Raw genomic sequence first — 115,343 nt, forward strand, 5'->3', positions numbered from 1 at the left:
TGCAGCGGTTAAATATGATGATGCAACGACTAAAGACAAGATCACGCTTGCAGGTGCTGGTGGAACCACGATCACTAATGTGAAAGCTGGTGCAGTGAACTCAACCTCGACTGATGCAGTTAATGGTAGCCAATTATTCAACACCGCTAACAATGTGAAGAATATTGTAGGTGGCAACACGACGATTGATGCAACGACGGGTGCAATCACCACAAGTAACATTGGTGGCACAGGCTCGAACACGATTGATGGTGCGATCACCAGCGTTAAAGATGCAGCAACCAAAGCGAAAACAACGGTCACTGCTGGAGATAACGTTGTTGTAACCCCAACGACCAATGCAGATGGTTCAAGCAACTATCAAGTTGCAACAGCGAAAGATGTGAACTTCGACAAAGTGACTGTAGGTAATGTGGTTGTTGATAAATTAAGCAATACAATTGAAGGCTTGAGCAATAAAGACATTACGTCAGGTGATTTTGCAACCAAAGGTAGAGCTGCAACTGAAGAGCAATTGAAAGTTGCGATCAGTAATAACATCACTGAAGTTGTTGATGGTAATGGCAACAAGGTGAATATCATTGATCAGGTTGTAAATAAAAATCCAGATAACAAGAATCAAGATTCATTGTTCTTAACCTATGATAAGCAAGGTCAAGAAACGACGGATCGCCTGACGATTGGTCAAACAGTACAGAAGATGAATACCGATGGTATTAAATTCTTCCATACCAATGCGGATACTTCTAAAGGCGATTTAGGAGCAACCAATGACTCAAGTGCAGGTGGTATCAACTCTACTGCGATTGGTGTAAATGCAATTGTTTCAACTGGTGCAGACAGTGCAGTTGCTTTAGGTCACAACAGTAAGGCTGGAGGAAAAGAGTCAATTGCAATTGGTCAAGGTGCCGAGGCATCTGGATTACAATCAATCAGCATTGGTACTGGTAACAAAGTGAAAGGTGATCACTCTGGTGCGATCGGTGATCCAACGATTGTTGATGGTGCAAACAGTTATTCTGTGGGTAACAATAACCAGGTACTTACAGATGATACTTTTGTCCTTGGTAACAATGTAACCAAAACAGTAGCTGGATCAGTTGTGTTGGGTAATGGCTCAGCAGCGACAACAGGTGCAGGTGTTGCAGGTTATGCATTATCAGCTGCAACAGGCGCTGATAATGCAGCCATTACTAAGACAACATCCACCACAGGTGCAGTTGCAGTAGGTGATGAGGCGAGTGGTATCTATCGTCAAATTACGGGTGTTGCAGCTGGTAGTGCCGATGCCGATGCGGTGAACGTTGCTCAGTTGAAAGCTGTGGGTAACCAAGTTGTGACGACTCAAACTGCGCTTGTAAATAGTTTGGGTGGCGGTGCTAAAGTTGAAGCGAATGGTACGATTACAGGGCCGAATTATAATGTAGCTCAAGGTAATCAGACTAATGTTGGTGATGCATTAACGGCACTCGACAAAGCAATTGGCTCTGTTGGAACAACTTCGAAAACGACTGTAACCAATGGTCAGAATATTGTTGTGAATAAGAGCAAAAATGCAGATGGCTCTGATAACTATGAAGTTGCAACAGCAAAAGACTTGACGGTTGACTCTGTGAAAGCAGGTGACACTGTTCTGAATAATGCTGGTATCAACATTGGTAATAACGCGGTTGTCTTAAGCAATACTGGATTAACGATTGCAGGTGGTCCAAGTGTAACAACTCAGGGTATCAATGCTGGCAATAAACAAGTGACTAATGTTGCAGCTGGTGTTAACGCAACAGATGCAGTGAACAAAGGTCAATTGGATAGCGCAATCAGCAATGTGAATAACACTGTGAATGAGCTTGCCAATAATGCAGTGAAATATGACGATGCGACTAAGGATAAAATCACGTTGGGTGGCGGGGCAAATGGCACCACGATTACCAATGTGAAAGATGGTAATGTCGCTCAAGGTTCTAAAGATGCTGTGAATGGTGGTCAAGTTGCGCAAATTAGAGATAATTTGCAAGGACAGATTACCAATAATACCAATGATATTAATAACATTAAAAATGATATTAATAACGGTGCTGTGGGTCTGGTTAAACAGGCAAATAGTAGTGCAGAAGTTACCGTTGCTAAAGACACTGGTGGTACAAGTGTCAATGTGGCTGGTAAAGATGGTGATCGTGTTGTAACTGGTGTTAAAGATGGTGCAATCAGTGCAACATCTAAAGATGCGATCAATGGTTCTCAATTGAATGCAACAAATAAGAAAGTTGTTGAATTCTTAGGCGGTGGCGCTGGTTATGACAACATTACCAATAGCTTCACCAATCCAACTTACAATGTTGGAGGCAAAGATTACAATAATGTTGGCGGGGCGGTTGATGCTTTAAACAAAGCCGATCAAGCATTGGGTAGTCGTATTGATAACCTTGATAACAAACTTGAGCAAGCGTTCTACTCAACCAATCAACGTATTGAAGATGTAGAGAAAAAAGCCAATGCAGGTATTGCCGCAGCAATGGCATTGGAAGCAGCGCCATACGTAGCGGGTAAATATACCTATGCAGCAGGTGCTTCTTATCATGGTGGTGAAAATGCAGTCGGCGTAACTTTACGTAAGACTGCGGATAATGGTCGTTGGTCAATCACGGGTGGTGTAGCTGCTGCATCACAAGGTGATCCAAGCGTACGTATCGGTATCAGCGGCGTAATTGACTAAGGGACTCGTTATGTTGGAGAGCCCTTAGGCTCTCCTCATCTCCAATAGATAAAGAGAGTTAAAATATGAAAAACATGATAAAAGCATTGGTTATCGGGATCACATCTTCTTTTGCAATGGTGACATTTGCAGCAGATGATGAAGTAGTTGTTCAACAAGAGGAAATCAAATTTCCAGCAGTTGAAAAGAGTTATCTTAAACAAGTAAAACGTTATGAATACGATAATGTTGCTCGTTTAGGAACAGGTTTAACCAAAGACCAAATCCGACATGTATTAGGAAATCCTCAATTCAGCGAAGGTCTGTTCTTTGTAAAGACTTGGAATTATGTGCTAGATATTCGTCAGCCGAATAGTCAAGATTATTTACGTTGTCAGTTACGTGTAGATTTTGATAAGCAAACATTGTCAGAACGCTTGTCGTGGAAAGGCGAGGCCTGTGAAGGTTTAATGGCTTGGGGAGCGAATAATCAAGTTCCAGCAGATACCAATTTAAATAGTCTGCGTGCATCAAGTGTATTTTTTGCATTTGATCGTTCAAATGCCAATGCCATTGAACAGGGGCCTAGTTCAGTGGCAGCAATTGCACAACGGATCAAACAAGCGCCAGCGAATAGTCCTGTAATTGTTACTGGCTTTGCCGACCCTTTAGGTAAATTTGCCTATAACCATCAATTATCAGCACAACGTGCCAATACCGTTGCTAAGCTGTTGGTCAATGAAGGTATCGATGCAAATCGTATTCAAATTCAAGCCAATAGCCAAACTGACTTATACCAGCAATGCGCTGGGCATAAGGCAAATAGTCAACTTGTGGGCTGCTTAGCTCCAAATCGACGTGTTAACGTTAGTTGGTAGGGAATATGCAAGAAAAAAATGGCTACTTTGGGTAGCCATTTTTTTCTTGATTAATACCTAATGGTAAAAATTGTTCCTTAATTTGATTGGTGTTTAGTACTTTGCTGCAAATGGTATTATTATTTATCTGTTTTTAACTTGTCTAGTTGTTTTCAATCGATTGATTTTATGTGGTTTTAGTTGTTCTGGTTTTATTTTGCATAAAAAATAATTTTTGTGAACTGTATTACAATTTATCTTAAATTTGTTCATAAATTAATCTAACATGCGCCGCATGAAATAACATTCTCAGATGTCAGTTTCATGTATTTAAATAATTAGATTGAATATTTGTGGGGTAAGTAACGAGAGTGGTTTCACGTCTTGGCTTGATAAAATATTCAAATTTTTTAAAACAGTTTTATAGAGGGAAAAACAATGTTGGATTCTAAAGAACTTATCGTACTTGATCAGATACTTGTCCTCACCAAAGAAGGCAAAAATGATTTAGTTTATGAAAATGACACATTACTAAAAGTAAAGATGATCTCGAATCAACATATTGTGGTCGAAGATGATTATCAGACCAATTTTCTATTAAAGCGACAAGATGAAAATGTAGTTTGGTCGTTTATTTAAGCCGAGAAGAATAGCATCTGAATCGAAATAAATTGACATAAGATTTTATTATTCAATGACTTATTTTTTAGTGTAATTCTGTGATTTGGATGTTTATGCTCATATAGCGAATATTTTTTTGTATTTTGACTCAATTGACACCATCCAAAGAAAAGCAGTCAATTCTATTTCGATGCTTTATCCTTAATTTTGAATAAAACTATTGGGAAATAGCTAAGGATGGAACAGGCGATGCAAAATAATAAATTCACGACATTTTTGAGGCCTTTCGCTGTGTCATGTATCTTGGCATCATCATTTGTGGTGATGATGCCAAGTTATGCTGCACCCGAAGGGAAACTGGACTTAACGCTTTCTCCGCATTCACAAAATAAAGTTAAACAATTATTAAACGATCCCAAAACTTGGCAGCAGATTCCTAAACAAGTCACTTTATGCGTGTTTTCTCCAAATGGTGAGCATAGTGAAGCATTTGAGCAAGCAACCAGTTACATCACTGAAATTCCAAGTATCGTCCGTGTAGCCAAACAGTTTGGTGTGAACATGAACGTGACACGTCCTTCTCATTTACAATTCAAATTAGACTTTGATTACCCAAAATTGAAAAAACAGGCATCGACCGTGGTCAACCTCAAGGTCTATACCAATGAAGCTGTATTAACTGAAGATTTCCGTAGTAAACGTTGTGATGGGGCTGGAATTAGTAATCTGCGCGCAAAACAGTTCAATAAGTTTGTGGGCAGTGTCGATGCGATAGGTGCATTACAAACCTATAAGCAGCTCAGTTCAGTGATTCAGGTTTTGGCTAATCCAAAATTTGATGAAAAGATGACAAATAATGATTATGAAGTGGTTGGAATTGTACCGTTAGGTGCAGCCTATATCATGGTAACTGATCGTAATATTAATACCTTAGCTAAAGCCGCAGGTAAGAAAGTTGCCGTTTTCCAATTTGATGAAACTCAAAAAAAATTGGTACAGAATGTGGGTGCGCAACCTGTATCTGTCGATTTGGTGACAGTCGGTGGTAAATTTAATAATAAAGAAGTTGATATCATGGCGGGACCAGCCATTTTATTTGAGCCGCTTGAGTTACAAAAGGGTATGACGGATAAATCAGGCAAGGCCGTCGGTGGAATTATTAAATTTCCTGTGATTCAAGTGACAGGGACGCTGATTATGCACCGTAATAAGTTTCCAGCAGGTATGGGATCAATTGCACGTGAAGTCATTTCTAAGCAGTTAAATCCTGCATTTGAATTTGTCGACAAGATTGAAGCAAAAATTCCTGATAAATTTTGGTTGAAATTGAATGAAAGCGATAAACCTGGTTATGTTCGATTGATGCGTGAAGCGCGGATTCAAATGACCAAAGAAGGTTTTTACGACAAAGATATGATGAAGTTGTTGAAACAGGTGCGTTGCTCGCAAGACCCAAGCAATTATGAATGTGCTTTGAAAGATGAGTAATTTAGTTTAAATCATTCAGTTTAAGCCACCTGCGGGTGGTTTTTTTGTAGATGAAAATACTTATAGAGGGTGTGTAAATATTCTTAAGGCGTGCAAATTAGGGGGAGTGGTGTTGGGTTTGTTACTCGAAAGCTTTAGAAGCAACTTGTTTTAAACAGTGGAAAATCAAATTGAATTTTTATAACGATTTAATTTAATTATTATTTGTTTTAAAAGAAAATACTCCAGAGGTGCCGCTGCATGGTCGTTACCCTGAACCCGATGAGTTCAAGGTGGAGGTGACGCATACTTAATGGGTTTCCTACTCGAGGCAGGCATACACTCAAAATACACAGAACACATCCATAAATTTAAGTATCGGCAGGGGAATAGACGTACTGGCGAACACCCTAGAGATGTTTCCTATTATAGTTAAATCAACAACGACCACAAGAGTTAAATATTGTGATTTGTATGTTTTACTAACAATTAGAAAATTAAGTTTAATAAGATTATAAAATCTAAAAACAGGATAAGTTATTAGAAGTAAAATATGGGTCTCCAAAATGCCGCTGCATGTCTTTACCCTTGAACACTAAGGTTCAAGGTGGAGAGCGCTGTATATTATCTGGGTTTCCTACTCAGGGTAGGCATACACGCTAAATATTCAGAAACGCTTTCCGATTAAGAAGGATATCACGGCTCAGGGGAATCAGACCGGCTGGCGTACACCTCAGAGATGTTTTTAATTATAGTGAAATTAGGGGCTGTCGCAAGGGGAGAAAATAGAGAGATTTGTAAGTTTAAGTTTACAGTTAAGATGTTAAATAGAAGTGCCTGAATTGAAAAATATAATAAATAAATCGATTTTTTAATTAAAAAAATAATCTCCAGAAGTACCGCTGCATGTCTTTACCCTTGAACACTAAGGTTCAAGGTGGAGAGCGCTGTATATTGTCTGGGTTTCCTACTCAGGGTAGGCATACACGCTAAATATTCAGAAACGCTTTCCAATTAAGAAGGATATCACGGCTCAGGGGAATCAGACCGGCTGGCGAGTACTCCAGAGATGGATTGCATTATAGTGAACTCTGACGATGTTGCAAGGACTCCACTAATATTATTTGTAAGTATAACTTAACAATGTGTAAGCTTATGTTTAGGTCATTTATGCAAGAAAAGAGCAGGATTATTCATTTTTTCCTGAATAACATTTAAAAAATAAACATATGAATTGACTCTATGTTAATACTTTGATTGAGGTCAAAAGATAGAGAAGTGATAAAAATTACAATGGAAGTAAGATAAAAAGGAAAAATTATTTTTGTGTGAAAGCTTGTTTAATAAAAAAGCCTGAAATTTGCATTTCAGGCTTTTTTCATTCAGATACTTTGTTCAACATCTTCTAGAATAGTTTCTAAAAGCCGTTCGCAATGAGCGTACTGTTGCAAAGATTTATTTAAGCTAAACACTTCTTGTGCCATCTGTAACGCAACCATAATCACAAGCTTATTATGTTCAACTCGTGGGGCACTACGACGCATGTCATGGAATTTTTGATTAAGTAGCTCTGCGGCACGCTCTAACTCTTCACGCTTTTCTTCTGTCGTATTAAGACGGAAAGTCTGCTCAATTAAGCGAAGTTCGACAACGATTGGTTCACTCATGATCAGATCTCCTCTTGGGTTTCAGCATTAGGGTGAGCAAGCTGCTGAATTTCTTGTGCGTGCTGATCCTGGGCTGTGCCTAAAATTGAAAGGCGCTGAATAATAGCCTCGACTTTAGATTTTGCTAGCTCATTTTTTTGTAATAAGCGATCACGATCTTGTTGTAAATCTTGAATCTCTTGCTGACTATGGCGTTGCTGTGCTTGTAATTTTTCTTTATTCACACGTAAGTCATTACGCTCAGCCAAGATTTCTTGAAAGCGATTTTTCAAATCAGTGGTACTTTTCTCTAAACGGCTATAACGTTCCGCTAAAGTTGTTGCATCTTGATTCAGTTGTTTAAATTGATCTTGTAACTGAGTCAGCTGTTCAGTTAAGTTATCAACTTCTTCCTGCTTTTGCGTGATGATGCTATTTTTCTGCACAACTTGTGCATGGTGGTCAGTTTCAGCTAATTGCTTAGCTTCGGTGAGCGAAGTGTTTTCTCGCTCCAAGTGATGTAAGCGTGTTTTTAAAACACCAATATGCGCTTGTAGACGCTGTAATTGTTCTAACATAACGAAGGTCGCACAGAGTTGCAATCAAAGGTAATATATACAGCAGTATAGAGATTGGATAAACGAATGCAAGACGATATTTCAGGTTGGACGGAATGGAATGCCCATTTTGATGGGATTGAAGAAATTTCAAGTCCAAGTGAGTTACACGGTTTACTAACAGGTATAGTTTGTGTGACACAAGCACCAACCGCAGATGAATGGTCACAAATCTTAAACACCTTGAATGTGCCTGCTCTACAGCCAGAGGCACTGGAGAGTTTAACCGATGAAGCTGAAGACGTTTCTCATGCTTTGTCAGATGATGAATTAGATTATCTACCGATGCTACCCGATGACAGTCATTTACTTGCAGACCGTGTGCAAGCTTTGGCAGATTGGTGTGCTGGCGTCGTTCTCGGTTTTGGTTTGGCTTCTGGTCATATTCGTGGTGAGGAACAAGAGCTGATTGAGCATTTACAAGATGTTGCAGCGGTTGAGTTCGAAGACTCGGATAATGATGAAGAGGGCGAAGAAAGCTATCAAGAACTGTATGAGTTCGTACGTCTGATTCCAGTCAGCTTATCAATTGGTCGTAAGAAGATTCCAGTCGCTGAAAGTTCTTTATTACAAAACTTTCATGCGAAAAGTAGAAACTCTGATACCCCTGTAGATCCGCAAACTGTGGTAGAAATGTTTACCCCACATCGTCCGAGTTAACTCGGGCGATGCCTTAAACTTTATAATTCAAGAAACTTACAATTATTCATCTTCATCAGAAGGGCAATATGAAATTAAGTCAAACCGATTTTAAACAACGCCGTGATCTTCTTGCGAAACAGATAGGCAGCAATAGCATAGCAATTATTGCCACCCGAGCAGAAATGTATCGGAATCGGGATGCGGATTATAAATATCGTGCAGACAGTAGTTTTTATTATTTGACTGGATTTGCAGAACCAGAAGCCATTGCCGTGATCGAGACCTTTGACGAAGGTGAGGAATATAGCTATAGCTTGTTCTGTCGTGAACGTAATCGTGAAATGGAAATCTGGAATGGTTATCGTGCTGGAATTGACGGTGCGATTGAAATCTATGACGCAGATGAGGCTTATGCAATTGATCTGCTCGATGAAGAAATTATCGACAAATTATTAAATAAACAACGTCTTTACTATCGTATTGGTCAAAATGCAGGGTTTGATGCACGTGTAAGCCAATGGATTCAAAAGGCAGATGCACAGCAGCGCCGTGGTGGTGCTGCACCAGCAGAAGTGGTTCAGCTTGATCGTATTGTCGATGAGATGCGCTTGAAGAAATCGGCACAAGAAATCGAGTTGATGCAGATCGCATCTAATATTAGTGCTGAAGCGCATACCCGTGCCATGCAAACGGTTAAACCTGAGATGATGGAATATGCGCTGGAAGCGGAACTCAATTATATCTTTGGTAAAAATGGTTGCGTACCGTCGTATAACAGTATTGTTGGTGGCGGTGAAAATGCCTGTATCCTGCACTATGTTGAAAATAACAAGCCATTGAACGATGGTGACTTGGTCCTGATTGATGCAGCATGTGAATACGAATTCTACGCATCAGATATTACCCGTACTTTCCCTGTGAATGGCAAGTTTAGCCCTGAACAAAAGGCTTTATATAACATTGTTCTTGAGGCACAGCTTGCTGCGATTGATGCAACCCGTATTGGCAATCACTATAAGTATCCACATGAAGTGGCTGTCAAGATTTTAACTCAAGGTCTGGTTGATCTTGGCTTGCTTAGCGGTAATGTGGATGAATTGGTCGAAAGCGAAGCATTCCGTCAATTTTTTATGCATGGTACAGGACATTGGTTGGGTATGGATGTGCATGATGTGGGTGCCTATAAAACTGGCGAAGACTGGCGTGCTTATGAGGCGGGTATGGTGGTGACCGTTGAGCCTGGTTTATATGTTGCGCCTGATGATGAAACCGTCGATGCAAAATGGCGGGGTATTGGCATTCGTATCGAAGACGATATTGTCGTGACGGAAAATGGGCCATTGGTTCTAACCAAAAATGTGGTTAAAACTGTTGAAGAGATTGAACGTTTGATGGCGAACCGTTAATCAGTCTATTGGCAGAACAGAAGCTTTATTTTTTATGAATGCCTCTTTAATGTATAAAGAGGCAAACAAAAAATTATAATAATATTCAGAAAAATAAGGTGCTTGTATGAAAATATCGAACTGTATTTATCGAATAGTCACTGACATTTATTTGATTTTATTGATTTATGTATATTTAAAGATTCATCTTTATTACTTTTATTTGAATCAGTGGGAGTGGTATGAAGATCGAGATATTCTTTCCCTGCTGTTTATTTCTTTAATATTTTTTGTCAGTGTAACGGCATTATTTGTCTATACTGTTTTTTATAAAGTTGTTAAATATCGATCTGTTGAGTGGATTTTGTACTGTATTTATTTTTGCTTGGTGAGTTCAGTTTTTATCGCCTATCTTCCAAGAAAATATATTTAATTTGGCTATTTCTATTTTCTTGCTTGGTAAAAGGCAGACTAAGCTGAAAAGATTGATTGAGATAGATAGCCGTATTTCTTTCTTATCGATACTCAAGACAACTTTTGAATATATTTTAAAAACATAGACCAAACAAAGTACAAATTCCCTTCCTGATTTGAGTTAGAGTAAGATAGTCCCGAAACATCAAGTCATGAAAAACTGATAAGGAATCATATTATGCAGCAACAAGTCATCATTGTCGGTGGAGGTATGGTTGGACTCAGCCTTGCTTTAATGTTGGCAAAATCTAATATCGCAGTAAAGTTATTAGAAGCGGTGAAATATCCAAATTTCGATGACGAAAATGTTGCGCCTTATCATTCCAGCTTTGATGCGCGTAATACCGCATTGTCTCGTCGTAGCGTACAGATTTACCAAAAATTAGACTTATGGGAAGCTTTACAGCAACATGCTACCCCAATTCTGCAAGTACATATTACTGAGCAGGGAAGTTTTGGTAAGGCTCGCTTAGTTGCAGAGCAAGAAAAAGTAGAAAGCTTTGGACAGGTCATTGAGAATGCTTGGCTTGGCCGCGTATTATTGACTCAAGTTCGTCAACAGCCATTGATTGAATTGATTGATGGTGTACAAGTGACCTCATTGATCCAAGATGCAGATCAAGTCCAGATTGAAGCCATGCGCAATGGTGAATATATCCATTCCTTAAAATCCAAGTTGGTGATTGCAGCAGATGGCCGTGATTCATTTTGCCGACAAGCCATTGGCGTCGGGGTGGATGAGCATGATTATGACCAAGTTGCAATTGTGACCACCGTACAGACTTCTAAGCCACATCAGCAGGTTGGCTTTGAACGCTTTAGTGCACTTGGACCATTGGCATTGTTACCATTACCGGGTGAATACCGCCGTTCAGTGGTGTGGCCTGTAAAAAAAGGCACTGAAGCTGAGTGGTTGGGTGAAGAAAATGATCAACATTTCTTGGATGCTTTACAGGAAACTTATGGTGATCGTGCAGGGAAGTTTGAAAAAACAGGTAAGCGCTTTAGCTATCCATTGGCTCAGGTGTTGGCACATAAGCAGGCGGTTGGACGTGTGGTGTTGATGGGTAATGCAGCACATACCATTCACCCGGTGGCAGGGCAAGGTTTTAATCTGTGCTTGCGTGATGCAGACGTGTTGGTTCGTTTCCTGATGGAACAATTGGCAAAATCAGATGATATTGGCACGCCTGAAAATTTATTGGCCTATGAACAATCACGTTTGAAAGACCAGCAACGGGTGATTAAGTTCTGTGATTCAGTAGTGCGTGGTTTTAGCAATCAAAATCCAATCCTCAAATTAATACGTAATACAGGATTGATTGCATTTGATGTGATTCCGGGGGTTAAGCCTCTGGTTGCCAATTATGCGATGGGACTAAAAGCATGAGTGAAATCTTAGATGTCGTCATTGTCGGTGGTGGTTTAGTTGGCGGTTTAACCGCTTTATTACTCGCGCAAGGTGGGGTACAAGCTACCGTGCTGGATGCTGCGCCTGTGCTTGATCAGGATAAAACTTTAGCAGTCATGAATCCTCGAGTATTGGCACTCAGTCAGGCTACCATTCACTTACTCAAAACAGTCGATGTTTGGGATGATTTAGCACGTCAAATGCCCTATTCAGGCATGCAAGTCTGGAATAAAAATGGCTATGGTGAAATTAATTTTGGCCATGCGTCGGAACAGCAGCCTCAGCCAGATCAAGCCTTGGGTTCAATGGTCGAGCCTAGTGTCTTGAATGTTGCGATTCAACAAAAAATGCTGCGACAACTCAAAGACTATCGCACCCAAGTCAAAGTCATTCGGATCGAACAGATTCCACAAGGTTGGTCCATTCAATTGGCGGATGGCACAACACTAAAAACCAAGTTGCTCGTTGGTGCAGATGGCGCGAATTCTTTTGTACGTGAGCAGGCGTATATTGATTTAGATGTACTGGATTATAAGCAAGCTGCGATCAGTTGTGCAATTAAAACCACGCGACCGAATCAATATGTGGCTCGACAGATTTTCCTACCGACAGGTCCACTGGCTTATTTGCCGATGGCAAGTTTAGACGCTCAAGAAAACGGTTATTGGCAGTCGATTGTTTGGACTTTACCTGATGACTATGCCGATGAATATTCAGCACTCAGCGATCAAGCGTTTATGCAACTATTGACGCAAGAAAGTCTACATATGTTGGGTGAAGTGGTTGAGGTACGTTCTAGAGCACAATTTCCATTAAAAGCACGTGCCGCTCAGCGTTATATCAAATCAGGCTTAGCACTGATTGGTGATGCCGCACACGTGATTCACCCTTTGGCTGGACAGGGTGTGAATATTGGCTGTTTAGATGCCGCGGTATTGTGTGATGTATTACTACACGATTTAAAACGTGGTGTATGGGCCAACGAACAGACGTTATTGCGTTATGAACACCAACGTAAGGGGCAAAACGATGCCATGATGCATAGTATGTCTGCGATTGGATGGATTGAAAGTTCAGAATTATTTCCCTTTGTTTGGGCAAGAAATTTTGGTCTAAAACAGGTTGAACAGTTCGATTGGTTTAAGGATCGTTTTATGCAACAAGCCAATGGATTAGGAACATTGAAAGACACACAATATGCATGTTAAAAAATAGTAGATATTTTTTAAACAATCATTTATAAATCAGAGTGAATTTGGTCATAAAAAGTACGTTTTAACAAATATTGTGCTTTGCTAAATCTGAAGAGCTTGCTAAATTCCACCTAGTTCTGATGGCCAAATAGCGATGATGAGAGTTGAGTCATTGTGGGGAGATGAAGATGACGGAAATGAATGATTACGACGAAAACACAGAAGATTCTGCTGTAGACGACGAAGAGGCGAAAGCGGCAGAAAGTGGTGCAGAGAGTGAAGAATCGAGCGCCAATGATGCTGATCTTGCTGAAGCGGAAACTTTAACCGTGACTGCGAAGCAGAAACAACGCCAAGCTTTAGAAGATGAAGTGGCTGCGTTTCTTGCACGTGGTGGGCGTATTACTGAAGTTCCGCCAGGTGAGCATCAAGATTAAGTCTGAATTGACATAAAAAAGCATCACGGTTGTGATGCTTTTTTATGTTGGTGTGACTCATGTTCACACTCAAGTGGTTGGTGTAACTCTTTTAAAATGCCACATTGTTCAATGGTACGATGTTGTGAACATTGTTGTTTTAAATGGCTTAGATCTTGTTTGAGATGTTCCAGATTTTTAATTTTCTGTGAAACCTCGGCAAGATATTGATCAATCAGATGATCGACCTCCATGCAGGTTTGATTCGGATCTTCGGCTAGACCCTTAAGCTTTTGAATATCTTGTATGGTGATGCCCAGTTCTCTGCAGTGCTTTAAAAATAATAGTTCTGAAAGCATTTGTTCCGAATAATGACGGTAATTTCCCGCCGTTCGTTGAGCTTTGTCCAATAACCCAATTTTTTCGTAATACCGAATTGTATCTACAGATACACCTGACTTTTTTGCCAATTGTCCAATGCTAAAACTGATCATGCTTGACTCTGGAGTTGCTCTAGGGTTTTAAATCACTATAAAAGATTCAGTGAGAAAAGTCATGGCAGGATGTGGATGCAATACAACGTGTTCGCCAACACAAAAAATTAGTCCAAAGTTTAGAAAGGCGTTATGGATTGCTTTAATTTTAAATGCATTGATGTTCTTTGTCGAAATTATCGGGGGATCACATGCACGTTCTGTGTCGCTCTGGGCGGATGCCTTGGACTTTGCAGGTGATGCAGCAAACTATGCCATTTCTTTAGCTGTATTGTCCATGACCTTGTACTGGCGAGCGACCGCAGCCTTTGTCAAAGGAATCACAATGGCTGCATTTGGTATTTTTGTGATTGTTAAAGTATTCTGGTCATGGTGGCTAGGTGTAACACCTGAACCAATGCTCATGGGGGCGATTGGTGTACTGGCATTGGCTGTCAATGTTATCTGTGCATTGATGCTCTATGCATTCCGTGATGGCGATGCCAATATGCGCTCGGTATGGTTATGTAGCCGGAATGATGCGATTGCCAATATCGCCATTATCATCGCAGCTATAGGTGTATTTGGAACTGGAACTATGTTCCCTGATTTATTCGTTGCTTTTATTATTGCGTATTTAGGCGTTTCTTCTGGTTGGGCTGTGATTAAGCAGGCGAGAATGGAAAGAAAACTAGACCAAGCTCATCTCATGACTAAGGCCTAAGACACATTATTGTTATTTCATATTGAGATGATAAGGGGAGATTTTTTTAATCTCCCCTTATGTTTTATTCATCTTGTTGAGTGAGTTCCAATGCACGTTGGTACGCTACTTTCTTTTTTATACCTGTTAAATCAGCAGCCAATTGCGACGCCGCTTTTACTGATAAATCCTGTAATAAGCGTTTTAACAACGTATCCAGTTTATCCTGCTCCATATCTTTTTCCGCAGATGCTCCACCGACTACAACCACAATTTCACCCTTTTCTTGGTTGTGATCATTTTCGATAAAAGTAACCAATTCTTTTAAAGTCATCTTCTTGATGGTTTCAAAAGTTTTGGTAATTTCGCGGGCAAAACCAACAGGTCGGTCTTCACCAAAAACTTGCACCATATTTTTAATGCTGTCCAAAATACGATGAGGTGCTTCGTAGAAAATCAAGGTCTGGGTTTCATCCTTAAGCTTTTCAAGCTGGCTGAGTCGTTGCGATGCTTTCGAAGGTAAAAAACCCTCAAAGCTAAAACGATCGCTTGGCAAGCCAACAGCACTTAATGCTGCAATTGCTGCACAAGCACCTGGTACTGGAATGACACGAATCCCGTGTTCTTGCGCAGCACGAACCAATTTAAAACCTGGGTCACTAATGAGGGGAGTACCAGCATCACTGATTAATGCAACACTTTCTCCTTTTAACATTCTTTGGAGAAGTTGATCAATTTTGTTACTTTCGTTGTGATCATGACACGCTGTGAGTGGAGTTGAGATATTATAATGTTTGAATAATTGAGCAGATTGACGAGTGTCTTCTGCGGCAACTACCGATACAGATTTTAAAATATCAATTGCACGAAAGGTCATGTCATCTAAGTGCCCAATCGGGGTTGCTACAACAAATAATTGAGCACTCATAAAAGGTAACTCCCTAATGTATTACAAAAAATATTGGCTGCTACTATGTTTGGCGGCATGTGTGAGTCCAGTTTATGCGGACGTACTGGTGATTCTACCTGAATCTGGTACGATGGCGCGAGCTGGTCAGAGCATCAAACGTGGTTTCTTGAGCGCTTATACAGCATCTGGCAGCAAAGAAAAAATCATTTTTGTAGATTCAGCGAAAAATAACATCGATACGATTTTTAAGAAAAGGGTCAACAGTAAGACTCGACTGATTGTTGGGCCATTGGCACGACCTGAAATTGAAACTGTGATGCAATTGAATCCAGCAATTCCTGTAATTGCATTAAATGATGTGAATAACCAGACCACCAATGTATGGCAATTCAGTTTGGCAAAACAGCATGATGCTGTTGCACTGAATCAACTACTCAAGAAAGACAAAATTAAAAGCTTATTGGTGTTGCGCCAAGCTGGAACTGAATCTGCAACAGAACTATTTATGATGGCACTCATGTCTGAATTTGGCTCTGATATTCATGTGGTTAACGAACTACCAAAAAAACTTGCGCGTAGAGACGGGCTGTTATTGTTGGGCGATCAACAGTGGTTAGAGCAACTAGGACCTTTACCTGAAAAAAATATTTATGCTACTGCCTTGAGTATTGAGCAAGACAAGAGCATTCCGATAGGACTCAGTTTTTGTGATACACCAGCTTTATATAACGGACAATGGGCAGACCTAGTCGCTGCATATAAAGAACAACCAGAAAATATGGCGTTTCAACGCTTATTAGCCTTTGGTGGTGATGCATGGAGTATTAGTCAGCAATTTTTAAATAGTCCAGATCGACACTTTTCCTTTGAAGGTCGAACTGGGGCAATTGATGTGAAAGACGGGAAAGTCTATCGCCAACCTTATTGCTATCAACAGCAGAAAAAGGGTATTCAAGCATTAAAATAAGATCGGGCAGGTATGTCACAACAAGTACATAATTTAGGGCAATGGGCTGAACAGAAAGCACTTGCTCTTTTACAGTCCCAACAATATCTATGTGTAGCGCGGAATTATCATTCACGTTATGGGGAAATTGACTTAATCGTTGAACGGGAAAAAGAACTCGTTTTTGTCGAAGTCAAAGCCAGATCGAAAGCAAGTTATGCGAAAGCCTATGAGGTGGTTTCACTCGCCCAGCAACGTAAAATTATTAAGACAGCACAATTTTTTTTACAGAAATCTCCACATTATGAGGACTTTGATTGTCGTTTTGATGTGATTTGTTTTGATTTTCCACAGAAAATTGCAAAAACAGTACAACCAGATTTTTCAAAATTGCAGTATGATCAGCAATGGATTGAACACGCATTTACTTTAGATTAATTAAGAAGTCTAATCTAAAGCTAAATATTGAAAATTGAACAAATTTGTTTGTAGATAGGGAGTCTTGCCAAGTGTTAAAACGTTTATCGATTACGTTGCTTTGCGCTGCAAGTTTATCGGGATGTGCTAGTTTTATTTCTGGTGGCACAGGAAGTTCACCCGTTGGAACGAACAGTGGTGAACGTAGTCTAGGGCAGATTTTTATTGATTCTTCGATCAAGCGTACTGCAAATATTAATTTGTACAAATTAGATCACCGCTTTAAACAGTCTCGTATCAACATTGAAAGTTTCCACAGCAATGTTTTATTGACAGGACAAGTCCCTGATCCATATTTAAAACAATTGGCAGAAGATAACTTACGTTCGATGTCAGATGTAAAAGCCGTACATAACTATATTACGGTAGGTGACAAGGTTGGTTATAACACCATCATGCAAGATGCAACGGTGACTGCAAATACCCGCGGTTTGTTGATGAAAGCCCCTGTAGTATCTGACAGCAAAGTATTAGTGCATACTGAAAATGGGGTGTTGTACGTGATGGGACGTTTAAATACTGCTGAATCAAGAGATTTAGATGACGTCTTACAAAAAGTTGGAAATGTGACTAAAATTGTGACACTGATTGACAATACGGATCAACCTTCAGGCACTGTTGCTAGTTCAACAGCAGCAGCACCAATGGTGGGCACTGTGGCTACACAGCCTTTAGTTGAGACACCTGTTGCAATTGATCCTGATCAGGCGGAACCTGCGACCATTACTCCAACTAATCCTTAATTTATGAAGCAACTTATACAACAAGTACAAGAAAATGTAATAAAGGCGAAAAACCTCTATCAGGAGTTTCGCCTTTATGATTTTGCCAGTTATTCGATCAATTACCTGACACCCAAAGATACCTTTGAAAAAGAAGAGCATCTTGCCTATGGATTGAAAGCAAGACAGCGTTTGGATCTGTATCGAACTAAAAATCCTAAAAAGCAAAGACCGCTTATCGTATTTGTACATGGCGGGTCCTGGCAGCATGGTAACAAACGTGAGTATCTGTTTATTGGGGAAACATTTGCCCGTGAAGGTTATGATGTTGCAGTGATTAACTACCATCTTGCACCAGAACATATCTTCCCGACCTTTATTGATGATATTGCTCAAGCCATTCATTATTTAAATCAGAATCAGAGCAAGCTAAATATTTCGACAGATAACATCATTTTAATGGGACATTCTGCGGGTGCGTTTAATGTCATGTCTGTGGTGTATTCTGCCTATTCACAAAATTTTAAATACAAAGAAAATATTAGAGCAATTGTGGGGATGGCTGGGCCATATCACTTTGACTACAAGGGTGATCCTTTAGCTGAACATGCTTTTGATCAGAAAGTATCGTATCAACAAGTGATGCCGTATTATTTTATTGAGCCGAATCAGATTAAGCATTATTTGCTGATGGCTGAACAAGATCAGTTGGTGGGTAAGGAAAATAGTTTTGATCTAGATAAGGCGTTAAGAGAAAAGGGTAACCATAGTCATATCGCCGTGATTCCAAAGACGGGACATATTACCATTGTGGCAACACTGGCGAGTTTGATGAGTCATTATTTTAAGACTAAGCGGACGATCTTACACTTTTTAGATGAAGCCTTAGACCCCTAATCAATAAAAAAGCATCGTTTAAGATGCTTTTTTATTGTCGATAATTTGCATGATCATACTATGGGCAATACTGCCTTTAAATGGAATTTCTGGAAGTTGATCAAATTTAAAAAACGCTGCTTCACTGATTTCCTCGAGCTGCAATTGGATATCACCTGAATCATATTCAGCATGGAAGGCAATCATTAAATTACTAGGAAATGGCCAAGGTTGGCTCGACATATAACGAATATTTTTAAGTTTGAGTCCAACTTCTTCAAATGCTTCACGTTGCACGGCTTCTTCTAAAGTTTCACCCACTTCAACAAAACCAGCAATTAAGCCATGCATATTACTTTTGTTATGCGCTGATTTGGCAAGCAAAATCTCATCGTTACCTTTGGTGATAATGGTAATGATACAGGGCTGTACGCGAGGATATTGATGGTAAGCACAACTTGGGCAAACCATGGCATATTCTTTAGGGTGAATTTCAGTCGCGTGACCACAGTGGCTACAGAATTTGTGGTTGCGACGCCATTCAAGTAATTGAACCGCTCGACTGGCTTGCAGGAAATCACTACTTGACCAAGACTGAATCAATTCCCGAATCGGAACTAATTGATAGCCTTCAGGAATAGATTCATTTTCAAGAAGATCACGTGCGATGACGTGATCATTATGATGGATGGGGAGGTCACTTGCTAATTTCTCAACTTGGGGCAGTTGTAGATTTTGGTCGACTAACAGTTTTTGGTGTTGAAAAATATAAGCAAGTGATAGTTGAGTCATTATGCGGCTATGGTTTGTAATTGCTGACTGTTTGATAATGCCACATCAAACATAGATTGCAATACAGGTTGCTTGTTCTTTAAGTTCTCAACCAGTAAATCTAGACCTGCGACAACGTTTAAGACGCAATTAATTTGTTCGGCATCGAGAGGTTGATTTTGCGCTAAACGATATTGGGCAAAGTGCGCTGCACCTAATAAAGCAGTTTGTTGAGCTGAACTACCTAAGAACAGAGCAGCGCCTGAAAGTTCCTTCAGATACACAGGTAACGCTTCTAAGCTATGTGCTGTAGGATCTTGCACATAGAGACTTAATGTTTGCGTTAAAGTATCAATCAGGGTTTTGGTTTCAGTCAATAACGCTTTATGTGCTTCATCTAAACGATCAAGCGAGATTTGCATGTTATTAACACGTAACTGTAAACGACTAGACGTATAATTACGTTCCAAAATACCGATCGAATTCATTGAAGCCAAAATACTGTTCATTAACTGTTGTACCGAAGTCGCATCAGTTAATGTATTTGGTTGGCTTAATTTTTCCGCTTGCTGAGTTAACTCTCGCGCTGCTTCATTGAGATTCAGTACTTTGAAAACATTCGAAAGCTGATGTAGCTTTTGTTGCAGTTCTTGGGTTTTTTCAGCTGACATATTTTGATGGTTGTACTCAATCTCATTACGGATTTGAGCCATTTCATTGGTCATCAATTGACTGATGGTGTGTACCGTTTCATAGTCAGGGCCGTATAAATGACGGCTTAATACCTGTAGCTGTGTATCGCTGAGTAATTCATCACCAATATTGAGTTGATCACGAATATGCTGTGATACATCATCTTCTTGGCTAATACAGATACATAGAATGTCTGCAAGATCAGCAATGGTATTTTTAAAGCTAGCCGATTGAGCGAGGAATTTACCGATGTTGGTTTCAATTTGAATCAACGTACGTAAGCGTGCTTCGGTAATTGAAAGCTCATCAATATGGCTTAAACCTACATTGACCAACTGCCAGTATTGTTGACTTGGTTGACCTGCTGCTAAGCCTGCAAGATAAACGCCGACCAATTTGATCCCTTGCAAATCAAGCGGGGTTTCAGATTGCTTAATGAGCTTGTTTAAACACAATTTATAAAGTTGATGAATATATTGTGATTGTTCCAAGCTTGGTGCTTGAGGCAAATTAAAACTCGGGGTAATGAACTCAAGCAATGGTTGTACCGTTTGACCTTCTTTGGTCAGTGGTTTACCTAGGGCTTTTTCTAAACGGTTCAGTGTATCGAGTAGGAATTGAGGAACTTTTACTTCACGTAAACAAATGAATTCGATATAACGCTTCAGCATGGTGGTACCTTCACTGAGCGCAATAACATCATTGGTTTGGATTTGCTGTGGTTGCGCCATAATTTTGCGCATCAGCTCGGCAGAGTATTGAGTAATTTGTGATAAATGTGGCATATCAATTAACGCGAGAACTTGCGTACATTGTTCAAACTGGTTCAGCGCATCATCAATCCCGAAAGGTAATGCTTGTTCTTCGGCAAGGGTATTGACTGCTGTTTCTACCAATTTAATCGAATTGTCGATTTCATTTTTTATTATTAATAATGCCGTTGGGTCGAAATGAATCGAGGTTTGGTAAGACATATGACCTACACCTTTCCTAAGTTGTTATATCCATGGACCTCCTTTTTTAGGAGGCCTAAATCTTTAAAGGTTAATATAACTTAACTTTAGAGGCTTGAAATACAAAAAATTACATTGACTGGAAAATTTATTTTGCGAAAAGGCAAGGCTCTCCATGTTTTTGTTCAAATTGTTTGACCCAAGTCTCATGTTCATTTAGTTCATGTTCAGAAGGTTGAATCACAGGTAAGTCAACTTGGACACGCGAGCGGGTCGATTTATTTTGATTTTGTTCAGTTTGAGAAAGGGCGTCCATATCAAATGAAACTTGCCCACCCGTCATGGCAAGGTAAACATCGGCTAAGATTTCAGCATCGAGTAAGGCGCCGTGGAAAGTACGATCTCGCGCTGGAATTTCATAACGGCGTACCAAAGCATCCAATGAGTTCTTTTGACCAGGGTGCTTATTCTTGGCCAGTGCCAAGGTATCGGTAACCTCACAAACCTCAGACAATAAAGGTAAGCCAGCACGTTTAAACTCCATATCCAAGAAGTTCATATCGAAGGTCGCGTTATGCGCGATAATTTCAGCGCCTTTTAAGAAGGCAAAAAGCGTATCGGAAATTTCAGCATATTTCGGTTTGTCTTTTAAAAAGTCATCGCTGATACCATGCACATTTTCAGAGTCACCGACGGGTTTTTCTGGATTGATATAGATATGAATTGAACTACCCGTAAGTTTACGGTTGATCATTTCAATTGCACCGACTTCAATAATACGGTCGCCATCTTGATAGTAAAAACCTGTGGTTTCCGTATCAAGAATGAGCTGGCGAGGGCCCTGTAGATGAACTTTGGCTTCTGTAATGACAATATTTGGATGCTGATTTAATGGAGTAGCTTCGACGACCACTTCATTTGATGCTGTATTGTCATCCATATTATCCAAGACTTCTTCAAGTTCTGATTCTTCGATCATTTCATCGCTATCCATATCAATATCTAATCCGAAAGGGTCATTTAAGAGCCAATCGGATTCAGGCTTTTTTGTATCAGCGTTAGCCTGTGTTGGCGATTTTAGTTGTTGAGCAATTTGTTCTGCACCTAAATTTGCCAATTGGTCTGCCATTTCATTACCCGCATGTCCAGCATGGCCTTTAATCCAGTTCCATTCGATCTCTCGGTTGGCACAGACCGCATCCAGTTTCTGCCATAAATCAGGGTTTTTAACATCTTTCCAGTTTTTCTTTTTCCAGCCATGAATCCATTCAGTAATGCCTTGTTTGACATAATTGGAGTCTGTCCAAATAATTAAACGGGCATCGGTAGGGCAAAAAGAAACGCCTTCGATCGCAGCTTGAAGCTCCATACGGTTATTGGTTGTTTCAGGTTCACCACCAAACAGCTTGTGTTCACCTTGTTCGGTAATGACATACGCGCCCCAACCCCCAAGACCTGGGTTACCCTTGCATGCGCCATCAACGTAAAGTGTGATTGTTTGTGACATATTTGAACCTGAACAATAAGCAGAATAAGAAGTTGAATATTTTAATCGCACAAAAGGCTGGTCAATATTCAAGTGTTACTTAAGCATATAACAAAAGAATAAGACTTTTACTTGAGCTAAAATAAGCAGGGAATTTTAGCATCCCCATAACAATAACAGCTATTGTAAAGCTAAATTTGGCGTCTGAACGTTACAAAACTCATCTTTTTTAATTTCTTGTAACATTTCCATGCAAATCACGTTAAATTATTGCCTTGTCTAAGTGACATGCTTTACTACAATGTCTAAGTCTGTTGACGTTTCACAGATGACAGAAGAGTTTTGCCTTGTGCTGTGACTAAAGCAGTGCTTTGCACTTGCTCAGGTCATGGCTAAAACTTTTCCAAACTTCGTTGTGAAACTTGACAAAGAGCGATGATTGTCTTTGTCCCATGCCTTGTTTGAATGGTTTAGCCTATAACGTATGCATGGTTGAAACATCAATAGTCCCTAATTAAGAAATAAACTAGCGTGAGTTGACTGGAAGTTTTTATGTATAAATCGAGCACATTGGTGTCGCAAGCGTCTGCAACATCATTATTCAAAATTACTGTACTCACTTCTGCTCTCGTTGCGTTGGGAATCACCACAGGTTGTTCTTCAACACCTCAATCAAGTAAAAGCTCGTCTTCAAAGCAAGCTGGCTCAGGTTATTTAGATGCAAGCAGTTTAGATTCACTTGAAGACTTATTGTCTGCAACCGACATGCGTGCTGTGGAAGGCGACCGTTTATTGGTACTGAAACATGGTGATGTGTGGAAACGAATGACGGTTGGATTCAAGATGGATTTGAACCATTGGGATTCACGAATTGAAGCACAACGTAGCTGGTTTATTTCTCGTCAACCATATTTAGATCGTTTAAGCGCGCGTGCCAGCCGCTATTTATATCACACCGTAAAAGAAGCTGAACGTCGTGGTATGCCGACAGAATTGGCATTGCTGCCGATTATCGAAAGTTCGTATGACCCAGCAGCAACCAGTAGTGCAGCAGCAGCAGGTCTATGGCAGTTCATCCCAAGTACAGGGCGTATTTATGGTTTGCAACAAACCAGCCTCTATGATGGACGTCGTGATGTGGTCGAATCGACACGTGCTGCGTATGAATTCTTTGGTAGCTTATACAACCAGTTTGGTTCGTGGGAGCTGGCATTAGCTGCATATAATGCGGGACCAGGTCGTATTCAACAGGCGATTAACCGTAACCGCGCTGCAGGTTTACCAACAGATTATTGGTCATTGAAGCTTCCACAAGAAACCATGAACTATGTTCCACGGTTTTTGGCTGTTGCTCAAATTATTAAAAACCCAGGCGCATATGGTGTGAGTTTACCGCCAATTGCAAACCGTCCTCACTTCCGTGAAGTGAGTTTGGCTGGTCCAATGGAGCTCAACCAGATTGCATCGATTACGGGTTTAAGTCGAGCTGAGCTCTATGCACTGAACCCTGCTTATCGTGGTGAAATGGTCGACCCAATGAGCCCAATGCGGATTTTAATTCCAGCAGATTTAAGTCCTTCGATTGATACAAAATTACGTTCTGGTAAGGCGAGTTCTGGTGGGTTCTGGGCTAGCAATAAAACCCCACCGCCAATGAATACCAATCCATTGAGCAGCTCAACGACGATTCGTACAACGACCAATACTGGGCAAAGTATTACTGCATCGACAGCAACGCCACCCAATTTAACGGCAAGTAATACAACACGTCCAACAACTTCCTCAATCAGTACCAGTAAAGTTAATACGCCTAGAGGTTCGGATGCGTTGGCTTCATTTGCTGCAGGGGCTGACGTGCCAAGCGCACCACGTATTCCTGTCGCAATCACGCCTGCCGCAAATGTGAAGCCTGTGGTGACTGAACCACCAATTTCTTTAAAAGAACGTGAGCAAATTAGTGCCGCAATTAAAGAAGAAGGCAAAAAAGAAACGGTTGCACAAGTCTTAGAGCCACAAGCGACTCAAGCTGAGAAAGATCAAGTTGTTGCAGAAATTAAGGCAATTGCACCAAAAGGCACAGAAATTGTTGATCCATTCGATGGCAAAATTAAATTAACTGCGATTCAAACCAGTCAATCGGTTGCTGATGAAAAAGGTCAAGAGGTGAGCCGAGGCTTCTCTTATCCAAAAAACTTGGTTGAAGATACTGCCACTGCAAACAGTGAAGACGCCAAACGCAACCAAGGCAAGCCATACATTAAAACCGATACGGATGTTGTCGTCGTTGCACCAAAAGGTAAGCGCAGTACCTATGTGGTACAGCCTGGCGATACCTTAGCTGTGATTGCGCAAAAAAATGGCGTGAACTGGCGTGATGTTGCCAAGTGGAACCAGATTGATCCAAACGGTACCTTATTTGTTGGTGCAAGCTTATATTTATATGATGCCAAACCAGAAGCACCTAAGGCTGCTGAAAAGCCAGAGAGCTATGTGGTGCAGTCGGGTGATAGCTTAACTAACTTGGCTTCGCGCTTTGATTTAAGTCTGAAACAGTTGGCGGATTATAATAATTTGTCTGTGACTGATGGTTTGTTCGTTGGGCAAAAATTAACATTGATTGAGCCAAAGAATAATACCCGCACAACTCAACAGCCAGCGCGTGCGACTGACAGTAAGGCCACAACGACTCAAAAAGTTGCAACCAAATCGTATACGGTGAAGCGTGGCGAATATTTAAAGCTGATTGCGGATCGTTATGCGTTATCGAATCAGGAATTGGCTGATTTGACTTCTGGTTTAACTGCTGGCAGTAGCTTGTTCGTTGGACAAAAAATCAATGTGCCGTTACACGAAGTTTCTTCAACTCAGGACACAGCTGAGCCAACAAAGACGAACGTAAAATACGAAAATGTAAGTGCATCGACTAACTATAAAACTGAAAGTTATACCGTACAGCGTGGCGACACCTTATCAAGTATTGCAACCAAGTCGAAAATTAGCTTGAGCGAGTTGGCTGAGCTAAATAATTTAAAGGCGAATAGTGGTGTACGTTTAGGTCAAAGTTTAAAGATTCCTGCAGGTTCAACTGTACCTGACCAATATGTCGTGCAGTCGGGTGATAGTTTGAATGCGATTGCAGCCAAGTACAATCTGCAACTGAGCTATGTTGCTGATCTAAATGGTTTAGAAAGAACATCGGGTGTACGTGTTGGTCAACGTCTGAAACTGACGGGTGATGTGCCTACAAAAACTACTGCGAGCAATACGACTAAATCGAGAGAAGAAACTACACCTGATGTTTATACAGTTAAATCTGGTGATACTTTAGGTAATATCGCGAGTCGTCATAATTTACAGCTCGATTATGTTGCTGGTTTAAATGGTTTAACGCGCGGCAGTAATGTTCGTATCGGTCAAAAGCTCAAATTGACAGGTGATTTACCGAAAGCTGAAACCGCAAAGGTAGAGAATAGTAAAACAACACCAAAAACATCAGCACCAAGCCGTAATACTGAAAGATATAGTGTCAAAGCAGGTGAGTCTTTGAACAGTATTGCTAATCGTTTTGGGATGTCTGGTCGTGAACTAGCTGAGTTAAATGATCTAAAAGCCAATGCAAGCCTGCAACGTGGTCAAAGTATTTCAGTGCCTAAAACAGTGAGTGAATACAAAGTAAAACGTGGTGATACGCTGATTGGTCTGGCAAGTCGTTATGGTTTAGATACAGGTGCGCTGGCAGAAATGAATGATTTAACGCCAAGTACCCAGTTACGTATTGGTGACGTGATTAAAGTGCCTAATCTGTAATTATAAATGATTCATTTGCGCTTAATCAAAAGGCTTAGTCTATATACTGGACTAAGCCTTTTTGCTCAGTCTCCATTTGCGGCAATGCAAACCACGCCGTATTTGGCGATGCATGTACAGCCTAAATATGCACAGTTGAAGGCGATGCCGTATGCCAATGCGAATGCACCGAAAGGTGGTACGCTGAGCCAATCGAGTTTGGGGACATTTGATAATTTAAATAGCATGAATGGCAAAGGCAGTTCAACTGAAGGCGTGAATTATCTGTTTGATAGTTTGATGGATCGTTCGCTGGACGAGCCGCGTGTGATGTATCCATTACTTGCAGAAAAGGTCAGTTACGATCCTGATCAGCTGCAATCGGTGACCTTTCACCTGAATCCACATGCAAGATTTAATAATGGTCAGCCTGTAACGGCTGAAGATGTGAAATTTACCTTCGATACTTATCAGACCAAAGCCAATCTAGGCTTTCAAATGTATTTGTCAGATTTGGCTAAAACTGAGGTGTTAGCTAAACATCAAATCAAATTTATTTTTAAGTCTAAGAACAATGTGGAAATGCCACTGATTGTGGCGAGCCTGCCGATCTACTCAAAATTGGATTGGAAAAATAAAGATTTTGGTCGTGTCACCCTTCAACCGATTGTCGGTTCAGGTCCTTATGTGGTGGATCGTATAGATGCAGGGCGTAGTATTAGCTATAAGCGTAGTCCGAACTATTGGGGCAAAGATTTGCCAGTAAACAAAGGTCGCTATAATTTTGATCGTCTGAAATATGTTTATTATCGAAATTTAGATGTGAGTTTTGAAGGGTTTAAATCTCGACAATTCAATTTATACGAAGAAAAAAATATCCGTAATTGGGTCACAGCCTATAACTTTCCAGCAGCGAAATCAGGTTTAGTCAAAAAGTATAAAGCGCAGTTAGGTACTCCTCTAGATATTCAAAGCTTAGTGTTTAATATCCGCCGTGCGCCACTCAATGATATTTATCTGCGTCAGGCATTAACCTACGCTTATGATTTTGAGTGGCAAAATAAGGCGCTGTTTTTTAATCAAAATCGGCGCTTGCAAAGCTATTTTGACAATACTGATTTGGCTGCAACTGGCCGCCCCAGTGCTGCTGAATTAAACCTATTAAAGCCATATTGGGCCCAATTCAATCCAGTGATGCGACAAGGTATTTTGGCTGATTGGCGCTATCCTATTTCTGATGGCAGTGGTTTCAATCGGCAGAATTTATTGACTGCACAACAGATCTTAAAAGATGCTGGTTATCTGATTCGCAATGGTCAGTTATATGATCGAACAGGTAAAGCCATTCGAATTGAATTGTTGATGCAACAGGAAAACCCACAGCGTGAATTAATGCCTTTTGTGCGGAATCTGAAGCGTTTAGGTATTCAGGTTCAGCTACGGCAGGTGGATGTACCGCAATATATGGAACGGATTCGTCATCAAGATTTTGATATGATGGTGTTGAAATTGCCCCAGACTTTAACCCCAGGAAAAGAACAAGCTCAATTTTGGGGAAGTGCTGCAGCAGATGAGGCAGGCAATTATAATTATTCAGGGATTAAGAGTCCTGCAATTGATCAGATGATTGCGAAAATTGTAGCGGCAAAAACACGCGAAGAGGTGGTGTTGTATACGCGTGTGCTCGATCGTTTATTGCGTGCAGGATATTACCAAATTTTGACTTATGGAAAGCCTGAGCGCTGGTTTGCCTACTGGGATATCTATCAGCAGCCTTCGGTTAAGCCAAAACTTTCTGTAGGATGGGAATATTGGTGGGTGGATACAGATAAAGCTAAGAAACTTGATCAATCCGTGCAGAAACACTGAATTAAAAGAATTAAGGATCTTATTAAATGGTTCACTATATTCTGAAAAGAATGTTATTGATGATCCCGACATTATTTTTCATTTTATTGATTAATTTTTGTATTGTGCAAATTGCCCCAGGCGGACCAGTCGAACAAGCGATTCAGCAAATCCAAAATGCGCAAGGCTTAGGAGTAGGCAACAGTGCGCCCTCAGGTTTGACCACTTTGGCACAATATGAAGGTGCACGTGGTTTAAGTCCAGAAATGATTGAAACAATCAAAGCCCAGTATGGTTTTGATCGTCCTGCCGCAGAACGTTTCTGGCTCATGCTTAAAGGTTATGTGCATCTGGATTTTGGTAGCAGTTTTTTTAAAGATAAACCTGTGACCCAGCTGTTATACGAAAAGCTGCCTGTCACGCTATCTTTGGGCTTGTGGAGCATCTTCCTGATCTATCTGATCGCAATCCCGCTGGGTATTAAAAAGGCCAAAAATAATGGCTTGCTGTTTGATCAATCTACTTCCTTATTATTAGCCGTGAGTTATGCTATTCCATCTTTTGTGTTTGCAATTGTGCTGATTGTTTTTTTTGCAGGAGGCAGTTATTTGCAGTGGTTTCCCTTACAAGGTTTAGTTTCTGAGAACTTTGCTCAATTGAGTCTTTGGGCAAAAGTACAAGATTATTTGTGGCATATGTATTTGCCCATCTTGAGTATGGTATTGGGTAGTTTTGCCGCACTGACTTATTTAACGAAGTATTCATTTGTTGAGGAACTGCAAAAGCCCTACGTACTGACTGCAAGATCAAAAGGACTGAATGACAATCAAATCCTTTATGGACATGTCTTTCGCAATGCAATTTTAGTGGTTGTGGCCGCTTTGCCAGAAGCCTTGGTCGGTATTTTCTTTGTCGGTAATTTATTTATCGAAATCATTTTTAATTTAGATGGGATTGGTCTATTAGGTTTTGAAGCGATTACTCAGCGTGATTATCCTGTCATTTTTGGGACTTTATTTTTATTTACCTTATTTGGGATGATCTTACGTTTAATCGGTGATGTACTCTATCAAGTGATTGACCCACGCATTGATTTTGAATCAAGAGGTGGAAAATAATGTCCCCTTTGATGCGTGCGCGTTTTGATCGATTTAGGCAAAATAAATTGGGCTTTCGCTGTCTGATTTTATTTTTAACGATCTTTGTATTGTCCTTATTTGCTGAATTGATTGCCAATGATAAACCGTTGTTGGTTCGCTATCAGCAGTCTTTTTATTTCCCGATTTTGAACGATTATCCAGAAACGACCTTTGGCGGCACTTTTGAAACTGCCACTGATTATCAAGACCCAGCCGTAAAACAATTGATTCAAAAACAGGGCTGGATGATTTCTCCACTGGTTACTTTTGCTTATCAAACACCAAATTTATCATTGGCAGTACCTGTGCCTTCAGTGCCAAGTTCTCAAAATTGGCTTGGAACTGATGATCAAGGCCGTGATGTGTTTGCTCGAATTCTCTATGGTCTGCGTATTTCTCTTTTATTTGGGTTTGCTTTAACGCTGTGTTCTGCGGTGATTGGCATCATGGTTGGCGCAATACAAGGCTACTATGGCGGCTGGGTTGATTTAGTTGGGCAGCGGATTTTGGAGGTCTGGGGCGGCTTGCCGATGTTGTTCATTGTGATGATCTTGGTGAGTATGTTTAGTCCCAGTATTTATTGGCTATTTTTGATCATGTTGCTATTTGGTTGGACTCAGTTGGTTGGACTAGTACGTGCGGAGTTCCTGCGTGCGCGCAATTTTGATTATGTCCGAGCAGCGCAAGCGTTGGGCGTAACGGATCATAAAATAATCTTTAAGCACATTTTACCGAATGCAATGAGTTCAAGTCTATCTCAGATCCCATTTATGCTGACCGCCAATATTATTGCGCTCACTGCACTGGATTTTTTAGGTTATGGCTTACCGCCTGATGCTGCATCATTGGGTGAGTTATTATTACAAGGCAAAAATAACCTAGACGCACCGTGGTTGGTGCTGTCTGGCTTTTTTACATTGGCGATTGTACTTTCGTTATTGATTTATATCGGGGAGGCTGCACGTGATGCATTTGACCCAAGACGATAACCCGCTTGATCAATCCCCGTTATTAAGGGTTCAACAACTGAGTATTCGCAGTGAAACAGGACAAAGCTTGCTTGAAAATTTGAGCTTTGATTTATATGCAGAGCAGACGGTTGCGATTGTTGGAGAGAGTGGTTCAGGTAAAACCATTAGTGCGTTGGCTGTGCTGGGTGTGTTGCCTGAACATTTTACAGTACAAGGCAAAGTGGAACTCGATGGAGAAAACTTGCTGGCTTTGAGCCAGAGTCAGTTACAGCAGATACGTGGCAAACGCATAGCTATGATTTTTCAGGAGCCGATGACCGCTTTAAATCCTTTGCACAAAGTAGAGCAGATGCTGGGCGAGAGTCTAATGCGACTTGGTATTGCTAAGACCGAGATTCGAAAACGGTGTGTGGAGCTATTGCAGGATGTTCACATAGATGATCCAGCACGTATTCTGCAATGCTATCCACATGAGTTGTCTGGTGGGCAGAGGCAACGAGTCATGTTGGCAATGGCTTTGGCTTTAGAGCCAGAAATTTTGATTGCTGATGAACCAACCACGGCTTTAGATGTGGTGTTACAAGCGCAAATTTTAACGCTGTTAAAAGGGGTGCAGCGGCAGCGAAAGATGGCAATCGTTTTGATCAGCCATGACCTGAATTTAGTCAAGCATTATGCAGATCATGTCGTGGTACTGAATCAAGGGCGTGTTGAAGAAAAGGGGACTACTGTAGAAATATTTACTCATCCCCAAACCTCATATACACAAAATCTGCTCAATCATGATTTTGGACAAGCTTTGCTGCTACAGCCTACACAGGGCCTACTTGAGCTAAATGATGTTAGGGTAAAATATCCGCTTAAGTATGGTTTATTCAATCAAGTTAAAAGCTATAAGATTGCAGCAGAATCCATCCAGTTTAGTCTGTCTCAGGGAGAGGCTTTAGGCATCGTTGGAGAAAGTGGTTCAGGTAAATCATCATTGGCCTTAGCGATCGCTAGACTGATCAGCAGTGAAGGTTCTATTCATTTTCAGGCACAAGATTTAAACCTGTTGACTCAAAAACAGCTTCGACCATTTCGACGTGATTTTCAGATTGTGTTTCAGGATCCTTTTGGTAGCCTGAATCCTCGTATGTCAGTTGAACAGATCATTGCAGAAGGGCTTCATCTTCAGCCCATTTCAACGCAACAGTGCCAAGCTGAAGTTGACGCTGTTTTGGCAAAAGTCGAATTATCTTTAGCGGATAAAGAGAAGTATCCGCATCAGCTTTCTGGTGGGCAACGGCAACGTGTGGCGCTTGCAAGAGCATTGGTGCTAAAACCAAAGCTACTGATTTTGGATGAACCGACCTCGGCCTTGGATCGGACTACGCAGTTGGCTATCATTCAATTGTTACGTCGTTTGCAGCAGCAAGAACACATCAGCTATATCTTTATCAGTCATGACTTACAAGTCATTAAAGCACTGTGCCAAAAAGTCTTAGTGATGCATCAAGGCAAAGTCTTGGAATATCAAGCCACAGCACTTTTATTTAGCCAACCCCAGACTGAATATACCCGTCAGCTTATTTCTGCTAGCGAATATTAGCATTGTAATTAAATTGACATATGCTATTGTCAGTTCATCGGAAGAATGCTTGACAGTAACAATAATCAGATTAAATTAGAGTAAATACTCTAATTGTAGCAGAGGATGACCATGAGTCAGATTGCAGACAGTATCCAGATTCGCAACACCACATTTAAAAATCGTATTATCAAAGGGGCAATGAGCGAAGCGCTCGCGAATGATGCCGGACAACCCAATGATCTCTTGATTGGTTTATATGAAGCGTGGGCAAAAGGCGGTTTAGGTTGTGCCATTACGGGAAACGTAATGGTGAATGTAGGCGCTAAAAATGAACCAGGTGTGGTTGCAATTGAAACCGATCGTGATCTGGAAAAATTAAAGCAATGGGCTGCTGTGGGTAAGAAACATGGCATGGTGCAATTGATTCAGTTGTCACATCCTGGTCGCCAATGTCCTAAAGGTCTAAATAAGGAAACGGTTGCACCTTCAGCTGTGCCTTTTAGCCCAATGCTTGCAGCAATGTTTGGTACACCACGTGAGCTTAAACATGAAGAAATTTTAGATATTATTCAGCGTTTTGCGACAGCTGCAGCAGTATGTGAGAAGGCAGGTTTTGAAGGTGTACAGCTGCATGGCGCACACGGTTATCTGATTAGCCAGTTTCTATCGCCTTTAACCAATAAGCGCACGGATCAATGGGGTGGTTCGATTGAGAATCGTATGCGTTTCTTGATCGATGCTTATCAGGCGGTACGCGATGCAACTTCTGAAAACTTTATCATTTCGGTGAAACTGAACTCAGCAGATTTCCAGCGTGGTGGAATTACAGAAGAAGATGTCATTACCGTGTTCAAAGCGATTGATGCTGCGGGGATTGATATTATCGAAATTTCTGGGGGAACCTATGAAGCTCCAGCAATGGCGGGCGCAAAAGCAGAGTCACGTAAAGCCAGTACCATTGCACGTGAAGCTTATTTCTTAGAATTTGCAGAAAAAATTCGCCAACACGTTGCCTGTAAATTGATGGTAACAGGTGGCTTCCGTACCGTAGAAGGAATGAATGCTGCATTGCAAAGTGGCGCATGTGATTTTATTGGAATTGCACGTCCATTGGCGGTTGAAGTTGATTTAACAGACCGTTTAATTGCAGGGCATGATGTCCGTTATGCAGTGAATCAGATTAAAACAGGAATTCCATTTGTCGATAAAATGGCAATTATGGAAATCATCTGGTATGCAGCGCAGTTTAAAGCGATTGGACAAGGTAAAAAGCCGAATCCAAAATTATCACCACTGTTGGTATTCTTAAATTATGCAAAAGGGAATATCAAAGCGGTTGTAAAAGGTCGGGTCAATTCACGTAAGTCTGCATAATATATTTTAGGGCTCTTCGGAGTCCTTTTTATTTTAGTGAATAAAAATACTGGTTAAACAATTCTTTTAATAATTTGACTATTTCATTTAGAATATTTTTCGTATTAAGGGGAATATTTATGACTTGGATAATTATTTTAATTGTTGTGTTTGCAATTGTTACTTTAGTTTTAGGTAATACTAAAAAAGAAAAGAAAGGTGGTGAGCGTAATCCGATTAAGGGTAAACGGATTCTAACAATGAATGAGCAACCAACTTTTTTAAGATTAAGGGAAGCATTACCGGAGCATATTGTTTTGGCACAGGTTGCGTTTAGTGCATTTATGACAGCTCAGGGTTATGCCACTAGGAATTTGTTTAATCGTAAGATCGCGGATTTTGTTGTATTAGATAAACAGTTCAATATAGTGGCTATTGTTGAACTTGACGACTCATCTCATAAAGGGAAAGAAGATAAAGATGCCGATAGAGATAGTTTAATCATTGAGGCGGGACATCGAGTAATTCGTTATCAAAGAACACCTGATATAGATCAAGTTAAAAAAGATTTTGGAATAACTTCTATCGAAACTACAACTATTGAATCTGAAACACAAGAGAAAACAACTTTAGTCTCAGAGGCATTTATTTTTGAAACCGAATCAAATGAACAAAAAGTACTTTAATTGCTATTGGAAATATTTTAACTAAATAAAAAAGCCACTGTCTTAAAATGCAGTGGCTTTTTCAAATCTGGCGTCCCTACGGGGATTCGAACCCCGGTTACCGCCGTGAAAGGGCGATGTCCTAGGCCTCTAGACGATAGGGACTTCTTGAGGTGGGTGTATATTAGGGTTCTGTCACCAAACTGTCAAGAAGGTGAGGAGACAGTTTGTTCAAAATATAGCAAAACAGTTCAGCAGTCTTCTGCGTATCGTACAACGCAGAGTGTGCTTCTTTACCATCAAACTCGATTCCAGCCTGAATACAGGCACGTGCCAATACCGTTTGCCCAAACATGACTGCGCTCAGCGTCACGGTATCAAATACCGAAAAACTGTGAAACGGGTTTTGATTTTTGGTACCAGAACGTGCAATCGCTGCTTGTAAGAAACCTAAGTCAAAGTGTGCATTGTGACCAACCAATACCGCATGAGTACAATGCTGAGCTTTACGAACTTCAGTCAATGATTTGAAAATACGACGCAAGGCAGTGCGCTCATCTTCAGCCATCGCAACACGCATTGGATTGAAAGGATCAATACCAATAAAATCTAATGAACGGCGGTCAAGATTTGCGCCTTCAAAAGGGTTGATATGTGCTTGGAAAGATGGGCCAGGTATAAATTGCCCGTGTTCATCATAGATGATCGGAATACACGCAATTTCAAGTAGGGCATCGGTTTGCGAATTAAAACCTGCTGTTTCCACATCGACAACAACAGGCAAGAATCCACGAAAACGCTGTCCAATGACAGGGGCTTTATTTTCTTCTTGGGTCACACTTTTCTCCAATGCAAGGTTTTGCCTGCATGAAGTGGGATAATTTTTTGGTCATCGAGATAGTCTAAAGATTCTGCGATAGTAATATCTTCTTTGACTAAGGTAATGGTTGAGGTATTGCGTGGCAAACCATAGAAGTCAGCACCGAATAAGCTTGCGAAGCCTTCTAAGCGTTCTAGCTTTCCGACTTGATCAAAGGCTTGTGCATACAGCTCAATGGCGTTTGGTGCGCTATAACAACCCGCACATCCACAGGCATTTTCTTTGGCATCTTGTGAGTGGGGTGCACTGTCAGTACCTAAGAAAAATTTCGGATTACCACTGGTTGCGACTTCCAACAATGTTGTTTGATGGGTTTGACGCTTTAAAATCGGTAAGCAATAGAAATGTGGTTTTACACCGCCAACCAACATGTCGTTACGATTAAATAATAGATGTTGCGGGGTAATGGTTGCCGCAACATTACGATCTTGTTCGAGTACAAAATTCGCCGCATCACTTGTTGTAATGTGTTCTAACACGACTTTTAATTTTGGGAACTGTTTGAGTAAAGGCGATAGCACTTCATCTAAAAATCTTTTTTCACGATCAAAAATATCGACGTGATTATGCGTCACTTCCCCATGCAGTAACAATGGAACCTGATGTTCTTCCAGTTGTTCAATCACGGCATACACTTTGCGAATATCACTAACACCATTATCAGAGTTGGTGGTCGCACCCGCAGGATAAAGCTTGATCGCATTGACGAATTCAGACTCTTTAATTTTACGCACTTCGTCAGGAGAAGTGTAATCAGTAAAATAAAGCACCATGCGTGGATCAAAATTCAAGCCTTCAGGCACATGGGCAAGAATACGCTCGCGATAAGCTGAAGCTTCTTCTACCGTTTTAACGGGTGGGACAAGATTGGGCATACAAATTGCGCGGGCAAATTGTTTGGCTAAATCAGGAACAGTACGTTTTAAAGCTAAACCATCACGCAGGTGTGCGTGCCAATCATCAGGTTGCAAAAGTGTAAGAGTATTCAAGGTCTACTTCAAACTTAAAAATAATACAAATAATAATGCATAAAGTGTGAAAATGGTAACTAGAATTACGGATAAGTGGTTAAGCAAAGCGCATGACAAAATGATAATTTATGTTATTTTTTATGCGGCACAAAAATAGTGCAGCATAAAAAGAGTATCTGGGATGGACAACGGCTATGATCTTGATCAATTGCGGAGGTCGAAAGAAGACCTCGAGCAGCTTGTTGCCCAACATTCTAAATCTAAGAATACCCATCAAACTTTACCGCAAAAATTAGAAAATGAATTCTGGAAATTTAATGTAGACAGAACACGTCTCAATGCGATTCAGTTCTTCGGTCAGGGTGTGATTACCTATACCATATTTGTGCTGTTGATCCTGCCATCTAATTTTCTCGTGATTCGTGGCAGTACATATTTTGCCCTCGATTTTATCTACAGTATTCTCAGCTTAATTGTTGTGGGGATTGCACTGTTCTTATTTTGGGCTTTTTCACGCTTTAAAAAACTCAATCCTTTATTTTACCCTGCCGCTTGCCTGATAGTGTTCCTGACCATTGTATTCACCTCTTTTTTGATGATGAGTGTTTCAAATCTGGTACTGCAAAATCAGGCCATGGTCCTCATTGCATTTCTGTATATGTTGGGTTTTATCCTGAGTGGCATTCGACCACTACATATGTTATGGATTGGTTCCTTTGCCGCAATTTCGATTTTGTTTCTTTTATATTGGTTTGATAACCCTAGTGATTTTCTCATGATTGGGCGCACACTAATAGGAAGCTTACTGCTGGGTTTCTCGATTAGTGTGATGTTGACTTCAAAAGAAAGAAAAATATTTATAAAGTCCAAAATTTCAGAAATTGATGAGCAGATTTTACGGATACAGGCATCTGAGCTGTTACATCTGAGTCAGCATGACGAACTGACCGATGTGTCAAATCGACGTACCTTTGAAGAGATGTGTACCTATTACTATGATTTAGCCTGTAAAGAGCGCAAATCGCTATCGGTCTTATTTATCGATATTGATTATTTTAAAAACTATAATGATTTTTATGGGCATCAAATGGGCGATCAGGTGATCTCAGCTATTGCGAAAACTATTAAAAGCTCGATTCGACATATGGATTTTATTGCTCGTTATGGAGGGGAGGAGTTTGTTGTACTGTTGCCTGAGACCTCTGCACAAGGTGCTTATGCAGTTGCGACCAATATCTATCGTGCAATTGACCGCTTAATGATTCCGCATGATAAATCATTGGTATCTAATCATGTAACTATTAGTTTGGGGATTACGGTATTTAATGGTAATCCAAAAATTAGCCAAGAGATGTTGATTCATACAGCAGATAAAGCTTTGTATCGAGCAAAACAACTTGGACGCAATCAGATTTATTATCAGCCTTTACCAAATATAGAAGAAAGTATTTTGAAATAAAAAACCGAATATCAGTGCTTGATATTCGGTTTTTTGTAGAAAATGCCTAGATTATTCTAAGAATTTTACAGTAACACCTGAACGTACTTTAGCACCTAAGTCATTGGCATCCCAGTTGGTTAAACGGATACAGCCGTGTGATGCAGTCTTAGAGATTAAAGATGGGTTTGGCGTACCATGAATACCAAATGATTTTTTGCTCAAACCAATCCAAATATTACCGACTGGTGCATTTGGACCTGGTGGTAAAGAAAGCGGTTTAAGGTTTTTACCTTGCACAAAGTTAGATGGTGAATAGCTATACCAAGGATTTTTTGCCACACCAACTACTTTATAAGTACCTGTTGGAGATGGCGTGTCAGTACTGCCAATTGTTGCAGGAAATGACGCAATCATTTGATTGCGGCTGTTGAATAAATACAGCTGTCTTGCGCCTTTATGTGCAACAATTAAATGAATATCTTCTGGTAAGTCATTGCGGACATTGGCCACAATAATCTTTTCACCTACTTTTTTGAACGTCGCTGTTGGATTTAATTTCTTTAAGAAATTTTCATCCATATGGAATTTTTCACCCAACATTTCAGTAACACGGGTGTAATACAAACCTTTCATTTTTGCTTGTAGTGCATAATCAGAAGGGATTGAATCCGCATATGGACCTTTTAAGTCAGCGTCGGTAATGGTGTACTCAACATAAGCTGGCTTAGTCTGCTTAGCAACCAATGCATCCCAAGTTTCTTTGGTTAACTGACCTGTTGGTGTTAAACCATTCATTTGCTGGAATGATGCAATCGCTTTTAATGTATTTTTACCATTTGAACCATCAATCGCACCTGGTGATGCATGTGCATTGTTCAACATGACATGTGCACGTGCGTAGGCAGGAAGTTGTCCTTTTGGTAAAGCTTCAGGGTATTCAGCATTATTCATGCTGTCTAAAGTCCATGAAATTTTAGCAGCTGGAGCAGCGGTTGTTGCCGTGGTGGTATCCGGTGTATTTTCTAATTTTTGCGATACGACTGATGCAGCACCCGTATTGACTTGAGGTTCAGATACCGCTGGAGCTGCAACACTTGACGCAGGATCAGCAACAACACTGGAAGCTGTGCGTTCAATGGCTAAGGGATCTATCGGATCTTGGACCGAACCTGTAATTTGTTTTGGATTTAATGGTTGCTCAGTTGTTGGCGCAGCAAAAGCAACATTAGCAAGAATACAACTTAAACTCATAGCGAGTAATGAGCGAACAAACATGTAATTCAACCTTAAGAATTATTCATATTGAGATATAAGATATTGCAAGTATTACAGAAAATAATGCAGCTTGCAGTAGCAGTTTTGTGTAAAAGCGAAATTTATTTCAACTCATAAATTTGGATGCTATTGAAATTATAAATTCCTAGCTAACTTTGTTATGATGCGCGCTACATGAAACAATTTAGAGATTGGTAATGACAACGTTGAAAAATGATCGTTTCTTACGAGCTTTATTACGTGAGCCTGTAGACACCACGCCTGTATGGATGATGCGTCAAGCAGGGCGTTATTTACCAGAATATCGTGAAACTCGTGCGCAGGCAGGGGATTTCTTATCTCTATGTAAAAATACCGAATTTGCTTGTGAAGTGACTTTACAGCCACTACGCCGTTATGAGCTTGATGCTGCGATTTTATTTTCAGATATTTTAACGGTTCCTGATGCTTTAGGTTTAGGTTTGTATTTTGAAACAGGCGAAGGGCCAAAGTTTCATAAAACAGTACGTACTGAACAAGATGTGGCAAATTTACCTAAATTAAATGCTAAGTCTGATCTGGCTTATGTCATGAATGCTGTTTCGACCATTCGTTCTGCTTTAAATGGCCAAGTTCCTTTGATTGGTTTCTCTGGCAGTCCGTGGACTTTAGCAACTTATATGGTTGAAGGTGGATCAAGTAAAGAGTTTCGCTTCATTAAAAATATGATGTACGCACAGCCAGAAGTGTTACATGCTTTGCTAGATCATTTAGCTGATTCAGTGATTGATTATTTGAATGCGCAAATTGATGCAGGTGCACAAGCGATTCAGATTTTTGATAGCTGGGGCGGTGCGCTCGCGCATAGAGAATATGTTGAATTTTCATTGAATTATATGACCAAGATTATTGCAGGTCTTCAACGTGAAAAAGATGGTCAACGTATTCCGATCATTGTGTTTACCAAAGGTGGCGGGCAATGGTTGGAAACAATGCTCACCACAGGGGCTGATGCGTTTGGTCTAGATTGGACTACACCGCTTTATACTGCACGTGATGTGGTTGCAGGAAGAGCTGCATTACAAGGTAATTTAGATCCAGCTGTGCTTTATGGTTCAGCCGCTTCAATTGAAAAATCAGTGAAAGCCATGATTGATGATGCTTATGCCGATGGTGAAAAAACAGGCTATATCGCAAACTTAGGTCATGGTATTACCCAATGGGTCGATCCAGCACAACCTAAGATTTTTGTAGATACTGTACATGAATATAGTGCTAAATATTTAGGTTGATATTTTTAAGTATTTCAAAATAAACACGCTAGGATCAGTTTTGTGCAGTTGATTGTATTACCGCTCAACTTTATCTTTAAGGCAGCTTCGGCTGCCTTATTTGGATTGTTGCTTTTGATTGCATTTGCAGTCACCGCACCGATGGGAAGTCATGAATATTGGGGCTTCTTTCGTTATGACTATTTGCTGTTTTATGCCTTGATCATTCAAGTCTGTCTGATCTACTTAAAGCTCGAGTCATGGGCAGAAGCAAAAGTCATTGCTTTATTCCATATCATGGCGATGGGAATGGAAATATTTTTGACCCATCCAGCGATTGCCTCATGGCAGTACCCACAACCAGCGGTATTGAAGTTACTTACTGTGCCACTGTTTGCTGGGTTTATGTATTCAGCCGTGGGGAGTTTTTTTGCTCGCTCTTTGCGGCTCTATAACGTTTCATTCGAGAATTTGCCAAATTTTGGCAATATGCTGTGTTTGGCAGTGTTGTCTTATCTCAACTTTATGACCAAGTTTTTTATTCCTGATATTCGTGTTGCATTATTTATTTGGAGCATTTTGATTTTCTGGAAAACAAAACTTTATTTTCAATTACAACAGCATCGTTTTAGGGTGCCGATGTTGCCGATTTTATTGTTGCTTGCCTTCTTGATCTGGATTGCAGAGAACATCAGTACCTTCTATAAAATTTGGTTGTACCCAAGTCAAGTCGATGCTTGGCATATGGTGGGGTGGGGTAAATTAGGTTCATGGTATTTATTATTATTGCTGAGCTTAGTATTGGTATTAAAAATCTTGGGGAAGCGAGATAAAAATGGGGCTTGGCGGTTAAATTAGGCCATTCGAAAATCGTTTAAAACGAGCATCTAATTTCCTTTTGTTATGAATATTTCAGATATATTTCAAAATTTATTTGCTAAAGCGCGCTAAGCTCGCTATTTTAACTTTTGTGTAGGAAGAATTACACAACACAATAGTGATAACAAATACTGAAGAATAATTGATACTGGAGATCGTTCCTATGTTAAAAAAAATTGCATTAGCTGCTCTATTGGCCGCTGGTTCAACAGTTGCAATGGCTGATAATGATGTCGGTTGTGGTGCAGGTACACAAATTTGGGCAGGTAAAAAAGGTGTTGCACCTAAAATTCTTGCCGCGACAACCAATGGTATTTTTACCAACCAATTATTAGGTATTACTTTTGGTACTTTAGGATGCCGTCAAGGTGGCACTGTCACAGCTCAAGTGGTGACCTTCACCAATGAAAATGCTGAATCTTTAGCGCGTGATATGGCGGTTGGTCAAGGTGAAAGCCTAAATGTGCTCGCTGAATTAATGCAAATTAAAGCCAATGATAAAGCACGTTTCTTTGCTGTGTCTAAAGCAAACTTTGCTGAAATTTATTCAAGTAAAAATGCAAACTCGCTTCAAGTGCTAGATGCTTTACAAAGTGTGATGGCAAAAGACGCAGTGCTTAAAGCATACGTTTAATTTGCTACATGTTAAAACCCTGTCTTGATGACAGGGTTTTCTTATACCTACGATCATTATTCTTAAAAATTGCGATTGAATGAAATTAGCTACTTTTGTACTTGCATCTTTGATGTGTCACTTTGCCCATGCGATGGTTGAATCAGATTTTCAAACTTATTTGGACATTGCCAAACAAAAACAATTAGATCAACACATCACATGGCAGCGCTTGATGTATGCCGACCAAAAACAAAATAGCGAAGTCACTTATGCGGGTTATTTTTACGCGAAAGATGGTCAAACCAATTTAAAGAATGAATTACAAGCCGACATTAAAGCCTTATTTGTTGAAGTTCCAGATAACCAATCCATCCGTTGTAAATTTCCCGCACGTAGCCGCTGGTTGATGCAACAGCTCAACATCGATGATCAACAGCTGCCAAAGGTAAATTGTATTGAATTTGAGGACTGGATCAATCAAATCAAGCCGTATAAAGCGACTTTGATTTATGCCACTGACTTTATGGGGAATCCAAGTTCGATGTTTGGACATACGCTATTGCGTTTAGATCCAAAGGATCAGAAGCAACTCAATCTAGTGTCCTATGCAGTGAACTATGCTGCCACGGTGAAAGGTGATGATAACTGGTCCTATGCATGGAAGGGCTTAACTGGACAGTATCCTGGCGAATATTCTCTAATGCCGTATTACCGCAAGGTAAAAGAATACGGTGATTTTGAAAGCCGTGACCTGTGGGAGTATGAGCTGAATTTAACCCCTGAGGAAACTCGGTTTCTGGTTGAGCATATTTGGGAAATGCAGCATGTGAGTTTCCCTTATTATTTTGTCAGTGATAACTGTGCTTACCGTTTACTCGGTTTAATTGATTTAGTACGTCCAAATTTAAATTTAAAACAGCAGTTTAACTATGCTGCCATTCCAATTGAAACCTTGAAGGCTGTCGATCAACAAGACTTAGTGAAAGAAGTCGTGTATCGACCAGCTTTGGAAACCCAATTACTTGCTCAAGCCAAGCAGCATGGTACAGCTTTAGCCAAAGTTGCTCATCAGGTTGCCTTTACCGAGACAGATCAGGTTCAACCCATTTTAAAAGCATATCAACCACAAGATCAGGCCAAGATTTTAGAAATGGCTTATGACGATTTATATCTACAATATATTAGCCATAAGGTAGATGCAGATTTTGCCCAACCTCAATTACGTCAACTACTTGCGCAGCGTAGTCAAATCGAGGTTGATAAACAACGTCAAGAACCGATACGCCCGAAAAAGCAGCCTGTAGAAGGGCATCATGCCCGTAACTTGTCGATAAATGTGGGTGAAGTACAAGGGCAGAAGTTTGCCGAGATTGGTCACCGTCAGGCCTATCACGATTTAATTGATCCACAAGGTGGCTATCGGACAGGGACGCAACTCTTATTTTTAGATGGTAGTTTGCAATACCGTGACGACAAGCTCAAGCTCGAACATTTAGATCTATTATCAGTGAACTCCTATAACCCGATTCAGCCATTTAAATCGCCAATCACTTGGGGTTTTAATTTAGGTTGGAAACAAGAAGCGATTGAGAAGGGGCAGTTTAGTGAAGATGCGCAACATGGCGTGATGAATCTGAATATGCAAGTCGGTTATAGCGTGGCAGATTATGATCGTCGGCATTTGTGTTATGCCCAACTACAAAGTCATATTCAAGGCGGAAAAAATTTAGATAAAGGTTGGCGAGTTGGAGCTGGGCCAACTGTAGGTTGTATGAATGTATGGTCTGATCATATCAACAGCGTAGTACAGATTGAGTTACCGTATTGGCAAGATCGGAGTCAGTGGAATTTAAGAGTCGGTACGCAACTTCAATATAGTCTGAATACAAACCATGCTTTACGTTTAAACTGGGATTTTGAACAGCAGGATCATAAAGACTGGAATAAAATTGGCGTGGGCTATGTACACTTTTTTTAGCGGTTAAATATTATGAAAGTTTGATCAGAGCGGGCTAAGCAGATCAAACCTCAACAATCACATAGTATTTTTTAACGGCTTCAATGACTTCAAATGTACCGACAAATGCGGGTGGAATAATCCCTGCATTTCCAGCAGTTACTTCAATAAAAGAATTGGTTTTTGCGTCGTGGATACGCACAATTCCTTCAATGACCTGAAAAAACTCTTGTTTGTTTTCAGCAAATTGAATATTCCAAGCACCGACTTCACATTGCCAAATGCCACAGTCCATATGTGGATGTTCATATAAACTATAGGTTAGACGTTCAGGATTACCTCGAACCAAACGATCAGGACGAGGATAATCAATACTTGCTTCATTTGCGATTAAATCGCCGAAACCTGCTAACTGAACTGATGACATTCTAGGGCTGCTTAGCTTAATAGTTTTCAGGAACAGCGCTTAAGAATTCACGACGTACATCTTTGTCGGCTTTAAAATCACCAACAAAAGAAACCGTACGTGTAGTCGACTCTTGTTTACCTACACCACGCATCATCATACACATATGCGCAGAGTCAATCACAACTGCAACACCACGTGCTTGAGTCACTTCTGCAACCGCTTCAGCAATTTGCTGCGTCAAGTTCTCTTGAACTTGTAGACGACGTGCAAACATTTCTGTAATGCGCGCAAATTTTGATAAACCTAAAACTTGACCTTCAGGTAAATATGCAATGTGCACACGACCATAGAATGGCAGTAGGTGATGTTCACAAAGTGAATAAAATTCAATATTTTTGACCAATACCATTTCATGGTTATCGGAAGGGAAGAGCGCGCTATTTGTAACTTCTTCAAGCGTTTTGCTATAGCCAGAAGTTAAAAAAGAGAAAGCTTTAGCCGCACGCATTGGCGTATCTTTTAAGCCCGGGCGATTTAGGTCTTCACCAACGGCAGTTAAGATATTTGCGTACGATTGCTGCATAGACATAACAATGTTCACTTAGGTGGGTTGAACAAAAACGGCAATTGTATCAGAAAACGATTGGAAATCTTAATTTTGATAAAAATGCCGATTACTGTTTGTACTTAGGGTTCTTTTCGGCACGTTTGAGCAGGACTAAAACCGCTCCTGTACCGCCTTGATTTTCTGGCGCACTAACGAAAGCAAGCACATCACGATGCTGTCTGAGCCAACCATTGACATAGGTTTTTAAAATTGCTTCAGGCCCTTTACCGTGCACAATTTTAACGACATTTTGATTTTCATCTTTTGCCATTTGAAGTACTTGTAAAACCGCAGCACGTGCTTGCTCAACGGTACAGCCATGTAGGTCAACCGCCTCGAACCAGCGAATTTTGCCTGCTTTTAAGTCTTCAAATACTTTGTGCTGCAAGGTCGCAATGCGATAGCTTAAAGTTGCTTGGCTGGCAACAGGATTTAAGATTGCTTGGGTATCGGAAATTTCTGTAAGCTCTTGCTCTGCGCCACCTTCTGCTGCTGCACGTTTTGCCAAGGTTTGGGCATCGACTTTTTTACTGCGTGCAACGCGAGTATCGGCAATATTTTGATTGTCGATTGGTTTTACCCCAAGCAGGGCTTTTTTAAAAAGCTCAGTATCTTCCAACTCTTCAGCAACGGCTGGAGCTTTTTGTGACTCTGCTTGTTTGGCAATAGCACTCGTTTGAGGATTAGAGATTTGCTTTTTAAAGGCTTTCAGTAAGTTAAACTGGTCTTTAGAAAGCGATGAATCGTGTTTACTCATAAGTTTAGAAAAATTGGCAAGATACGAGAGATATAAAATTATAGTCCGAAACCATGATGATTTGAACTGAATTGCATTCATGGGGAAAAGGAATTCAATTTAAATCATTAGACAGAATTGAATGTGTAGGTGAGAAATTAATTTAGTTTTTACTTCTACTGTGATCTTTGTATTAAAAAACTAAATGTTTAATGGCGTTTATTACTTAAGGAAGAGTAATGATTTTGATAATGCGTGATTGGTTTAAACCCCTATTCTTAAAGCGATCATAAAGTTCAAAGCATATATGCTCATTTATTTGAACACGCGGCAGAGTATGAACAAAGTCAAAATAACGAATATAGCCAGATTGGTCCATGACAATCGTCAGGCGCTCGATTTGACTTCGTTTCTTGGGGAACATTTTATATTGTTTTACGATGCCACACTCTTCAGTTTTAATGTAGGTCTTTGCGGGGGACAAATACATGGCAATGCCAATAAGAATAAGCCCAGGAATTAAAGTAAAGAAATAGGCGACTCTTGGATCTTTAAAACTCTGAATTTTTTCGTAGAAAAATAGATGACTATAAATAGGAAAGCTAACTAAAAAGATCAGCCCCAAGATTAATAAAAAATTACTCATATTGTTTCATCGATTTTTATCTTTTAGTATTTTGAACTCTAATTTTTATTCTTTATTTAGAGTCTATATTTAGTTCTAGCAACTTTTTTAAAGGTTCAAGGTAGAATTTTACCTTGAACCTGATTTGCTTAGATCTGCTCAGGTTGCCCAAACAATGCATGAAATGCTTGATCAGGGCGAGGCTGTTTCATAAAGCTTTCACCCACAAGGAAAGTATGAATGTCATTGGCTTGCATCATCTCTACATCAGTAGGCATGGCAATACCACTTTCAGTAACTAAGATACGGGAAGCAGGCAATAATTTCTTTAAACGCAATGAGGTATTTAAATCCACATCAAAGGTTTTAAGATTACGGTTGTTCACCCCCAAAATACATTGTTCAGAAAGTTTTAGCGCACGTTCCAATTCATATTCATCATGCACCTCAACCAATACATCCAACTGTTGTTCAAATGCTGTTTTCGACATTTCTTCCAGTTGTTGATCTGATAAACATGCCACGATCAATAAAATACAATCGGCATGTAGCGCACGTGCTTCAACCACATTATAAGGATCAATCAAGAAATCTTTACGCAAAGCAGGTAGGGCACAATGCTGACGTGCAATCGCAATATTTTCGTCTGCACCTTGGAAGAAATCCACATCGGTCAATACCGATAAACAGGCTGCACCTGCTTGTTCATATTGTTGTGCAATTTCCGCAGGATTAAAGTCTGCACGGATCACACCTTTAGAAGGTGATGCTTTTTTAATTTCTGCAATTACAGCAGGGCGTTTATGCTGTAAAGCATTGGCAAAACCTCGCACAGGCGTTGCTTCATTTGCCCACTGCTCAACATCATGCAAGCTACGTTGTTTTAAACGTGCTGCAAGCTCCTCATGTTTGCGGTCAACAATTTTACCTAAAATGGTATTTTGAATATCGATCATGAGAAGTCCTTAGTCTGCCTGATATTGTTTCAATGTTTTGGTAAATTCAGCCAAGATACTCATTTTTTCTAAGGCTTGTCCGCCGTAAAGAATATCTTGAGCCAGCTCAACGGCTTGTTTATAGGTTTTGGTAATACCTGCGACGTAAATGCCTGCACCTGCATTGAGTGCAATCATATTTGCTGCTTTTTCGCCTACGTCTGATTTGTCACGACTCAAAGCATCTTTGATTAGCTTTAAGCTTTCTTCTGAACTATTGACGACTAAACCGGTGAGTGTTTGAGAGGCGATACCAACGTCTTCGGGGTTCAACGTCCATTCTGTAACTTCGCCATCTTTAAGCTCAGCCACAGCGGTTGGCGCAGCTAGACTGATCTCGTCTAAACCATCTTTAGAATGCACCACCAGTACATGCTCGGCACCAAGCTGTTTTAATACTTCAGCAATGGGACGGCAAAGTTCATCTGAGAATACGCCAATTACAAAACGATTTACGCCAGCAGGGTTGGTGAGTGGACCAAGTAAATTAAAGATACTACGAATGCCCAATTCACGACGTGGCGCTACCGCATATTTCATGGCTTTATGGTGATTTGGCGCAAACAGGAAACCTACGCCCATTTCACGGATACAACGTTCTGTTTGCTGCATGTCTAAATCAAGTTGAATGCCAATCTGTTCCAGCACGTCAGAAGAACCTGATTTACTTGATACACCGCGGTTACCATGTTTCGCAATAGTTGCTCCCGCAGCAGCGATCACAAAACTTGAAGCGGTTGAAACATTAAATAGGTTTTGACCATCACCACCTGTACCCACGATATCTACCAGATGAGGAATATCACTGACATCAATTTTAATCGCAAACTCACGCATGATACGTGCAGCAGCTGTAATTTCATCAATACTTTCACCCTTCATGCGCAAGCCCATCATTAGCGCACCGATTTGAGCATCAGTGGCTTCACCTTGCATGATGCTGCGCATGACATCTTCCATTTGTGGCTGGGTCAGATGGATGTTCTTGGTAATATTATTGAGTGCCTGTTGGATATTCATAGTCATGAGTTACAGCATTTAATGATTAAAAAATTTGGATGAAAGTGGTTGATGATGAAGGATAGCTCAGCTTTATGTGGTGTGTGTCCCACTCGTTAAGGGCTTATGTTAGCAGAAAATAACTCAAGATTTAGGTTGTGGCTAGAGAGTTTTTAAAATTTAACCCGTTTAAGCAGGTTGGTAAATTTGTGACGGGGAGGAATTGAATGAAAAAGGTTTTATTTTATGAGAGGGTTATTTTAGTTTTTATGATAAATAATCAACCATTTGATATATCTTATTCACGCATATCTCTATAAAAAATGTGTATAAATCAAATAAATAAAAGTAGATATATTAGGGCGGTCTTCATTTTACTCATTCATAAATATGTATCTAAATTACTTGAAATATCTTGGGGCTATTAAAAACAAAGGTTGTTTTGTTTTTGTCTTTATTGCATGTCTTCATCCATTAGAGAGCCATGCTGAGACAAATGTAGAACAGCCACAAACAAAGACAACATCAGATAAAGTGGTGCATGTTGCAGTGACAGGTTCACGTATCTCAAAAGCGCAAAAAGATGGCCCAACCAGTGTAACCGTGATTACCGCAGCCGATATCGAGAAACACGGTTATAGTAATGCCTTTGATGCCTTGAATAACCTGACCCAAAACACAGGTTTTGTGCAAGGAGCGGATTATGGCAATACCTTTACTCCCGCAGCCAATGCCATTAGTTTGCGTGGTTTAGGGCCGAACCATACCTTAACCTTAATTAATGGACACCGAGTTGCAGATTATCCAGTGCCTTATGACGGCGCTGTGAATTTTGTCAATTTAGCCAATATTCCGACTGCGATTATTGACCGCATTGAAATCTTAAATGGGGGAGCTTCCGCGATCTATGGTTCAGATGCGATTGCGGGTGTGGTGAATATCATCCTGAAAAAGAAAACCGATGGTACACAATTCAATATCAAGGCAGGTGGCACTAAAGAGGGCGGTGAAAATTTACGTCTACAATTGAGTGGCAGTAAAACATTGGACAAGCTCAATCTGGTTTATGGTGTTGAATTGAGTGGGCGTGAACCAATTTGGGCGGCTGACCGAGATTTTATGTCGAGCCGAACGCGTCGAGGGGAAAAGCCAGACACGATCGTTGGACGTAAAAATGCCAAGACAGGCCAGTATCTTTCAATTAATGGCTGTGATGCATTTGATGATCTATTTAAAGGTTCAGTAACAAATATTGGCAAAGCAGGGGCAGATAATTGTGCTAGTGGTCTGGCCCGACCGACCTATTGGACGGTTCAAACCAAGAATCGCAGCCAAAATGGTTATCTCGGCTTAGATTATGAGCTGAATGAGAAAACCCAATTATTCGCGGATGTTTTGATTGGTGCCAATCAAATTGAAAACAATACTCGTGGCCCGACATGGACTTCTTTAGGCGCAAGTAGTGGCTATTTCCTCAATCAAGACACAGGAAATTATGAAATCTGGACACGACGTTTTGCACCAGAAGAACTCGGTGGTGTTGAGCAAGCCAATAAAAAATGGAAAGAACTCTCCTCCAATTTGAACTTTGGTATCCGTGGCGATATTGGAGACAGTAGCTGGCGTTATGAAGCAGCCTATAATGGCTCGATTTATACTAGTCAATTACGTAAACAAGGGCTGGTACGTTCGAATGTTGATGAATATTTCTTAGGTCGGCAATTGGGGACAGATCAAGATGGTATTCCAATTTATTCCCCGCATTTAGATCGTATCAGTCGGCCACTGACCGCTAGCGAGTTTAGAAGCATTTCAGGCACAACTGAGGAAAACGACAAGTCTTGGGCACAGAGCTTAACTTTAAGTGCCAATGGTGATGTGTTTGAATTGCCTGCAGGAACGGCCAAGCTTGCTGCGGTGGCAGAAATTGGACGCCAAGGTTTTAAAATCAAACCAGATAAGGCGGTGGAAAATGGGGACTTCTATAATGCCACTTCCAGTGGCGAATATGGTGGGGCACGTACCCGTCAGGCTTTGGGTACGGAATTATTCTTACCTTTAGCCAAGCCACTCAATTTAACCTTATCTGGACGCTATGACCGCTATGCCTTGTCAGATAGTAGTATTGATAAATTTACCTTTGGTTCAGGCTTAGAATTTAGACCACATCCAACCTTATTGGTGCGAGGCAACTACGCCACCAGTTTCCGTGCACCAGATATGAACTATCTGTTTTTGAATAAACAAAGAGGGTATTTCCCCAGTACCACCGATTATTTACGTTGTAGCCAAACGGGACAAGCATTAGATAAATGTAGCTTTAAAGATTATTCGCCTGGCGCGAACTACACCTTAACAGGCAACAAAGATTTAAAACCCGAAGAAGGTAAATCTTATGGTGCAGGGTTTGTATGGTCTCCGAGTAATAAGTTTGATATTTCCGTCGATTATTGGGATATCAAAATTGATAATCTGGTAACCAATTTAAGTGAAGATAAGATTTTACGTTTAGAAGCTGATTGTCGTTTGGGTGCACAAGATATCAATTCGGCACAATGTGTTGATGCGTTGGCACGTGTAGAGCGCAACCCTACAAATGCAGTGGTTGATCCAAATGTGATCAACAATATCAATATTGTGCCGATCAATGCTGCCTCAGATCATACTCGCGGGATTGATTTCACCAGTAAATGGCGCTGGAAAACAGAAAATTTAGGTAACTTCTTGTGGACGGTGAATTATAGCCGTGTGCTTGAACGTGAATATCAACAATCAAAAGATGGCGAGAAAGATAATTATTTAAAAGACTTAACCATTCCAGATTGGCGAGATCGCTTTAATACCAGTCTCAGTTGGAGTCTCGGTGATTGGGCATCAACCGTATTAGTCAATCGCTATGGCAAGATTCCAAATGGTAATCAAACGGCTTACTTAAGCCCGACTTATTTGGTCAATTGGAGTGGAACTTATAAAATTTCACCCAAGGCCTCTGCATCAATCATTGTGAATAACCTATTTGACAAAGTGAAACACGATGACACAGGCGGATGGCCATATTATCCAATAGGATCATATTCACCAATCGGCCGTCAGGGTTGGTTGGAGTTTAATTATAAATTCTAAGAATGATGTGTGGATGCAGCGACATGGTACACCATTTGCTGCGTCTTTTTATTTTAAAAACTACAGAGGACAGATCTCCTATGTTGGTCAAACCTTCATTTAAAAAACAATTGCTACTGACAACATTACTTTCATTATCTGCAACACAGATTTTTGCATCAAATAGCAATGAACAAATTCCAATCGGCAAATTACCAGAATGGGCCATACCTGAATCTTATGATTTAGATTTTAAAATTGATCCTGCACAAAAAAGTTATACCGGTAAAACCACCATTCATTTAAAACTGACTCAAGCAACTGACCATGTTTGGATTCATGGTAAATCTTTATCGGTAAAAGATGCCAACATCCTCTCCGCAACTGGGCAGAAAACCACGGCCAAATATGAGCAAGCTTCGGAAGTCGATGGCGTCAGTCTGATTAAATTTGCCAAGGCATTACCTGCAGGTCAATACCGCTTAGTACTGGATTTCAATGCGGATTATGATCAGCAATTGGATGGTATTTATAAAATTGAGTTTGAGGGGAAGCCTTATGTCATGACTCAAATGGAGGCGATCAGCGCACGTCAATCTTTTCCATCATTTGATGAGCCGCGCTTTAAAACGCCCTTTAATATTCGTTTAACCATACCAAGCAAATATTCAGGTTTTGCCAATACCAATCAAGTCTCTGAGCAGGCCGAACAATCGGGGTGGAAAACTTTAAGCTTTGCACCGACCAAACCGCTACCAACCTATCTACTGGCACTGGCAGTTGGTCCTTGGCAAGTACAACAAGGTCCTGATATTGGTGCGACTGAGTGGCGTAAACAGGCGATCAAATTAAGAGGTCTGGCACCCGATGGCAAGGCTGAAAAAATGCAGCATGCCTTGTCTGAAACCCCTGCGATTTTAAAAACATTAGAAGATTATTTTGCATTCGGATATCCATTCGACAAGCTGGATTTGCTTGCTGCACCTGACTTTGCAGCGGGTGCGATGGAAAATCCAGGGCTGATTACCTTTAGAGATTATTTGATGCTGCTAGACAAAGACTCACCTGTGTCATTTGTACAGGGCTCTTTTAATGTCAATGCACATGAGTTGGCGCATCAATGGTTTGGCGATGTGGTAACGATGCCGTGGTGGGATGACTTGTGGCTGAATGAATCTTTTGCCACTTGGATGCAAAGTAAAATCACCCAACAACTTCATCCAGAGTTTAATGCTGATCTGGAACGCGTCGTCGATACAGCAGGTGCAATGAAAAGCGATAGCTTGGTCAGTGTACGCCGTATCCGCCAGCCAATTTTAAGTAACGCAGATATTCAAACCGCTTTTGATGGCATTACCTATCAAAAAGGCGCAGCTGTTTTAAATATGTTCGAAAGCTATTTAGGTGAAGAAAAATTCAAGCAAGGGGTGCGTAATTACATTAACAAGCATCAATATGGCAGTGCTACAGCCAATGATTTAATTAGTTCCCTCGCAGAACAGTCTGGTCAAGCTGAGCGTTTTAGCAAAGCGGTGAAAAGTTTTATTGATCAACCGGGCGTACCTTTGCTGAGCACCTCGTTACAGCAACAAGGTAATAAAGTCTTTTTGAATGTAAAACAAACACGCTATTTACCCGTTGGTTCTAAAGGTGATGCCAATAGTCTTTGGGGAGTACCATTATGCGTACGTTACGAAGTTCCGAATGCAGCGAGTAAAGTCCAATGTGAACTGGTTGATCAAGCGGAAGCAAAAATTGAACTCAAAGGTGCAAGTATTAACAGTTGGTATATTCCAAATGCAGATGCAGCAGGCTATTACCAATTTAGTTTGCCTGAACCAGAACTTGCTCGTCTGACTGCCGCTACAGAAAAACTCTCTAATACTGAACAATTGGCCTATGCCTATGCTGTTTCAGCGGCATTTAACCATGGTGATATTAACCTGTTGGCGGTGGTGGATGTGGCGAAGAAGTTTGCGAACTCGAATAGCCGACAGATTAGTACGGCATTGTTTCAGCAGCTCAGTACAATCCAGCGCCATGTATTGAAGACTGAGGCAGAACGTGAGCATTTTAGAAAAGTGCTCGCGAATTTATATCTACCCAAATTAAATCAATTGGGTTATGCGAGCAAAGCAGGTGAGTCTGCTGAGGATAGCTTGTGGCGTAGTGAGTTAGCCCAATTTCTTGCATTGGAAATTCAGGTGCCAGAAGTGCGTGAGCAATTGTTAAAACAATCCGACGCTCTATTCGCTCAAAAGCAATTGAATTTTGCAAAATTAACCCCCGAGCTTTTACCAACGATTTTAGCTGTACGAGTACAAGAAAAAGGGCAGCCTACCTTTGATCGTTTAGCGGGGGAGTTACAACACATCACGCAACCGACCCAACGTTTGGCGATGCTTACTGCCTTAGGCTCAGCCAATCAGGTGGAAACACGTCAGCAGGCACGTCAGTTAGTTTTAGACCCACGTGTGAAAGTTGGTGAAGTACGTACCGTGATTAACTCAATCAATAGCTATAGCGGTGAACAAGGCGGGCTTTGGTCATGGTTTAAGGCCAATCACGATGCTGTGTTTGATCGTTTAGGTAAGTCTTCTGCTGGACGCTTCCCTGCATTGTTTAGTGGTGCAGCTTGTACACAACAAGAAGCGACGCAGTTGAATTCCTTCTTTGCACCGAGAACCAAAGAGCTGGTCGGAGTCGAGCGTGGTTTAAATCAAACCAAGGAACGTATCCAACTGTGTGAATCCTTAGTGGCGAAACAAGATGGTTCGCTCGTGCAACAGTTGAAGTTGTAATTTATTCAGTTATAAAAAAGCCAACGATCATGCGTTGGCTTTTTTATTTTAATCTGGCTTAAGCATCATTATCGGGTTGTGGATTTCTGACACCGAGTAATTGACTGGTCGCTGTGCCTGCAGTCATCGAACCGTTGACGTTTAAAGCAGTACGCCCCATATCAATCAATGGCTCAATTGAAATCAATAACGCGACTAAAGTAATCGGTAAGCCCATGGCTGGGAGGACGATTAAAGCAGCAAAGGTTGCACCGCCACCAACGCCAGCAACACCAATTGAACTGAGGGTCACCACCACCACCAACTGAGCAATCCACAATGGATCAAGCGGGTTGATACCTACAGTTGGCGCAACCATAACAGCTAGCATCGCAGGGTATAAACCGGCACAACCATTTTGACCAATGGTTGCACCAAATGAGGCAGAAAAGCTGGCGATACCTTCAGGCACACCTAATTGTTTGGTTTGTGCTTCAATATTGAGTGGAATACTCGCGGCACTTGAACGACTGGTAAATGCAAAAGTTAAAACAGGAAAAACTTTCTTGAAAAAGTCGATTGGATTGACACGTACAAACAGCAAAATCAGCGCATGTACGAGGAACATGATTGCAAGTCCAAGATAAGATGCAACGAGGAACTCACCTAATTTAACGATGTCGGCTACATTTGCTGTTGCCACCATTTTAGTCATCAATGCTAATACACCATAAGGCGTAAATTGCATCACTAAACGGACAAGACTAATTACCAAGGCTTGCAGTGCTTCAATCCCGTGTCTGATTCTTTCGCCATTGACGGTGTCTTTATCCATCAGTTTCAGTGCTGCTACACCTAAAAATGCAGAGAAAATCACCACACTGATGATCGCTGTTGGACGAACACCGGTTAAATCAGCAAATGGGTTCTGAGGGAATAGTGAAAGTAAGAGCTTTGGAACATCTAAATCTGTCACTTGCCCAATGTATTGACTTTGAATGGTTGCCAGACGTGCTGCTTCTTTGGTGCCTTGTACCAGTCCTTCAGCCGTTAAGCCGAATAAATTAGTGATGCCTGCACCGACAAGTGCTGCAATAGCCGTGGTTACTAACAAGATACCAATCACGAGTACGCTGATTTTTCCAAGAGAAGTGGTTTGGTGTAGCTTCACCACTGCACTTAAAATTGAAATAAAAATCAGAGGCATGATCACCATTTGTAATAGTTGCACATAACCATTACCGACAAGGTTAATCCATGCAATTGAATGCTCAATAACAGGGTTGTCACCATAGATCGCTTTAAGGGCTAAACCAAAAAAGATACCTACGATCATACCGATCAGAACTTTTTTGGAGAGACTCCAATCTTTACGGTAGCTAAAAAACAATCCTGCCATGAGCAGGACGAAAACAATAATATTCAATAAAACCAAGGTATTCACAATAGGTTATCCTGATAGATCATTCAGGGGGAATGCTAAAAACAATGACTTAGATTCTATCATCCAGCCGCCCTGAAACTTAATCATTCCTATGACTATAGTTAATCTAAAAAAGTAAAATGCAATCAGACAAAACAGAAATTGAGGATTGAACTTACTTTTTATAACGTGTGAAAAGTGGATTAATTATTGAAAAAGAATGACTTGTTTTTAAGTGTAAGTTTTCAGATTAATTTTAATGCTGAAAATTTGTGCAGTATGTATGAGTTATATATCGTTTTTATATGTTCAAAATAAAAACAGCCTACTTATAAAAATAGGCTGTTTAGATGCTTAGTATTGGTAAATCTTGAGATTAAGCATAAATATCCAAGAAGTTTTTGAAAATTTGATGGCCGTGTTCGCTCAAAATAGACTCAGGGTGAAATTGCACACCTTCCACAGGCAGTGTTTTATGTTTGACACCCATAATTTCTTCAATCGTGCCATCTGCTTGATTGGTCCAGCAGGTAACTTCTAAGCACTCTGGCAAAGTTTCTTGCTCAATCACCAATGAATGATAACGTGTTGCAGCAAAAGGCGATGGCAAGTTGCTAAAAATCCCTTTGTCACTATGGTGCATATCGGATAGGCGACCATGCATCACTGTTTTAGCACGAATGATATTGCCACCAAAAGCCTGTCCAATGGCTTGATGACCTAAACAGACACCCAGTAACGGAATTTTGCCAGCAAAGTGATTGATGGCTGGAATAGAGATACCTGCTTCACTTGGTGAGCAAGGGCCTGGGCCAATCACCAGATATTTTGGCTGCCATCGTTCAATATCCTCTAATGTCACTTGATCATTACGAACAACTTTTACTTCTTGATTCAACTCGCCAAAGTATTGAACGATGTTGTAAGTAAATGAGTCATAATTGTCAATCATTAGAAGCATGATTATAACCTTTTGAAAGATATGCACTTAATTGTGCTATTGAATTAGATAAACCAATCTTAGCGCTGTGTTTTTTCATCTATCTTGAATAGAGAAAAGATTATTCTAGCGATAACGGGAAATCATCATAACAAAACGGATCATTAATGTGGGAAATTTTGAAAGCATTGAAGGCTGAATAAAAGGCTAATTTTGTTTGTTGAAATGAGTTAGTAATTGATAATAAATTTTTGTAATTGAAACACTTGAGAAAAAAAACTGAAAGTGAATCGAAAGTCTAAATGAATTGATTGGAATGATCTTGAAAAGAATGATATAAAAAGCCAATTTACGCGAATAATAAAAGCGTAATTGGCACTACATTGGTTCTTTGTTATATGTATTGCACTATTTTGGTTCATTATGTCTTTTTTGGGGACGAGCTAAAATAGGAATGTTTAAATATGGTGCATTTTTAAATGCAGACATTATAGTAGGCATAGGACAGGGAGCTTAAAGCATTTTTTCTGCAAAGAATTTCAATGTTTTAGGTATGCTTTGAAATTGTTGGTATGATAATTGCTAATTATACATCAACAACTAACACGCACTTAACAAGTGCATAAAAACTTCATTGGAGCAAATGAGCATGGCGAACAAGGTCCTTCAACTCATCAAAGAAAGTGGCGCAAAATGGGTCGATTTTCGCTTTACTGATACTAAGGGTAAAGAGCAGCACGTAACTTACCCAGCTGATACCATTGATGAAGATACATTTGAAGATGGTAAAATGTTTGATGGTTCTTCAATTGCTGGTTGGAAAGGCATTGAAGCTTCTGACATGATCTTACGTCCAGATGCTGAAACAGGTTTTCTTGACCCGTTCTTTGCTGAGCCTACAGTTGTTGTGACTTGTGACGTTATCGAGCCTTCAACTGGTCAAGGTTACGAGCGTGACCCACGTTCGATTGCTCGTCGTGCTGAAGAATATTTAAAATCTACAGGTATCGGTGATACAGCATTCTTCGGTCCAGAACCAGAATTCTTCGTTTTTGACGAAGTGAAGTGGGACATCGACATGTCTGGCGCGCGCCACACATTGATTGCTGAAGAAGCTGCTTGGTCTACAGGTAAAGACTACGAAGCAGGTAACTCAGGTCACCGTCCACGTGTTAAAGGCGGTTACTTCCCAGTTCCTCCAGTTGACTCTCATCAAGACATGCGTGCTGAAATGTGTGCACGTATCGAAGACATCATGGGTCCTGGTCGTGTAGAAGTACATCACCATGAAGTTGCATCTTGCCAATTAGAAATTGGTGTGAGCTTCAATACCTTAGTTCGTAAAGCGGACGAAGTTCAACAGTTCAAATATGCAGTTTGGAACGTTGCGCATCAATATGGTAAAACAGCGACATTCATGCCTAAGCCAATGGTTGGTGATAACGGTTCTGGTATGCACGTTCACATGTCAATCTCTAAAGATGGCAAGAACTTGTTTGCTGGTGACGAATATGCTGGTTTATCAGAAATGGCATTGTTCTTCATCGGTGGTGTAATCAAGCACGCGCGTGCGTTGAATGCGATTACGAACCCAGGTACAAACTCTTATAAGCGTTTGGTTCCACACTACGAAGCACCAATTATGCTTGCTTACTCAGCACGTAACCGTTCTGCTTCTATCCGTATTCCTTACGTTTCTAGCCCTAAAGGCAAGCGTATCGAAGCACGTTTCCCTGATCCATTAATGAACCCATACTTAGGTTTTGCTGCATTGTTAATGGCTGGTCTTGATGGTATTCAAAACAAGATTCACCCAGGTGAAGCTGCTGACAAAAACTTGTATGATCTTCCTCCTGAAGAAGAAGCAAAAATCCCAACAGTTGCTCACAACTTGGAAATGGCGATTGCTGCACTTGAAGCGGATCATGAGTTCCTGTTGAAAGGTGGTGTATTCACTAAAGAAATGCTTGATGCATATATCGAACTTAAAACTGAAGATGTACGCCGTCTTAACACGACGACTCACCCAGTTGAATTTGATATGTACTACAGCTTGTAATACATACAGATTGAAAAAAGCTCGCCTCGGCGAGCTTTTTTTATGTTTTTGATTCAATTGAAAGTCATGCTCTTTTTCCAAAGAAATTCATGTACACTCATAGGGTCTGCTGGCACTTCACCTTGCGAGCTACTGCTCTCATTGCGACAGAGGATATTTTTTAGATGTTACAAGGCGGGTCGTATGAAATTTAGTGCCTCTAAATGAATACGAGCTAACGTAGTAATATCAAAAAATAACCCTGTCCCGAAGGGTTATGTCTAAAACTTCCCCAAACTTCGTTATGAAACTTGACAAGGGTATCGCCATTGTCTACGTTCCATGCCTTGTTTGTGTGGTTTTAGCCTATAACGCAATGCATGGCTGAAGTATCAGCAGACCCTAATGATGTTTTTAGTGAGCCAAGCATGCGAAATTTACGACCAAACAGAATTAAGGGACGAGAGATCCCAACTGAATTGAAAAAATGGTTGTATGCATCTGGTTCCCTTACTCAGCAATTGACTGATCTGGGTGAGGGGGAGTTTCATGTCGAACGTCTTAAAGAACATTTCCAACGACTCACCTTTAACGATAGCCAGTGGATGCAAATGCCAGCACACCATATTGCATGGGTGCGAGAAACCAATCTTTATGGTAGTGAAACAGAAGCTTGGGTCAAAGCGAAAAGTATTTTTCCAATCTTAAGCTTACACAAGAAAGCGCGTTTATTTCGGCATATTCGTAATAAGCCAATTGGCTGGTTTTTATTTCAACGAACCAACCCAGCCTGCGAAAGGCGGGTTATTTATCTTGAAGAAGGTTGGACCAGACAAAGTTGCTATACTTGGCATGGCTGCAAATTTATTGTGCAAGAAACATTTCTTCCCGCATTTGAACAGTTTATTCGACAGCATTGACTCTAAGGATTCATCATGGAAACAGTGCAACACACAACATGGCGGCAACGTTTAGAAGCCTATTACTATCTATGCCGTTTTGATAAGCCTGTAGGTACAGAACTGGTCTTTTGGCCAACCATGTGGGCACTATGGATTGCTGCTGGTGGTTTACCACCTTTGCAGATTCTCATTGCGATGGTTTTGGGTACGATTTTTATGCGTGCAGCGGGTTGTGCGATCAATGACTTTGCTGATCGTAAAGTCGATGCCCATGTAGAGCGTACCAAGACACGTCCATTAGCCACTGGCATCATTCGTCCACGCGAAGCGGTTTATGTTTTTTTGGGATTAGTTGCAGCAAGTGCGTGTACTTTATTTTTTCTACCGATTGCAACGTTTTATTGCGCCCTAGCTGGTCTAGTACTGGCATTCATTTACCCTTTTATGAAGCGCTATACACACTTGCCGCAAGTGGTGTTAGGTATGGCTTTTTCATGGGGAATTCCCATGTCTTTTACCGCGATGGGTAAGCCCTTAGATTTAACTTGTTGGCTTTTATATTTTGGTAATTTGGCATGGACGGTGGCTTATGACACTCAGTATGCGATTACCGATCGAGAATATGATTTAAAAATTGGAGTGAAATCGACAGCGATTTTATTCGGTCGTTACGATATACAAATTATCGGGTTACTCCAGATTCTCAGTTTATTGCTGATCGGTGGGGCTTTATATTTAGAAAATCTGTTGTTACCGTTTGGATTGATTGCGTTGTTGATCGTTGCGGTAGATTTTGCCTATCAAGCTTTCAAAACCAAAGATCGTGATCCACAAATTTGTTTTTGGGCATTTCGTCACAATCGTTGGGTAGGACTGATTATTTTTCTTGGAATTTTTTTAGAATTAATATTTTAATCTGACTAAATAGTTGAAAAGTGTCCTATGCAGGGCACTTTTTTTATGCCTTAATAATACGGCATGTAGATTCATGCACAAAAATAAGACAAGGACTAAAAGGATATTTTATGAAACGGTCAAACATTGCTTTAGCAGTTACTTTCTCGATTTCTGCATTATTTTTAACAGCGTGTAATGACAATGATGATGATTATACCGGGGTAGATTCGAATAAAACCTATCTGTCTGAAACGACTTATTCTAAGGATAAAGTGGATAATGCCTCATCACTCAAGGTAATGACTTATAACATGGAGAATGTTCAAGGTCGCACTGCCAAAGCAACCGCACTGGTGATGTTCCCTAAAGTTGCTCAGCCCGCTGATGGTTATAGAGTGGTGGTCTGGGAGCATGGTACGGTTGGGGTGGGTGATAGCTGTGCACCAAGTAATAATACTGTGAATCCTCGCTTTAAAATCCTCGCTGATACTTTATTGGCGGCGGGTTATGTGGTGATTGCGCCAGATTATGAAGGCTTGGGGACTCCAGGAATTCATCCATATCTAAACTTGGGTAGTGAAGCTAAATCTGCGATTGCAGCGGTAAAAGCAGCAAAAGATCATTATGGGGCGAAACTCAATGGACAATGGATGTCTATTGGTCAGTCTCAAGGTGGTCATGCTTCATTGGGTACTGCTGAATTTGCAAATAATGATGCAAATTATAAAGGTGCAGTTGCGGGCGCTCCTGCATCGAGCCTTGGTTATATCATCTCTGTTGTTGCACCACAGGCGATTGCAAATATTCTTAAGCAAGAACAGGCTGGTCTTGCACCAGTAGGTACAGCTGTTGAAGTCTATGCAGAGCTGCTTGCTTATGCTGCATATACGACTGTTGGTATTACAGCTTATGATCCTAAATTTAATTATCGGGAAATTTTTCAGGAACGTTCTCGCTCAATTGCTGAATTCGCCGAAGGTACGACAGGTGAAAATGGCGTATGTTTAGATGATTTACATAATAAGTTTGCAGCAGATATTCGTGACTTTATCAGCAAAGATACCACTAAAACTGTTTTGGACTATCCAGGCTTAGCGGGTAACTTCCAAGAAAATCCAACAGTGAAAAAATTCCTAACAGATAATCAACCTGCGACCAAGAAAATAAACAGTCCAGTGATGATTATTCAGGGGACATTAGATATGGCAGTGCCTTATCCAGTGACAGATTCCTTGCAAAAAGGATTGATTGCATTGGGTACTAAAGTCACATTCTTGCCAGTTGTTGGAGCGAGTCATACTCAAGCAATTGTATGTAAGAATGCGGATGCTTATGGCTTTATCCAAGCCAATATGTCAGCAGGTACAGGTATCGTATTGACGGATGCGCAGAAGGATGCCAGCCAAAGCCCTCACTGTACTGGTAAATTCTAAGATTTCTTTGCTTATTTAGAAGAAATTTACTTTTAAAAAGAGTCTCTTTATAGAGGCTCTTTTTTGTTATATTGTTGCACTGTTTAAAGCCATGCAATTTGAGTTTAAATCACTTATGAGCCAGCCACCTGTTGAGAAAAAATCAATCCCTTGGTTATTAATGAGTTTGGGGTTGTTAATTCCAATTTTTATTGTAGGTATGGCCTTTGTTGCTGCGAAAAGTGATGCGCAAACTAAGAAAAAATATGACCAGCAACGCGCTGAAATGGCAAAGAAATTCGAACAGCAGAAAAATGCTGAACAATCGGCAAAGACGGAATAATCTTTCTTAAATTAGCTGACTATCGAAGATCCATCTGTAATTGTTTTACAGATGGAATTTGTGTATAGCGTTGTACGACATAACCTGCTTCTTGCAGCATCTGATCTCGTTTTTTATCTTCTAATTCTTTTCCGATATGGCTGGGGTCATCTAACTCAATAATCGCCAAAACATTCATCTGCTGATCTAAAACCACAAAGTCTGTCACCTTACGATTAAACTTACTGCGAATCTTATAATGATCACTGGTAATCAATGCACTAAAGGCTACCTGTGCAAGTACATGATGCTGTGGAAAGGCCTGTTGTAATCGTACAAACATTCTTGATTCAAATGATGTGATGACAGGTCGAGCAAAGAATTTTTGTTTGGGAAAGAAAGGGCGTATACAGCTAAAAAGCAAGATAGCTGTACTAATAAAACCAATCGTTAGAAATAAGAAGTGATTCGATTCAAACATGTATTTATCAAAGAGCAAATAAAAAACCCACTCAATTAAGAGTGGGTTTTTAGAATCTTGGCTCTCCCACCTGGGCTCGAACCAGGGACCTGCGGATTAACAGTCCGTCGCTCTACCGACTGAGCTATGGGAGAATCTGGAGCGAATTTTAGGGCTTAAATGTCAGTCCGTCAAGTAAAATCAGTATGAATAATAATCGCTTAAGCAAAATATTGTATATTAACGTGCAACTTGATTACATTGTGCCAATTCAGTGGAGCGGGCATTCCAGATTGCACCTGCTGAGTTTTTATAATAACTAATCTTACCGATACGTAAGACTAGACTCTGACAAGAATCCAAGGAGAGTGCATTGCCCCAAGGGCCAGACATGCTACAGACACGACCATTACATTTCCAGACGACATTAGGACCATTTTCAATTGGTACAGTCACAGTGCCCTTATAAGAGGAACCAGCATACCAAGTGGTTTGGGCGGCCATTGCTGGACTACAAAAGACGATTAAACAGAATAGAAGTTTTTTCATTATGTGTTTTCCATAACATCATCGCTAAGTTTTATCTTATATTTAAAATAATATGGTAGGTCGAAATTTATACGATACTCAACATGAAATGAACAAAATAATCGTAATTGTTGTTATAAGGGTATTTTGTTTATTTAAAATAAAAAGCCCAGATCAATGATCTGGGCTTTTTAGAATCTTGGCTCTCCCACCTGGGCTCGAACCAGGGACCTGCGGATTAACAGTCCGTCGCTCTACCGACTGAGCTATGGGAGAATCTGAGTGCCATTATAGGCAGCTTTTAAAATTGGTCAAGATAAAACTGTCATGTTTCTTTCATTTTTGCATCGTATGCTTTTTATTTGCACAATTACGATAAAGTAGGAAAAATAACTTGAACTTTGAACAGGCTATTGCTAGATTCAAATGAGAAAGAGCGTTTAGATATTTATCTAAACAGTGTGGATTTAACCCTACTTGCCAGCACTAAAATGGCTAAACTGGAGGTCGAAATGACTATTCTAAATATTCAATCTATTTTTTCAGATTTGTCTTTTTATCAAGAGCATTATCTCGAAATTATTCAAGATTCTGCGCAGTATTACACGCCAGTTGAACATTCATTTATAAATACTTTTCCGTTTAAGCAACAAGCCTTGTATCTGGGTGATTTACTGCAATTATGGTTTGGTAATAAGTGGAAAATTCAAACGGCAAAAGATCTACTCACACAAAAAAATACATCAACTGTCGACGAGCACGCACCTTTATATTTATTTCAACTTGGTGGTGAATTATTTTTAGGTGCAAACACAGCTTTGGCTTGGTCTGTGGCAGAGCAAAAAATTGTCTCAGTACAAGTGAAAAGCATTTGGCAATACGCAGTATTCAGTCATTTATGTATTCGACCAAAAAGTTTTCAAGCGCATAAGGCCACTGCATAGGGCTATGATGAAATAGCCCATTTGCTTAATCTGTGCTTATGGGCGAATGATCATGCAGGTTGCGGTTGCATGGGCATAAAGTTTGCCATCTGCATCGACAATCTTACCTTCAGAAATACCTAAATTTTTACTGATATTGATCATGCTGCCTATCGCTGTGAGTTTTTGATTCCTAGGAATAGGGCGACACATTTTAATATTTAGATCAATGGTGCCATAACCGACGCCAGCTTCTAAAAGCGTATGAACAGCACAGCCTGTCACTGAATCAAGTACGGTTGCAGCAAAACCACCATGTACTCCACCCAGCGGGTTAAGGTGGCGTTGATCTGCTTGAACTTCAAATTTGATAAATCCTTCTGCAACTTCTACGGGTTGCATCGGAATGGTTTCACTAATACTGGCAGGTGGAATTTTCCCTTCACACATCGCGGTTAAAAACTCAAGTCCATTCATTTCTTTCGGGTGTTTCATCTTTTTTTTCTATATAGTTCTAAAAAGGAACTTGTGTATAACGTAGTCTTTCCATCAGAGACTGTCAATACAGTTCATCGATCAATATCATGTTTTACAAATTATTGATTGCAGCATGCTTGCTTTGTTTTATGCTAACGATAATTCATAAATAACAATTTTGAATAAAAGGTAAATTTATAATGAAAGGACAGTGTGTTTGTGGTGAAACCACGTTTGAAGTCGAATTAAATAATCATGAAGTGCATGCCTGTCACTGTTCGATTTGTCGTCGACAGACCAGTGGCGTGATTATGACGATTGATGTCAAACAGGGCAGCTTAAAATTTTTAAAGCAAGGCCACCTTTCGGTATATAACTCATCGGCTTGGGGCGAGCGAGGATTCTGTAATGCCTGTGGTACCAATTTATTTTGGCGGACTAAAGATCAGAATTATTGCAATATCAATGCATTTGCATTGAATGAGTCACCAAAAGATCTAAATCTCGATCTAGAAATCTATATTGATTGTAAGCCTGAGTTTTATGCTTTTCAAAATTCGACCAAGAAGATGACTGAAGCGGAGGTCATTGCACTTTTTAGTGGTGAATCTGCGGAATAGTGTAGCTTGTAGGAAATTCTAATTGTATTGAAGATTTTGATTTAAGAGATAAAAAAGAAGCTTCATTGAGAAGCTTCTTTTTTATTGCGGAAAAATTATTTCGCAGCTTTTTCTGCTGCAATCGATGCAATTGCGGCATCAACGCCTTCAATTGAATCAGCCGCTTTTTTAATACGTGCTAAAGCATCAACTAAAACTTCGTCAGCAGTTGCGTAAGAGATACGCATAAAGCCGCCTAAACCAAATGCATCACCAGGAACAACAGCAACACCTGTTTCTTCAAGTAACCATTCAGAGAATTCTGTGCAAGATTTTAAGCCTTTGGCACGAATCAACGGACGGATGTTGGCATAGGCATAGAAAGCACCATCAGCAGGAAGACAAGAAATCCCTTTGATGTCATTCAAACCGCTCACAACGAGATCATGACGACGTTTAAACGCTTCAATCATTGGCTCAAGTACATCTTGTGGACCATTCAATGCGGCTTCAGCTGCAACTTGCGAAATCGAAGTTGGGTTTGAAGTTGATTGTGACTGGATCTTTTTCATCGCACCAATGATTTTTGCAGGGCCTGCTGCATAACCGATACGCCAGCCTGTCATTGCATAGGCTTTAGATACGCCATTTAAAACAATGGTACGGTCATATAAGTCTGGTGCAACAGTCGCGATATTGTAGAACTCATCTTCCCAACGAATTGGTTCATACATGTCATCAGATGCAACAAATACTTGTGGATGACGACGTAATACTTCTGCCAAAGCCTCTAACTCAGCTTTGGTGTAGATCATACCTGTTGGATTTGAAGGGCTGTTTAATACCACTAGACGAGTATTTGGTGTGATTGCCGCTTCTAACTGTTCTGGTGTGATTTTGAAGCGTTGTTCTTCACCACATTTCACGATTACGGGTGTGCCTTCAGCAATAATCACCATATCTGGATAGCTTACCCAGAAAGGTGCAGGGATGATCACTTCATCACCTTTGTTTAACAAAGCAAGTGCCAAGTTAAAGAAACTTTGCTTACCACCACAAGACACCAGAATCTGGTTGGCTTGATAATCTAAATTATTATCGCGTTTGAATTTCGCAATAATTGCTTTTTTTAAGCTTGGAGTACCGTCTACAGCTGTATATTTTGTAAAGCCTTTATTAATCGCTTCAATTGCAGCATCTTTGATGTGTTGAGGGGTATCAAAGTCTGGTTCGCCTGCACCTAAACCAATCACGTTTTTACCAGCAGCTTTAAGCTCAGCGGCTTTATTGGTCACTGCAAGTGTAGGGGACGGTTTGATGGCATTGACACGATCAGAGAGACGTACGTCCACGGCATTATTCCTTCTTATGGGATTAAAAAATAAAAAGCAGGTTATCTTAGCCTAAATCGACTTCTTTGTGGCTGAAACTTGCCAGAATCGCATAAAAAGTTACTAAATTTTAAGCATTAGAATCATTGTGTTTTTTTACATATTTTATTTTTATCAAAAGCGCAAAAATCTATTACAATATGCGGCTAGAAATCTAGATTTCGAGAGAATTCCAATGAGTACCCAACAACCTAAAGCCAAAAAAGCTTTGGTGAAATTGCCTTTTCCAATGCCATCTGCTCAGGATGATGCTGAGGATGCAACGCATAATCAGGTTCGTCCAAAACCTGAACAATATGCTGATCGCACTTGGATGCCACCACGCGGTACACGTCGTTCGATGGGTAAGCGTTAAGAAAAAAAGCCAATCAATCTGATTGGCTTTTTTTCTTATCAATAGCGGTTTAATGGATGTTGTATTTTTAGTTCACCACGCCAAAGTTTGAGAAAATCGTACTCATCAATATCATAAAGTTCCATCAAGGCAATAATCACACTGACAAAGGTCATGGCACCTTCAGCGTTGTTATGAAAGTTGAAAATTTTGCCATTGAGCTTGCCTAAAATATCGTTGATTTCATGTTCACGACCGCGCCCATAGCGATCACGCGGGTACAACTCTTCATTTAAAACAACCAAAGCAATGGCTTTTTCAGCTGCGGTTAACTGAGTTTGATCGAGTGCTTCTTCGAAAGACTCGTAGCCATGATCGAAATAGAAAATGACCTTATCTGAAATAAAAGCATGTACCGCATCAGCAGTTAGGTCTGGAAATTGTGAAACAGCATCTTCTTCGATATAGGGACGAAAAGATTCTGGAAAAATCACATTGGAGTGAATGCCTTTAAATAATGGGGCGATTTCAGATACTTTATAACCCGCAATACCACAGCCTAATGCCGTTAAAAAATATTTCATTTTAGGGTGGTGTTTTGCGTAGACTTTAAAGTCCTCGACATAATGCTTTATCTGAGCCAATGGCATTTGTTGTAAGTGTTCATTCAGTGTTGGAATTGCGAAGGTTTGTCCTGCCCAACCACGACCAACACCTTTGACTGCCGCAAAATGTTGTGCCGCGACACGGGCCGCGCCGCTGTCATGTATCCCTGCTAAATTACTACCAAAAACAAAGACCGTGTCTTCTGGGAGTTCCGTTACGATTGTTTCATCGTGATATTGGTAAGTCATATTCTTATCATTGAAATCGAGTATAAGTCCATGTTGCAGTTGATTGCGTAGCGGGTCAAGTCTTGCTTGAGATTAATTTATTCAAGACATGTTTCTGCGTGACGCTATTCCAATGACGATTAGATTCAAGTATTGCTAAGCACTAAAATATATATCATGGCTTTCTTGGCAGAGTCTTTGATACTGTGATGTATTGTCTAGGCGTTATAGTTAACAATTGATATCAAAACGAGATTGAAATTTAACCCCATTCTGTTAAGTTTTTTAGGTTTATAAGTATAAATTGCGCGCTTTTTTAAAGACTAGGGCAATCTCTTGATTTTACTGTTGGAAATTGCATATCAATTCAAAAGTATCATTAGACTTTAAAAAGCAGTTTGTTGCCCCCATTAGAAAGTGAAAATAGCCATCCAATCAGTTGAGTATCTCTATATGAGCGAAAACCAACCTTTTGAGTTAGTCACCAATTATCAACCTGCGGGAGATCAACCTCAGGCGATTGAAAAATTGGTCAGTGGTATCGATCAAGGTTTTCGTAATCAATTACTGCTTGGGGTAACAGGGTCTGGTAAAACCTATACCATGGCCAATGTAATTGCTCAGACGCAACGTCCAACGATTGTCATGGCACATAACAAGACCCTTGCGGCACAGCTTTATGGTGAATTTAAAGCTTTTTTCCCGAATAATGCAGTTGAGTATTTCGTCAGTTATTACGATTACTATCAGCCCGAAGCTTATGTGCCGTCATCAGATACCTTTATTGAAAAAGATTCTGCAATCAATGACCACATTGACCAGATGCGCTTGTCTGCGACGCGTGCTTTATTAGAACGTCGTGATGCGATTATTGTTGCTTCGGTTTCTGCAATCTACGGTTTGGGTGATCCAAATGCCTATATGCAAATGCTGTTGCATATCGTGCAAGGTGATCGTGTCAGCCGCGATGAGATCATTCGTCGCCTAGTAGAGATGCAATATACCCGTAATGAACTGGAGTTCTTAAGGGGGACTTATCGTATTCGTGGAGAAATTATTGATATTTTCCCTGCTGAATCGGATAAAGACGCGATACGGGTCGAATTATTTGACGATGAAGTTGATTCGATTCGTTGGTTTGATCCGTTGACTGGAAAATTGGTACGTAAAGTGCCGCGTGTGACCATTTATCCAAAGAGTCATTATGTGACCCCGAAAGATCATTTAACCCGAGCTATTGATACCATTAGAGATGAGTTAAAAGATCAGCTCAAATTTTTCAAAGAGCATGACAAGTTATTAGAAGCACAGCGTATTGAGCAACGTACTCGCTATGACTTAGAGATGATGCAGCAGTTGGGTTATACCAATGGTATTGAAAACTACTCTCGCCATCTTTCGGGCCGTACAGCAGGTGAGGCACCACCGACATTATTTGACTATATCCCTGAAGATGCCTTGCTGATCATTGATGAATCACATGTGACGGTTCCACAAATTGGTGCGATGTATAAAGGTGACCGTTCACGCAAAGAAAACTTGGTCAATTACGGTTTCCGCTTACCAAGTGCTTTGGATAACCGTCCAATGAAATTTGAAGAATGGGAGCGGATTGTTCCAACCACCGTTTTTGTCAGCGCAACGCCTGCACATTATGAATTGGAAAAGTCAGAGCAAATTGTTGAGCAAGTGGTACGTCCAACAGGCTTGATTGATCCTGAAATTGAAGTGCGTCCAGTATTAACACAGGTCGATGATGTTTTATCTGAAATTAATATTCGTAAACAGCTGAATGAACGTGTACTTGTGACAACTTTGACTAAACGTATGGCAGAGGATTTAACTTCATATCTTAAAGAATATGGCGTTAAAGTGGCCTATCTGCATTCGGATATTGATACGGTTGAGCGTGTCAAAATTATTCACGAATTACGTACCGGCGTGCATGATGTACTGGTCGGAATTAACTTGCTGCGCGAAGGTCTGGATATGCCAGAAGTGTCTTTGGTTGCAATTCTTGATGCGGATAAAGAAGGCTTCTTGCGTTCAGAACGTTCATTGATCCAAACCATTGGTCGTGCAGCACGTAATGTCAAAGGTAAAGCGATTTTATATGCCGATCGTATTACGGATTCGATGCGGAAAGCGATGGATGAAACAGATCGCCGCCGTAATAAACAAATTGAATTTAATGAATTACATGGTATTACCCCTCGTAGTGCAGTGCGCCAAACCATCAAGGAAATTGATACGGGTGAAGTACTCAGTGATGATGAAATTGATGAAAAAGTGCTTGAGCAAGCACAGGCGATCAGTGCAGATGAGCAGCATTTGTTATCTGATCCAAAACTGTTTGCAAAGCATATCGGCAAACTGGAAAAGGAAATGTTAAAAGCCTCGAAAGAGTTACAGTTTGAACAAGCGGCAAGATTACGCGATGAGATTGTCCGTCTTAAAGCACATATGTTGCAGTCATAATCAAACAGAGAAATCCTCAAAAGGGATACATATCGCAACAGTTTTTGTTCACAAAGTAAGCTATTTTAAATTGCTAACTATATGACTATTGATAACAAATTACTGTTTTGAGGATTTCTCATGCCTTTTATTAAAAATTTCCCGAAAGCGAGTTGGCGCCTTGCAAAGATTGCGATTGGTGGGGCTGTCTTAACTGGGTTGGCTGTTGGAACGATTGCTTATGCACAAGCAAAACCGTTACCGACAGTCGATAAAGTTGAACTCGATAAGTATTTGGGAGTTTGGTACGAAGTAGCGCGAAAACCGATGTTTTTTGAGCGTAAGTGCGCTTATAACGTCACCGCGACTTATACCTTAAATGAAAATGGCAATATTGTTGTTGATAACAAGTGTTATGACAGTGAAGGCAACCTACAGCAAAGTGTAGGTGAAGCTTTTGTTGCCAATGCACCATTTAATACTAAATTGCGAGTAAGTTTTTTGCCAGAGGTCGTGCGTTGGGTCCCTGTGATCCGTGGTGATTACTGGATTTTAAAACTCGATGCTGATTATCAAACGGTACTGGTTGGAGAACCGCGCCGTAAATATTTATGGGTACTTTCACGGATACCTAATCCCAAAAAAGAAATTATTCATGAATATTTAAATTATGCTAAATCATTAGGTTATGATGTTGGTGATGTGATTTATCCTGAACATCATTAAATAAATACGATATACTGAATAAGAACCATGCTTGCATGGTTTTTTTAATTTTAAATAGTGGATAAATCACGTATTTTGGAAGATTCCCTAAAATTAGAGGCCTAAAATGTTTAAAGGAATTGCTTATTCAGTTTTGGCTTCAGTTACTTTTGGGGTTTTGTATTTTTATACCCAATTGCTTGGTGCATTTGATAGTGAACAAACCTTTGGTTGGCGCATCATTGCGACCTTGCCCGTTTTAACGCTATTTATGTGGTTCAGTGGTGATTTAAGTCATATCAAACACGTCTTTAAAAGAATTGTCGCGCAGCCCTCGTTATTACTACTTTTAATCATTACATCGGTACTGACATCAGCGCAGTTATGGTTGTTTTTGTGGGCACCTATGCATGGTCGTGGACTACAAGTATCATTGGGATATTTCCTATTACCTCTGGTTTTGGTGTTGGCTGGAAGTATCCTATATGGTGAAAAGCTTTCAAAGTTGCAGTACGTTGCAGTGTTACTCGCAGCATTTGGTGTCGGACATGAGGTATGGCGTTTAGGCAGCATTGCTTGGGAAACAGTTTTTGTTGCTTTGGGCTATGCAGCTTATTTTATTCTTCGCAAAAAGATTCAAACTGATAATTTAGGTGGGTTCTGGTGGGATCTTTTACTGATTCTTCCTGTTGCGATTTTCTTTACCCAAACAGGGGATACACCTTATCTCAAGTTTTTAGAATATCCGAGTTTGATCTTGGTAGTGATTGGGCTAGGTTTGCTCAGTGCCATTGGGCTGGGTAGTTATATTCTTGCGAGTCGCTATTTACCTTTAATTATTTTCGGTTTACTGGGCTATTTGGAACCTGTTCTATTGGCCTTGGTTTCTTTGTTGATTGGAGAAAAAATCGGTGCAGATGAGTGGTTAACCTATATTCCGATTTGGCTGGCGGTGTTGGTGCTGGTGGTTGAAGGGGCAATGCATTTGTACCAACAGAGAAAGCGTAAGCAACATCTAGAATTGAACTTAAAACAGTATTCGCAACGGGTGAATTTAGATGATAAAAGCTAAAAGTGCTTATCTATTACGCTGAATTATCAATAAAACTGTTATGTAAGTGCACTAAGTTGCAGCTATTTTGATGATGAAAATGGATTTCTACCAAAATTCACAAAAATAATTATAGGTATTTTATGAATTTATAGTCAATTAGGACAAAATCTTAGCTCGTTTAGCAGCTTTTGATTCAATCTTGATGATAATTCTATTACAATTATGGCGTTTTAAAAATTCACGCCCAGTATATATAAATTAGAGGACGTATCAGTGAGCAAAGACACTATCATTGCCCTACACGCAGAACACCAAGGTCGTTGGAAAAACCGTGAAGAAATCGCGGAACGTATGATTACTTTAATTGGTCAATTGTACCGTGAGAAAAATATTGTTGTTTCTGTTTACGGCCGTTCTTTAATTAACCGTTCAGTTATTCAAATTTTAAAAACGCATCGCCGTACACGTATGCTTGATGTTGAACTTTCTGTTGTAAATACCTTCCCAATTTTGGAAGCGTTAATGAAAGTTGAGAACATCGGTTCAGCTGAAGTTGATATCGGTAAACTCGCTGTTGAATATAAAAACCAAGGTGGCGATGTTGATGCTTTCGTTGCTCAAGCGGTTGCTCCAATCCAAGGTAACGTGACTGCTGCTGCGCCTAAAGATGTTGTTCTTTATGGTTTTGGTCGTATCGGCCGTATCCTAGCGCGTTTAATCATCAGCCAATCTGGTTTGGGTCGTGGTTTAAGCCTAAAAGCAATTGTTGTTCGTAAATCATCTGATGGTGACTTGGCGAAACGTGCTTCTCTATTACGTCGTGACTCTATTCACGGTACTTTTGACGGTACGATTTCTGTAGATGAAGAAAACGAAGCAATCATTGCAAATGGTCAATTCATTAAAGTGATCTATGCATCAAGCCCAAGCGAAGTGGATTACACTGCTTACGGTATTGAAAATGCACTTCTTATCGACAACACAGGTAAATGGCGTGATGCTGAAGGCCTGAGCCAACACTTGAAATGTGCAGGTGTTGCACGTGTGGTATTAACTGCACCAAGTAAAGGTGAGATGAAGAACGTTGTATTTGGTGTGAACAACTCTGACATCTTAGATGAAGACAAAATCATCTCTGCTGCAAGCTGTACAACCAACGCAATTACACCTGTATTAAAAGTTTTAGATGACAAATACAAAGTATTGAATGGTCATGTTGAAACAGTTCACTCGTTCACAAACGATCAAAACTTAATTGATAACTATCATAAAGCGGATCGTCGTGGCCGTGCTGCAACATTGAACATGGTCATTACTGAAACTGGTGCTGCAAAAGCCGTTGCAAAAGCGTTACCAGGTCTTAAAGGTAAGTTGACAGGTAACTCTGTACGCGTACCAACACCAAACGTATCTCTTGCAATCTTGAACCTTAACTTAGAGAAAGAAGTTGATCGTGAAGAAGTGAACGAATACATTCGTCAAATCTCAATCAACTCTAGCTTACAAGGTCAAATTGGTTATACCAACTCAACTGAAGTTGTATCGAGTGACTTTATTGGTTCACGTACTGCTGGTGTATTTGATGCACAAGCAACAATTGCTTCAGGTACGCGTTTAACTGCTTATGTTTGGTACGATAACGAAGTGGGTTATAGCTGCCAAGTATTACGTATAGCTGAACAAATGTGTGGCGTAAGCTATACAAAAATCCCTGCTGAAACAAATGCATAATTTGTTCGCAGAATGATAAAAAGCCCAGTTAATTAACTGGGCTTTTTTATTGACTGTACAGAATATATGCTGAATAAAACATAAAAATCGATGAGAATGATGGAAAAGGGAAATAATTAATTAAGGAATCGTTCATTGTTGCAGTTCAGACGTTTGTTCGTGGTATTTGCTTTAATTGTGGTTGCCAACTTGTGTGGTGTATATATCGCGATGTGGGTATTTAAGCATTTTAATATTTATATTCCATTAAAGAATCAAGATGTCGCCATCGACTTACAAGAGCCTTTGCAGGTTCGTGTGAAGGTTAAAGATGCGCTCAATGTGGATGTGAATGGTCGTGTTGATGCCAAGATCCCAATTAATGAACAGCTGAATGTTCCACTGACTCAAACCCTAACGCCACGGGTTTATTTTGATAATTTAGTTCCAATCAGTACCACCATTCCTGTAAAGGAAACGATTAAGGTCAATCAAAGCCTGCCGATTGATACCAAGGTACAGGTAAAAATTTTAGGTAAGGACGTCACCTTACCATTGAAAGGTTCAATTCCTTTACAACTGGATGTGCCGATTGATATTCAAGTGCCGTTACAGCAAAAAGTACATTTGAAATTTGATGCACCCGTTCGTACTGAACTTAAAGAAAATTTGCATATTCCTTTGAAAGCACAGCTGAATGCAAACATTCCAATTCAAGGTAATTTGAATGTACCAATCACTTCTGAGCTTAATGCTACTGTCGATGTTAAAAATACCTTACCTGTCAAAATTGCACAGGGTGAATTAAAGATTCCGTTATCTACGATGTATTTGGATCGTGTGAAAGCTCAGCCTGTCGAAGTACAAACATCTCAACATGATGTAAAAGCAGGTGAGTAATGGAGATGCCCAAGACATTGAAAAGCCTACTGATTAGTTTTGTGATTGTCACAACTCTGGTGGCAATCCTATTTTGGTTTTATTTAAATATTCAGGCATCTTTGATTGTTTCTGCACAACAGGCGGATATTCGTTTACCTGAATCCTTGGGAACCAAGATCCAAGTAGGTGATCATTTAAGAGTGAAGTCGGAAGGTCAGCTGAATACGGTATTGGACATTGATCGGACTCTACAATTGCCTTTAAAAGGCAAGTATTTGGCTGATTTGAGTTTCGAAGTCGAAACACCGATTACGGTTGATATCAACTATGAAACCACGCTGAAAGTAGATGAAGTGGTGCCGATTGAAACCAGCACAGATTTGATCTATCAGAATAAATTATTGCCCAAGTTTCCTTTGAGTTTGAATATTCCAGTAAAGTTGGATATCCCATTTCAATTGAAACGTACTTATACCGTTCCTGTGAAAATTGTTTTTGATGGACCTGTATATTTTGCTTTTGATGAAACTGTAGATTTGCCGGTAAAGCATCAATTTAAACCGAGCTTTTATATGAATGATGCGATTAATATGAGTAAGATCTCTTCCTTTGATGCGATCATGTATAACTCGGTGCAACAGACCAAAGCCAATTTAGATATGCAAATGGAACTGCCTTTGAGGAATGTGAGACCATAATCAGCTAACAAAATCTCTATAGTTCGTTGACTTGGATAATGAAATTGAATATTGAACGAATAATAAATTTAAAAAAATCAATTTGCTGATTTTTCTATTCGAGAATTTTCTTAAAATGTGGCAAAATAGTCCGCTTTTAAGAATTTGAGGATTGGCACATGCGCTTTGTTGATGAAGCAGTCATTATCGTAGAGGCTGGCGACGGTGGCAATGGCGTAGCCAGTTTTCGCCGTGAAAAATTTGTCCCTTTTGGTGGCCCAGATGGCGGTGATGGGGGACGTGGCGGAAGTGTATATATTCAAGCCGATGATGATACCAGCACATTGGTAGATTACCGTTATACGCGTCGCTATCGCGCAGAGCGTGGTAAAAATGGTTCGGGTGCGAACTGTTCTGGTCGTGGCGGTGAAGACGTTATTTTGAAAGTGCCAGTTGGTACAACCATTGTAGATACCGAATCTGGTGACATTATTGGTGACTTGGTCGCTGATGGTCAGCGCGTAAAAGTTGCCCATGGTGGTGATGGTGGTTTAGGTAATACTCACTTTAAATCATCGACTAACCGTTCGCCGCGTAAGTGTACGCACGGGATCAAGGGTGAATATCGTGAAGTCCGTTTAGAGTTGAAAGTACTTGCAGATGTTGGCTTACTCGGTATGCCAAATGCAGGTAAGTCAACGTTTATTCGTGCAGTCAGCGCAGCAAAACCAAAAGTTGCAGATTATCCGTTTACCACGATGGTACCAAACCTTGGTGTGGTTGATGCGGATCGTCATCGTTCATTTGTGATGGCGGATATTCCAGGATTAATCGAAGGGGCTGCTGAAGGTGCTGGTCTAGGAATTCGTTTCCTTAAGCATTTGGCGCGTACGCGTATTCTTTTGCATATTGTTGATGTTCAGCCAATTGATGGTTCTGACCCCGCACATAACGCAAGAGCGATTTTAGGTGAGCTAGAAAAATTTTCTCCAACATTGGCAAAACTGCCAGTGGTCTTGGTATTAAATAAACTGGATCAAATTGCAGAAGAATCAAGAGAAGAATGGTGTCAGCACATTCTTGATGAATTGCAGTGGAAAGGTCCTGTATTTAAAACTTCTGGTCTTATGTCGGAAGGAACCAAAGAAGTTGTGTATTACTTAATGGATCAAATCGAACAACAACGTGAGCGCGAAGTTGAAGATCCTGAGTATGCAGCAGAAGTGAAAGCATTCCGTGAGCAGCTTGAAGCTGAGACACGTGAACAAACCATCGCAGCGAAAGAAGCATATCGTGCCATGCGTAAAGCACAGCGTGAAGCTGGTTTGGACGATGATGAAGACTTTGATGACGATGAAGACGAAGGCGATGTAGAAAGCGTCTACATTCGTGACTAGTAAACCGAGGGAAAAATGATAGAAGTGGTCGATGGGCAACGTCAGCTCAATGCGTGTAAACGAATCGTTGTTAAAATCGGATCATCTTTACTCACTGCAAATGGGCAAGGTCTAGATTTAAATGCAATTTCGCACTGGGCGAAACAAATTGCAGATCTACACAATGCTGGACATGAGATTATTCTGGTGTCTTCAGGTGCGGTTGCAGAAGGGATGGTACGCATGAAACTTGCGAGTCGACCCACTGATCTACCCAGTCTACAAGCTTGTGCTGCTATTGGCCAAATGGGTTTAATCCATACATGGTCAAGCGTACTGGATCAACATGGGATCCAAACTGCACAAGTGTTACTCACGCATGATGATCTTGCTGATCGTCGTCGTTATCTCAACTCTTGTGATGCTTTGCAGAACTTGATTGATTGGCATGTCATTCCAGTCATTAATGAAAATGACACCGTCTCTACTGACGAAATTCGGTTTGGTGATAACGATACTTTGGCAGCGATGGTTGCAGGTCAGGTACAGGCAGAATTGTTGATTATCTTAACGGATCAACAAGGTATGTTTGATTCAGATCCACGTAGCAATCCAAATGCAAAATTGTTCTCTGCTGTTCGAGCACTCGATGATCGTTTGTTTGAAATGGCAGGTGGCGGTGGTGTGCTTGGTCGTGGTGGTATGGTCACCAAGGTTCGTGCTGCGCGTCTAGCGGCAAAGTCGGGTTGTCCGACGTTGATCGCAAGTGGTGAAAGTGACAACGTATTAGCACGCTTAATGGCGGGTGAGATGTTGGGTACCTTATTCACTACTGACAATGATCGTGTGACAGCACATCAGCAATGGTTGGCTGCGCATTTGCAAACTGCAGGTCGTTTAGTGATTGATGATGGTGCGGTTGAAGCGATTAAGCTCAAACATCGTAGTTTATTGCCTGTTGGAGTCAGAGCGATTGAAGGACATTTTGATCGTGGTGATGTGGTTGAATGTGTTGATAAAAACGGTGGTCGTGTCGCAGTAGGTCGTGTGAATTTTAGTTCACGTTCTGCCGAAATGATTAAAGGTTTATCATCAGAAAAAGTCTATCAGGTTTTAGGTGAAGCACGATCGTTAGAAATGATCCATCGTGATCATATGGCAATCTACTAAATTATTTAAAAATAAAAAAGCTCGCATTAAGCGGGCTTTTTTATGACTGCTTGGTTCAATTGTTTTAGCTCTAAGGTGGGAAGTGCTTGCTCTGCTCCCATCATATAAGGATGGTCTGCTAAAGAGAGCATTTCTAAATCTTCTTCACTATTGCCATAGGCATAAATCGTTTGATAATTTGCTAAATTGTAGCTTTGTAAAATGCGCAATTTCTTTTGCTCACAACTGCAATCTTCTGAACTGTAGCGACCCGTTAAACGTCCATCTTTAGTTTCAGTTTGGGTGCACAGTAATTCAATATTGAGAACTTCACAAATTGGAGCCAAATAAAGATCAATCGATGCTGATACTAGAACAATGTGATCACCACGTTGCTGATGTAGTTGAAGCTGCTGGAATAAATCGGGATCTAATTTTTTAGTGAGTTTCTGTGCATATTCTTGAGCAAGTTGCTCAACCACATCTACAGAAATGTCTTTAAACATACTCTGGAATAAACGTGGTCGCATGGCATGCGCAGGGTAGAGGCGTAAATAGTAGGCTTGAATCCATGGCAGGATTTTCAAGCCTCTTTTGACAATATGACGTTTTGATAGTGCAAAGAAAATAAACCCTGTGAAACTGTCTCTTGGATAGAGTGTTCCATCGAAATCAAATAAAGCAAGATTTAGAGTTTTATGCGTTTCGCTCTTTGCATGCATGTTTCATATCGTCCATTAACGCGACTGGCAAACCAATTGGTATTGTAGTCACGGCTCAGTTTAGGACCCGAAATAACGACCTCGGGCATAATTGCATAAATAGGTTCTTTATTGGTTTTACTTTGATACAACTTTTGAACAGCTAAATAAGTTTGTGTATCTTCGAACTTCTTCTCTTTTTCTTTCTTTAAATCCGCACGAATTTGACGCGGAGTAACCAGAATTTTATTGTTGGTAAACGCTGAGATCACTTCTTTTTCAGATTGGCTCAGTGCAGATTGGACATTCCCATCTTTATTATAAAGTAAGAGATCGCCATCTAAATCAAGGTCTTTACCTTGTATGACTTCAAGCATCTTTTGAAAAGCTGCATTACGGCTTGAATACATGCCTGAATTGTAATCGGCAAAACGATAGATAGCTTTGTCATAATCGGCAGAATATTCCATCAAACGATGGATGCCATAATATAGGCCACCGTATTGGGTATAGAGATCATTACGTAGTTCGGCAATATTTCCGCTTTGGCGTTTATGCTCTTTGGCATAATTAATATGCACTTGCATAGAACCCAGTGTCGTGATCGGGTTCATTTTTTCGCCGATATCTTGTCCAACCAATTTCGCTGCGCCTGTTAGGGCACTGACATGATAATGCTTCGACATATAGTCAAAAATTTCACGATAAAGCAAATCGAGTTCACGCTCAGTTCTGACTTTGCGCATTTGGCTCATGTAGTTATTTTCTGGGGAAGGTTGGTTTTTGAGTACATCCTCAAAATAACCTGCAACTGTGCCGCCAATGGTTTCACCTAATTTCGCTTCAAACTTCTCTTTAAGGCGCGTATTGATTTCCTGAACTGCTTTTTCGCCCAAGCCTGGTACAGCAGGGTCAGCGACAAAGTTAGACTCTTGATCGACCACAGCCACAATGCTGCATACATTTTGCTTGGTTTTAGGAATACTGAGTTGTTGCATGATATCAAAGATATCTTGCGACCAAGATTGGCGATCATTCACACGCGGTGGCAGCACTTTGGTGATCTGTTCTGCCTTCATTTCGGGTTCTTTATTATTTGACCACCAAGCATTATCACCACAAGCCACTAAGCTAATGCTGATTGCCAAGAGGCTAAATGTTTTGAATAGAGGACGAGTCGAAAACGATTGGTTCATAATGAAGACAACACCGCACAAAAAGATGAGCCGAACGGGCGAATGAAGTATACTATGTTGATCAGAAATTGTAAGAAAATATATGTATATTGGTTCATATCAACTGTCAAATAATTTGATTGTTGCTCCGATGGCAGGCGTCACTGATAGGCCCTTCCGGACGCTATGTAAGTACTTTGGTGCAGGGCATGCGGTTAGTGAAATGATGACCGCAGACAAGACACTACGTATGAGTAAAAAGAGCCTTTATCGGGCTAATTTTGATGGTGAGCTTGCACCAATCTCTGCACAAATCGCAGGTTCTGACCCTGAACAGCTTGCTGAAGCTGCACGTTATCAGGTGGCGAATGGTGCGCAGATTGTTGATATCAATATGGGTTGCCCAGCCAAGAAAGTATGTAACAAACTCGCGGGTTCGGCTTTATTACAAGACGAAGATCTCGTTGCGCGTATTCTCGATGCCGTAGTTTCTGCAGTGGATGTACCAGTCACTTTAAAAACCCGATTAGGTTTTTTAAATGGTCATGAAAATATTTTACGTGTGGCCAAACGTGCCGAAGAATCTGGAATTGCAGCCTTAGCCTTGCATGGTCGTACCCGTGAAGATATGTATTTGAATACTGCACGTTATGAGTTGATTAAGCAGGTTAAAGAATTGATTGATATCCCATTGATTGCCAATGGTGATATTGATAGTCCCGAAAAAGCCAAATATGTGCTGGATTATACGGGTGCAGATGCCATTATGATTGGACGTGCAGCCCAAGGCCGACCTTGGATATTCCGAGAAATTGCCCATTATTTAAAAACAGGTGAGCATCTTGCTGCGCCTGATATTGCTGAAGTTAAAGCAGTATTATTGGGGCATCTGGCTGAGCTATATGATTTCTATGGTGAATACTCAGGTTGTCGTATTGCCCGTAAGCATATTGCTTGGTATACCAAAGGCTTACGCTCAAGTAATGAGTTTCGTCAGAATATGTATAAAGTTGAAAATACGGCTGATCAAGCCAAAGTGGTTGAATCATATTTCGATGAATTACTTGATCAAGGCTTGCGAATGAGTGATGTACAAGTTGAACAAGTGAATTTATTGGATATTTAATAATTATTTTAACTGCATTGAAAAGCCTGTAATTCGATCTGAATTACAGGCTTTTTTTATTACGATAAATGAGCCGTGATTTTTTGCAGAATCTGCAAGATCACATCAAATTCACTTTGTAATGGTGTGCTTTTGCGGGTCACTAAAGCCAATGTGCGGCTTGGTGCAGCTTCAATCGCTTTCACATCAATATCTTCATTGAAATGAATCATGCTATTTTTAAGCGCGATCTCAGGTAAAAGAGTAAAGCCTAAATCAGACGATACCATTTCCACCAAGGTTGGTAATGAACTTGCTTTTAAGCGATGATCATTTTTGCGCTCACCAACAGGGCAGGCACTCAAAGCATGGTCACGTAAGCAATGACCTTCCTCAAGCAGCATTAAACGAGATAGATCCAAATCATCTAGAGAATTTGCATTGGCTGCATTGGTATCTTTCTTGTTATACACAAGGAATAAGTGTTCTTTGGCAATTTCAGCAACTTTTAGACTGCGCGTATCAAACGGAAGCGCAAGTACAATCATGTCTAAATTACCATGTTCCAACTTCTCTACAATCTTCTCACTTTGTGCTTCATGTAAGTGTAGTTGGATCTTTGGCAATTGCTGATGCACTTCATCTAAGAGTTGAGTCAGAATAAAAGGTGCAATGGTTGGAATAATACCGAGATGTAAATCACCTGTTAATGGTTCACTCATCTCTCGGCTTAAACGCATCAGGTCTTGGGCATCGGCAAGCAACACTCGCGCTCGCGCCACTACTTGCTCACCTAATGGGGTTAAACGGACGTTTTGACGATCACGCTCAACTAAGACCCCACCTAATAAACGCTCCAATTCCATGATGCCACCAGACAATGTTGACTGGGTAACAAAGGAACGACGCGCTGCTTCAGTAAAATGTAAAGTTTCTGACAACGTAACTAAATATGATAGCTGTCTTAATGAGGGTAATGCAGCCATAGTGTCCTAGTGTGATGATCTAAAGTGGTGAGTAAACAAACCACTAAGTTGCGGAATGAAATGTGCAGGAATATCATGCCCCATTCCTTGAATTAATTCAAACTTAGCACCAGAAATTGCTTTTGCAACAGCTTTCCCGTGACTTGGTGGTAACAGGCGATCTTTTGATCCGTGTACAACCAATGTCGGCTGAGTAATTTTTTTGTTCAATGGTAACAAAGAACCTGTACATAATATTGCTAAAAATTGTTGAAGTACACCCGCTGGATAAAAACTACGTCGATATAATTTGCGAATGGTTTGAATTGATTCGACTGGATTGACATAACCAGGTGAACCGATAATACGGAAAACATTTAAACTATGATTAATAATTGTTTCTTCATCATGCCCTTCAGGTTTACCTAATAAACTGAAAAGCTGCTTGGGAAACGGCGGAGGTAAAAATGGTTGATTATTACTGGTAAAGAGTAAACCTATTTTTTCTACTTTTTCTGGATATTTCGCAGCAACAATCTGTGAAATCATTCCGCCCATTGAAGCACCAATAATATAGGCTTTCTCGATGCCAAGTTGATCAATCAACATTGCCACATCATCGGCCATATCATATAAGGTATAAGGTGCACCTTCATTGCGAAGCCCAAACATGAAACGACTCATCAGTTTCATGGTATTGAGTCGTTTGCCTTTATTACGAATTTTAGAAGATAAACCGATATCGCGATTATCAAAGCGAACTACACGGAAACCTTGATCGATTAATGCTTTACAGAAGAAATCAGGCCAAAACAGCATTTGTGCACCTAAACCCATGATCAATAATATGGTTGGATGCTCAGGATTTCCGCCCATTTCAACATGTAGTTCAATGCCATTGCCCAAAGTGACTTTGGTTTCCTGCATAAAAGAAGCATATGGTGACACGTTAAATTGGAGGGCACTGTTCATGATCTTCGTTCCAAATTGAATTCTTCTTATTGCTTAGAGAGTTTGGAGGAAATTCTTTTCTCAACAAACTCTCGTATTTAAACCTTAAACTTGCGCTGGAATCAAGTCTGGAACCAGCTTGGTGAGCGTTAAACGTTGTTTGCCTGCAGTTGGGCCTAACAGTACAAAACCTCTCAAGGTTCCTTCACCATCAGCTGCTTTGGCAAGCATACCGTCATCAAACTCTTCAGTTTCCCAGTTCACATCCACATTAAGCGGTGCAGGTAAAACCGTCAATGGCGCAGCAGGTGTTTTTACTGCAACTGGCATAGCAGGGTAGTGTACCGCTGTGCTTTGACCACTAAGCGTTTTTGCTAAAGCACGTGCTTGCTGCATAATTGGCATTACATATGGTAATAAAGTGCCATTCACTTCTGCACAGTCACCAACGGCGTAGATATCCGCTTGATTGGTTTCTAAAAGTGTGTTGGTAATAATGCCACGACTGGTTTGAATGTCTGCTGCTTTTGCTAAAGAGATATTCGGTTGTAAGCCAATTGCAGAAAGAACAATATCAGCGACCAGTGTTTTACCATTGGCTAAAGTGACTTCGTAGTCTTCACCATTATTAATCTTGGTTACTTTTTCCACGGTGGTGGAGAGTGCAAATTTAATGCCTGCTTGTTCTAAATTGGTCTTAAAGGCTTCAGCGACATGGTTTGGCAATAGACGACCAAGTGGCTGAGGAGCTAAGTCAATTACCGTAACATCATATTGGCTATGCAATAAGTCATTGGCAAACTCACAGCCGATCAGACCCGCACCAAGAATAACCACACGTTTGTCTTTACGTTTTGCAAGGTTTTCACGGAAGATACGATAGTCGACCAATGAGTTCACAACATGAATGTCATCACTGCCATCACCAGCAATCGCTAAGCGGATAGGGTTTGCACCGACAGCCAATACTAACTTTGAATAAGGTTGGGTAATGGTTTGCCCATTTTTTTCTAATGTAAGTTCATGGTTTTCGGCATTGATTGCTTTCACCCATGTGTCTGCATCAATGCGCATATTCAATTGGGTTGCCATCTTTGTCGCATCGCCTAAAGCAATTTGTTCAGGTGCTTTATTCCCTGCAAAGGCATTCGATAATGTTGGTTTTGCATAATTTACCGCATCATCTGCACAGATCATAACCAGTTCTTGTTCAGGACTTAGTTTACGAAACTCTCGCGCTACGGTGTAACCTGCCATGCCCGATCCGATGATAACGATAGGATGCATTCTATTCTCCAATATTTTCTTATTTAAAAACAAACGATAGCAAAAAAAAGACCATGATCATTGTCACGGCCTTCTCGATCTATTTAGATTTCAACCATTTCAAAATCAGCTTTTGAAACGCCGCAATCTGGGCAAGTCCAATCATCTGGGATATCTTCCCATTTGGTCCCTGCTGCAATGCCGTCTTGTGGCCAACCTTCTGCTTCGTCGTAAATCCAACCACAAACGATACATTGATATTTTTTCATGTGACTCTCCAAACTGATAGGTATGTTCAAGTTGCCTTTCAGTAAAACTATTCCGTAATGTCGCTATGATCGCTGCAATAGGAACTAACTTATGCTAATCGGGAGTTAGATTTTTACGCAGAACGACATTTAAGTAAAGTAAATGCAAGAGTTTAATCATTTATTCAAAAAGTGATATGGCAATTCTATCTGAAAGTCTTGTTATTTGAGCAATTACTCTAATTTTTTTTAGGGATATAACGCTTATACAATTAAAAAAAGCCGAAATGTATAAATATAGTGTGTATAAAAAACAAACATTCAGAATCAAGATATGATGATGAAAACAATGATCAAGGAGAATAAAACATGGAAACCTTATCTTATAATATAAAAATTTATGCGACCCCTGAAAAAGTTTGGGAGGTTCTTTGGACTCCAGAAAGTTATCAAGCATGGACAAAATTCTTTGCATGCGATTCAACCATGACTACGGATTGGAAAGTGGGTGGTAAAACCTATTTTGGAGATGGCAAAGGCAATGGCATGATCTCTACCATTGAAAGTATCGATGAGCCTAAAGAGATTGTTTTTAAGCATCTTGGGATGATTGAGAACGGTAAGGAGGATCTGGAAAGTGAGGCCGTGAAGTCTTGGGCAGGTGCTTTGGAAAAATATATGCTGTTTGATTTTAATGGTGAAACGCAATTGCATGTAGAGGTCGATATTCAACCAGAACATGCAGAATTTATGAATAAAGGCTTTGATCAGGGACTTGCCATGGTCAAGCATTTAGCGGAGAAATAAGCGACAGCGAATCGATTGTTGAGCGGAAAATTGCTGCGTTATCTTGATTCAAAAACTGATCAATCTTGATTTTTTTGAATTGTCTGGTTGAAACAATACGAAAATGAGTTGTGATCTGCTATCCTATGTCACTTCATTTTTTACTTAATCGAGGCAGAGATGACGCAACAAAACGCTCAATCGACTTCTGAACAAACACTTTCCGAAAACGATTTAATCGCACAGCGTCATGCCAAATTAAAGCAAATCCAAGAGACTGCAAAACAAACGGGTAAGAGCCCGTGGCCAAACACGTTTAAACGTGAGCACTATGCAGCTGATTTGCAAGAACAGTTTAAAGATCAAGACAAGGCGCAAATTGAAGGCGCTGAAAAAGTTTATGTAAAAGTTGCTGGTCGTGTGATGTTGAACCGTGGATCATTTATGGTGATCCAAGATATGACGGGTCGTATTCAACTTTATGTGGATCGTAAAGGTCTGCCAGCTGATATTTTAGAAACCATTAAAAGTTTAGACCTTGGCGATATCATCGCTGCTGAAGGTTATATTGGTCGTTCGGGTAAAGGTGACTTATATGTGCACCTTGAAGGTTTTGAATTACTGACCAAATCACTGCGTCCACTTCCAGATAAATTCCATGGTTTAACCGATACAGAAGCTAAATATCGTAAACGTTATTTAGATTTGATCGTAAATGAAGAAACACGTAAAACTTTCGAAATTCGTGCCCAAGTAGTTGCAGGTATTCGTGCATTCTTGACCAATGAACGCTTCATGGAAGTGGAAACGCCAATGATGCATGTGATTCCTGGTGGCGCATCTGCTAAGCCATTCGTAACACATCATAATGCTTTGGACATGGAACTGTATTTACGTGTTGCACCAGAACTCTATTTAAAACGCCTTGTAGTGGGTGGTTTTGAGCGTGTGTTTGAAATTAACCGTAACTTCCGTAATGAAGGGGTTTCAACACGTCACAATCCTGAATTCACTATGATTGAATTCTATCAAGCTTATGCTGATTATAAAGACTTGATGGTATTGACTGAAAACATGCTTGAAAAATTGGCAGTTGATATCTTGGGTTCTACCGATGTGCCTTATGGTGACGAAGTCTATAGCTTCAAAGGCCCGTTCAAGAAAATCTCAATGTTTGATGCAATTCTTGAGAATAACCCAGATTTCACCCCTGAAAATGTGAATGACCGCGAATTCTTGGCCAAATTTACCAAAGACGTTTTAAAAGAGCAGGTGAAACCTGGTTTTGGTTTAGGCAAATTACAAACTATCGTATTTGAAGAAACCGTAGAAACTAAACTGCGTCAGCCGACGTTCATTACTGAATATCCAGCTGAAACTTCACCACTTGCTCGTCGTAATGATGATAATCCACATATTACTGATCGTTTCGAGTTCTTTATCGGTGGTCGTGAATTGGCAAATGGTTTCTCTGAGTTAAATGACCCGATTGATCAGGCTGAGCGCTTCCAAGCACAGGTTGCAGAAAAAGATGCAGGTGATGATGAAGCAATGCACTACGATGCTGACTTTATCGAAGCATTGGAATATGGTTTACCACCGACAGCCGGTCAAGGCATCGGTATTGATCGTTTGGTGATGTTATTTGCCAATGCTGCGAGTATTCGTGACGTGTTGTTGTTCCCGCATATGCGCCGGAAAGATTAATTTACCGTTCATTCAAAGGCCACTTCCATGAAGTGGCTTTTTATATTCATGGTTAAAAAAATATAATTATTGCATTTGATGATTGAAAAGAGATCGTAAAAAAACGATCATGTGCACATAAATAAATTTGAGAACAGTTTAGATATGTTTCTAAAAAAATCGCTTTATGTCGCATTATTTGCTTCGCTTTCCTCTGCAACATTTGCACAAGGTCTCATCTTAAACGATGCAAATTTACGTACAGATTTAAATTGGCTGAACCAACAAGGTGTTATTCAAATTAGTACGTCGACTTGGCCAATGAGTGGCGATGAAATTCAACGTGCTTTATCCCAAGCGAAAGTGAGCAATAATGCTCAGCAAAAGGTGGTGAATTCAGTTGCTAATGCACTGAAAGCAGATAATGAAACGGTGAAACTTGGTTTACATGCCGGCTCTGATCTTAAAACTGTTCCTCAAACATTTGGTGATAACCAAAAATCACAATATCAGGTCGCTGCTGAGTTTAATGCAGGTGGTGAAAATTGGGATGCAAAACTTCGTGTGAATGGAGAGAAAGATCCACTGGTTGATAATGGGCATGATGTCAATGTAGAAGGTTCTTATCTTGCTGGTAAGCTTTGGAATCAATGGGTGATTGCAGGTCAGATTCCGACCTATTGGGGTCCTGGGCATGATGGAAGTTTGATTCGCGGTGATGCGAGTCGTCCTGTGTATGGTGTTACAGCACAACGAGCTGTACAAAATGCATTTGAGAGCAAATGGTTATCTTGGATTGGTCCTTGGCAGTATCAAGCATTTGCTGGGCAATTGGATGATTATAAGGCTGTTCCTGATGCAAAACTGCTTGGTTTACGTGTAACGGCACAACCTTTGTCTTATCTTGAACTTGGTGCATCACGTGTATTGCAATGGGGCGGTGAAGGCCGTTCAGAAAGTTTGGACTCACTTTGGAATGCCATTAAAGGTAATGATAATCTTGATTATGATACTGATAAGTCAAATCAGATTGCAGGATTTGATTTTCGGTTGAATACACAACCATTACTACAAGTCCCTGTCGGTGTTTATGGACAATATGTGGGGGAAGATGAAGCCGGTGGACTCCCTGCTAAAAAGATGTATTTAGCGGGTATAGATTTCTCTTCTTCTTATAAAAATATGCCGTATCAACTCTATGCAGAATGGGCAGATACGCGTAGTAATGGAAAAGTAGATGGTGTTTCATATAATCATTATGTTTACAAAGATGGCTATTATCAACATGGTTTTTCTTTAGGCCATGCAATGGGTGGTGATGGTCAAATGTATTCGGTTGGTGGTGATATTCGTTTTGATACAATGAACCGTTTAAATGGTCGTTTGCTTTATACCAAGGTGAATCCATTAGATTTAAGAATTAATGAGGCATTTCCAAAGCAAGATACAATAAAAGCTCTTGATTTGACTTGGACACATTACTTGAAACCAACAATTCCATTAAAAGTGAATGGTTGGGTCAGTGATTCTGATTTGAATGGCAGTGATGGTGGTGTTTCTGTTGGTGTTGAAATTCCATTAGAACGGAAAATGTTCGGTTTTTGATAGGTTTTAAACCTTTGAAAAAAGGAGCCTTTTGGCTTCTTTTTTTATATTTTTTGGTGAGGAATAGATTGTATTGATATTCCATAATCTTATTTTTATATCATAATTTTGCATATTGATATGAAAAAACAAGCTAAAGAACTGGATCTAAATTATTATAATGAATAACCGCTATTGAGTGGTTTTTTGCCACCAGTAAGAATATCTATATCATGAAAAATTGGAGTTGTTATGGCACTCGTTCCTCCACACAGTCTTCAAAGTGGTGGTTTAATCCCACTTATAGATTTTATGGATAGCATGGATAAGGAGGAAATTGTACATGACTGAAAATAGATTAACTCACCTCAAGCAACTTGAGGCAGAAAGTATTCATATTATTCGTGAAGTTGCAGCTGAATTTGAAAACCCTGTGATGCTTTACTCGATTGGTAAAGACTCGGCAGTAATGTTGCATTTGGCATTAAAAGCATTCTATCCAGCGAAACTCCCATTCCCACTACTGCATGTAGATACGGGTTGGAAGTTTAAAGACATGATTGCTTTCCGTGACAACATGGCAAAAACCCATGGCTTTGATCTGATCGTGCATCAAAATGTAGAAGGTCGTGAGGCGGGAATTAATCCGTTTGATCACGGCAGTTCAAAATATACGGACATCATGAAAACCCAAGGTTTAAAACAAGCTTTGGATAAGTATCAGTTTGATGCTGCTTTTGGTGGTGCACGCCGTGATGAAGAAAAATCTCGTGCCAAAGAGCGTGTGTATTCATTTCGTGATAATAAACATCGTTGGGATCCAAAAAACCAACGTCCAGAACTTTGGAACCTTTACAACGGTAAAGTGAACAAAGGCGAAAGTATTCGTGTATTCCCATTGTCTAACTGGACTGAGTTAGATATCTGGCAATATATCTATTTGGAAAATATTCAACTCGTTCCTCTCTATTTCTCTGCAGTTCGACCTGTAGTTGAACGTAGTGGTACGTTAATCATGGTCGATGATGAGCGTATGCGCTTAAAAGAAGGTGAAGTTCCACAAATGAAATCGGTACGTTTCCGTACACTTGGTTGTTACCCGTTAACTGGTGCAGTTGAGTCTGAAGCAGATACCTTGCCTGAAATTATCCAAGAAATGCTTTTAGCCACTAGCTCAGAGCGTCAAGGTCGTATGATTGACCATGATGAGGCTGGTTCGATGGAAAAGAAAAAGCAAGAAGGTTATTTCTAATTTCCTGAAGCAAGTCCCTCTTTTAAAAGAGGGATTTAGGGAGATTAAAACCGATTTCTAAAGAATATGTGGAGTTTTGAGCAATGTCTCATCAATCAGATCTTATTAGCCAAGACATCTTGGGATATTTAAAACAGCATGAGCAAAAAGATTTATTACGCTTTTTGACGTGCGGTAATGTTGACGATGGTAAAAGCACCTTAATCGGTCGTTTACTTTACGATTCTAAATTGATTTATGAAGATCAATTGCAAGCAGTAACACGTGACAGTAAGAAAGTGGGTACTACAGGTGATGCACCTGATCTTGCCTTACTGGTTGATGGCTTACAGGCTGAACGGGAGCAGGGTATTACCATTGATGTGGCTTATCGTTATTTCTCTACAGAAAAACGTAAGTTCATCATTGCCGATACCCCTGGACATGAACAATACACGCGTAACATGGCGACTGGTGCATCTACTGCCGATCTTGCGATTATCTTGATCGATGCACGTTATGGTGTGCAAACACAGACTCGTCGTCATTCATTTATCGCAAGCTTATTGGGTATTAAAAATATCGTTGTTGCGATTAACAAGATGGACTTGGTTGAGTTCTCTGAAGCACGTTTCAATGAAATTCAAGTTGAATATGATGCTTTCGTGAGTCAACTTGGTGATCGTCGCCCTGAAAATATTGTGTTCGTACCGATCTCGGCATTGAATGGCGACAACGTTGTTAATCCATCAGCAAGTACGCCATGGTACAAGGGTCAAACCTTGATGAACCTTCTTGAATCAGTGGAAATTAAACGTGAATCAAATAAACGTGAATTCCGTTTCCCTGTTCAATATGTGAATCGTCCAAACCTCGATTTCCGTGGTTTCGCAGGTACGATTGCGCTTGGTCAAGTGAATGTTGGTGATGAAATTATTGCCTTGCCATCTGGCAAAAAATCAACAGTTAAAGAAATCGTCACTTTTGATGGCAACCTAGAACAGGCCGTTGCTGGTCAAGCAGTCACTTTAACGTTAAACGATGAAATTGATATTTCTCGTGGTAACGTTTTGGTCCGTGCAGGCGAGCAACCATTGATTTCACGTAGTGTGCGTGCATCAGTGGTCTGGATGAATGAGCATCCGCTGGTAAAAGGCAAACTGTACAATGTCAAAATTGGGACTCAAACTGTTCCAGCGAAAGTGACGGCAATTAACTTCCGTGTCAATGTGAATACGTTGGAACACACGCAAGTTGAAGAGCTTGAGTTGAATGCAATTGCGGATGTTGTAGTTGAGTTTGATGCGCCAGTGGTCTTCGATCAATATCAAGACAGCCGTTACACTGGTTCATTCATCTTTATTGACCGTCTAAGCAACGTGACTGTTGGTGCTGGTATGGTTGAAGCGGCAGTTGAATGGACAGCACACAGCAATCCTGTGACTGCGGAAGACCGTGCTGCTCGTTTAGGTCAGAAGCCTGCGGTGATTGGTGTTTCTGCATCGTTGATCGAGAAAGCTCAAGCTTTAGAAAGCTTGTTGATCCAGCAGGGTGTAGTTGCGATTGCGAAAGCCAATTTAACTGCTGAGCAAATTGCATTGTTGCGTGAAACAGGTGTTGTAATTATCACTACGACTGTTGAAGGTACAGATACCGAGATTGCTGCTGAAACGGTTGAAGAAGCCGCTGAGAAAGTGGTGGAGTTAGTTCGTCTTTAATCGGCTGAATTGATTTTGAAAAAACCCGCGGAAGCGGGTTTTTTTATTTGAGTGGGCTAAAAAATGTTGGAATTGGTTCTGTTGAATATTTACTCATTGTATTCTTTGCAGTTATAGTTTTGATATTATGTCGTGCAACTTGGTTTAACTGCTTTCCTATACACTAAATAAACACCACTCAAGATCGCTGTAATTCCAACGTAGTCGAAAGTAGAAAGTTGCGTATTAAAAATCATAAAGTCGAGTATCAAAGTCACAAGGGGCACAAGATAGAATAAGCTGGTTGTATTCACCAGATTTCCTGATTGTAATAATTTATAGAAAATAAGTTGGGCAATCACAGAAACAATGATGCCTTGATATAAAACTGGAATCCAAAAGCCCCAATTCATTTCAAAATTAAATGATTGAAAAGGGGTGATTAGGATTATGAAAATCAAAGAAATTGCATATTGCAGTGGTAAAACGTGCCATGGTTTTTCAGAAATTTTTCTTTGTAGAATCACACCTGCCGTAATACATGTCAGGCACATAATTGAAGCAAGCGTTGCCCATAAAGATAATTTATTGACAAACATATTGTTATAAACCAAACAAATAATTCCAAAAAAACTAAGTAATAACCCTGTGAGCTTAACTTTGGAAAAACTTTTCTCTGTAATAAAAAAGGTCAGAATAGGTTGTAATGCAAGGATGGTGGAAAGGAGCCCTGGTGAAATTCCAAATTCAAGGGATAAAAAATAAAATAGGGTATAACCCGTAATTAAAAAGCAACCCGTCAATATGACATATTTAAAAGAGGTGTTTTGTGGGTAAAAAGGCTGTTTTGAAATCACACAGAAGGATAAAATTAATGCGGTAGCAATCAAAAAACGGAAAAACAGAAAAGGAATTGCAGCACCATGATGAAGTCCCCATTTGGTAAAAATAGCAGCACTTCCCCAGAGCAAAACAAATAGGCTAATATAAAGGAAATTCTCATTCTTAAGTTTGACCATTTTACTTATCCTTTTTAATATCTATATTTTTAGGTCTTTGAATATCAGTTTTATATGATCACTAGACTATGATTTTCACTTGGTGGTTATAAAAATGCTCTACCATCTAAGACGGATAGAGCAAGTTATTTTAACAAATGATAAAAAGAATATATTTAGAAAATATGATTTGTTTTGAAAACTAAATAGTTTTTTATATCTTTAGGATAATCTTGAATCATCTTTAAGAAATTCGCTTGATCACCCTGATATAAAGCACGGGTTGCCTCTTCATAATTTGGCATATTGCCCAACATGGCAGACATAAAGTGGTCGGTAGATTGTTTGGCGAGCATGATATTGCTTTCAGAAGTTGGATCATTCAGCTCTTTATCAATCAACTTCCGAATCACAGCAGATGCACTGGAACTCTGCTGATCTAACCAATCCCAATGTTTTTTCTGTAAGGTAATTTCACGGGAGATGACGCCGAGTTTCGGTCGTCCAACTTTCTTTGTTGGCTCAGGCTCGCTATAACGTTGATGAATTTCTTGTTCAGAACCAGAAAGATTAAGATCAACCTGTCGGCCAGTTTGATCATTGAAAATTAAAATATTTTCAGTTGTCTTAGGCCTAAGTTTAATCTTAATTGCAAGCTCAGCAGGTTGCCCAGTTGCGATCAATGTACTCCCTGAAAAGGCAGTATAGGTTGTTGTTTGAATATTCATTTTCTTTGGTTTATTTTATACGGGTAAAATAATATTATCAGGGTAAAAGTAATTATGCAAATAAATATAGCTTCAAAAGATCTGATTCAGTTGGAGAGCCAGCTCTGAAACCTGACATAAAAAATGATGCAGATAGAATGCCAATTTTCAATTTTATTCTGCTTTGATATCGCTTTTATGAGACAATGTTTTTTTATTTTTGTGTATTAGGACTCCCATGATTGAGCAATCTCCTGAATCTTTAAGCGATATCGAAATTTTAGACATTTTACAGTCTATGAAAAAAGATAAGCTGGATACGGAAGCAAATGAGATTATCCGTAATGGGGGGAAGGCTGGGCGTCAAGAAGCACACAAACAAGCTTTGGTTGCACTGAATACAAGCTTTGAAGAAAAGTTTGTAGAAGCGGTTACGCTGGCATTAGGTTTGAATGCAGGTCAGGCGAAAAAAATTCGCTATAAAAAAGATCGTATCCGTATTTTAAAAGTGCGTGGTATTGATTATTTAGCGATTGATGGTGCAGAAACCGCTCAGGTTTTAGCTCAGGTTGCTCAAGCGATTAGCCGTGAAGATGCAATTGTGACAGAAGGTCTACACAATATTTTCCCATTTTGGAAAGAAGGTTGGCCAATGGTTCAGTTTGATAATGCCTATAAGATCTTGGCAGAAGACATTGGTATTCACTATCAAGCGACCTTGGATGAACTCATCTCCATGTATGGTGGGAATTAAGGAATTATAAATATCCTGTTCTGATCAATGCGGTTACCAATAGAAAATAACAAGGATTGTTACTTTTATGAATTTACCACCGACGATTCCTGCAGAAGCTTTAGCCATGCTTCATGCAGGGCAACTGATTGATGCAATCAAGATCACGCGAGAAAAAACAGGTTTAGGTCTTAAGGAATCTAAAGATTTAATTGATCAGTATTTGCAGGATCATCCGCAGGAACAGGCACAGATTCAAGAGCAATTGGTGCAACGTAGCCGTGGTGGAATCAAAGTCGTTATTTTAATTTTACTGATATTGGCTACCGTGATCTGGTTTGTTATGAAATAAAAAAAGCCCATCTATGGGCTTTTTTTATTGATTAAGATTAATCATCTTGGGATGTTGGAGATTCGCCTTCCAAATTTGGTAAAACTTGAGTCACCAGTAATTGGTCAATTTTATAATGATCGATATCGACAACTTCAAATTTGAAACCAGCATATTCAACAGCATCAGCAGGGCGAGGGATTTTGCGCAAACGATACATGATAAAGCCTGCAATCGTTTCGTAATTTTCATTTTCCGGGAATTCTTCGATGGTTAGCGCGTGTTTTACATCTTCAATTGGTGTACTGCCATCAATGAGCCAAGAATGATTATCACGTTTGATAATCTGCTTTTCCTCATCCATCGGTGTAACCCAGTCGCCCATAACCGTGATCATAATATCGCTGAGCGTAATAACACCAACAACCAAAGCATACTCGTTGATCACAACAGCAAACTTTTCTTTGGTCGAGCGGAAACGATCCAGTAATTCAGACAAGGTTAAAGAGTCTGGAATAATCAGGACATTACGGATGGTCGATTCATTGAGTTGGGTAAAGGACTGATTATTTAAGATGCGTACCAGAATATCTTTGGCATCGACATAACCAATCACTTGATCAATATGTTCACTGCACACTAAGAATTTTGAATAAGGGTGTTCAGCCAGTTTTTGACGAATACTCTGTTCAGGTTCATTCAAGGTGAAATAAACAATATTTTCTCGTGCCGTCATGCTGGATGGAACAGTTCGTTCTTCAAGTTCAAATACATTTTCAATGAAATGATGTTCTTGTTTTTGTAAGACACCAGCTTGTGCGCCGGCATTTACGATGGCAGAAATATCATCAAAAGTCATACTATCATCGCGTTTAGTATCAATTTTAAAGATTCTAAAAATTGAATTTGCAATAATATTAATAAACCAAGCCAATGGTCTGCAGATTTTGATAAAGATCGTAATTGGATTGATGACTTTAATAGCTAGTTTTTCTGGGAAAATCATGGCCAAACGTTTTGGCATCAAATCAGCAAATAAGATAAATAGGGAAGTGACTGTTAAAAAAGATAAGCTGAATCCGATGGTATCTGCCCAAGGCCCTGGATAAAGCTCAGTCGCCAAGTTGTGGAAGTAAGGACGCAATGAGGATTCACCGACAATACCCCCCAGGATTGCAACAGCATTCACGCCGACTTGGGTGGATGCAAAAAAGTCTGCTGAGTTTTCTTGTAACTCGATGACTTTATTTGCTCTTTCCTCACCGCTTTCAGCAATGAGTTTGAGTTTGAGTTTTCGTGATCCTGCAATCGCGATTTCAGATAAGGATAAAAAGAATGAACATGCGACTAGAAGAACTAGAATCATCATGCTTTGTAAAATATCCATACATCACCTATGTTGATAGGACACAGCCTATAAAGTCGCTTATGCAAATAATTGTTTGTAACGCATTATTTCACTCGCTTATTCTTTAAGAGAATATAAACTATCAATAAGTAAAAGAAATAAAATTTTATTGATATTATTATTAAAACAATCAGCCATACAGAAGATATGGCTGAAATTTCATCTTGTTAATGTGTCTGTTTAGAAAAAGCTATGTGGTAATTGTGAATTGCCATTATTCAACAAATACTCACGATTTTCTTCCTCAATCATTTGACGTGCAACAAATAGAATAAGTTGTCGTAGCCAACGATGAGCAGGGTGATGATGCAACAACGGACACCAAGCCATTTTAAGTTCAAATTCTGGAATATAGAATGGAGGATCCTTTATAACCAGTCTAGGATTCTGTGTTTGTAAGCGCGCCATACGTGTTGGTAGCGTCGCGATTAAATCTACATTTTGTGCCAACAGTGCTGGCATTTGATAATGACGGGTAAATACAGAAATCTTACGGCGTTGACCGATACGCTCTAAAGCTTGATCAATCCAACCTAATCCAGCTTGTTTTTCTGGATTGACACCAAAGCCGACACCCATACCTGTTTTAGATACCCAAATATGCTGTGCATCTAAATAGCTTTTTAAATTGAGGTGAGTAACTGCAGGGTGCTTATCATTTAAAATACAGCTAAAACTGTCACGCCATACCAGAACCTGATGGAAGCTTTGCGGGATTTCGTTGAAGCGGTTAATGGCTAGATCAACTTTACCTTGCTCCATATCACGGTAGGACACGTCACTTGGTGTTAAGAAATCCAAGACCACATTTGGTGCTTCTGAGCGTAAAGCTTTTACTAAACGTGGAACTAAAGTTGCTTCGGCATAATCGGATGTCATAATCCGGAATACACGATTACTGGTATAAGGACGGAATTCAGTACGCGGTTCAAGGATCATTGACAGATCAGCTAATGCATCTCGAATACGTGGCTGTAATTCTAATGCACGTTCTGTTGGCGTCATGCCCTCAGAAGAACGAATGAGTAGAGGGTCGTTAAATAAATTACGTAAACGACGCAGAATATTACTCATCGCAGGCTGGGTGACACCCAATTGCTCTGCTGCGCGGGTGACATTTTTTTCACGAAGAAGTACGTCAAGATAAATTAATAAATTGAGATCGACGCGCTCCAGATTCATAAAAAAAATACCGAAAATAAAATCCTTGAATTGCCTTGAATTATGACATATCCAAAGGGATTTGTGTAACTTAATCCTACATAAAAGCAACAGCCTCAATGCTTAGGCTGCAACTTGGCACATTCTGTCGAATTATTTAATTTTGACGGCTTTTTATGGCGTAATTTTTTATTCAAATTTAAGAAAAATACACAGAAAAATTGTCATTTTCTGCAACTTAAATAAGCAAATTTCAGCTTTTTCTGAACTGATGAGTCTAGAAAATGGGGTTAAAATTTTATGGTTGGTTCAAGTTGTGTATTTTGTAAGGTTAATAAAAACAATTATTTAAATGGTGTTTTTTGTGTTTTTGAAAAATGGTTATACATATATTTTTTTAGAAAATACTGAAGATTAAGCCAGAATATTGGATAAAACACTTGCCAAAGACTAAGCTGTGATACATGTTGATGAGGTGCTTTAAATCTAGACTAATTAAAATCAGGATTTATTAGCGATCATTCGATGCCAATCCGCAAAAGGAATATATCATGTCTACATATCAAACAGCGATTGATGCAATCCGCGAACTAAAAGCAAAATTCGGCGACACTTGGCGCGATATTAGCCCAGAAGATGCTGCGCGTATGCAAATGCAAAACCAATTCAAAACTGGTTTAGATATTGCTAAATATACAGCTGCGATTATGCGTCGTGATATGGCTGCTTATGATGCTGATTCTAGCAAATATACTCAATCATTAGGTTGCTGGCACGGTTTTATCGCGCAACAAAAAATGATTGCGAACAAAAAATACTTCGGTACAACTGAACGTCGCTATATCTACCTTTCTGGTTGGATGGTTGCTGCACTTCGTTCAGAATTTGGTCCACTTCCTGACCAATCTATGCATGAAAAAACTTCTGTACCTGCTTTGATCGAAGAAATCTACACTTTCTTACGTCAAGCTGATGCGAAAGAACTTAATGATTTATTCCGTGCGCTTAAAAAAGCAAACGAAGCTGGTGATACTGCTAAAGCTGCTGAAATCACTGCTCAAATCGACGGTTTCCAAACTCACATCGTACCAATTATTGCGGACATCGATGCTGGTTTCGGTAACGAAGAAGCGACTTACTTACTTGCTCGTAAGATGATCGAAGCGGGTGCTTGTGCACTTCAAATCGAAAACCAAGTATCTGATGCGAAACAATGTGGTCACCAAGCTGGTAAAGTAACAGTTCCACACGAAGACTTCATCGCTAAAATCCATGCATTACGTTATGCATTCTTAGAAATGGGTCTTGATGACGGTATCATCGTTGCACGTACTGACTCTGAAGGCGCTGACTTGACTCAAAAAATCCCAGTGGTTAAAGAGCCAGGTGACATCGCTTCTCAATATATCAGCTACTTAGACACAACTGAAATTGACATTGCTGATGCTCAAGAAGATGAAATCTTGATCAAACGTAATGGTAAATTACACCGTCCTAAGCGTTTAGCTTCTGGTTTATATCAGTTCCGTGCTGACACTCAAATTGACCGTGTGGTACTTGACTGTGTATCTAGCCTTCAAAATGGTGCTGACCTTCTTTGGATCGAAACTGCGACTCCAAACGTAGAAGAAATCGCTCACATGGTTAACCGTGTACGTGAAACTGTTCCAAATGCGAAGCTTGTTTATAACAATAGCCCATCGTTCAACTGGACTTTAAACTTCCGTCAACAAGCTTACGACCGTTGGGTTGCTGAAGGTAAAGACGTTTCTGCTTACGACCGTGCTAAATTAATGAGCGCTGAGTACGATGCTACTGAATTAGCTGCTGATGCTGACGCTAAGATCCGTACATTCCAAGCAGATGCTGCTCGTGAAGCGGGTGTATTCCATCACTTGATCACACTTCCGACTTACCACACTGCTGCTCTTTCTACTCATGAGCTTGCACAAGGTTACTTCGGTTCTGAAGGTATGTTGGCTTATGTTGCTGGCGTACAACGTAAAGAAATCCGTGGTGGTATCGCTTGTGTTAAACACCAAGCAATGGCGGGTTCTGACATCGGTGATGATCACAAAGAAATCTTCTCTGGTGACAACGCTCTTAAAGCGCACGATGATGCTAAAAACACAATGAACCAATTCGCTGCTCACTAAGCAATGAACTGATTCAAAAAAACCCTGCGAAAGCAGGGTTTTTTATTGTTTTAAATAAATACTTAAGACTGAATATTTGTTTCAAGAAAACTAATTAGGGTCTTTCTGATTATTCGTGATGAGACGCTTTCTATTGAAAGAATTTATTCAATGAGATCTATCTTTATTAATCTAAGGACGATGTAAAAGAGACTTTATTTAAAAAGAGCAAGTGAATTGAATGGCTGAGTTGAATGATTCCATCAAAATATAAGCATAAAAAAACTGCTCATAAAGAGCAGTCTTTTAAGTTTGGGAAATAATAAATTATTTCTCAACACCTGCTGGTTGACCTGCAAGTTTTGCATTTGCATAGTCCCAGTTTACTAAGCTTTCTAGGAACGTTGCGATGTACTTAGGACGTAAGTTACGGAAGTCGATGTAGTAAGCGTGTTCCCATACGTCGATGGTTAATACTGCAACTTGGCCATGTGCAAGTGGCGTATCTGCATTGGCAGTTTTAGTAATCGATAATTTACCGTTTACTTCATCAGCAACTAACCAAGCCCAACCTGAACCGAATTGAGTTGTTGCAGCAGCAGTAAATTCCTCTGCAAACTTTTCGTAGCTACCAAAAGCTTCTTCAATTTTCGCTGCAATCGCACCTGTAGGTTTACCACCACCATTTGGCTTCATGCTGTTCCAGTAGAACGTGTGGTTCCATACTTGCGCAGCATTGTTAAAGATACCTGCTTTAGATGCATCACCAGCAGACGCTTTGATGATTTCTTCTAAAGATTTACCTTCAAGGTCTGTACCTTTGATTAAGTTGTTTAAGTTAACAACATAAGTATTGTGGTGTTTGTCGTGATGGTATTCTAAAGTTTCGCGAGTGATGTGTGGCGCTAAATCATCATAGCCATATGGAAGTGCAGGTAAAGTAATGGTTGTCATGTTTCATTCCTTGCAAATTTGCTGGGTTTTACATTAAGTGCCTTTATTGTAAATGATTCTATAGACAATAGGGCAGTCTTTTAATACACAAAATATGCAAAAAATTTCGTTATGAGACATATACCATACAACAATGATTAGAGTTTTTAGCTCGTTTAGTGAACGCCCTAAAACACTCTAACCCGTTTTTTATGGGGATACTGAATCAGGCCGAGCTGATTCGAAAATTATTAGACTTTTGCTTGTAATGCTTGGTGATAACGGCGATTGACCTCATTCCAATCCACGACATTGTAAAATGCAGCAATATATTCAGGACGGCGATTTTGGTATTTTAAATAATACGCATGTTCCCATACATCCAGACCTAAAATAGGTGTATTGCCGTGCATCAGTGGCGAGTCTTGGTTGCCACTGCTTTCGACCACTAATTTATGTTCAGGTGTCACACTCAGCCATGCCCAGCCACTACCAAAACGACTAATCGCTGCCTTGGTGAATGCATCTTTAAAAGCATCGAAACCGCCAAGTTGCTGATCAATGGCTTCAGCAATAGCACCTGTTGGTTCACCACCACCTTGCGGGCTCATGACTGTCCAAAACAGTGAATGATTGGCATGTCCGCCACCATTATTGATCACCATATTTTTAAGGTCTGCTGGAACTTCATTCACTTTGGCGACCAGTTCCTCTACAGGGAGTTTTTCCCATTCTGTGCCTTCAATTGCACCATTAATATTATTGATATAGGTCTGATGGTGTTTGCTATGATGAATTTCCATGGTTTTGGTATCAATGTTCGGTTCGAGTGCATCATATGCATAAGGAAGCGCAGGTAAAGAATAAGCCATATGTTTGATTCCTTTTGTAATCAATGTGGTTTTATTACGATGAATTGAAGCGCCTTCATTATTCATTTAAAAGCAAATGAGAATCAATATCTTTTAATTCGCTTTTATCTATGCAAAATGGAGTAAAAAATAAATTTTATTTATCATTTGTCTGTTGGGTCTTGAATTGGCTTGCCAATGAAAGAAAGGAGATGTGTTCTGAGTTAGGCTTTATAAGACCAAAGATAAGGTAAAGATGCTGAAATGCTGGTGGTGCTAGCGCAAATCTTAAGTTGAAACTGGATTCATTTAAAAATTATGAAGAGAAGGAGTGCAAATAATTCCACTCCTTCAAATGGTTGACTCGAACTAGATCGGATTGTTGAGTTCGAAGTATTCGGTTTTGATTGAAAACTGTTTGGTAATGGCCTGTGCTAAACGCTGTACACCATAACGTTCAGTTGCATGGTGACCACATGCAAAATAATGTACCCCTAGTTCTTTTGCTTCATAAAAAGTACGTTCGCTAACTTCGCCAGAAATATAAGCATCACAGTCTGCTTGAGCTGCTTTTGCAATAAAATCTTGAGCACCGCCTGTGCAGAAGCCTACTTTTTTAATTACAGTTTTATCACTTGGTAGATGAATCACATTAAAGTCAAAAATGCTCTGTAACTTCGCCTTAAATTGTTCTGGACTTAGCGGATTGTCTAAATAGGCAATGTTGCCAATTGGATGCTTTTCACTTGGGTCCAAAGCTTCTAAATCTTTTAGACTGATCAAATCGGCAATAGCGATGTTATTGCCCAAAGTTGGATGTGCATCCAAAGGCAGGTGATACGCGATCAGGGAAATATTATTTTGAATCAGTTTCTTGATACGATTGCCGCGCATGCCTGTAATTGGGTAGGGTTCACCTTTCCAGAAATAACCATGATGGACCAGTAATGCATCGGCTTGTTGGGCAATTGCAGCATCAATTGCATCTTCAGATGCAGTCACGGCACATACAATTTTATTGACTTCAGGCTTACCTTCGATCTGTAAGCCGTTTGGCGCGTAGTCTTTAAATTCATTGGCTTTTAAAGTCTGGTTACACCATTGCACAATGTCATGCAAATTTGCCATGCGATTCCTCAAATGATTTACATCTTTTCTCAGCAACAATAAGAACATATTTTCAAATGTAACTAAAGCTAGACAAAACTTTTTTAACTTTTGCATTGATTTTAAGCAATTTACTTTACAATGGTGGAAACTTCCAGTTCTTCAATAAATTACGTTCATTACATAATTTCGCCTAGAGGATAATAGACGTGCGCCGTGCATTTACATGGTTACCTTGGGTATTACTCATTCTTGTTATATTTAGTTTTCTGGCTTGGCAGAAATCACATCAACCGAAACCAACGGTGGCTGCTGATGGGGTAAAAATGCCAGCAGAAAAGGTTGAACCACTGATTGATACCACGCGTACGGGTGGGGTGGTTTCGTATAGTGCTGCGGTCAAAGTGGCGGCACCTGCTGTGGTGAATATCTTTACCACACAGAAAGTGAAACAGATGAATCATCCATTATTGAATGATCCTGTATTTCGTGAGTTTTTTGGCAATCAAATGCCGCAACAACCTCAAAACGAAAACAGTTTGGGTTCAGGCGTCATTGTACGTGCGGATGGTTATATTTTAACGAATAATCATGTGATTGCGCAGGCTGAGCATATTGTTGTGGCTTTACAAGATGGGCGCCGTGCTGAAGCGACCGTGGTTGGCACTGATCCAGACACCGATTTGGCGGTAATCAAAATTGAATTGGATAAATTACCGGTGTTGCCATTTAAATTAAGTGGTAATGAAGTGGGTGATGTTGTGCTCGCGATTGGTAACCCATTTGGTGTCGGTCAAACTGTGACTCAAGGGATTATCTCTGCTACGGGACGTTCGGATTTGGGCATCAATACCTATGAAGACTTTATTCAAACGGATGCTGCGATTAATCCAGGTAACTCGGGTGGTGCATTGATTGATGTTGCGGGTAATTTGATTGGGGTCAATACGGCCATCTTCTCGCAATCGGGTGGTTCACTCGGGATTGGTTTTGCGATACCTGCCAAAGTGTGTCAGCAAGTTCTTAATTCAATCTTGAAAGATGGGCGTGTGGTACGCGGTTGGTTAGGAATTAGCTTAATTCCAAATAACATTGATGAAGATGTTTTGACTGCTAAACCAGTTGGTGTCACTGTTGCAGATGTATTACGTGGCGGACCATCTGATTCTGCAGGGATTAAGCGTGGCGATAAGATTATTCAAGTGAATAATGAGCAAATTTCATCTGCATCACACTTGATCAATTATGTTGCGTTACAAGCACCAGAAAGTTTAATTGATGTGGTGATTGAGCGTGAAGGCAAACAACAAACTTTGCAGGTTAAAGTTGGAGAGCGTAAAGTGCAACAAAATGCACAATCGCAATATATTCCATTGCCTAAGCGTCAACAACAGTAAGCTCGCTTTGATGATAAATAAGGGCTGCCAATGAGCAGCCTTTATTTATTTGAAGTCATAAAAAAAAGCGTGTTGATCGACTGATCAACACGCTTTTTGCATTTTATCGACGTTTTTATTTTTCATTAAAGCATCGAAATTTGATGGTTTGATGACAGCGCTTTGATGTTTATATGACAAAGATTAAATATGTGCTATTTGCCTTAATGTGCACAAAATGCTTGATTGAAGTACTCAAATAAATCAGGGGTTTGAAACCAGACTAAGATCGAAAGACTCATCAAGCACAGAAGCGTGACAAACAATAGCAACTTAAAATGACGTTCTATATTAGTCATGAATCACTGCCTCTTCATTCACGAAAAGATGGATGACAACACCAAAAGCACTTAGCACTAAACAGGCGAGCCAGATCATATTGTAGTTGCCTGCAATATCATGATTGACCCCACCGAGCCAGCCACCAAAGAATGAGCCGATTTGATGGGTAAAGAACACAATACCACTGAGCATGGATAAATATTTGACCCCAAACATATTGGCCACAATCCCGTTGGTGAGCGGAACTGTTGAAAGCCAGAGTAGTCCCATAATGATCCCAAAACTATAAATGGTCAATGTGCTGAGCGGAAGCAAGAGAAAAGCAATAATGGCAATGCCGCGTAAACCATAAAGCAGCATCAGCAGCCTAGGTTTTGAATAGCGATCACCTAACCAACCTGCACCATAGGTCCCCACAATATTAAATAGACCGACCAGTGCCAAGAATATCGTACCTGTTGTGGCATCAAAGCCATGATCTATTAAATAACCAGGTAGGTGTACGCCTAAAAATACCACTTGGAAACCACAGACCAGAAAGCCGAGGGATAACCACCAAAAAGGTTTGTGCTTTCTTGCGATGTGTAAAACCTGTTTAAAGCTTAAGCTGGGCTGATTCAGTGCTTTCGGTGCTGCAGAGGAAGGGGATTTCAATAACCAAGCCAGCGGGACAATAAATGCGATAGCAAAAGCACTTACCAGTAAAGCAGAAGACCAACCAATTGTTTTAAGGAGTAACAGGGTTGAAGGCAGCATAATAAACTGCCCAAATGAACCCGCAGCACTGGCAATCCCCATGACCATACTACGTTTCTCTGGTGGCGCAGCGCGACCAACGGCAGAAAGCAATACTGTAAAAGAGGTCGCAGATAAGGCGAGTCCAATCACGAGCCCTAAGCTGAGGTTAAGTAATAGCCCCGTAGAGCTAAATGCCATAAGGACTAAGCCAATAGCATAGAGTACACCCCCAGCCATCACGACTTTTTTAGTACCGTACTTGTCAGCAATCGCACCGGTAAAGGGTTGTGCAGCCCCCCAGATCAGGTTTTGCATGGCAATCGCAAAACTAAAAATATGATGGCCCCAACCAAAACTATCGCTCATGGGTACCAGATATAAACCAAAGCCATGGCGTACACCCAATGAAAGGGCCAGAATCAGCGCACTTCCGATCAGCATATAGATCAATTGTTTGGAAAATTGAGGGTTTGACATTGTTGTTGTAATCTTGGAATAAGTGAAAAGTATTCTAAAATACTTCTCGCCATATTTCGATTCCCTGCAAAAATTATTGTGACAAGATGCAAAGTCATCAAAACAGTCAACTGTAAGTTGACCGTTTTGTTTCAAATGGCAGGATATAATTTAGAACTTAAGTTCCAAACCTAATCCGACAACAGGTTGCTTGTCTTTTTTATCTGCTTGTTCAAGTGTTAAATAACCTACATAGCCATAGCTTTTCACCTGCTTATTAAAGGCATAATCAGCCCCAGCCATGATTTGTTTGGCTTTAAAATCAGCTGCGGTGTTTTTAAAGCGAGTATCATTCTGGCTATATTGTGCTTTGAGCATCCATTTTTTTGCATTTGGAAGAATATATTCGGCACCCACTAACCAACCTTGAGCATCATCAATATTGTTGGCTTTTGCGGTCCATTTTGTTGCTTCAGCTGGGTCTGCATAGCTGGTTTGTTCTACTTCGGAGCGTTGATACAGGCTTTTAATCGCCAAGCCTTCAATCGGATTTAAACGTCCGATGGCACGAATGGTATTTGCTGTGGCAAAAGCTTGCGTGTCGGCTGTATATGCCTGTCCTGTGGCTGCATTAAGAAAGCCACGTCCTGCAAAGGTGCTCGGAATGGCTTTGTCATAGCCAAGACCTGCGACAAAAAATGGATGTTCATAGACTAGACTGGCAGACCATGCATCAGCTAAACCACGACCTGCGACTTTTGCGCCGCCGCTGGATGTTTTAATGCCAGATGATTCTCCCGTGGCGAGCAGAGCATTCAGTTTAACCACGCCTTGAGAGAGATGAATGGCTGGCGATTCATAGAGAACGACGTTATCGATACGGTTTTCTCCAGTCAGAATCCCGCCAATATCTGCTTTATTTGCCACATAATTATTGAAAATATCAACTGTGCTTGAGAGCTGTTTGACCGGCGTATCATGTTTACCCACTTTGATAGTGCCGAGTTGACTGTCCTTTAATCCGACAAAGCGGTTTCGTTGCGTCCAGTCTGTTCCATCGCCGTCAGCACTTAATCCCCATTCAATTGCATAGACCGCACTTAGGCGTTCAGTTAGTTTCTCATCTCCTTTAATACCCAGATAGGAGCTATTGGAGCTGATTTCCCACACATCTTTATTTGAGCTGTTGGCATTTTTTTCTGGCAAGTAATCGATACTTGCATCAATTTCCCCATAAAGTGTAGGTGCTGCAAAAGTAGTACTGGTTAAGCATCCAAGCATGGCAAAGCCAAGAAGATTCAATTTCATATTGAGACCCCTGAAAAATGGTGTTGAAGTATTTAATTTGGAAATCGTGTGGGAGGGTTTATCCCACACAAAATGTGTTGTGATTAAGCGAGAGAGTTACGTTCTAATACAGCTTGCTCGAACAATTGTTGTTCTTTGGCTTTATGTTCGACCGAGAAGCGAATGAGGATGACACTGAATGCGGCTACGGTCACCAAAGCACCTAAAATCATCAGGCAGGTTTGTACGTCGAGTAAACCTTTGAGTAAGAAGCCTGCAGCAACTGCACCGACATTACCGCCTGCACCGATGATACCTGCTACACCACCTAAAGCATTGCGATCAATAAATGGCACAAGCGCGTAAGTTGCACCGCAAGACATATGGGTAAACAAGGCAAAAACGGTCATGCTGATAATTGCAAGTGCGACAGTATTCATCTGAGAAAAAAGTATGAGGAATAAGCCTTCACATAGGATCATGATAAACAATACTTTTGTGCGGCCATCTAAACCTTTTGATATAGCAACCTTATCTGAAAGATAACCTCCCAATGCCCGGGCAAACAATGCAAGTAAACCAAAAATACCTGCGGTTAGACCTGCTTCTTTTAAGCCCATATTGAAGTGATCGACATAGTACATTGCAGCAATGTTATGAATAAAAATTTCAATACCAAAACAGGCAGCATAAGAAACAAATAGAATCCAAACACGGTAATTACGGGCTGCTTGCATCAGAATCGCAACACCGCCTTTTTTGCCAGCACCAACTTCGATACCTTGCTCACGGAGCTCTTTAAAGTTTCCTTGAGGGCAATCTTGAGTAAGCTTCCAATACAGGACACCTACGATTAGCATCATGATGCCAGGTACAAGTAACGCAATTCTCCATCCCATCGCTTGTTCTACACCGAACATAACGATAGCCCCAAGAATCAAAGGCATGATGGCTTGTGTCGCACCACCACCTGCATTACCCCAACCTGCAGAAGCAGCATTGGCCGTCCCCACCACATTGGGTGCAAACATCACACTGGTATGATATTGGGTAATCACAAAGCTTGCACCAATTGCACCAATCAATAGTCGGAAGAACAGAAAGGATTCATAGGTGTTGGCAGCAGCAACACCAAACACAGGAATACTGCCGAGGAGTAAAAGTGCGGTATAGGTTTTGCGTGGACCGTATTTATCACACAATGGGCCAACAATCAGTCGAATTAAAATGGTAATCGCAACGGCTGCAATGTTGATATTGGCAATCTGGTCTTTGGTTAAATTGAACTCGCCTTTGATAACTGGCATGAGGGGAGCACAGGCAAACCACGCAAAGAAACAGACGAAGAATGCCAGCCATGTCATATGGAAAGCACGCATGGCAGGTGTAGAAAAGCTAAATAATTTTATTTCTGTGGCTTTTTTTGCATCAATATTCATTGGTGAAGACATAACTTTCTCCTGAACTGCACGTCATTTATTTTGCTTAGGCATTACGCTGATTAAGCAAATCGAACAGAACGGACGTCGTTGGCCGTCATCAAATATGTTTATGAATCGTCGTTGATTCAATGTGTTTGATATATAGCAAGTGCCGTGCCAGAAAAATAAATTAACCAAATGAATAATTTAAAATGTTAATCATCAAGGTGTTTATCAGAGTATTGAGTGAATCAAGAATATTGGTATAAATGTGGGGTTGTAGATAGAAGGCGCCTATGTTAGACAATCTTCTGGAAATTGCGTTCTCGTGGTGCGTGATTTTTGATCATTTTGCTTTGAAAGATTGCACAATAAAAAAAGCAGCGAGTGCTGCTTTTTTTTATGACATGAAATTTAGAAGCGGTAACCGACACCTGCATAACCTAAAATAGGGTTAATCTCGATATCTGTTTTTGCGCGAATGAGCTCTCCATATTTAGCATCATTCACTGTTATTGTTGCTTCTCCTGTAAGGTGTGCATATGAAACCGAACCAACGGCAAACCAACGATCGTTGAAATCATAAGTAAAACCAGCAGTGGCAACAGGTGCAAATGCATCTGAAGCTTCTAATTTAACTTTTGGATCACCAGAGCTGGTCTTTTGATCCAAGGCTGCACCTGCTTTACCATCTTTAATATTGACAATCATATGTCCAGCATTGATTAGATCATTTTCGATTGCGGAATTGATTTTCAGCTCATTAAAATAAGCATACATTAGACCTAATCCAACATAGGGCCTGAATTTATTTACACCTGTTTTACCGAAATGATATTGGAGTTCAAAAGCTGGCGTCCATGCTCTAGCCGTTGCTGCTGTACCATGTGCTTCTAGGTCAGTAATGAAAATTTGTTTTTCTAAATCAATAGAGGGTAGACCTATACCTCCAATAATAGGAAGTTCTATAGATGGATGCGCTGTAGCGGTTAATGGTGCATAAATTTGCCCTTTACCTTGAATATCAACTTTTGGAGGGATACCCGCTTTAATTTCAAGTGAAACATTATCTGTGAAAAAATAGTTGGTCATGATGCCTAAAGTCATTACATCATCTGCTTCTAATCCTGTACCTGGATTATTCCATTCGTTTAGACCATAGATTTCGGCATTACCACTTAATGAGCCAGGCAATGTTTCTTGTCCCAGTGTATCAAGAAAATCAATGAAAGCAGTTGATAAATTAGGATCCATATCTTTGGAAATACTGCCTTTCACAGTTTTTATTGAAACATCTCCAACTTTGGATTGCTCTCCATTTGCAACAGCTGTATTAACATTTACGGGTTGAGCTTTTCCTGTTGGCTTTACATATAAAGCACCTACAGAAACAGAAAAACGTTTAAACCCATCTCCATCTTTCAGACTGAAATAAGGTGAGTCTGCGAAAGCAAGTGTCGGTAGGGCACATAAGCCTGTAATTAGGCAAGCGAATGATTTCTTCATCATTGTGGGACTCCATGTCCAAAAAGTTTGTTAGGATTTTTCTTGCGCCCACCATAACGCTATTTTTAAATAGGCTTTGTTTAGTTAAATTTTATAATTGTTATGCTTATGAATTTTTTTGTTTGATTTAAATAAATTGATGAAGAAAATGTGGATGCGTAAAAAAAGCCACCGGAGTGACTTTTAAAAATAATTCAAAGGGAATGAATTACATAAAGCGAGACAGATCTTCTTCAGGTCGAGCAGTGAGTACTTCGATCCCTGTTTGTGTTACCAAAATCGTATGTTCATATTGGGCAGATAACTTGTGATCTTTTGTGACAACGGTCCACTTATCACCTAAAAGTTTAGTCTGCCAAACACCTGCATTGACCATTGGTTCAATAGTAAAGGTCATGCCAGCTTCTAGGCGCATACCTGTCCCTTTTTGGCCATAATGTAGAACTTGTGGTTCGTCGTGGAAAACATTGCCGATACCATGGCCACAATATTCACGGACAACACTGAAACGCTCAGATTCAACATACTGTTGAATGGCATAGCCAACATCACCTAGATATGAACCATCTTTAACAGTTGCCATACCACGATACATCGCTTCCTGCGCCACTGAACATAAACGATTAGCAAGAATAGATGTTTCACCACCCACGATGTACATCATGTTGGTATCGCCGTGATAACCATCTTTAATCACTGTTACATCAATATTAAGAATATCACCGTTCTTTAATGTTTTATTTTCAGAAGGGATGCCGTGACAAACCACATGGTTAACCGAAGTACAAATAGAATGTTGAAAAGCAGGGCGGCCAGGTGCAGCACCGTAACCTACACAGGCAGGAATCGCGTGTTGAACATTTTCAATATGATTGCGACAGATTGTATCGAGTTCTAGTGTGCTCACACCCGCTTTAATATGCGGTTTAATCATGTCTAGAACTTCAGCCGCCAATTTCCCTGCAACACGCATCTTTTCAATTTCTTCAGGTGTTTTGATTAATCGGCGTGGGGCTGTATAAGTTGTATTCATGATCTCTAAAAACTTTTGGTAATTTGCAAGTGTCTATGGTATAAATAGCCGCCTATTTTATCAAATGCTTTTCGTGAATATATTTTACGAAAATATCTGATAACAATAGTCGTAAAAAATCCGCACATATATCGACACATTACTCTGGGTGCCTAGCAATAGGTGGAGAATGCGGATATATGGAGGCCTAACCCAAACTTTAAGGTAAAGAAAATGGCAGATTACAACGTAAGCATGCGCGACCTTCTTCAAGCAGGCGCACACTTTGGTCACCAAACTCGTTTCTGGAACCCAAAAATGCGTCAATACATTTTTGGCGCGCGTAACAAAATTCACATCATCAACCTTGAACACACTGTTCCTGCGTTAAATGATGCTTTGAACTTTGTTAACAATCTTGCAAGCAAAAAGAACAAAGTATTGTTCGTTGGTACTAAACGTGCTGCTTCTAACATCATCCGTGAACAAGCTCAACGCGCTGGTCAACCATATGTAGATCACCGTTGGTTAGGTGGTATGTTGACGAACTGGAAAACACTTCGCCAATCTATCAACCGTTTAAAAGACCTTCAAACTCAATCTCAAGACGGTACTTTTGCTAAGCTTACTAAACGTGAAGCTTTAGAGCGTACTCGTGAGATGGAAAAACTTGAACGTGCTTTAGGCGGCGTTAAGAACATGGGTGGTTTACCTGACGCATTATTTGTAATCGACGTTGATCACGAAGCGATTGCAATCAAAGAAGCGAAAAACTTAGGTATTCCTGTAATCGGTATCGTTGATACAAACTCTAACCCAGACAACGTTGATTACGTTATTCCGGGTAACGACGATGCGATTCGTGCAGTAACTTTGTATGCTTCAGCTATGGCTGATGCGATTCTTGCTGGTAAAGAATACGCTCAATCACAAGCTAATGCACAAGCAAAAGGCGACGATGCTGCGAAAGACGCATCTGAGGCTTAATGCGTTTTGACGCAAGCTTGTCATTTTTGCGACATGTAATGGTGGCAAATTAAAGCGTCGAGAGTGCAAACGGCCCAGAGTTTCTTTGGGCCGTTTTTGTTGAACAGATTTATTTTCTACCGATTTTAGGAGATCAACATGACTGCAGTTACTGCGAGCATGGTAAAAGAATTACGTGACCGTACTGGTCTTGCAATGATGGAATGCAAAAAAGCATTAACAGAAGCAGGCGGTGACATCGAACTTGCGATTGATAACCTTCGTAAATCAGGTCAAGCAAAAGCTGCTAAAAAAGCAGGTAACATTGCTGCTGATGGCGCGATCACTATTATTCAAAACGGTAACAAAGCAATTCTTGTTGAAGTTAACTGTCAAACTGACTTTGTTGCTAAAGACGAAAACTTCAAAAACTTCTCTGATAAAGTTGCTGCCGCTGCACTTGCTGCAAACGAAACTGATGCTGCGAAAATTGCTGAACTTAAGCTTGAAGACGGCGCGACTGTAGAAGAAGCTCGTGTTGCACTTGTTCAAAAAATCGGTGAGAACATTCAAGTTCGTCGTGCTCAGATCGTTGAAGGCGAAAACTTGGCTGTTTACAAACACGGTTTAAAAATCGGTGTTGTTGTTTCTTACACAGGTGATGCTGACACTGGTAAAGGTATTGCAATGCACGTTGCTGCGTTCAACCCAGTTGCTGTAAATGCTGAAGCTGTTCCAGCTGACTTGATCGCTAAAGAGAAAGAAATTGCTGAAGCGAAAGCATTAGAATCTGGTAAGCCAGCGAACATCGTTGAGAAAATGGTAACTGGTTCAGTTGAAAAATACTTGAACGAAGTTGCGCTTGATCGTCAAATGTATGTTATCGACAATGATAAGAAAGTTGCTGATGTATTAAAAGCGACTGGTACAGTTGTAGCTCAATTCGTTCGTTTCGAAGTGGGTGAAGGTATTGAGAAGAAAGCTGAAATGAGTTTTGCAGAAGAAGTTGCTGCTGCTCAAGCTGCTGCGAAGTAATTCGTATCTTCTAAAAAAACCCAGTCATTATGACTGGGTTTTTTATTGGCTGTATAAAAAGCCCACTATATTGAGTGGGCTTTTATCGGTAGAAATAACTTATTCAGCTTCTTTCTTGAGTTCGTATTTATCAGCTAATTCGCCTGTAATCTCTTTACCTTCTATGTCGAGGGCTTTTAAGTAGCCTTCTGCAACGAAGTATTTGCGGTTATCACCTGCCTTGTCGAGTTCAATAATAGAAGTGTTCTTGCTGTCAAAAGCGAAGCTACCTTTGCTTTCAAATGCTTTGCCATCACCTTTGCCTAAATAAGTCTCTTTGATCTCGTAAGTTTTATCTAGGTTGAGCTTAAGCTCAGTCTTAATTCCTTCGCAATCTGCGCATGGAAGTACACCTGTATATGTACCATTCCAGTCTAATGAATTTTCTGCGGTATGTGCACTATCAGCGATGACTTCAGAGCTTGCTTCTGTTGTGGGTGCTGGGGGTGTTTGCTCATCAGTTTTTGGGGTTTCTGCTTTATTGCATGCAACTAAAAAAATAGATGCCAAAGAAATTGCGATTAGTGATTTTTTCATCTTAGATATAACCTTGTGAAAACATTAATATCCAAGTTATTAGATTTTAAAAAGAAATGGTAGTAAGGGAATGTAAGGGTTATTTAACCTTTGGTAAAGCAAGACAAGTTAACCTTGTCTTGTTCTGAAGCGAGGGTTGGATTTGCAGATGACAAATATCTTGCCGCGACGTTTTACAATCTGGCAATCAGCACTTCGACGCTTTGCACTTTTAAGAGATGAGCAGACTTTCATTTTAGGTCTAGATGAATTTGTGTTATGTTATAATATTGCACTTATTTGAGCGTGTAAAGTTAGTCTTATTCTTTGATGGGGTAGATGTTAATAATAAAAAAGCCCTTATCTTTCGATAAGGGCTTTTTTTAATCTGGAGCGGGAAAGGAGACTCGAACTCCCGACCCCAACCTTGGCAAGGTTATGCTCTACCAACTGAGCTATTCCCGCAATAGGACGCATTATAGAGAGTTTCATTCAAGTGTCAACTCTTTATAATGCTGAGTGTTTAATTAATCAGCACGTCGCCAGATGGTACCTTGACGCGTATCTTCCAAAACCACACCTTGATCGAGTAAAGACTGGCGAATGCCATCGGCTTGAGCAAAGTCTTTGGCTTTTTTCGCATCAACACGTTGTTGAATACAACTTTCAATTTCAGCGTCGGAAAGGCTAAGTGCTTCCTGACCAATATCTGATTTGAGGAATTCATCCACATCATGCTGAACCAGACCAAGAATGTTGGTTAAATGACGCAGAGTAGAGTAAAGCAGCGTTGCTTGTTCCGCTTGCTCTTCTTTCACCGCGCGATTAAGTTCTTTATTCAGTTCGAACAATACCGCCATTGCTTCAGCGGTATTGAAATCATCACACATCGCATTGTTAAAGCGTTCAACAAAGTTTTGCTCTAATGTCTCAACCGTTTTTTGACCATACACCTGTTGATAGGCTTTAAATGAATGATAAAAACGGCTCAGAGCAGTTTTTGCTTCTTTTAAAGCCACATCAGAGAAGTTAACTGGGCTGCGGTAATGCGAAGACACAATGAAGTAGCGAATCACTTCTGGATGGAATTTCTCCATGACATCGCGAATAGTAAAGAAGTTGCCTAAAGACTTAGACATTTTCTCGCCATCAACATTGATGAAACCAACATGCATCCAATAATTGACATATTGTTCACCCGTTGATGCTTCACTTTGCGCGATTTCATTTTCATGATGCGGGAACATTAGATCTGAACCACCACCATGAATATCGAAATGATTGCCTAGGCAGCAAGTCGACATTGCAGAACATTCAATATGCCAACCAGGACGGCCATTGCCCCAAGGTGAAGCCCAAGCAGGTTCATTTGCTTTGGCATGTTTCCACAGTACAAAGTCAAAGGGATGTTTCTTTTCAACTTCGACATCAACACGCTCAGATGCACCAGCTTGCATATCATCCAATTTACGACCAGATAAACGACCGTATTTATTGAACTTGCTCACCTCAAAATAAACATCGCCATTGCTAGCAGGGTAGGCAGCCCCTTTGTCAACCAATGTACCGATCATATTTTGCATTTGATCAATATATTCAGTTGCTTTGGGCGCCTCATCTGGTTCAGCACAACCTAAGTTAGCCGCATCTTCATTCATTGCCTGAATAAAACGAGCAGTGAGTTGTTGGATGCTTTCACCATTTTCATTGGCACGCGCAATGATTTTGTCATCAATATCGGTAATGTTGCGAATATAGCGAACTTTCCAACCTTGGCTGCGCAGAAAGCGAATGATGTAGTCAAATGCAACCATAACCCGAGCGTGCCCGATATGACAGTAATCGTAAACCGTCATACCACAGACATACATATCGATTTGACCTTCTTTACGTGGGACAAATTCAACTTTTTTACGTTGCTCAGAGTTATATAGAACAAAAGGTTGCATAAGGGTTTTCAAACACTCTACAAAAATCGTTATTCATCATAACGTATGCACCATATTTCATAAAGTTATCAGCAGAAAAAAGATGGCTTTCATTTGCAATATTTCTTTATTCAAAACCAATTTGACTCGCTGTCCGAAGTTGAACTTTTTTTGCGAAATAATAATAAATCACAGCCGTTGCCAGAATGCCGACCAACCAAGAGATATCAATACCACCTAACATGGTCGCGATGTGACCCGTGTAAACTTTACTATGAATAAATGGAAGTTGTAGTAACACACCCATGATATAACAGCCAATGCCGATACGGTTCCATCGACCATATTTCCCATCTGGATCGTATAACGCATCAACATCACATTCTTCTTTAGAAATGAAGTAGTAATCTACGAGGTTAATTGCACTCCAAGGAATGAAGAAGGTGAGGAGGAATAGAATGAATGCTTTAAAGCTGTTTAAAAAAGTATGTTCACCAGCAATTGCGATGATTGTAGAAATGGCAACCATAGCCAGTACAATACCTAAACGCGTCATTCTTGAAATTTGATAGTGCGGTTTGAAGCTATTCCAAATGGTTGCAATACACATGAAGCATCCATAAGCATTCAGCGTGGAGAGAGTGACCTTACCAAAGGCGATGCTGAAATATAAGAAAGTAATGATCAGTGCGACAGCATTCATCCCCACGACATATTGCACCTCATTTCCGACAAAGCCGCCTTGTGAAATCTGTGCAATCAATACACCCAAAGTCATGGAAATTTGCGAACTGAGGAGTGAACCTAAACCAACAGCCAAAAAGACACGGGTGGAGGAGGTGTTTGACGGTAGGTATCTGGAATAATCGGCTACATAAGGACCGAATGAAATTTGCCAAGAGGCCGAAAGCGAAATTGCTAACAAAAATGAGGACCAGCTAAACTTTTGAACGGCAATTAATTCTGAAAAGTTTGAATGAGTTAAAATTTGAGTCAAAATAATCATAAAAGCAATTATGCCAATAACGCTTGCAACTTTTCCGACCCAGTGGATTAGGCGATAACCAATGGTGGCAAAGATCACAATAAAAGCCGCATAGATTAAAATTCCAGTGCTATTGCTGACATTGATGAGTTGTGCGATCGCTTTACCTGCGAGAACTTCACCAGTGGCTGTAAACCCAATGTACATTAAGCAAACTAAGAGAATCGGAATGCATGCACCATATACGCCAAATTGCACGCGGCTTGAAATCATTTGAGGAAGGCCAAGTTTGGGACCTTGTGCTGCATGCAATGCCATGACGATGGCACCGAAGCATTGGCCAATCAATAAACCAATAATCGACCAAAACACATCACCACCCAGTACAACGGTCAAAGCACCTGTAACGATCGCTGTGATTTGTAAATTAGCACCAAACCACAGGGTAAATTGGCCGAAAACACTGCCATGTCTTTCGTGTTCTGGAATGAAATCAATACTGCGGTTTTCAATAAATTGATGTGTTTCTTTCCCATCCACTGAGGTCATCTTTTTACTCCGTATCCTTGAAGCACTTTTCGTCATAAAAAATACCTAATTGTTGCTTAGGTATGATCATGTATAATCTTATTTATATATGTATATACAACTTGGGCTGATAATAAGCAAGTTTTCCTGTGAAGTATAGAAGGGATCTACGATTAAGAATGAATGTACATATGCCTAACTAAATTGGGATTCAACATATGGGTGTATAGCCCAAATATTATGAGTCCTATTTCATACTTCATCTCTTCATTTTTCATGAAAACTTATACATTTAGAAACGTGTATGATTTGCAGATATGTTAGAATCGCCACCATTCTTTTGATTAAAATCATCTACCATCAGGTGGATAGAGTATTATTTTGAGTCAAACTCATATGTCACACACTATAGATTTCCAAAAAAGCGCATTAGAAACATTGCGTGTCGAACAACAAGCCATAGATGTCTTAACTGCGCAAATTGATGAACGCTTCGATATTGCATGCGAAATCCTTTTGCAATGCCAAGGACGTGTTGTTGTAACTGGTATGGGTAAGTCTGGTCATATCGGTCGTAAAATGGCAGCTACCTTTGCATCGACTGGAACACCATCTTTCTTTATGCATCCAGGTGAAGCAGGCCATGGTGATCTAGGAATGTTAGTGCGTGGT

At 40.3% G+C, this 115,343-nt stretch carries 101 protein-coding genes, 4 tRNA genes, 3 other RNA genes and 1 pseudogene (1 of these 109 running past the window's edge); 57 read left to right on the forward strand and 52 right to left on the reverse strand.

From position 1 onward, the window contains the following. The 4 genes from A7P54_RS11845 to A7P54_RS11860 form a co-directional block, all read left to right on the forward strand. A partial coding sequence (locus A7P54_RS11845) for a YadA-like family protein (protein WP_171549699.1) occupies positions 1–2,713 on the forward strand: 2,713 nt, incomplete at its 5' end. A gap of 65 nt (positions 2,714–2,778) precedes the next feature. Continuing rightward, the gene (locus tag A7P54_RS11850) at positions 2,779–3,570 is read left to right on the forward strand and encodes an OmpA family protein (RefSeq protein ID WP_171549700.1); all 792 of its coding nucleotides are present in this window, start codon (positions 2,779–2,781) and stop codon (positions 3,568–3,570) included. Between the two features lie 417 nt (positions 3,571–3,987). After that, on the forward strand, positions 3,988–4,188 hold the full coding sequence (locus tag A7P54_RS11855; RefSeq protein WP_004808602.1) for a hypothetical protein: 201 nt from the start codon (positions 3,988–3,990) through the stop codon (positions 4,186–4,188). 231 nt (positions 4,189–4,419) lie between these two features. Next, positions 4,420–5,658 carry a putative solute-binding protein gene (locus tag A7P54_RS11860; protein WP_171549701.1) on the forward strand — a complete coding sequence of 413 codons (1,239 nt, stop codon included), beginning with the start codon at positions 4,420–4,422 and terminating at the stop codon, positions 5,656–5,658. Positions 5,659–5,875: 217 nt separating this feature from the next. Here the strand turns inward: A7P54_RS11860 and ssrS (A7P54_RS11865) are convergent. The 5 genes from ssrS (A7P54_RS11865) to A7P54_RS11885 form a co-directional block, all read right to left on the reverse strand. Then, a non-coding RNA gene (gene ssrS / locus A7P54_RS11865) (6S RNA) lies at positions 5,876–6,057 on the reverse strand. 134 nt (positions 6,058–6,191) lie between these two features. Further along, positions 6,192–6,380: non-coding RNA, 6S RNA (gene ssrS / locus A7P54_RS11870), on the reverse strand. Positions 6,381–6,520: 140 nt separating this feature from the next. After that, positions 6,521–6,710, reverse strand: a non-coding RNA gene (gene ssrS / locus A7P54_RS11875) — 6S RNA. A gap of 309 nt (positions 6,711–7,019) precedes the next feature. Continuing rightward, positions 7,020–7,304 (reverse strand): cell division protein ZapA, encoded by a 285-nt coding sequence (locus A7P54_RS11880; RefSeq protein ID WP_016163025.1) that lies wholly within the window; start codon positions 7,302–7,304, stop codon positions 7,020–7,022. A 2-nt stretch (positions 7,305–7,306) separates the two neighbouring features. Further along, on the reverse strand, positions 7,307–7,861 hold the full coding sequence (locus A7P54_RS11885) for a hypothetical protein (RefSeq protein ID WP_171549702.1): 555 nt from the start codon (positions 7,859–7,861) through the stop codon (positions 7,307–7,309). A 66-nt stretch (positions 7,862–7,927) separates the two neighbouring features. Here A7P54_RS11885 and A7P54_RS11890 point away from each other — a divergent pair, with 66 nt between their 5' ends. The 5 genes from A7P54_RS11890 to A7P54_RS11910 all read left to right on the forward strand — a co-directional run bounded on the left by A7P54_RS11890 (position 7,928) and on the right by A7P54_RS11910 (position 13,442). Continuing rightward, the gene (locus tag A7P54_RS11890) at positions 7,928–8,560 is read left to right on the forward strand and encodes a UPF0149 family protein (RefSeq protein ID WP_171549703.1); all 633 of its coding nucleotides are present in this window, start codon (positions 7,928–7,930) and stop codon (positions 8,558–8,560) included. A gap of 68 nt (positions 8,561–8,628) precedes the next feature. Beyond that, positions 8,629–9,948 (forward strand): Xaa-Pro aminopeptidase, encoded by a 1,320-nt coding sequence (gene pepP, locus A7P54_RS11895; RefSeq protein WP_171549704.1) that lies wholly within the window; start codon positions 8,629–8,631, stop codon positions 9,946–9,948. Positions 9,949–10,579: 631 nt separating this feature from the next. Beyond that, positions 10,580–11,791 carry a 2-octaprenyl-6-methoxyphenyl hydroxylase gene (ubiH, locus tag A7P54_RS11900; RefSeq protein WP_171549705.1) on the forward strand — a complete coding sequence of 404 codons (1,212 nt, stop codon included), beginning with the start codon at positions 10,580–10,582 and terminating at the stop codon, positions 11,789–11,791. Then, positions 11,788–13,020 (forward strand): FAD-dependent monooxygenase, encoded by a 1,233-nt coding sequence (locus A7P54_RS11905; protein ID WP_171549706.1) that lies wholly within the window; start codon positions 11,788–11,790, stop codon positions 13,018–13,020. The genes ubiH and A7P54_RS11905 overlap by 4 nt, the downstream gene beginning before the upstream one ends. 173 nt (positions 13,021–13,193) lie before the next feature. Next, positions 13,194–13,442 (forward strand): hypothetical protein, encoded by a 249-nt coding sequence (locus A7P54_RS11910; protein ID WP_005202358.1) that lies wholly within the window; start codon positions 13,194–13,196, stop codon positions 13,440–13,442. A 23-nt stretch (positions 13,443–13,465) separates the two neighbouring features. On the opposite strand, the gene A7P54_RS11915 is transcribed toward A7P54_RS11910, so the two are convergent. Further along, a complete protein-coding gene (locus A7P54_RS11915) occupies positions 13,466–13,915 on the reverse strand; it encodes a MerR family transcriptional regulator (protein WP_171549707.1) in 450 nt (149 codons plus the stop codon). Positions 13,916–13,976: 61 nt separating this feature from the next. Here A7P54_RS11915 and A7P54_RS11920 point away from each other — a divergent pair, with 61 nt between their 5' ends. Beyond that, entirely contained in the window at positions 13,977–14,618 is a 642-nt protein-coding gene (locus A7P54_RS11920; RefSeq protein ID WP_171549708.1) for a cation transporter, read from the forward strand. Positions 14,619–14,682: 64 nt separating this feature from the next. Here the strand turns inward: A7P54_RS11920 and rsmI are convergent, their stop codons facing one another. Next, positions 14,683–15,525 carry a 16S rRNA (cytidine(1402)-2'-O)-methyltransferase gene (gene rsmI / locus A7P54_RS11925; RefSeq protein WP_171549709.1) on the reverse strand — a complete coding sequence of 281 codons (843 nt, stop codon included), beginning with the start codon at positions 15,523–15,525 and terminating at the stop codon, positions 14,683–14,685. Between the two features lie 16 nt (positions 15,526–15,541). On the opposite strand from rsmI, the gene A7P54_RS11930 reads away from it, so the two are divergent. The 4 genes from A7P54_RS11930 to A7P54_RS11945 all read left to right on the forward strand — a co-directional run bounded on the left by A7P54_RS11930 (position 15,542) and on the right by A7P54_RS11945 (position 18,549). Next, entirely contained in the window at positions 15,542–16,474 is a 933-nt protein-coding gene (locus A7P54_RS11930) for a penicillin-binding protein activator (RefSeq protein WP_171549710.1), read from the forward strand. A gap of 12 nt (positions 16,475–16,486) precedes the next feature. Next, positions 16,487–16,891 carry a YraN family protein gene (locus tag A7P54_RS11935; RefSeq protein ID WP_171549711.1) on the forward strand — a complete coding sequence of 135 codons (405 nt, stop codon included), beginning with the start codon at positions 16,487–16,489 and terminating at the stop codon, positions 16,889–16,891. 71 nt (positions 16,892–16,962) lie between these two features. Beyond that, positions 16,963–17,673 (forward strand): BON domain-containing protein, encoded by a 711-nt coding sequence (locus A7P54_RS11940; RefSeq protein WP_171549712.1) that lies wholly within the window; start codon positions 16,963–16,965, stop codon positions 17,671–17,673. Between the two features lie 3 nt (positions 17,674–17,676). Further along, a complete protein-coding gene (locus A7P54_RS11945; protein ID WP_005202371.1) occupies positions 17,677–18,549 on the forward strand; it encodes an alpha/beta hydrolase in 873 nt (290 codons plus the stop codon). A gap of 18 nt (positions 18,550–18,567) precedes the next feature. On the opposite strand, the gene nudC is transcribed toward A7P54_RS11945, so the two are convergent. From nudC to dnaQ, 3 genes are all read right to left on the reverse strand, one after another. Further along, on the reverse strand, positions 18,568–19,320 hold the full coding sequence (gene nudC / locus A7P54_RS11950; protein ID WP_004808578.1) for an NAD(+) diphosphatase: 753 nt from the start codon (positions 19,318–19,320) through the stop codon (positions 18,568–18,570). After that, a complete protein-coding gene (locus A7P54_RS11955; RefSeq protein WP_171549713.1) occupies positions 19,320–20,966 on the reverse strand; it encodes a chemotaxis protein in 1,647 nt (548 codons plus the stop codon). The genes nudC and A7P54_RS11955 overlap by 1 nt, the downstream gene beginning before the upstream one ends. A gap of 127 nt (positions 20,967–21,093) precedes the next feature. After that, positions 21,094–22,452, reverse strand: a complete 1,359-nt coding sequence (gene dnaQ / locus A7P54_RS11960) for a DNA polymerase III subunit epsilon (protein ID WP_171549714.1) — start codon at positions 22,450–22,452, stop codon at positions 21,094–21,096. Positions 22,453–22,983: 531 nt separating this feature from the next. On the opposite strand from dnaQ, the gene A7P54_RS11965 reads away from it, so the two are divergent. The 7 genes from A7P54_RS11965 (at position 22,984) to A7P54_RS11995 (ending at position 33,787) form a co-directional block, all read left to right on the forward strand. Further along, positions 22,984–26,238 carry a LysM peptidoglycan-binding domain-containing protein gene (locus A7P54_RS11965; protein WP_171549715.1) on the forward strand — a complete coding sequence of 1,085 codons (3,255 nt, stop codon included), beginning with the start codon at positions 22,984–22,986 and terminating at the stop codon, positions 26,236–26,238. 6 nt (positions 26,239–26,244) lie between these two features. Further along, entirely contained in the window at positions 26,245–28,086 is a 1,842-nt protein-coding gene (locus A7P54_RS11970) for an extracellular solute-binding protein (RefSeq protein ID WP_171549716.1), read from the forward strand. Between the two features lie 26 nt (positions 28,087–28,112). After that, complete coding sequence (gene yejB / locus A7P54_RS11975) at positions 28,113–29,183, forward strand: microcin C ABC transporter permease YejB (protein WP_004808568.1); 1,071 nt, start codon at positions 28,113–28,115, stop codon at positions 29,181–29,183. Then, entirely contained in the window at positions 29,183–30,193 is a 1,011-nt protein-coding gene (locus tag A7P54_RS11980) for an ABC transporter permease (protein WP_171549717.1), read from the forward strand. Before yejB ends, A7P54_RS11980 begins: the two co-directional genes overlap by 1 nt. Next, complete coding sequence (locus A7P54_RS11985) at positions 30,171–31,766, forward strand: dipeptide ABC transporter ATP-binding protein (RefSeq protein WP_171549810.1); 1,596 nt, start codon at positions 30,171–30,173, stop codon at positions 31,764–31,766. Before A7P54_RS11980 ends, A7P54_RS11985 begins: the two co-directional genes overlap by 23 nt. A 111-nt stretch (positions 31,767–31,877) precedes the next feature. Then, positions 31,878–33,122, forward strand: coding sequence for an NADH:flavin oxidoreductase/NADH oxidase family protein (locus A7P54_RS11990; protein WP_171549718.1), 1,245 nt, complete (start codon positions 31,878–31,880; stop codon positions 33,120–33,122). A 119-nt stretch (positions 33,123–33,241) separates the two neighbouring features. After that, positions 33,242–33,787: a DUF2726 domain-containing protein gene (locus A7P54_RS11995; protein WP_171549719.1), complete on the forward strand. Its 546-nt coding sequence runs from the start codon at positions 33,242–33,244 to the stop codon at positions 33,785–33,787. A 68-nt stretch (positions 33,788–33,855) separates the two neighbouring features. Here A7P54_RS11995 and A7P54_RS12000 read toward each other — a convergent pair. The 3 genes from A7P54_RS12000 to pyrC form a co-directional block, all read right to left on the reverse strand. After that, positions 33,856–33,931 (reverse strand) — tRNA-Glu (locus A7P54_RS12000). Between the two features lie 19 nt (positions 33,932–33,950). Next, positions 33,951–34,616, reverse strand: coding sequence for a ribonuclease T (gene rnt / locus A7P54_RS12005; protein ID WP_171549720.1), 666 nt, complete (start codon positions 34,614–34,616; stop codon positions 33,951–33,953). Beyond that, a complete protein-coding gene (gene pyrC, locus A7P54_RS12010) occupies positions 34,601–35,635 on the reverse strand; it encodes a dihydroorotase (RefSeq protein WP_171549721.1) in 1,035 nt (344 codons plus the stop codon). Before pyrC ends, rnt begins: the two co-directional genes overlap by 16 nt. A 163-nt stretch (positions 35,636–35,798) precedes the next feature. Between pyrC and A7P54_RS12015 the strand changes: the two genes are divergently transcribed. Then, positions 35,799–37,076 carry a diguanylate cyclase gene (locus A7P54_RS12015; protein WP_171549722.1) on the forward strand — a complete coding sequence of 426 codons (1,278 nt, stop codon included), beginning with the start codon at positions 35,799–35,801 and terminating at the stop codon, positions 37,074–37,076. Positions 37,077–37,127: 51 nt separating this feature from the next. On the opposite strand, the gene A7P54_RS12020 is transcribed toward A7P54_RS12015, so the two are convergent. Next, positions 37,128–38,333 (reverse strand): L,D-transpeptidase, encoded by a 1,206-nt coding sequence (locus A7P54_RS12020; protein ID WP_171549723.1) that lies wholly within the window; start codon positions 38,331–38,333, stop codon positions 37,128–37,130. A gap of 197 nt (positions 38,334–38,530) precedes the next feature. Between A7P54_RS12020 and hemE the strand changes: the two genes are divergently transcribed. The 4 genes from hemE to A7P54_RS12040 all read left to right on the forward strand — a co-directional run bounded on the left by hemE (position 38,531) and on the right by A7P54_RS12040 (position 43,056). After that, on the forward strand, positions 38,531–39,604 hold the full coding sequence (gene hemE, locus A7P54_RS12025) for a uroporphyrinogen decarboxylase (protein ID WP_171549724.1): 1,074 nt from the start codon (positions 38,531–38,533) through the stop codon (positions 39,602–39,604). Between the two features lie 42 nt (positions 39,605–39,646). Then, the gene (locus A7P54_RS12030; RefSeq protein ID WP_171549725.1) at positions 39,647–40,441 is read left to right on the forward strand and encodes a DUF817 family protein; all 795 of its coding nucleotides are present in this window, start codon (positions 39,647–39,649) and stop codon (positions 40,439–40,441) included. A gap of 184 nt (positions 40,442–40,625) precedes the next feature. Then, entirely contained in the window at positions 40,626–41,096 is a 471-nt protein-coding gene (locus A7P54_RS12035) for a DUF3015 family protein (protein ID WP_016163047.1), read from the forward strand. Positions 41,097–41,175: 79 nt separating this feature from the next. Beyond that, the gene (locus A7P54_RS12040; protein WP_171549726.1) at positions 41,176–43,056 is read left to right on the forward strand and encodes a DUF4105 domain-containing protein; all 1,881 of its coding nucleotides are present in this window, start codon (positions 41,176–41,178) and stop codon (positions 43,054–43,056) included. A gap of 43 nt (positions 43,057–43,099) precedes the next feature. Here A7P54_RS12040 and A7P54_RS12045 read toward each other — a convergent pair whose 3' ends face one another. From A7P54_RS12045 to trpD, 6 genes are all read right to left on the reverse strand, one after another. Further along, positions 43,100–43,462: a cupin domain-containing protein gene (locus A7P54_RS12045; protein ID WP_171549727.1), complete on the reverse strand. Its 363-nt coding sequence runs from the start codon at positions 43,460–43,462 to the stop codon at positions 43,100–43,102. Between the two features lie 16 nt (positions 43,463–43,478). Beyond that, positions 43,479–44,027, reverse strand: a complete 549-nt coding sequence (gene folE / locus A7P54_RS12050; RefSeq protein ID WP_171549728.1) for a GTP cyclohydrolase I FolE — start codon at positions 44,025–44,027, stop codon at positions 43,479–43,481. A 91-nt stretch (positions 44,028–44,118) separates the two neighbouring features. Beyond that, entirely contained in the window at positions 44,119–44,808 is a 690-nt protein-coding gene (locus A7P54_RS12055) for a Smr/MutS family protein (RefSeq protein WP_171549729.1), read from the reverse strand. A 205-nt stretch (positions 44,809–45,013) separates the two neighbouring features. Further along, positions 45,014–45,433 (reverse strand): hypothetical protein, encoded by a 420-nt coding sequence (locus A7P54_RS12060; RefSeq protein WP_171549730.1) that lies wholly within the window; start codon positions 45,431–45,433, stop codon positions 45,014–45,016. Between the two features lie 128 nt (positions 45,434–45,561). Continuing rightward, positions 45,562–46,368 carry an indole-3-glycerol phosphate synthase TrpC gene (gene trpC / locus A7P54_RS12065; protein WP_005202409.1) on the reverse strand — a complete coding sequence of 269 codons (807 nt, stop codon included), beginning with the start codon at positions 46,366–46,368 and terminating at the stop codon, positions 45,562–45,564. A 9-nt stretch (positions 46,369–46,377) separates the two neighbouring features. Beyond that, positions 46,378–47,427, reverse strand: coding sequence for an anthranilate phosphoribosyltransferase (trpD, locus tag A7P54_RS12070; protein WP_032812186.1), 1,050 nt, complete (start codon positions 47,425–47,427; stop codon positions 46,378–46,380). Between the two features lie 369 nt (positions 47,428–47,796). Between trpD and A7P54_RS12075 the strand changes: the two genes are divergently transcribed. Both A7P54_RS12075 and A7P54_RS12080 read left to right on the forward strand, forming a co-directional pair. Beyond that, positions 47,797–50,529 (forward strand): TonB-dependent receptor, encoded by a 2,733-nt coding sequence (locus tag A7P54_RS12075; RefSeq protein WP_171549731.1) that lies wholly within the window; start codon positions 47,797–47,799, stop codon positions 50,527–50,529. A 7-nt stretch (positions 50,530–50,536) separates the two neighbouring features. Further along, positions 50,537–53,309 (forward strand): annotated as a pseudogene (locus tag A7P54_RS12080) (M1 family metallopeptidase). A 58-nt stretch (positions 53,310–53,367) separates the two neighbouring features. On the opposite strand, the gene A7P54_RS12085 reads toward A7P54_RS12080, so the two are convergent. Both A7P54_RS12085 and A7P54_RS12090 read right to left on the reverse strand, forming a co-directional pair. Next, a complete protein-coding gene (locus A7P54_RS12085; protein WP_151716236.1) occupies positions 53,368–54,732 on the reverse strand; it encodes an L-cystine transporter in 1,365 nt (454 codons plus the stop codon). Between the two features lie 355 nt (positions 54,733–55,087). Then, the gene (locus A7P54_RS12090) at positions 55,088–55,672 is read right to left on the reverse strand and encodes an aminodeoxychorismate/anthranilate synthase component II (protein WP_004652659.1); all 585 of its coding nucleotides are present in this window, start codon (positions 55,670–55,672) and stop codon (positions 55,088–55,090) included. A gap of 622 nt (positions 55,673–56,294) precedes the next feature. Here A7P54_RS12090 and glnA point away from each other — a divergent pair. From glnA to A7P54_RS12115, 5 genes are all read left to right on the forward strand, one after another. Then, on the forward strand, positions 56,295–57,710 hold the full coding sequence (gene glnA / locus A7P54_RS12095) for a type I glutamate--ammonia ligase (RefSeq protein ID WP_171057879.1): 1,416 nt from the start codon (positions 56,295–56,297) through the stop codon (positions 57,708–57,710). 407 nt (positions 57,711–58,117) lie between these two features. Continuing rightward, positions 58,118–58,609 carry a chorismate lyase gene (locus A7P54_RS12100; RefSeq protein ID WP_171549733.1) on the forward strand — a complete coding sequence of 164 codons (492 nt, stop codon included), beginning with the start codon at positions 58,118–58,120 and terminating at the stop codon, positions 58,607–58,609. Positions 58,610–58,624: 15 nt separating this feature from the next. Continuing rightward, the gene (gene ubiA, locus A7P54_RS12105) at positions 58,625–59,506 is read left to right on the forward strand and encodes a 4-hydroxybenzoate octaprenyltransferase (protein ID WP_171549734.1); all 882 of its coding nucleotides are present in this window, start codon (positions 58,625–58,627) and stop codon (positions 59,504–59,506) included. A 110-nt stretch (positions 59,507–59,616) separates the two neighbouring features. Continuing rightward, a complete protein-coding gene (locus A7P54_RS12110; protein WP_171549735.1) occupies positions 59,617–60,921 on the forward strand; it encodes a lipase family protein in 1,305 nt (434 codons plus the stop codon). A 115-nt stretch (positions 60,922–61,036) separates the two neighbouring features. Continuing rightward, a complete protein-coding gene (locus A7P54_RS12115) occupies positions 61,037–61,243 on the forward strand; it encodes a hypothetical protein (RefSeq protein WP_005145387.1) in 207 nt (68 codons plus the stop codon). Positions 61,244–61,262: 19 nt separating this feature from the next. On the opposite strand, the gene A7P54_RS12120 is transcribed toward A7P54_RS12115, so the two are convergent. The 4 genes from A7P54_RS12120 to A7P54_RS12135 form a co-directional block, all read right to left on the reverse strand. Continuing rightward, the gene (locus A7P54_RS12120) at positions 61,263–61,703 is read right to left on the reverse strand and encodes a DUF2726 domain-containing protein (protein ID WP_171549736.1); all 441 of its coding nucleotides are present in this window, start codon (positions 61,701–61,703) and stop codon (positions 61,263–61,265) included. A 58-nt stretch (positions 61,704–61,761) separates the two neighbouring features. After that, positions 61,762–61,837, reverse strand: a tRNA-Asn gene (locus tag A7P54_RS12125). A gap of 85 nt (positions 61,838–61,922) precedes the next feature. After that, positions 61,923–62,231, reverse strand: coding sequence for a hypothetical protein (locus A7P54_RS12130; RefSeq protein WP_005183810.1), 309 nt, complete (start codon positions 62,229–62,231; stop codon positions 61,923–61,925). 179 nt (positions 62,232–62,410) lie between these two features. Then, positions 62,411–62,486 (reverse strand) — tRNA-Asn (locus tag A7P54_RS12135). Positions 62,487–62,722: 236 nt separating this feature from the next. Between A7P54_RS12135 and A7P54_RS12140 the strand changes: the two genes are divergently transcribed. Further along, a complete protein-coding gene (locus A7P54_RS12140; protein ID WP_171549811.1) occupies positions 62,723–63,154 on the forward strand; it encodes a hypothetical protein in 432 nt (143 codons plus the stop codon). Positions 63,155–63,190: 36 nt separating this feature from the next. On the opposite strand, the gene A7P54_RS12145 is transcribed toward A7P54_RS12140, so the two are convergent. Further along, positions 63,191–63,628, reverse strand: coding sequence for a PaaI family thioesterase (locus A7P54_RS12145; RefSeq protein WP_171549737.1), 438 nt, complete (start codon positions 63,626–63,628; stop codon positions 63,191–63,193). 182 nt (positions 63,629–63,810) lie between these two features. On the opposite strand from A7P54_RS12145, the gene A7P54_RS12150 reads away from it, so the two are divergent. Next, a complete protein-coding gene (locus A7P54_RS12150) occupies positions 63,811–64,230 on the forward strand; it encodes a GFA family protein (protein WP_171549738.1) in 420 nt (139 codons plus the stop codon). A 95-nt stretch (positions 64,231–64,325) separates the two neighbouring features. Here A7P54_RS12150 and A7P54_RS12155 read toward each other — a convergent pair whose 3' ends face one another. Then, the gene (locus A7P54_RS12155) at positions 64,326–65,561 is read right to left on the reverse strand and encodes a pyridoxal phosphate-dependent aminotransferase (protein WP_004808509.1); all 1,236 of its coding nucleotides are present in this window, start codon (positions 65,559–65,561) and stop codon (positions 64,326–64,328) included. 214 nt (positions 65,562–65,775) lie between these two features. Here A7P54_RS12155 and A7P54_RS12160 point away from each other — a divergent pair, with 214 nt between their 5' ends. Then, positions 65,776–65,955 (forward strand): hypothetical protein, encoded by a 180-nt coding sequence (locus tag A7P54_RS12160; RefSeq protein ID WP_004652676.1) that lies wholly within the window; start codon positions 65,776–65,778, stop codon positions 65,953–65,955. 38 nt (positions 65,956–65,993) lie between these two features. Here the strand turns inward: A7P54_RS12160 and A7P54_RS12165 are convergent, their stop codons facing one another. After that, positions 65,994–66,788, reverse strand: coding sequence for a hypothetical protein (locus A7P54_RS12165; protein WP_171549739.1), 795 nt, complete (start codon positions 66,786–66,788; stop codon positions 65,994–65,996). Between the two features lie 432 nt (positions 66,789–67,220). Between A7P54_RS12165 and uvrB the strand changes: the two genes are divergently transcribed. From uvrB to proB, 8 genes are all read left to right on the forward strand, one after another. After that, positions 67,221–69,245 (forward strand): excinuclease ABC subunit UvrB, encoded by a 2,025-nt coding sequence (uvrB, locus tag A7P54_RS12170; RefSeq protein ID WP_159882666.1) that lies wholly within the window; start codon positions 67,221–67,223, stop codon positions 69,243–69,245. Positions 69,246–69,365: 120 nt separating this feature from the next. Further along, complete coding sequence (locus tag A7P54_RS12175) at positions 69,366–69,950, forward strand: lipocalin family protein (RefSeq protein ID WP_171549740.1); 585 nt, start codon at positions 69,366–69,368, stop codon at positions 69,948–69,950. A gap of 106 nt (positions 69,951–70,056) precedes the next feature. Next, a complete protein-coding gene (gene rarD / locus A7P54_RS12180) occupies positions 70,057–71,001 on the forward strand; it encodes an EamA family transporter RarD (protein ID WP_171549741.1) in 945 nt (314 codons plus the stop codon). Positions 71,002–71,256: 255 nt separating this feature from the next. After that, a complete protein-coding gene (locus tag A7P54_RS12185; protein ID WP_004808502.1) occupies positions 71,257–72,714 on the forward strand; it encodes a glyceraldehyde-3-phosphate dehydrogenase in 1,458 nt (485 codons plus the stop codon). Positions 72,715–72,849: 135 nt separating this feature from the next. Continuing rightward, positions 72,850–73,593, forward strand: coding sequence for an MFS transporter (locus A7P54_RS12190; protein ID WP_216077106.1), 744 nt, complete (start codon positions 72,850–72,852; stop codon positions 73,591–73,593). Next, entirely contained in the window at positions 73,593–74,273 is a 681-nt protein-coding gene (locus A7P54_RS12195; RefSeq protein ID WP_171549742.1) for a hypothetical protein, read from the forward strand. Before A7P54_RS12190 ends, A7P54_RS12195 begins: the two co-directional genes overlap by 1 nt. A gap of 158 nt (positions 74,274–74,431) precedes the next feature. Beyond that, on the forward strand, positions 74,432–75,649 hold the full coding sequence (gene cgtA, locus A7P54_RS12200) for an Obg family GTPase CgtA (RefSeq protein WP_004808499.1): 1,218 nt from the start codon (positions 74,432–74,434) through the stop codon (positions 75,647–75,649). A gap of 15 nt (positions 75,650–75,664) precedes the next feature. Further along, positions 75,665–76,798, forward strand: coding sequence for a glutamate 5-kinase (proB, locus tag A7P54_RS12205; RefSeq protein ID WP_171549743.1), 1,134 nt, complete (start codon positions 75,665–75,667; stop codon positions 76,796–76,798). A gap of 26 nt (positions 76,799–76,824) precedes the next feature. Here proB and A7P54_RS12210 read toward each other — a convergent pair whose 3' ends face one another. Together A7P54_RS12210 and A7P54_RS12215 are read right to left on the reverse strand one after the other, a co-directional pair. Continuing rightward, positions 76,825–77,499, reverse strand: a complete 675-nt coding sequence (locus A7P54_RS12210; protein ID WP_171549744.1) for an HAD-IB family hydrolase — start codon at positions 77,497–77,499, stop codon at positions 76,825–76,827. Next, on the reverse strand, positions 77,466–78,674 hold the full coding sequence (locus A7P54_RS12215) for a DUF1615 family protein (protein ID WP_005213508.1): 1,209 nt from the start codon (positions 78,672–78,674) through the stop codon (positions 77,466–77,468). The genes A7P54_RS12210 and A7P54_RS12215 overlap by 34 nt, the downstream gene beginning before the upstream one ends. Positions 78,675–78,756: 82 nt before the next feature. Here A7P54_RS12215 and dusB point away from each other — a divergent pair, with 82 nt between their 5' ends. Next, positions 78,757–79,779 carry a tRNA dihydrouridine synthase DusB gene (gene dusB, locus A7P54_RS12220; RefSeq protein ID WP_005202464.1) on the forward strand — a complete coding sequence of 341 codons (1,023 nt, stop codon included), beginning with the start codon at positions 78,757–78,759 and terminating at the stop codon, positions 79,777–79,779. A 59-nt stretch (positions 79,780–79,838) separates the two neighbouring features. Here the strand turns inward: dusB and oxyR are convergent, their stop codons facing one another. The 4 genes from oxyR to rubA all read right to left on the reverse strand — a co-directional run bounded on the left by oxyR (position 79,839) and on the right by rubA (position 83,209). Then, positions 79,839–80,744 carry a LysR family transcriptional regulator OxyR gene (oxyR, locus tag A7P54_RS12225; RefSeq protein WP_004808494.1) on the reverse strand — a complete coding sequence of 302 codons (906 nt, stop codon included), beginning with the start codon at positions 80,742–80,744 and terminating at the stop codon, positions 79,839–79,841. Between the two features lie 6 nt (positions 80,745–80,750). After that, complete coding sequence (estB, locus tag A7P54_RS12230; RefSeq protein WP_216077107.1) at positions 80,751–81,695, reverse strand: esterase EstB; 945 nt, start codon at positions 81,693–81,695, stop codon at positions 80,751–80,753. 84 nt (positions 81,696–81,779) lie between these two features. Then, complete coding sequence (rubB, locus tag A7P54_RS12235; RefSeq protein WP_171549745.1) at positions 81,780–82,961, reverse strand: rubredoxin reductase RubB; 1,182 nt, start codon at positions 82,959–82,961, stop codon at positions 81,780–81,782. Positions 82,962–83,044: 83 nt separating this feature from the next. Then, complete coding sequence (gene rubA, locus A7P54_RS12240) at positions 83,045–83,209, reverse strand: rubredoxin RubA (protein WP_004678010.1); 165 nt, start codon at positions 83,207–83,209, stop codon at positions 83,045–83,047. A 348-nt stretch (positions 83,210–83,557) separates the two neighbouring features. Here rubA and A7P54_RS12245 point away from each other — a divergent pair, with 348 nt between their 5' ends. The 5 genes from A7P54_RS12245 to cysN all read left to right on the forward strand — a co-directional run bounded on the left by A7P54_RS12245 (position 83,558) and on the right by cysN (position 90,193). Further along, entirely contained in the window at positions 83,558–83,995 is a 438-nt protein-coding gene (locus tag A7P54_RS12245; protein ID WP_005202469.1) for an SRPBCC domain-containing protein, read from the forward strand. Positions 83,996–84,154: 159 nt separating this feature from the next. Then, complete coding sequence (gene lysS, locus A7P54_RS12250; RefSeq protein ID WP_005183758.1) at positions 84,155–85,681, forward strand: lysine--tRNA ligase; 1,527 nt, start codon at positions 84,155–84,157, stop codon at positions 85,679–85,681. Positions 85,682–85,825: 144 nt separating this feature from the next. After that, positions 85,826–87,265, forward strand: coding sequence for a capsule assembly Wzi family protein (locus tag A7P54_RS12255; RefSeq protein WP_005202471.1), 1,440 nt, complete (start codon positions 85,826–85,828; stop codon positions 87,263–87,265). 322 nt (positions 87,266–87,587) lie between these two features. After that, positions 87,588–88,496 (forward strand): sulfate adenylyltransferase subunit CysD, encoded by a 909-nt coding sequence (gene cysD, locus A7P54_RS12260; RefSeq protein ID WP_004808480.1) that lies wholly within the window; start codon positions 87,588–87,590, stop codon positions 88,494–88,496. Positions 88,497–88,579: 83 nt separating this feature from the next. After that, entirely contained in the window at positions 88,580–90,193 is a 1,614-nt protein-coding gene (gene cysN / locus A7P54_RS12265) for a sulfate adenylyltransferase subunit CysN (RefSeq protein WP_171549746.1), read from the forward strand. A 125-nt stretch (positions 90,194–90,318) separates the two neighbouring features. Here cysN and A7P54_RS12270 read toward each other — a convergent pair whose 3' ends face one another. Both A7P54_RS12270 and A7P54_RS12275 read right to left on the reverse strand, forming a co-directional pair. After that, a complete protein-coding gene (locus A7P54_RS12270) occupies positions 90,319–91,191 on the reverse strand; it encodes a DMT family transporter (protein ID WP_171549747.1) in 873 nt (290 codons plus the stop codon). A 155-nt stretch (positions 91,192–91,346) separates the two neighbouring features. Next, complete coding sequence (locus A7P54_RS12275; RefSeq protein ID WP_171549748.1) at positions 91,347–91,898, reverse strand: DUF2239 family protein; 552 nt, start codon at positions 91,896–91,898, stop codon at positions 91,347–91,349. Positions 91,899–92,115: 217 nt separating this feature from the next. Between A7P54_RS12275 and A7P54_RS12280 the strand changes: the two genes are divergently transcribed. Next, on the forward strand, positions 92,116–92,631 hold the full coding sequence (locus A7P54_RS12280) for a hypothetical protein (RefSeq protein WP_171549749.1): 516 nt from the start codon (positions 92,116–92,118) through the stop codon (positions 92,629–92,631). Between the two features lie 67 nt (positions 92,632–92,698). Continuing rightward, on the forward strand, positions 92,699–92,962 hold the full coding sequence (locus A7P54_RS12285) for a 50S ribosomal protein L7/L12 (RefSeq protein ID WP_171549750.1): 264 nt from the start codon (positions 92,699–92,701) through the stop codon (positions 92,960–92,962). A gap of 37 nt (positions 92,963–92,999) precedes the next feature. Here A7P54_RS12285 and A7P54_RS12290 read toward each other — a convergent pair whose 3' ends face one another. Next, positions 93,000–94,328: a hemolysin family protein gene (locus A7P54_RS12290; RefSeq protein ID WP_171549751.1), complete on the reverse strand. Its 1,329-nt coding sequence runs from the start codon at positions 94,326–94,328 to the stop codon at positions 93,000–93,002. A 201-nt stretch (positions 94,329–94,529) separates the two neighbouring features. Beyond that, entirely contained in the window at positions 94,530–95,531 is a 1,002-nt protein-coding gene (locus tag A7P54_RS12295) for a LysR family transcriptional regulator (protein ID WP_004808464.1), read from the reverse strand. A gap of 530 nt (positions 95,532–96,061) precedes the next feature. On the opposite strand from A7P54_RS12295, the gene A7P54_RS12300 reads away from it, so the two are divergent. Next, a complete protein-coding gene (locus tag A7P54_RS12300; RefSeq protein WP_171549752.1) occupies positions 96,062–97,666 on the forward strand; it encodes an isocitrate lyase in 1,605 nt (534 codons plus the stop codon). Positions 97,667–97,972: 306 nt separating this feature from the next. Here A7P54_RS12300 and A7P54_RS12305 read toward each other — a convergent pair whose 3' ends face one another. The 3 genes from A7P54_RS12305 to A7P54_RS12315 all read right to left on the reverse strand — a co-directional run bounded on the left by A7P54_RS12305 (position 97,973) and on the right by A7P54_RS12315 (position 100,557). Further along, positions 97,973–98,599: a superoxide dismutase gene (locus tag A7P54_RS12305; protein ID WP_005202479.1), complete on the reverse strand. Its 627-nt coding sequence runs from the start codon at positions 98,597–98,599 to the stop codon at positions 97,973–97,975. Positions 98,600–98,829: 230 nt separating this feature from the next. Further along, positions 98,830–99,450, reverse strand: coding sequence for a superoxide dismutase (locus tag A7P54_RS12310; RefSeq protein WP_171549753.1), 621 nt, complete (start codon positions 99,448–99,450; stop codon positions 98,830–98,832). A gap of 348 nt (positions 99,451–99,798) precedes the next feature. After that, positions 99,799–100,557, reverse strand: coding sequence for a Nif3-like dinuclear metal center hexameric protein (locus A7P54_RS12315; RefSeq protein WP_171549754.1), 759 nt, complete (start codon positions 100,555–100,557; stop codon positions 99,799–99,801). 188 nt (positions 100,558–100,745) lie between these two features. Here A7P54_RS12315 and A7P54_RS12320 point away from each other — a divergent pair, with 188 nt between their 5' ends. Continuing rightward, positions 100,746–101,933: a trypsin-like peptidase domain-containing protein gene (locus tag A7P54_RS12320; protein WP_004808459.1), complete on the forward strand. Its 1,188-nt coding sequence runs from the start codon at positions 100,746–100,748 to the stop codon at positions 101,931–101,933. A gap of 330 nt (positions 101,934–102,263) precedes the next feature. On the opposite strand, the gene A7P54_RS12325 is transcribed toward A7P54_RS12320, so the two are convergent. The 5 genes from A7P54_RS12325 to map all read right to left on the reverse strand — a co-directional run bounded on the left by A7P54_RS12325 (position 102,264) and on the right by map (position 108,695). Further along, entirely contained in the window at positions 102,264–103,469 is a 1,206-nt protein-coding gene (locus tag A7P54_RS12325; protein ID WP_171549755.1) for an MFS transporter, read from the reverse strand. Positions 103,470–103,619: 150 nt separating this feature from the next. Then, positions 103,620–104,756 carry a porin gene (locus A7P54_RS12330; RefSeq protein ID WP_171549756.1) on the reverse strand — a complete coding sequence of 379 codons (1,137 nt, stop codon included), beginning with the start codon at positions 104,754–104,756 and terminating at the stop codon, positions 103,620–103,622. Between the two features lie 83 nt (positions 104,757–104,839). Beyond that, on the reverse strand, positions 104,840–106,186 hold the full coding sequence (locus A7P54_RS12335) for an MFS transporter (RefSeq protein WP_005202492.1): 1,347 nt from the start codon (positions 106,184–106,186) through the stop codon (positions 104,840–104,842). A gap of 384 nt (positions 106,187–106,570) precedes the next feature. Beyond that, positions 106,571–107,665 (reverse strand): OmpW family protein, encoded by a 1,095-nt coding sequence (locus A7P54_RS12340; protein ID WP_171549757.1) that lies wholly within the window; start codon positions 107,663–107,665, stop codon positions 106,571–106,573. A 205-nt stretch (positions 107,666–107,870) separates the two neighbouring features. Beyond that, positions 107,871–108,695: a type I methionyl aminopeptidase gene (map, locus tag A7P54_RS12345; RefSeq protein ID WP_005202497.1), complete on the reverse strand. Its 825-nt coding sequence runs from the start codon at positions 108,693–108,695 to the stop codon at positions 107,871–107,873. Between the two features lie 213 nt (positions 108,696–108,908). On the opposite strand from map, the gene rpsB reads away from it, so the two are divergent. Together rpsB and tsf are read left to right on the forward strand one after the other, a co-directional pair. Beyond that, complete coding sequence (gene rpsB, locus A7P54_RS12350) at positions 108,909–109,661, forward strand: 30S ribosomal protein S2 (RefSeq protein ID WP_004652723.1); 753 nt, start codon at positions 108,909–108,911, stop codon at positions 109,659–109,661. Positions 109,662–109,799: 138 nt separating this feature from the next. Beyond that, a complete protein-coding gene (gene tsf / locus A7P54_RS12355; protein ID WP_004652724.1) occupies positions 109,800–110,675 on the forward strand; it encodes a translation elongation factor Ts in 876 nt (291 codons plus the stop codon). A 99-nt stretch (positions 110,676–110,774) separates the two neighbouring features. Here tsf and A7P54_RS12360 read toward each other — a convergent pair whose 3' ends face one another. The 5 genes from A7P54_RS12360 to A7P54_RS12380 all read right to left on the reverse strand — a co-directional run bounded on the left by A7P54_RS12360 (position 110,775) and on the right by A7P54_RS12380 (position 114,692). Continuing rightward, entirely contained in the window at positions 110,775–111,251 is a 477-nt protein-coding gene (locus A7P54_RS12360) for a copper resistance protein NlpE (RefSeq protein ID WP_171549758.1), read from the reverse strand. Between the two features lie 108 nt (positions 111,252–111,359). Continuing rightward, on the reverse strand, positions 111,360–111,485 hold the full coding sequence (gene ykgO / locus A7P54_RS12365; protein ID WP_171549759.1) for a type B 50S ribosomal protein L36: 126 nt from the start codon (positions 111,483–111,485) through the stop codon (positions 111,360–111,362). A gap of 134 nt (positions 111,486–111,619) precedes the next feature. Beyond that, positions 111,620–111,695 (reverse strand) — tRNA-Gly (locus tag A7P54_RS12370). A 62-nt stretch (positions 111,696–111,757) separates the two neighbouring features. Then, complete coding sequence (gene cysS / locus A7P54_RS12375) at positions 111,758–113,179, reverse strand: cysteine--tRNA ligase (protein ID WP_171549760.1); 1,422 nt, start codon at positions 113,177–113,179, stop codon at positions 111,758–111,760. A 106-nt stretch (positions 113,180–113,285) separates the two neighbouring features. Continuing rightward, positions 113,286–114,692, reverse strand: a complete 1,407-nt coding sequence (locus tag A7P54_RS12380) for a cytosine permease (protein WP_171549761.1) — start codon at positions 114,690–114,692, stop codon at positions 113,286–113,288. A gap of 375 nt (positions 114,693–115,067) precedes the next feature. Between A7P54_RS12380 and A7P54_RS12385 the strand changes: the two genes are divergently transcribed. Next, a protein-coding gene (locus tag A7P54_RS12385) for a KpsF/GutQ family sugar-phosphate isomerase (protein WP_005202503.1) crosses the window boundary here: on the forward strand, positions 115,068–115,343 show its 5' portion. It continues 702 nt past the right edge of the window; the window shows 276 of its 978 coding nt (coding positions 1–276); its start codon is at positions 115,068–115,070; the stop codon falls past the right edge of the window.

The organism is Acinetobacter sp. Ac_3412 (genome assembly GCF_013072675.1).
Classification (GTDB): Bacteria; Pseudomonadota; Gammaproteobacteria; order Pseudomonadales; family Moraxellaceae; genus Acinetobacter; species Acinetobacter higginsii.

What these genes read in the sequence shown, in the direction of transcription:
- A7P54_RS11850 (WP_171549700.1), top strand. Translation starts at nt 2,779, where the DNA reads ATGAAAAACATGATAAAAGCATTGGTTATCGGGATCACATCTTCTTTT.
- A7P54_RS11855 (WP_004808602.1), top strand. Translation starts at nt 3,988, where the DNA reads ATGTTGGATTCTAAAGAACTTATCGTACTTGATCAGATACTTGTCCTC.
- A7P54_RS11860 (WP_171549701.1), top strand. Translation starts at nt 4,420, where the DNA reads ATGCAAAATAATAAATTCACGACATTTTTGAGGCCTTTCGCTGTGTCA.
- A7P54_RS11880 (WP_016163025.1), bottom strand. Translation starts at nt 7,304, where the DNA reads ATGAGTGAACCAATCGTTGTCGAACTTCGCTTAATTGAGCAGACTTTC.
- A7P54_RS11885 (WP_171549702.1), bottom strand. Translation starts at nt 7,861, where the DNA reads ATGTTAGAACAATTACAGCGTCTACAAGCGCATATTGGTGTTTTAAAA.
- A7P54_RS11890 (WP_171549703.1), top strand. Translation starts at nt 7,928, where the DNA reads ATGCAAGACGATATTTCAGGTTGGACGGAATGGAATGCCCATTTTGAT.
- pepP (WP_171549704.1), top strand. Translation starts at nt 8,629, where the DNA reads ATGAAATTAAGTCAAACCGATTTTAAACAACGCCGTGATCTTCTTGCG.
- ubiH (WP_171549705.1), top strand. Translation starts at nt 10,580, where the DNA reads ATGCAGCAACAAGTCATCATTGTCGGTGGAGGTATGGTTGGACTCAGC.
- A7P54_RS11905 (WP_171549706.1), top strand. Translation starts at nt 11,788, where the DNA reads ATGAGTGAAATCTTAGATGTCGTCATTGTCGGTGGTGGTTTAGTTGGC.
- A7P54_RS11910 (WP_005202358.1), top strand. Translation starts at nt 13,194, where the DNA reads ATGACGGAAATGAATGATTACGACGAAAACACAGAAGATTCTGCTGTA.
- A7P54_RS11915 (WP_171549707.1), bottom strand. Translation starts at nt 13,915, where the DNA reads ATGATCAGTTTTAGCATTGGACAATTGGCAAAAAAGTCAGGTGTATCT.
- A7P54_RS11920 (WP_171549708.1), top strand. Translation starts at nt 13,977, where the DNA reads ATGGCAGGATGTGGATGCAATACAACGTGTTCGCCAACACAAAAAATT.
- rsmI (WP_171549709.1), bottom strand. Translation starts at nt 15,525, where the DNA reads ATGAGTGCTCAATTATTTGTTGTAGCAACCCCGATTGGGCACTTAGAT.
- A7P54_RS11930 (WP_171549710.1), top strand. Translation starts at nt 15,542, where the DNA reads ATGTATTACAAAAAATATTGGCTGCTACTATGTTTGGCGGCATGTGTG.
- A7P54_RS11935 (WP_171549711.1), top strand. Translation starts at nt 16,487, where the DNA reads ATGTCACAACAAGTACATAATTTAGGGCAATGGGCTGAACAGAAAGCA.
- A7P54_RS11945 (WP_005202371.1), top strand. Translation starts at nt 17,677, where the DNA reads ATGAAGCAACTTATACAACAAGTACAAGAAAATGTAATAAAGGCGAAA.
- nudC (WP_004808578.1), bottom strand. Translation starts at nt 19,320, where the DNA reads ATGACTCAACTATCACTTGCTTATATTTTTCAACACCAAAAACTGTTA.
- A7P54_RS11955 (WP_171549713.1), bottom strand. Translation starts at nt 20,966, where the DNA reads ATGTCTTACCAAACCTCGATTCATTTCGACCCAACGGCATTATTAATA.
- dnaQ (WP_171549714.1), bottom strand. Translation starts at nt 22,452, where the DNA reads ATGTCACAAACAATCACACTTTACGTTGATGGCGCATGCAAGGGTAAC.
- A7P54_RS11965 (WP_171549715.1), top strand. Translation starts at nt 22,984, where the DNA reads ATGTATAAATCGAGCACATTGGTGTCGCAAGCGTCTGCAACATCATTA.
- A7P54_RS11970 (WP_171549716.1), top strand. Translation starts at nt 26,245, where the DNA reads ATGATTCATTTGCGCTTAATCAAAAGGCTTAGTCTATATACTGGACTA.
- yejB (WP_004808568.1), top strand. Translation starts at nt 28,113, where the DNA reads ATGGTTCACTATATTCTGAAAAGAATGTTATTGATGATCCCGACATTA.
- A7P54_RS11980 (WP_171549717.1), top strand. Translation starts at nt 29,183, where the DNA reads ATGTCCCCTTTGATGCGTGCGCGTTTTGATCGATTTAGGCAAAATAAA.
- A7P54_RS11985 (WP_171549810.1), top strand. Translation starts at nt 30,171, where the DNA reads ATGCATTTGACCCAAGACGATAACCCGCTTGATCAATCCCCGTTATTA.
- A7P54_RS11990 (WP_171549718.1), top strand. Translation starts at nt 31,878, where the DNA reads ATGAGTCAGATTGCAGACAGTATCCAGATTCGCAACACCACATTTAAA.
- A7P54_RS11995 (WP_171549719.1), top strand. Translation starts at nt 33,242, where the DNA reads ATGACTTGGATAATTATTTTAATTGTTGTGTTTGCAATTGTTACTTTA.
- A7P54_RS12015 (WP_171549722.1), top strand. Translation starts at nt 35,799, where the DNA reads ATGGACAACGGCTATGATCTTGATCAATTGCGGAGGTCGAAAGAAGAC.
- A7P54_RS12020 (WP_171549723.1), bottom strand. Translation starts at nt 38,333, where the DNA reads ATGTTTGTTCGCTCATTACTCGCTATGAGTTTAAGTTGTATTCTTGCT.
- hemE (WP_171549724.1), top strand. Translation starts at nt 38,531, where the DNA reads ATGACAACGTTGAAAAATGATCGTTTCTTACGAGCTTTATTACGTGAG.
- A7P54_RS12035 (WP_016163047.1), top strand. Translation starts at nt 40,626, where the DNA reads ATGTTAAAAAAAATTGCATTAGCTGCTCTATTGGCCGCTGGTTCAACA.
- A7P54_RS12040 (WP_171549726.1), top strand. Translation starts at nt 41,176, where the DNA reads ATGAAATTAGCTACTTTTGTACTTGCATCTTTGATGTGTCACTTTGCC.
- A7P54_RS12045 (WP_171549727.1), bottom strand. Translation starts at nt 43,462, where the DNA reads ATGTCATCAGTTCAGTTAGCAGGTTTCGGCGATTTAATCGCAAATGAA.
- folE (WP_171549728.1), bottom strand. Translation starts at nt 44,027, where the DNA reads ATGCAGCAATCGTACGCAAATATCTTAACTGCCGTTGGTGAAGACCTA.
- A7P54_RS12055 (WP_171549729.1), bottom strand. Translation starts at nt 44,808, where the DNA reads ATGAGTAAACACGATTCATCGCTTTCTAAAGACCAGTTTAACTTACTG.
- A7P54_RS12060 (WP_171549730.1), bottom strand. Translation starts at nt 45,433, where the DNA reads ATGAGTAATTTTTTATTAATCTTGGGGCTGATCTTTTTAGTTAGCTTT.
- trpC (WP_005202409.1), bottom strand. Translation starts at nt 46,368, where the DNA reads ATGATCGATATTCAAAATACCATTTTAGGTAAAATTGTTGACCGCAAA.
- trpD (WP_032812186.1), bottom strand. Translation starts at nt 47,427, where the DNA reads ATGAATATCCAACAGGCACTCAATAATATTACCAAGAACATCCATCTG.
- A7P54_RS12075 (WP_171549731.1), top strand. Translation starts at nt 47,797, where the DNA reads ATGTATCTAAATTACTTGAAATATCTTGGGGCTATTAAAAACAAAGGT.
- A7P54_RS12090 (WP_004652659.1), bottom strand. Translation starts at nt 55,672, where the DNA reads ATGCTTCTAATGATTGACAATTATGACTCATTTACTTACAACATCGTT.
- glnA (WP_171057879.1), top strand. Translation starts at nt 56,295, where the DNA reads ATGAGCATGGCGAACAAGGTCCTTCAACTCATCAAAGAAAGTGGCGCA.
- A7P54_RS12100 (WP_171549733.1), top strand. Translation starts at nt 58,118, where the DNA reads ATGCGAAATTTACGACCAAACAGAATTAAGGGACGAGAGATCCCAACT.
- ubiA (WP_171549734.1), top strand. Translation starts at nt 58,625, where the DNA reads ATGGAAACAGTGCAACACACAACATGGCGGCAACGTTTAGAAGCCTAT.
- A7P54_RS12110 (WP_171549735.1), top strand. Translation starts at nt 59,617, where the DNA reads ATGAAACGGTCAAACATTGCTTTAGCAGTTACTTTCTCGATTTCTGCA.
- A7P54_RS12115 (WP_005145387.1), top strand. Translation starts at nt 61,037, where the DNA reads ATGAGCCAGCCACCTGTTGAGAAAAAATCAATCCCTTGGTTATTAATG.
- A7P54_RS12120 (WP_171549736.1), bottom strand. Translation starts at nt 61,703, where the DNA reads ATGTTTGAATCGAATCACTTCTTATTTCTAACGATTGGTTTTATTAGT.
- A7P54_RS12130 (WP_005183810.1), bottom strand. Translation starts at nt 62,231, where the DNA reads ATGAAAAAACTTCTATTCTGTTTAATCGTCTTTTGTAGTCCAGCAATG.
- A7P54_RS12140 (WP_171549811.1), top strand. Translation starts at nt 62,723, where the DNA reads ATGACTATTCTAAATATTCAATCTATTTTTTCAGATTTGTCTTTTTAT.
- A7P54_RS12145 (WP_171549737.1), bottom strand. Translation starts at nt 63,628, where the DNA reads ATGAAACACCCGAAAGAAATGAATGGACTTGAGTTTTTAACCGCGATG.
- A7P54_RS12150 (WP_171549738.1), top strand. Translation starts at nt 63,811, where the DNA reads ATGAAAGGACAGTGTGTTTGTGGTGAAACCACGTTTGAAGTCGAATTA.
- A7P54_RS12160 (WP_004652676.1), top strand. Translation starts at nt 65,776, where the DNA reads ATGAGTACCCAACAACCTAAAGCCAAAAAAGCTTTGGTGAAATTGCCT.
- A7P54_RS12165 (WP_171549739.1), bottom strand. Translation starts at nt 66,788, where the DNA reads ATGACTTACCAATATCACGATGAAACAATCGTAACGGAACTCCCAGAA.
- uvrB (WP_159882666.1), top strand. Translation starts at nt 67,221, where the DNA reads ATGAGCGAAAACCAACCTTTTGAGTTAGTCACCAATTATCAACCTGCG.
- A7P54_RS12175 (WP_171549740.1), top strand. Translation starts at nt 69,366, where the DNA reads ATGCCTTTTATTAAAAATTTCCCGAAAGCGAGTTGGCGCCTTGCAAAG.
- rarD (WP_171549741.1), top strand. Translation starts at nt 70,057, where the DNA reads ATGTTTAAAGGAATTGCTTATTCAGTTTTGGCTTCAGTTACTTTTGGG.
- A7P54_RS12195 (WP_171549742.1), top strand. Translation starts at nt 73,593, where the DNA reads ATGGAGATGCCCAAGACATTGAAAAGCCTACTGATTAGTTTTGTGATT.
- cgtA (WP_004808499.1), top strand. Translation starts at nt 74,432, where the DNA reads ATGCGCTTTGTTGATGAAGCAGTCATTATCGTAGAGGCTGGCGACGGT.
- proB (WP_171549743.1), top strand. Translation starts at nt 75,665, where the DNA reads ATGATAGAAGTGGTCGATGGGCAACGTCAGCTCAATGCGTGTAAACGA.
- A7P54_RS12210 (WP_171549744.1), bottom strand. Translation starts at nt 77,499, where the DNA reads ATGCATGCAAAGAGCGAAACGCATAAAACTCTAAATCTTGCTTTATTT.
- A7P54_RS12215 (WP_005213508.1), bottom strand. Translation starts at nt 78,674, where the DNA reads ATGAACCAATCGTTTTCGACTCGTCCTCTATTCAAAACATTTAGCCTC.
- dusB (WP_005202464.1), top strand. Translation starts at nt 78,757, where the DNA reads ATGTATATTGGTTCATATCAACTGTCAAATAATTTGATTGTTGCTCCG.
- oxyR (WP_004808494.1), bottom strand. Translation starts at nt 80,744, where the DNA reads ATGGCTGCATTACCCTCATTAAGACAGCTATCATATTTAGTTACGTTG.
- estB (WP_216077107.1), bottom strand. Translation starts at nt 81,695, where the DNA reads ATGAACAGTGCCCTCCAATTTAACGTGTCACCATATGCTTCTTTTATG.
- rubB (WP_171549745.1), bottom strand. Translation starts at nt 82,961, where the DNA reads ATGCATCCTATCGTTATCATCGGATCGGGCATGGCAGGTTACACCGTA.
- rubA (WP_004678010.1), bottom strand. Translation starts at nt 83,209, where the DNA reads ATGAAAAAATATCAATGTATCGTTTGTGGTTGGATTTACGACGAAGCA.
- A7P54_RS12245 (WP_005202469.1), top strand. Translation starts at nt 83,558, where the DNA reads ATGGAAACCTTATCTTATAATATAAAAATTTATGCGACCCCTGAAAAA.
- lysS (WP_005183758.1), top strand. Translation starts at nt 84,155, where the DNA reads ATGACGCAACAAAACGCTCAATCGACTTCTGAACAAACACTTTCCGAA.
- A7P54_RS12255 (WP_005202471.1), top strand. Translation starts at nt 85,826, where the DNA reads ATGTTTCTAAAAAAATCGCTTTATGTCGCATTATTTGCTTCGCTTTCC.
- cysD (WP_004808480.1), top strand. Translation starts at nt 87,588, where the DNA reads ATGACTGAAAATAGATTAACTCACCTCAAGCAACTTGAGGCAGAAAGT.
- cysN (WP_171549746.1), top strand. Translation starts at nt 88,580, where the DNA reads ATGTCTCATCAATCAGATCTTATTAGCCAAGACATCTTGGGATATTTA.
- A7P54_RS12270 (WP_171549747.1), bottom strand. Translation starts at nt 91,191, where the DNA reads ATGGTCAAACTTAAGAATGAGAATTTCCTTTATATTAGCCTATTTGTT.
- A7P54_RS12275 (WP_171549748.1), bottom strand. Translation starts at nt 91,898, where the DNA reads ATGAATATTCAAACAACAACCTATACTGCCTTTTCAGGGAGTACATTG.
- A7P54_RS12280 (WP_171549749.1), top strand. Translation starts at nt 92,116, where the DNA reads ATGATTGAGCAATCTCCTGAATCTTTAAGCGATATCGAAATTTTAGAC.
- A7P54_RS12285 (WP_171549750.1), top strand. Translation starts at nt 92,699, where the DNA reads ATGAATTTACCACCGACGATTCCTGCAGAAGCTTTAGCCATGCTTCAT.
- A7P54_RS12290 (WP_171549751.1), bottom strand. Translation starts at nt 94,328, where the DNA reads ATGGATATTTTACAAAGCATGATGATTCTAGTTCTTCTAGTCGCATGT.
- A7P54_RS12295 (WP_004808464.1), bottom strand. Translation starts at nt 95,531, where the DNA reads ATGAATCTGGAGCGCGTCGATCTCAATTTATTAATTTATCTTGACGTA.
- A7P54_RS12300 (WP_171549752.1), top strand. Translation starts at nt 96,062, where the DNA reads ATGTCTACATATCAAACAGCGATTGATGCAATCCGCGAACTAAAAGCA.
- A7P54_RS12305 (WP_005202479.1), bottom strand. Translation starts at nt 98,599, where the DNA reads ATGACAACCATTACTTTACCTGCACTTCCATATGGCTATGATGATTTA.
- A7P54_RS12310 (WP_171549753.1), bottom strand. Translation starts at nt 99,450, where the DNA reads ATGGCTTATTCTTTACCTGCGCTTCCTTATGCATATGATGCACTCGAA.
- A7P54_RS12315 (WP_171549754.1), bottom strand. Translation starts at nt 100,557, where the DNA reads ATGGCAAATTTGCATGACATTGTGCAATGGTGTAACCAGACTTTAAAA.
- A7P54_RS12325 (WP_171549755.1), bottom strand. Translation starts at nt 103,469, where the DNA reads ATGTCAAACCCTCAATTTTCCAAACAATTGATCTATATGCTGATCGGA.
- A7P54_RS12330 (WP_171549756.1), bottom strand. Translation starts at nt 104,756, where the DNA reads ATGAAATTGAATCTTCTTGGCTTTGCCATGCTTGGATGCTTAACCAGT.
- A7P54_RS12335 (WP_005202492.1), bottom strand. Translation starts at nt 106,186, where the DNA reads ATGTCTTCACCAATGAATATTGATGCAAAAAAAGCCACAGAAATAAAA.
- A7P54_RS12340 (WP_171549757.1), bottom strand. Translation starts at nt 107,665, where the DNA reads ATGATGAAGAAATCATTCGCTTGCCTAATTACAGGCTTATGTGCCCTA.
- map (WP_005202497.1), bottom strand. Translation starts at nt 108,695, where the DNA reads ATGAATACAACTTATACAGCCCCACGCCGATTAATCAAAACACCTGAA.
- rpsB (WP_004652723.1), top strand. Translation starts at nt 108,909, where the DNA reads ATGGCAGATTACAACGTAAGCATGCGCGACCTTCTTCAAGCAGGCGCA.
- tsf (WP_004652724.1), top strand. Translation starts at nt 109,800, where the DNA reads ATGACTGCAGTTACTGCGAGCATGGTAAAAGAATTACGTGACCGTACT.
- A7P54_RS12360 (WP_171549758.1), bottom strand. Translation starts at nt 111,251, where the DNA reads ATGAAAAAATCACTAATCGCAATTTCTTTGGCATCTATTTTTTTAGTT.
- ykgO (WP_171549759.1), bottom strand. Translation starts at nt 111,485, where the DNA reads ATGAAAGTCTGCTCATCTCTTAAAAGTGCAAAGCGTCGAAGTGCTGAT.
- cysS (WP_171549760.1), bottom strand. Translation starts at nt 113,179, where the DNA reads ATGCAACCTTTTGTTCTATATAACTCTGAGCAACGTAAAAAAGTTGAA.
- A7P54_RS12380 (WP_171549761.1), bottom strand. Translation starts at nt 114,692, where the DNA reads ATGACCTCAGTGGATGGGAAAGAAACACATCAATTTATTGAAAACCGC.